93 protein-coding genes are annotated in these 91192 nt (G+C 45.7%); 56 read left to right on the top strand and 37 right to left on the bottom strand.

Features of this window, described 5'->3' with window-relative positions:
* The first annotated feature begins 223 nt into the window (after positions 1 to 223).
* Complete coding sequence (locus M0P91_RS10620; protein ID WP_295066989.1) at positions 224 to 778, top strand: GNAT family N-acetyltransferase; 555 nt, start codon at positions 224 to 226, stop codon at positions 776 to 778.
* A gap of 8 nt (positions 779 to 786) precedes the next feature.
* Here the strand turns inward: M0P91_RS10620 and M0P91_RS10615 are convergent, their stop codons facing one another.
* Positions 787 to 2082, bottom strand: a complete 1296-nt coding sequence (locus M0P91_RS10615; RefSeq protein ID WP_295066987.1) for a trypsin-like peptidase domain-containing protein — start codon at positions 2080 to 2082, stop codon at positions 787 to 789.
* Positions 2083 to 2195: 113 nt separating this feature from the next.
* On the opposite strand from M0P91_RS10615, the gene M0P91_RS10610 reads away from it, so the two are divergent.
* The gene (locus M0P91_RS10610) at positions 2196 to 2438 is read left to right on the top strand and encodes a helix-hairpin-helix domain-containing protein (RefSeq protein ID WP_295066985.1); all 243 of its coding nucleotides are present in this window, start codon (positions 2196 to 2198) and stop codon (positions 2436 to 2438) included.
* Between the two features lie 11 nt (positions 2439 to 2449).
* On the opposite strand, the gene purL is transcribed toward M0P91_RS10610, so the two are convergent.
* Entirely contained in the window at positions 2450 to 4663 is a 2214-nt protein-coding gene (gene purL, locus M0P91_RS10605; RefSeq protein WP_295066983.1) for a phosphoribosylformylglycinamidine synthase subunit PurL, read from the bottom strand.
* A gap of 214 nt (positions 4664 to 4877) precedes the next feature.
* On the opposite strand from purL, the gene M0P91_RS10600 reads away from it, so the two are divergent.
* Positions 4878 to 5363, top strand: a complete 486-nt coding sequence (locus tag M0P91_RS10600; RefSeq protein ID WP_295066982.1) for an Hsp20/alpha crystallin family protein — start codon at positions 4878 to 4880, stop codon at positions 5361 to 5363.
* 2 nt (positions 5364 to 5365) lie between these two features.
* Here the strand turns inward: M0P91_RS10600 and greA are convergent, their stop codons facing one another.
* The 9 genes from greA to M0P91_RS10555 form a co-directional block, all read right to left on the bottom strand.
* Positions 5366 to 5893 (bottom strand): transcription elongation factor GreA, encoded by a 528-nt coding sequence (gene greA, locus M0P91_RS10595; protein ID WP_295066980.1) that lies wholly within the window; start codon positions 5891 to 5893, stop codon positions 5366 to 5368.
* Between the two features lie 92 nt (positions 5894 to 5985).
* The gene (locus M0P91_RS10590; protein WP_295066978.1) at positions 5986 to 7104 is read right to left on the bottom strand and encodes a site-specific integrase; all 1119 of its coding nucleotides are present in this window, start codon (positions 7102 to 7104) and stop codon (positions 5986 to 5988) included.
* Between the two features lie 129 nt (positions 7105 to 7233).
* Positions 7234 to 7653: a HEPN domain-containing protein gene (locus M0P91_RS10585; RefSeq protein ID WP_295066976.1), complete on the bottom strand. Its 420-nt coding sequence runs from the start codon at positions 7651 to 7653 to the stop codon at positions 7234 to 7236.
* On the bottom strand, positions 7650 to 7982 hold the full coding sequence (locus tag M0P91_RS10580; protein WP_295066974.1) for a nucleotidyltransferase domain-containing protein: 333 nt from the start codon (positions 7980 to 7982) through the stop codon (positions 7650 to 7652). Before M0P91_RS10580 ends, M0P91_RS10585 begins: the two co-directional genes overlap by 4 nt.
* Before the next feature lie 13 nt (positions 7983 to 7995).
* On the bottom strand, positions 7996 to 8280 hold the full coding sequence (locus M0P91_RS10575; RefSeq protein ID WP_295066972.1) for a hypothetical protein: 285 nt from the start codon (positions 8278 to 8280) through the stop codon (positions 7996 to 7998).
* Positions 8277 to 8582 (bottom strand): glyoxalase superfamily protein, encoded by a 306-nt coding sequence (locus tag M0P91_RS10570; RefSeq protein WP_295066970.1) that lies wholly within the window; start codon positions 8580 to 8582, stop codon positions 8277 to 8279. The genes M0P91_RS10575 and M0P91_RS10570 overlap by 4 nt, the downstream gene beginning before the upstream one ends.
* On the bottom strand, positions 8572 to 9006 hold the full coding sequence (locus M0P91_RS10565; RefSeq protein WP_295066968.1) for a hypothetical protein: 435 nt from the start codon (positions 9004 to 9006) through the stop codon (positions 8572 to 8574). Before M0P91_RS10565 ends, M0P91_RS10570 begins: the two co-directional genes overlap by 11 nt.
* Positions 8981 to 9304, bottom strand: a complete 324-nt coding sequence (locus tag M0P91_RS10560) for a replication protein (RefSeq protein WP_295066966.1) — start codon at positions 9302 to 9304, stop codon at positions 8981 to 8983. Before M0P91_RS10560 ends, M0P91_RS10565 begins: the two co-directional genes overlap by 26 nt.
* Position 9305: 1 nt before the next feature.
* The gene (locus tag M0P91_RS10555; RefSeq protein ID WP_295066964.1) at positions 9306 to 9521 is read right to left on the bottom strand and encodes a hypothetical protein; all 216 of its coding nucleotides are present in this window, start codon (positions 9519 to 9521) and stop codon (positions 9306 to 9308) included.
* A 63-nt stretch (positions 9522 to 9584) separates the two neighbouring features.
* On the opposite strand from M0P91_RS10555, the gene M0P91_RS10550 reads away from it, so the two are divergent.
* A complete protein-coding gene (locus M0P91_RS10550) occupies positions 9585 to 9773 on the top strand; it encodes a hypothetical protein (RefSeq protein WP_295066962.1) in 189 nt (62 codons plus the stop codon).
* A gap of 359 nt (positions 9774 to 10132) precedes the next feature.
* Here the strand turns inward: M0P91_RS10550 and M0P91_RS10545 are convergent, their stop codons facing one another.
* The 6 genes from M0P91_RS10545 to M0P91_RS10520 form a co-directional block, all read right to left on the bottom strand.
* The gene (locus M0P91_RS10545; protein WP_295066960.1) at positions 10133 to 10816 is read right to left on the bottom strand and encodes a Fic family protein; all 684 of its coding nucleotides are present in this window, start codon (positions 10814 to 10816) and stop codon (positions 10133 to 10135) included.
* 69 nt (positions 10817 to 10885) lie between these two features.
* Positions 10886 to 11131 (bottom strand): hypothetical protein, encoded by a 246-nt coding sequence (locus M0P91_RS10540; protein ID WP_295066958.1) that lies wholly within the window; start codon positions 11129 to 11131, stop codon positions 10886 to 10888.
* Positions 11132 to 11144: 13 nt separating this feature from the next.
* A complete protein-coding gene (locus M0P91_RS10535) occupies positions 11145 to 11705 on the bottom strand; it encodes a ParA family protein (RefSeq protein WP_295066956.1) in 561 nt (186 codons plus the stop codon).
* Between the two features lie 508 nt (positions 11706 to 12213).
* Entirely contained in the window at positions 12214 to 14280 is a 2067-nt protein-coding gene (gene topA / locus M0P91_RS10530) for a type I DNA topoisomerase (protein ID WP_295066953.1), read from the bottom strand.
* Positions 14277 to 14456 carry a hypothetical protein gene (locus M0P91_RS10525; protein ID WP_295066951.1) on the bottom strand — a complete coding sequence of 60 codons (180 nt, stop codon included), beginning with the start codon at positions 14454 to 14456 and terminating at the stop codon, positions 14277 to 14279. The genes topA and M0P91_RS10525 overlap by 4 nt, the downstream gene beginning before the upstream one ends.
* 17 nt (positions 14457 to 14473) lie before the next feature.
* Positions 14474 to 14932 carry a hypothetical protein gene (locus M0P91_RS10520; RefSeq protein ID WP_295066949.1) on the bottom strand — a complete coding sequence of 153 codons (459 nt, stop codon included), beginning with the start codon at positions 14930 to 14932 and terminating at the stop codon, positions 14474 to 14476.
* Positions 14933 to 15240: 308 nt separating this feature from the next.
* On the opposite strand from M0P91_RS10520, the gene M0P91_RS10515 reads away from it, so the two are divergent.
* Complete coding sequence (locus M0P91_RS10515; protein ID WP_295066947.1) at positions 15241 to 15444, top strand: hypothetical protein; 204 nt, start codon at positions 15241 to 15243, stop codon at positions 15442 to 15444.
* Positions 15445 to 15551: 107 nt separating this feature from the next.
* On the opposite strand, the gene M0P91_RS10510 is transcribed toward M0P91_RS10515, so the two are convergent.
* The gene (locus tag M0P91_RS10510) at positions 15552 to 15878 is read right to left on the bottom strand and encodes a hypothetical protein (RefSeq protein WP_295066945.1); all 327 of its coding nucleotides are present in this window, start codon (positions 15876 to 15878) and stop codon (positions 15552 to 15554) included.
* A gap of 69 nt (positions 15879 to 15947) precedes the next feature.
* Here M0P91_RS10510 and M0P91_RS10505 point away from each other — a divergent pair, with 69 nt between their 5' ends.
* The 9 genes from M0P91_RS10505 (at position 15948) to rpsR (ending at position 22381) form a co-directional block, all read left to right on the top strand.
* Positions 15948 to 17903 carry a ribonuclease R family protein gene (locus tag M0P91_RS10505; protein WP_295066943.1) on the top strand — a complete coding sequence of 652 codons (1956 nt, stop codon included), beginning with the start codon at positions 15948 to 15950 and terminating at the stop codon, positions 17901 to 17903.
* A 26-nt stretch (positions 17904 to 17929) separates the two neighbouring features.
* Complete coding sequence (locus M0P91_RS10500) at positions 17930 to 18889, top strand: Abi family protein (RefSeq protein WP_295066941.1); 960 nt, start codon at positions 17930 to 17932, stop codon at positions 18887 to 18889.
* Positions 18890 to 19192: 303 nt separating this feature from the next.
* Positions 19193 to 20158: a DNA polymerase III subunit delta gene (holA, locus tag M0P91_RS10495; protein ID WP_295066939.1), complete on the top strand. Its 966-nt coding sequence runs from the start codon at positions 19193 to 19195 to the stop codon at positions 20156 to 20158.
* A 152-nt stretch (positions 20159 to 20310) separates the two neighbouring features.
* Positions 20311 to 20529 carry a hypothetical protein gene (locus tag M0P91_RS10490; RefSeq protein ID WP_295066937.1) on the top strand — a complete coding sequence of 73 codons (219 nt, stop codon included), beginning with the start codon at positions 20311 to 20313 and terminating at the stop codon, positions 20527 to 20529.
* Positions 20526 to 20792 carry a hypothetical protein gene (locus M0P91_RS10485; protein ID WP_295066935.1) on the top strand — a complete coding sequence of 89 codons (267 nt, stop codon included), beginning with the start codon at positions 20526 to 20528 and terminating at the stop codon, positions 20790 to 20792. Before M0P91_RS10490 ends, M0P91_RS10485 begins: the two co-directional genes overlap by 4 nt.
* Before the next feature lie 42 nt (positions 20793 to 20834).
* A complete protein-coding gene (locus M0P91_RS10480; RefSeq protein WP_295066933.1) occupies positions 20835 to 20972 on the top strand; it encodes a hypothetical protein in 138 nt (45 codons plus the stop codon).
* Positions 20973 to 21180: 208 nt separating this feature from the next.
* The gene (gene rpsF, locus M0P91_RS10475; RefSeq protein WP_295066931.1) at positions 21181 to 21570 is read left to right on the top strand and encodes a 30S ribosomal protein S6; all 390 of its coding nucleotides are present in this window, start codon (positions 21181 to 21183) and stop codon (positions 21568 to 21570) included.
* 16 nt (positions 21571 to 21586) lie between these two features.
* Positions 21587 to 22096 carry a single-stranded DNA-binding protein gene (locus M0P91_RS10470; RefSeq protein WP_295066929.1) on the top strand — a complete coding sequence of 170 codons (510 nt, stop codon included), beginning with the start codon at positions 21587 to 21589 and terminating at the stop codon, positions 22094 to 22096.
* Between the two features lie 21 nt (positions 22097 to 22117).
* On the top strand, positions 22118 to 22381 hold the full coding sequence (gene rpsR, locus M0P91_RS10465) for a 30S ribosomal protein S18 (protein ID WP_295066927.1): 264 nt from the start codon (positions 22118 to 22120) through the stop codon (positions 22379 to 22381).
* Between the two features lie 186 nt (positions 22382 to 22567).
* Here the strand turns inward: rpsR and murA are convergent, their stop codons facing one another.
* On the bottom strand, positions 22568 to 23830 hold the full coding sequence (gene murA / locus M0P91_RS10460; protein ID WP_295066925.1) for a UDP-N-acetylglucosamine 1-carboxyvinyltransferase: 1263 nt from the start codon (positions 23828 to 23830) through the stop codon (positions 22568 to 22570).
* An 82-nt stretch (positions 23831 to 23912) separates the two neighbouring features.
* Here murA and M0P91_RS10455 point away from each other — a divergent pair, with 82 nt between their 5' ends.
* The 16 genes from M0P91_RS10455 to M0P91_RS10380 all read left to right on the top strand — a co-directional run bounded on the left by M0P91_RS10455 (position 23913) and on the right by M0P91_RS10380 (position 46032).
* Complete coding sequence (locus M0P91_RS10455; protein ID WP_295066923.1) at positions 23913 to 24353, top strand: hypothetical protein; 441 nt, start codon at positions 23913 to 23915, stop codon at positions 24351 to 24353.
* Complete coding sequence (locus tag M0P91_RS10450; protein ID WP_295066921.1) at positions 24350 to 25051, top strand: 3'-5' exonuclease; 702 nt, start codon at positions 24350 to 24352, stop codon at positions 25049 to 25051. Before M0P91_RS10455 ends, M0P91_RS10450 begins: the two co-directional genes overlap by 4 nt.
* A 199-nt stretch (positions 25052 to 25250) precedes the next feature.
* The gene (gene nifJ / locus M0P91_RS10445) at positions 25251 to 28814 is read left to right on the top strand and encodes a pyruvate:ferredoxin (flavodoxin) oxidoreductase (RefSeq protein WP_295066919.1); all 3564 of its coding nucleotides are present in this window, start codon (positions 25251 to 25253) and stop codon (positions 28812 to 28814) included.
* Between the two features lies 1 nt (position 28815).
* The gene (locus tag M0P91_RS10440; RefSeq protein WP_295066917.1) at positions 28816 to 29811 is read left to right on the top strand and encodes a dihydroorotate dehydrogenase-like protein; all 996 of its coding nucleotides are present in this window, start codon (positions 28816 to 28818) and stop codon (positions 29809 to 29811) included.
* Positions 29812 to 30032: 221 nt separating this feature from the next.
* Positions 30033 to 31079 (top strand): response regulator, encoded by a 1047-nt coding sequence (locus M0P91_RS10435; RefSeq protein ID WP_295066915.1) that lies wholly within the window; start codon positions 30033 to 30035, stop codon positions 31077 to 31079.
* A gap of 568 nt (positions 31080 to 31647) precedes the next feature.
* Entirely contained in the window at positions 31648 to 33081 is a 1434-nt protein-coding gene (locus M0P91_RS10430) for an HD domain-containing phosphohydrolase (RefSeq protein WP_295066913.1), read from the top strand.
* 27 nt (positions 33082 to 33108) lie between these two features.
* Complete coding sequence (locus M0P91_RS10425; protein WP_295066911.1) at positions 33109 to 38874, top strand: protein kinase; 5766 nt, start codon at positions 33109 to 33111, stop codon at positions 38872 to 38874.
* 222 nt (positions 38875 to 39096) lie between these two features.
* A complete protein-coding gene (locus tag M0P91_RS10420) occupies positions 39097 to 40191 on the top strand; it encodes an ATP-binding protein (RefSeq protein ID WP_295066909.1) in 1095 nt (364 codons plus the stop codon).
* A 114-nt stretch (positions 40192 to 40305) separates the two neighbouring features.
* Positions 40306 to 40695: a hypothetical protein gene (locus tag M0P91_RS10415; RefSeq protein ID WP_295066907.1), complete on the top strand. Its 390-nt coding sequence runs from the start codon at positions 40306 to 40308 to the stop codon at positions 40693 to 40695.
* Positions 40685 to 41272 (top strand): 16S rRNA (guanine(966)-N(2))-methyltransferase RsmD, encoded by a 588-nt coding sequence (rsmD, locus tag M0P91_RS10410; RefSeq protein ID WP_295066905.1) that lies wholly within the window; start codon positions 40685 to 40687, stop codon positions 41270 to 41272. Before M0P91_RS10415 ends, rsmD begins: the two co-directional genes overlap by 11 nt.
* Positions 41273 to 41314: 42 nt before the next feature.
* On the top strand, positions 41315 to 42361 hold the full coding sequence (locus M0P91_RS10405) for a flagellar basal body P-ring protein FlgI (protein WP_295066903.1): 1047 nt from the start codon (positions 41315 to 41317) through the stop codon (positions 42359 to 42361).
* Positions 42361 to 42648, top strand: coding sequence for a rod-binding protein (locus M0P91_RS10400; protein ID WP_295066901.1), 288 nt, complete (start codon positions 42361 to 42363; stop codon positions 42646 to 42648). Before M0P91_RS10405 ends, M0P91_RS10400 begins: the two co-directional genes overlap by 1 nt.
* A gap of 62 nt (positions 42649 to 42710) precedes the next feature.
* Positions 42711 to 42917: a flagellar biosynthesis anti-sigma factor FlgM gene (locus tag M0P91_RS10395; RefSeq protein ID WP_295066899.1), complete on the top strand. Its 207-nt coding sequence runs from the start codon at positions 42711 to 42713 to the stop codon at positions 42915 to 42917.
* A gap of 19 nt (positions 42918 to 42936) precedes the next feature.
* Positions 42937 to 43365, top strand: a complete 429-nt coding sequence (locus tag M0P91_RS10390; RefSeq protein ID WP_295066897.1) for a hypothetical protein — start codon at positions 42937 to 42939, stop codon at positions 43363 to 43365.
* Between the two features lies 1 nt (position 43366).
* Positions 43367 to 45238, top strand: a complete 1872-nt coding sequence (flgK, locus tag M0P91_RS10385) for a flagellar hook-associated protein FlgK (protein WP_295066896.1) — start codon at positions 43367 to 43369, stop codon at positions 45236 to 45238.
* Positions 45238 to 46032 carry an ABC transporter permease gene (locus tag M0P91_RS10380; protein ID WP_295066894.1) on the top strand — a complete coding sequence of 265 codons (795 nt, stop codon included), beginning with the start codon at positions 45238 to 45240 and terminating at the stop codon, positions 46030 to 46032. Before flgK ends, M0P91_RS10380 begins: the two co-directional genes overlap by 1 nt.
* Before the next feature lie 11 nt (positions 46033 to 46043).
* Here the strand turns inward: M0P91_RS10380 and M0P91_RS10375 are convergent, their stop codons facing one another.
* The 3 genes from M0P91_RS10375 to M0P91_RS10365 are packed head-to-tail and all read right to left on the bottom strand — an operon-like array spanning position 46044 to position 49170.
* Positions 46044 to 46568 carry a hypothetical protein gene (locus M0P91_RS10375; protein WP_295066893.1) on the bottom strand — a complete coding sequence of 175 codons (525 nt, stop codon included), beginning with the start codon at positions 46566 to 46568 and terminating at the stop codon, positions 46044 to 46046.
* Complete coding sequence (locus tag M0P91_RS10370) at positions 46565 to 48616, bottom strand: TonB-dependent siderophore receptor (RefSeq protein WP_295066891.1); 2052 nt, start codon at positions 48614 to 48616, stop codon at positions 46565 to 46567. The genes M0P91_RS10375 and M0P91_RS10370 overlap by 4 nt, the downstream gene beginning before the upstream one ends.
* Positions 48613 to 49170 carry a GNAT family N-acyltransferase gene (locus M0P91_RS10365; RefSeq protein ID WP_295066889.1) on the bottom strand — a complete coding sequence of 186 codons (558 nt, stop codon included), beginning with the start codon at positions 49168 to 49170 and terminating at the stop codon, positions 48613 to 48615. Before M0P91_RS10365 ends, M0P91_RS10370 begins: the two co-directional genes overlap by 4 nt.
* 242 nt (positions 49171 to 49412) lie before the next feature.
* Between M0P91_RS10365 and M0P91_RS10360 the strand changes: the two genes are divergently transcribed.
* Positions 49413 to 51332, top strand: coding sequence for an EAL domain-containing protein (locus tag M0P91_RS10360; protein ID WP_295066888.1), 1920 nt, complete (start codon positions 49413 to 49415; stop codon positions 51330 to 51332).
* A gap of 20 nt (positions 51333 to 51352) precedes the next feature.
* Here the strand turns inward: M0P91_RS10360 and M0P91_RS10355 are convergent, their stop codons facing one another.
* From M0P91_RS10355 to M0P91_RS10290, 14 genes are all read right to left on the bottom strand, one after another.
* Entirely contained in the window at positions 51353 to 51565 is a 213-nt protein-coding gene (locus tag M0P91_RS10355; RefSeq protein ID WP_295066887.1) for a (2Fe-2S)-binding protein, read from the bottom strand.
* A complete protein-coding gene (locus tag M0P91_RS10350; RefSeq protein WP_295066993.1) occupies positions 51562 to 52740 on the bottom strand; it encodes a glutathionylspermidine synthase family protein in 1179 nt (392 codons plus the stop codon). Before M0P91_RS10350 ends, M0P91_RS10355 begins: the two co-directional genes overlap by 4 nt.
* Before the next feature lie 2 nt (positions 52741 to 52742).
* Positions 52743 to 53333 (bottom strand): hypothetical protein, encoded by a 591-nt coding sequence (locus tag M0P91_RS10345; protein ID WP_295066885.1) that lies wholly within the window; start codon positions 53331 to 53333, stop codon positions 52743 to 52745.
* A 20-nt stretch (positions 53334 to 53353) separates the two neighbouring features.
* On the bottom strand, positions 53354 to 53782 hold the full coding sequence (locus M0P91_RS10340; RefSeq protein ID WP_295066883.1) for a hypothetical protein: 429 nt from the start codon (positions 53780 to 53782) through the stop codon (positions 53354 to 53356).
* A gap of 2 nt (positions 53783 to 53784) precedes the next feature.
* Positions 53785 to 57042 carry a carbamoyl-phosphate synthase large subunit gene (gene carB / locus M0P91_RS10335; RefSeq protein WP_295066881.1) on the bottom strand — a complete coding sequence of 1086 codons (3258 nt, stop codon included), beginning with the start codon at positions 57040 to 57042 and terminating at the stop codon, positions 53785 to 53787.
* Positions 57043 to 57098: 56 nt separating this feature from the next.
* Positions 57099 to 57860, bottom strand: coding sequence for a rod shape-determining protein MreC (mreC, locus tag M0P91_RS10330; protein ID WP_295066879.1), 762 nt, complete (start codon positions 57858 to 57860; stop codon positions 57099 to 57101).
* Positions 57853 to 58890: a rod shape-determining protein gene (locus tag M0P91_RS10325; protein ID WP_295066877.1), complete on the bottom strand. Its 1038-nt coding sequence runs from the start codon at positions 58888 to 58890 to the stop codon at positions 57853 to 57855. The genes mreC and M0P91_RS10325 overlap by 8 nt, the downstream gene beginning before the upstream one ends.
* Positions 58891 to 58898: 8 nt before the next feature.
* A complete protein-coding gene (clpX, locus tag M0P91_RS10320) occupies positions 58899 to 60128 on the bottom strand; it encodes an ATP-dependent Clp protease ATP-binding subunit ClpX (RefSeq protein ID WP_295066875.1) in 1230 nt (409 codons plus the stop codon).
* On the bottom strand, positions 60125 to 60910 hold the full coding sequence (gene lpxA, locus M0P91_RS10315; protein ID WP_295066873.1) for an acyl-ACP--UDP-N-acetylglucosamine O-acyltransferase: 786 nt from the start codon (positions 60908 to 60910) through the stop codon (positions 60125 to 60127). The genes clpX and lpxA overlap by 4 nt, the downstream gene beginning before the upstream one ends.
* 10 nt (positions 60911 to 60920) lie before the next feature.
* A complete protein-coding gene (gene fabZ, locus M0P91_RS10310) occupies positions 60921 to 61364 on the bottom strand; it encodes a 3-hydroxyacyl-ACP dehydratase FabZ (RefSeq protein WP_295066871.1) in 444 nt (147 codons plus the stop codon).
* Positions 61365 to 61434: 70 nt separating this feature from the next.
* On the bottom strand, positions 61435 to 63039 hold the full coding sequence (locus M0P91_RS10305) for a cation:proton antiporter (protein WP_295066869.1): 1605 nt from the start codon (positions 63037 to 63039) through the stop codon (positions 61435 to 61437).
* 46 nt (positions 63040 to 63085) lie between these two features.
* Positions 63086 to 65638: a PhnD/SsuA/transferrin family substrate-binding protein gene (locus M0P91_RS10300; RefSeq protein ID WP_295066867.1), complete on the bottom strand. Its 2553-nt coding sequence runs from the start codon at positions 65636 to 65638 to the stop codon at positions 63086 to 63088.
* Positions 65639 to 66323: 685 nt separating this feature from the next.
* Positions 66324 to 67403 (bottom strand): epoxyqueuosine reductase QueH, encoded by a 1080-nt coding sequence (locus M0P91_RS10295; RefSeq protein WP_295066865.1) that lies wholly within the window; start codon positions 67401 to 67403, stop codon positions 66324 to 66326.
* A 3-nt stretch (positions 67404 to 67406) separates the two neighbouring features.
* Positions 67407 to 67913: a peptidylprolyl isomerase gene (locus tag M0P91_RS10290; RefSeq protein WP_295066863.1), complete on the bottom strand. Its 507-nt coding sequence runs from the start codon at positions 67911 to 67913 to the stop codon at positions 67407 to 67409.
* Positions 67914 to 68015: 102 nt separating this feature from the next.
* Between M0P91_RS10290 and M0P91_RS10285 the strand changes: the two genes are divergently transcribed.
* The 20 genes from M0P91_RS10285 (at position 68016) to M0P91_RS10190 (ending at position 83734) form a co-directional block, all read left to right on the top strand.
* Positions 68016 to 69224: a HAMP domain-containing sensor histidine kinase gene (locus M0P91_RS10285; RefSeq protein ID WP_295066861.1), complete on the top strand. Its 1209-nt coding sequence runs from the start codon at positions 68016 to 68018 to the stop codon at positions 69222 to 69224.
* Positions 69205 to 69870: a response regulator transcription factor gene (locus M0P91_RS10280; protein ID WP_295066859.1), complete on the top strand. Its 666-nt coding sequence runs from the start codon at positions 69205 to 69207 to the stop codon at positions 69868 to 69870. Before M0P91_RS10285 ends, M0P91_RS10280 begins: the two co-directional genes overlap by 20 nt.
* 216 nt (positions 69871 to 70086) lie before the next feature.
* Positions 70087 to 71415, top strand: a complete 1329-nt coding sequence (locus M0P91_RS10275; protein WP_295066857.1) for an OprD family outer membrane porin — start codon at positions 70087 to 70089, stop codon at positions 71413 to 71415.
* A 12-nt stretch (positions 71416 to 71427) separates the two neighbouring features.
* Positions 71428 to 71742, top strand: a complete 315-nt coding sequence (locus M0P91_RS10270; protein WP_295066855.1) for a DUF485 domain-containing protein — start codon at positions 71428 to 71430, stop codon at positions 71740 to 71742.
* Positions 71742 to 73400 carry a cation acetate symporter gene (locus tag M0P91_RS10265; protein ID WP_295066854.1) on the top strand — a complete coding sequence of 553 codons (1659 nt, stop codon included), beginning with the start codon at positions 71742 to 71744 and terminating at the stop codon, positions 73398 to 73400. Before M0P91_RS10270 ends, M0P91_RS10265 begins: the two co-directional genes overlap by 1 nt.
* A gap of 116 nt (positions 73401 to 73516) precedes the next feature.
* The gene (locus M0P91_RS10260) at positions 73517 to 75340 is read left to right on the top strand and encodes a putative nucleotidyltransferase substrate binding domain-containing protein (RefSeq protein WP_295066852.1); all 1824 of its coding nucleotides are present in this window, start codon (positions 73517 to 73519) and stop codon (positions 75338 to 75340) included.
* The gene (locus tag M0P91_RS10255) at positions 75340 to 75954 is read left to right on the top strand and encodes a 3'-5' exonuclease (RefSeq protein WP_295066850.1); all 615 of its coding nucleotides are present in this window, start codon (positions 75340 to 75342) and stop codon (positions 75952 to 75954) included. The genes M0P91_RS10260 and M0P91_RS10255 overlap by 1 nt, the downstream gene beginning before the upstream one ends.
* Before the next feature lie 12 nt (positions 75955 to 75966).
* Positions 75967 to 77925, top strand: a complete 1959-nt coding sequence (gene acs / locus M0P91_RS10250) for an acetate--CoA ligase (protein WP_295066848.1) — start codon at positions 75967 to 75969, stop codon at positions 77923 to 77925.
* A 315-nt stretch (positions 77926 to 78240) separates the two neighbouring features.
* Positions 78241 to 78435 carry a hypothetical protein gene (locus M0P91_RS10245; RefSeq protein ID WP_295066847.1) on the top strand — a complete coding sequence of 65 codons (195 nt, stop codon included), beginning with the start codon at positions 78241 to 78243 and terminating at the stop codon, positions 78433 to 78435.
* 119 nt (positions 78436 to 78554) lie between these two features.
* Positions 78555 to 78827 (top strand): BrnT family toxin, encoded by a 273-nt coding sequence (locus M0P91_RS10240; RefSeq protein ID WP_295066845.1) that lies wholly within the window; start codon positions 78555 to 78557, stop codon positions 78825 to 78827.
* Positions 78805 to 79032, top strand: coding sequence for a CopG family antitoxin (locus M0P91_RS10235; RefSeq protein ID WP_295066844.1), 228 nt, complete (start codon positions 78805 to 78807; stop codon positions 79030 to 79032). Before M0P91_RS10240 ends, M0P91_RS10235 begins: the two co-directional genes overlap by 23 nt.
* A gap of 300 nt (positions 79033 to 79332) precedes the next feature.
* On the top strand, positions 79333 to 79926 hold the full coding sequence (locus M0P91_RS10230) for a toll/interleukin-1 receptor domain-containing protein (protein ID WP_295066842.1): 594 nt from the start codon (positions 79333 to 79335) through the stop codon (positions 79924 to 79926).
* Positions 79927 to 79928: 2 nt separating this feature from the next.
* Positions 79929 to 80411, top strand: coding sequence for a hypothetical protein (locus M0P91_RS10225; protein ID WP_295066841.1), 483 nt, complete (start codon positions 79929 to 79931; stop codon positions 80409 to 80411).
* The gene (locus M0P91_RS10220; protein ID WP_295066840.1) at positions 80412 to 80987 is read left to right on the top strand and encodes a TIR domain-containing protein; all 576 of its coding nucleotides are present in this window, start codon (positions 80412 to 80414) and stop codon (positions 80985 to 80987) included.
* Between the two features lie 3 nt (positions 80988 to 80990).
* Positions 80991 to 81932, top strand: a complete 942-nt coding sequence (locus M0P91_RS10215) for a toll/interleukin-1 receptor domain-containing protein (RefSeq protein WP_295066839.1) — start codon at positions 80991 to 80993, stop codon at positions 81930 to 81932.
* Positions 81933 to 82006: 74 nt separating this feature from the next.
* The gene (locus M0P91_RS10210; RefSeq protein ID WP_295066838.1) at positions 82007 to 82345 is read left to right on the top strand and encodes a DUF6516 family protein; all 339 of its coding nucleotides are present in this window, start codon (positions 82007 to 82009) and stop codon (positions 82343 to 82345) included.
* Positions 82346 to 82356: 11 nt separating this feature from the next.
* Positions 82357 to 82734 carry a MarR family transcriptional regulator gene (locus tag M0P91_RS10205; RefSeq protein WP_295066836.1) on the top strand — a complete coding sequence of 126 codons (378 nt, stop codon included), beginning with the start codon at positions 82357 to 82359 and terminating at the stop codon, positions 82732 to 82734.
* 128 nt (positions 82735 to 82862) lie between these two features.
* Positions 82863 to 83228, top strand: a complete 366-nt coding sequence (locus M0P91_RS10200; RefSeq protein WP_295066834.1) for a type II toxin-antitoxin system RelE/ParE family toxin — start codon at positions 82863 to 82865, stop codon at positions 83226 to 83228.
* Positions 83225 to 83398, top strand: a complete 174-nt coding sequence (locus tag M0P91_RS10195; protein WP_295066832.1) for a hypothetical protein — start codon at positions 83225 to 83227, stop codon at positions 83396 to 83398. The genes M0P91_RS10200 and M0P91_RS10195 overlap by 4 nt, the downstream gene beginning before the upstream one ends.
* A 177-nt stretch (positions 83399 to 83575) precedes the next feature.
* Positions 83576 to 83734 carry a hypothetical protein gene (locus M0P91_RS10190; RefSeq protein ID WP_295066830.1) on the top strand — a complete coding sequence of 53 codons (159 nt, stop codon included), beginning with the start codon at positions 83576 to 83578 and terminating at the stop codon, positions 83732 to 83734.
* Positions 83735 to 83863: 129 nt separating this feature from the next.
* On the opposite strand, the gene M0P91_RS10185 is transcribed toward M0P91_RS10190, so the two are convergent.
* Positions 83864 to 84646 (bottom strand): hypothetical protein, encoded by a 783-nt coding sequence (locus M0P91_RS10185; protein ID WP_295066828.1) that lies wholly within the window; start codon positions 84644 to 84646, stop codon positions 83864 to 83866.
* Positions 84647 to 84887: 241 nt separating this feature from the next.
* Here M0P91_RS10185 and M0P91_RS10180 point away from each other — a divergent pair, with 241 nt between their 5' ends.
* The 5 genes from M0P91_RS10180 to M0P91_RS10160 are packed head-to-tail and all read left to right on the top strand — an operon-like array spanning position 84888 to position 91154.
* On the top strand, positions 84888 to 85334 hold the full coding sequence (locus tag M0P91_RS10180) for a chemotaxis protein CheW (RefSeq protein ID WP_295066826.1): 447 nt from the start codon (positions 84888 to 84890) through the stop codon (positions 85332 to 85334).
* The gene (locus M0P91_RS10175) at positions 85334 to 86632 is read left to right on the top strand and encodes a CheR family methyltransferase (RefSeq protein WP_295066824.1); all 1299 of its coding nucleotides are present in this window, start codon (positions 85334 to 85336) and stop codon (positions 86630 to 86632) included. Before M0P91_RS10180 ends, M0P91_RS10175 begins: the two co-directional genes overlap by 1 nt.
* Positions 86625 to 87164 (top strand): chemotaxis protein CheW, encoded by a 540-nt coding sequence (locus tag M0P91_RS10170; protein ID WP_295066822.1) that lies wholly within the window; start codon positions 86625 to 86627, stop codon positions 87162 to 87164. Before M0P91_RS10175 ends, M0P91_RS10170 begins: the two co-directional genes overlap by 8 nt.
* Positions 87154 to 88908 carry a methyl-accepting chemotaxis protein gene (locus M0P91_RS10165; RefSeq protein ID WP_295066821.1) on the top strand — a complete coding sequence of 585 codons (1755 nt, stop codon included), beginning with the start codon at positions 87154 to 87156 and terminating at the stop codon, positions 88906 to 88908. Before M0P91_RS10170 ends, M0P91_RS10165 begins: the two co-directional genes overlap by 11 nt.
* Positions 88909 to 88928: 20 nt before the next feature.
* Positions 88929 to 91154 carry a response regulator gene (locus M0P91_RS10160; RefSeq protein ID WP_295066991.1) on the top strand — a complete coding sequence of 742 codons (2226 nt, stop codon included), beginning with the start codon at positions 88929 to 88931 and terminating at the stop codon, positions 91152 to 91154.
* Positions 91155 to 91192: the final 38 nt, after the last annotated feature.

Raw genomic sequence — 91192 nt, 5'->3', positions numbered from 1 at the left:
CCCGGTCCCATTCCGAACCCGGAAGCTAAGACCCTCTTCGCTCATAATACTGCATCTTTCAGGTGTGGAAACGTAGGTCGCCGCCTGGCCTCGGATTTACTTTCTTTTACAATCCAATCCCCCCTCTTTTAACAACTCAATCTCCTTTTATTCAAGCAATCACACAAAACCTTTTTCTCTAACACCCATTCAACAATCAAGTGTAACACGATATAATACACTTATGAATACAACTCTTTATTTCCTTAGGTCTTCCGAACAAAAAATAGTTACTGATATGCTCTTTTACGCTATGCGTCTCAATGTAGTCAATAAAACATTGCAAGAAATCCCTAGCCTTTCGATGTATGAACAGTTTTACGGCTTTACGAATAAAGATTTAGGTCTTTATGTACTTGCAGATAATCAGGTTGCAGGTGCGGTTTGGACACGTCAACTAAATACAGATCATTTGTCCAACGGATTTGTGGATGATAGAACTCCTATACTTAATATTGCGGTTATTCCTAAATATAGAGGAGAGGGGATAGGGTCTGCGATGATGGAACAGTTTCTTTTAGAAGCGGGTGCTCTGCATGAGAAAATAAGTGTCAGTGTTGTGAGAGACTCGGCTGCTGTACGCTTTTATGAGCGTCATGGATTTATATACTACGATAATGGTTTTGAAGAGAAAAGTCCTGTAGACGGCTCGCATGTTGTAACAATGATCAAGCATCTATCAATAGAAGCTGTTAAGCGTCCGACAGATGGTTATGATCCTAGACGTTGGATGGATTAAACACCCATTTAATTTTCCGTTGTATAACCTCTCAAGGCGCTTTTGCTTCCTATGGGTAAAGTTATTTTTTTCCCATCACGCTGAATCGTGAGAAATGCAATATCCGTTTCTTTAGTAGCGATTAGTTGCGTATTGAGTTCTTTAATGGTATTGACTGCACTGCTGTTAACTCCAATAATGGTATCTTTAGGATCGATTCCAACCATTTTTGCTATTCCATAAGTCATTATCACTTCAATATTGCTGTTGTTTTCCCGGACTACGAGTCCGAGTTTTTCCGCCTGATCGGCAGTTGCTATATTTGTTATTTCCTTGTTTTTAATCGGTATTGATCCTAAATGTACCGTAGTTATCGTAGATTGCTTATTACGAACATAGGTAAGAGTGAGCGTATCGCTGGGTCGTGAATTTTCTAAAAATCGATGAAGTTCTCCGCTATCGTGTAAAACTTCATTATTTATGCCGATAATTATATCTCCCGTTTTTAGTCCGCTCTCTATAGCCGGACTTTTTGGATCGATTCGTGTAATTAATACAGAGAATTGATATCCCATTTTTCTGGATATTCTTTCTGAGATTAACAGCTCAGCTCCGAGATAGCCTCTTTCGATTTTTTGTTTTGCAATCAATTGCTCGGCAATGCGGCTGAGCTTATCTATCGGAAGTGCGAAACCGATGTTGGTGTATTCCCCTTGACGGGTAAACTGTGTAGAGGTCATACCAATTATTTTGCCGTTTAAATTGAATATGGGACCGCCTGAATTGCCAGGATTGATCGCACTGTCAGTTTGTATAAAGTGTACATAGGGGTAGTTGGGTAAAAAACGGTTTATTGCGCTTACTATTCCTGCCGATACGCTGTTGCCCAATGAAAACGGTGCACCGATAACAAATACACCGTCCCCGGCGGATAAAGAATTTGCATCGGCAAACGAGACGTTTGGTGTATTGAAGCTTGATACTTCCAATACGGCAACATCGGTTTTATCATCCTGTCCGATTAATACGGCTGGATACTCGGTATTATTTTCATCTATAATAATAATTTTTTTAGCATCACCGATGACATGGGCATTGGTTACAACATGATGATTTGCATCAAATACGAATCCGGATCCACCTCTATCAGTCGAGATCAAGTCACTTTCGGTATTGGCGTCATTGCTTCGGTTGACTTTAATTTTTATAACTGATGAGGAAACATTTTTAACTTGTTCGGATATGCTGAAGAAAGTTTCGAATGCGGATAGTATAGTGGTAAAAGTCGTAATAATAATAAAATTGCGCAAAAGTATTGTCAACATAGTTCTCTCCTTATAATAATATGACATTATAATCTAATAGTGAAATCGTTAGAATAGTATTGACTTCAAGTGTGCAATACGTTAGAATTGTATTTAAACATAAAAGGTTAAAAATGATTAAACTATTTCTTTTGCTCATTTTACAGATTTCATTAGCTTTTTCAGCGGTTAACATCAATAGGGCGAATTCGGCACAGCTTCAGACCCTAAATGGTATTGGACCGACAAAAGCTCAGGAAATACTAAAATATCGAAAATTACATGGTGGATTTAAAACGGTGGATGAATTGGTTGATGTAAAAGGGATCGGTCCTAAAACCGTGGAAAAGCTAAAAACGCAGGCAAGTGTCCGTTAAACGAGAAGACCTTACAGGTCTCCTTCGATTATTTTTTGGAATGTACCGTAATAGATTTCTTGTATGGATACAAGATCCATTTTGACATCATTAAGGGTAAATGAAGAGCCGCCTACGGTTCCGATTTTTTGGCAATCCAAATTTCCAACCATCGCTTCAAATGCAGCAGAATTTTCCGGTGAAACTTCGATGATTGCGCGTGACATACTCTCAGCGAAGATATCACGTGAATCGGCTACATTTAGGGATGCAGTGACACCTTTGCTGCTTACGCATGCCATTTTAGCAAGGGCAATAGCTGCACCGCCGGCGCTGCAGTCTTTGGCTGAAGAAAGAAGCCCTTTTTTGTTGGCTTCTATGACAAGGTTCCAGAGTGCACGTTCTTTATCGTAATCAATGGTTGGGATAGTTCCGGCTACAACGCCGTACATCTCTTTCATGTAGAGTGATCCGCCAAATTCCGAGCGGTTTTCTCCTACGAGATAGAGGCTATTGCCCTCTTTTTGAAAGGTTGAGAGGAGTACTTTATTTTGGTCCTCATTTACTCCTACCATCGCAATTGATGGAGTCGGGAAAACCGACTTGCCGTTCGTTTCATTATAAAGGGATACATTTCCGCCGATGACAGGGGTATTAAGCTCCAAACATGCCTCTTTGATCCCCAGACACCCTTGGGCAAACTGCCACATCACTTCAGGATTTTCAGGATTTCCGTAGTTAAGACAGTCGGTGATTGCTTTAGGGGTTGCGCCGCTCATAGCGACGTTACGGCCGCTTTCGATGACGGCTGCTGCTGCTCCCGCTTTCGGATCAATGAAGCAGTAGCGGACGTTACAATCGGCACTCATCGCCAATGCTACGCCGTTTTCCTTGATACGGATGACGGAAGCGTCGAGTTCGCCCCCTTTTTTGATTGTATTGGTCTGTACCATCGAGTCGTATTGCTGATAGATCCATCCCTTGTCGACAACTTCCATAGAAGCGATCAGTTTTTCAAATGCCGCTTGATTATCCACGGCATCGAAATTTGCCAGTGTCGTATTTGCTATTGCATCGAGATAGGCCGGGCGTGCCATCGGGCGATCCAAGATCGGAGCCTCTTCGCTTACCGGGTCAACTGGAACTTCGGCACATTTTTCTCCGTGCCAGAAAAGCTCCATATTACCGGTTGCTGTTACTTCACCGATGACGGCACAGTCAAGGTCCCATTTCTCAAAAATGTCGATAATGGCTTGTTCTGTCCCTTTGCGAGCACAGATGAGCATACGCTCTTGCGACTCGGAGAGCATGAACTCATACGGCATCATCCCCTCTTCACGGGCAGGAACTTTATCAAGATGCATGATCATACCGCTCCCTGAACGTCCGGCCATTTCAAATGAGCTCGATGTTAATCCAGCCGCACCCATGTCCTGTATTCCTACGACGTAATCGGTTTTGAAAAGTTCCAAACACGCTTCAAGAAGCAATTTTTCGGTAAACGGATCACCCACCTGTACCGTTGGACGTAGGCTTTTAGAAGCATCGGTAAAACTGTCAGAACTCATCACCGCACCACCGAGCCCATCGCGTCCTGTTTTTGATCCGACATAAATGACCGGATTGCCGATCCCTTCTGCGCGGCCGTAGAAAATTTCATCGCTTTTTGCGAGACCGAGGGTAAACGCGTTGACGAGGATATTGCCGTTGTAGCACTCATCAAAGCTGGTTTCGCCTCCGATCGTCGGAACTCCCATACAGTTTCCGTATCCGCCGATACCGGCAACGACGCCACGTACCAGATAGCGTTGATGGGCGCTGATATTGTCTTTATTCAACACATTACCGAAACGGAGGGCATTGAGGTTGGCGATCGGGCGTGCACCCATCGTAAAAACGTCACGCATAATACCGCCCACCCCGGTAGCGGCACCTTGGTATGGTTCGATAAAGCTTGGGTGGTTATGGCTCTCCATTTTAAAGACGGCTGCATATCCGCCGCCGATATCGATAACTCCCGCATTTTCGCCCGGTCCCTGAATAACCCACGGAGCTTTGGTCGGGAAACCGCTCAAATGTTTTTTGGAAGATTTATAACTGCAGTGTTCACTCCACATCGCCGAAAAAATACCAATTTCGACGAGATTGGGTTCTCGGCCGAGAATTTTTTTAATATGATCATAATCTCCGAGTGAGAGTTTATGTTGTTTGAGGACTTTTTCAATATCCGGGAGGGGAGTGCTCACGACAGTTTCCTTATAATTTATATTTAAACGCTTAACAGGCAAAGCCTGCCAAGCTACGCTGGCCGCTAAGGCACTAAAGCTTGCCCTAACGGGCAGATGTCAATTATTGATAACGCGATTATACCAAAGGGTAGTCAATCCCCCCCTTAATTTTCCATCCATTTACAAAACAGATTTAAATTTACATTCTAAAATCATTATTGGAGGTTTATAGATGATGAGCATTTTGTCTAAGCGTCTTTTGATAGCTATGAGTATTGTTCCGCTTGTAATGAACGCTGCGACTACTACAACCGTGCCACTGGCAAAAAAATGTGAATTGGGCTCTCCCTGCTGGTTTGAAGAGTGGGATTCGCTCTTCAACAGGCCTTACCATCCGGTGTTTTACACGACCCGTTCCGCATCACAGATTACTGAAAACGATAAAGCTTATAGCATCTCTATCGACATGCCGGGTGTGGATAAAAAAGAGATTACTCTTGAAGTGACCGGAAACCGGATAATGGTGTCAGGTGAACGGAAGGATGAGCGAAAAACCAAAGAAAAAAGCGAACGTTCCTACAGCAGTTATCAGCAGAGTTTTTCATTACCGGACGATGCTGATTTGAGTAAGATACAGGCAGAATCGGAAAATGGGGTACTGAAAATTACCGTTCCCAAAACAGGGAAAAAAGCTTCGAAAAAAATCGAAATCAAATAAGGCTAGTGAAATCCAAAATCTTTTTCACTGCGCAGATTTTTTTTGAGTGAAAAGATATCGGTATAGCTTATTTTTGTCACTTCATAGCTCTTTTTCCCGTGAGGGAGATTGACGCTGAACTCATCTTCCTCTTCTTTTCCCAACATAGCGCGAGCTAGTGGTGAATGGACTGAAATGAGACTGTTTTCAGGTTCACTTTCCAAGGTACCGCATATACTGTAACAGTATTCCTCATCACTTTGCAGATCGAGGATCTCCACTGTTGCTCCAAAATGGACACGGGAATGTTCCAAGAGAGAAGGATCGATAATTTGTGCTTTTTCAATCATTGCATTGAGATAAAAGAGGCGCTTATCAATATGACGCAGCTTCTCTTTCGCTGCATGGTATTCGGCATTTTCACTACGGTCGCCTAATTCGGCAGCCCGCTGTTTTTCCTGATTTACACGTGGTTTTTCAACATCTTTGAGGTATTTGAACTCTCGTAAAAGTTCATCATAACCTCTGGGTGTCATTGGTTCGTTTTGCATCAATTTTTCTCCTTTTCTACTAGGCTTTAAAAACCCCTAAAAATAGGGATTTTATAGCTTTAAGCGTAATTGTTTTTTTGCACCGAATTTGACTATGTGACAGAAACGTGACAGTTCCCGTGTCCGTTTTTTTCACCAAAGAGATTTATTTCATCGAGAAAAGCAGCTCGCTTCACGACAGGCTCTTCCCGATATTTCGAATAGATCGAGAGCGTAATTGATGGGTTCGCGTGCTCCATCATTTTAGACACCCAAATCACATCCTCACCCTTTGAAATCATCATCGTCGCGAATGAGTGACGAGTTTGATACAGAGTTCGATGATCAAGCATTAAACGCTTCAATAGAGGTGCCCAATGCTCATTAGCAAGTGTCGTTGATCCCGCATAATGTTTTCCATAACGATTCAGAAAAACATAGCCACCCGCGAGCCCGGTGAGTTTGAATTGTTCCTTCAACGCATCGGCAACCGGGGGAAGCATATCGATTGTTCTCACGACTCCCGTTTTTGTCCCTGTCTCAATGCTTCCACGAATCGAACGCTGCACGGTTATTTTTGAGCTTTTCAGATTGATGTCTGACCATTTTAAAGCGACCAGCTCCCCCGTTCGCATCCCCGTAAAAAATGCGACAGTCAAAAACGCTTTAAGTTTCCCCTCTGCGTTTTGGAGAATATACTGAATCTCCGGCAACGTGAAGGGGTGAATATCATGCTGCGCTTTTCGCGAAAATCCCTTGATCCCAATAAACGGATTTTTGGGAATAATGCCATCGGAGACAGCATCACGCAAAATCCCCTGAAAAACGATTCGAATGTTGTGAATTCTCTTACCCGAAAGCCCCGATGCTTGTAATTTAGAGAGCCATGCCTTCAGATCACTCGGTACAATTGCATCCAGCTGAAGCGATCCGAAAACAGGAACAACATGTTTTTCAAAAGTATTCGAATATTCACGCGTAGTGTGGATTTTTCTAAAGCCTTTATTTGCTTCAAGGCTGCGTCTTCCATACGCTTCGACAGTAATATCCGGTTGTGGATCACTTGTCTTATCGGAAATAAGCTTTTCAAGCTCAGCTTGCCAGTTTTTTTCGACATATTTCATATTGGCTGCTGTCGCCGGTCGCCCGGTGCTTCGCCGAATCCGTTTACCGGAGAGGGGAATATCCAGATGGACGATCCCGTCTCGTTCCCTGCAGTATCGATATTTCATTTCGCCTCCTTGTGAGTGTGAGGCGGTGCTTTGTGGGCGGGTGATTTTATCCAATGTCATATTAAGCCTTTTGAAGGGTTTTATATGACTATACATATTTCACATATTTTACGGAGAGAAAAAGAGTGTTTAGTTAGAAGATTTGATTTCGTCAATCGGGGTATTCGAAAGAGCACAAACATCCATGAAAAGTTTTTCTGCAAAATCATAAAACTTTTGAGCATCTTCTAATGTTGGTTTTCCGTAAGGAAGAAGTCCCATATCTCCAGGATAGCGAGATTCAATATACAGACTATCCAAGAGATTCACAATATCATCATCTGGACTACTTAAATCATTTTGGCACAGATCGAACAATCTATTTAGTGCATGAATTTTAGGAATATCGACGTTTCTATATGTGAGAAGAGCTTTGAGCGACTTTTCAGTAGATTGCTGAGCATGGAATGCAACAATTGCGCTCAAGTGGGGCACATGAACGATATAACGAATGTTTTCCAAATCTAAATAAGCAGCTTTAAGCCACTCTTTCGACAATACAGCACTCATAAAATTGAAATTCCTTTGTGGATTATCTCTCGGCTAAACATACTATCCATCTCGATAAATTTTTGATGCATTGCGCGTGTATGAGTAATTAAATCGGTTGGATATTTTTTTAAAATATCCTGTATAGCGCGGGCGATTTTTAAATGAATTTCACTTTTTTCTCTCCAACTTTGAGGGATAAAATCGTCTTTGGTAACAACATAAAGATCGATATCGCTATCTTCGGTCGGGGTTCCGTAAGCGTAGGAGCCAAAGAGGATAATTTTATCGGGATCGAGAGGTTTTAGCCGCTCAACAATTTCATCTTTGAGTGTTTCGATGTTGATCATTTTATCCTCCATCTTATGCGATTTTTTTCCGAAAATGCAACTTTCCAAATGCCGATCGTTTGATATATTTCAGTCTTCCCGATGGGTCGTACCGGCAATCTGAAACAGGATCCAGCTCACCGTTTCGCACCTTTTTCCGAACGGCCGTGTCCGATACTCCGAACGTCGCGGCGACCTCAGGGATCGTTGCAAAATCACGATCTCGTTCAGCCTTTAAACCTTCGATTTCTTTAAGCGTTATATCAAGTTTAAGCTTTATCTCAGATAAAGCAGAGAGGAGCTGGGTTTCGAACATCACGCTGCGCCCCCCGGGAGCCCTATGGTCCGGCCCCCATTTTTCAAAATTGCCGAAGCCGTGTCCCAGTTTTTGAACCCCAAAATTTTCGAAGAAATTTCCAGAGAATGCCCGTGTTTGATCGAAATGCCCACTGTTTTGAGTTCATTTTTGAGAACTTTTGCACAATTCTTGATATGCTCAATCGAGGCTGGTTGGCTTAATAATAGGGTTTCCAGCGCCTCTGCAATGAGACTGAGGGCTAGATCAGATAGCACATTTTCTAAAATATATGGTTTAATAATTTTTATTTTTTCAGAAATCATCTCGAACCCCCTCTTTCAACGCAAAGTACGCTTCCTCAGGGCTGTCGAAGCCGCAATTTTGCAAAGCCATCTGCATCGCCTCACCGTGCTCTCGTTTTAGCCGTTTTTCGCGAATCCATGGGGCTTCGCTAGTGGCCTCAACCTGCTTCACAAACTCCATGACCGTCTCTATCCAGCCCTCATCTCCTGCCGCCAACCCTTGGAGCAGGCGGCGGCGATACCCAGCTGGGCTTCGCTTGGCGAGCTTGCTCACCGCCTTATCAATCGCTGCATCAATTAGCGAAAGAGGCAGATGCTCCATAGCTACAGGGATTATTTCACACACAACGTCTTCCTCTTTTAAAATGGGTTTAGTTGGGTTTTTAGAGGATTGGTTTTGTGTGCCCCGTTTTGAGGTGTCACCTTTTTTCGGGGTGGGTGTCACCCCCTCTGGGCGGGGTTTGGGTTACGACTTTAAACTGGGTTGGTTTACCAGGAACTGGAATATCTTCTATAAGCCCAAGTTCTTTTAGCTGTTTGACGGCTACCCAGACTGTTTCTTCTTTTTTGATGCCGGTCAGTTTACAAAACTGACCGGCGGATATTGCGTCAAACTCTTTTGACCAGCCAATTGTTTTTCGAACTATAACTAGATAGCATTTGAGCGCATTCGGACTAAGTTCGAGAAGAAGTCGATCGACTAAGTCATTTGGGATTTGTAAAGCGTTTACGAGATATGCCATCTCAAACCTCCCCATCGAAGTCTAACAGCTTTTGTTGTCGGGTTGGTGGTTTTTTAACAGGACGCCGTTTATGACGATTACCTGTTATAAATCGTTTTGTGGTGGTGACTTCCCCTAAAGCAGCCGCGTACTCGGCCACCACAGCATCAATCGCTACTTCCTCAGAATCATCGAGCATCTCATAGGTGCTCTCGGCGATCTGCTGCGCGACCGGCAAGAGGTCAATTTTGACGTTCGTCGCGTTGCGCTCGTAGCCCGCGCAGCGGGCAAGAAAGCCGACATGATCGTTTTCCTTCCAGTGCTTTTTGAGAGCGGTTATCGTATTAGTGTTGAAGTGTCGAACTTCGTCGTCATCGAAGATGCAACAGCATTTCCAGTTGAATGTTATTTGGATTTTGCTAAAGAACTTTCTGAACTTGCAGGATGTAATCCAAGGGAATATTTTATAGCATCAGATTATTTACAATAATATTTCTTTAAGATTAAAGAGTTATCATTTCATTTGATCGAGAGGATTAGACCACCTCTATTTCGGTCTTGTTTAAATGGCTGACTAAGCCTGTATTTGGAACAAAACTTGGACAAGCTCTGGGCGGGAAACCGTTCAGGGCTTTTTTTCGTTATGGGGGTTGCTTCCAGCGTGTCCAAGCGTAGGGATTTGGGGTATCCAAATACAGGAGGCCAAGATGGATTGGTTTCAAATGTTACAAGTTTCTGTCGCCGTAATTGGTATAGTCGTAGTTTTCTTCAAAGAAGAGATCAAGGATTGGCTCCAAAAACGGACGTCTTAGTTAGCAAGACTGTCGGGCTGGTCCCCCGGCGGTCGTTCTACCCCAATAAGCTCATACTCTTCCCAATGCTCTTCTCCAAAAACTTTTCCAGCTGAACAGCATCCGCAAGCGCATCCAAATATTCACGTCGGTGATCGTTTTCGATAAGTGGCGGGATGAAATCATTTGCTATTGCCTGATGTGCCATCAGTAGCCGTCCAATACGTCCATTACCATCTGCAAACGGGTGTATAAGCTCGAATTTTATATGAAACTCCGATATCTCCAACAACGTCATAGTTACTATTTGGTGTTGATACAACAAATTATCGATATGCTGCGAAATCATCGATGGTGGGGAGAGCTTGATATCTACCCCTTTGATGTATCGATCATCAAGACGATATGCGCCTATCGGCTTTGAAACATAATTGGGTGCTACCTGAAGAGCATCCTCAAACATGATGGCATGTAGATCTTTGATGTACCCGGCATTAAACTTCATCTCTTTGTTGAATGCCTCACGGATAACGACGTCATACGCTTTGGCAAATCCGAGAATGACAAGCTGCTCACCCAATGGTTTGCCAGCTGCCGTAATACCATGTTCGAGTAGCTCTTTGGTTTCGCCATAAGAAAGAGTTGTCCCTTCCATAGCATTTGAGTTGTATGCAATCGAAATGCGAAGTTGTCTAAAAAGGAATTCACGTTCTTTTGGCGATAGATCGCTTAGGCGCTGCATGCTGTTTCCTTATATAATATGTTTTAAATGTGTTAATAAACATATTATTAACAGTTTATAAACTGTTATTTAACTCTTTGCCGCTTTCAGTGCCGAAGCCTTGATATAAAGCCCGACGCTCAATCCGATCTCTTTGCCGGCATTAGTAACGATCTCAAGCTCTTCATCATCGAGATAAACCGTCACCTTATTTTTCTTCGTATGTCCGTCCTCTTTTTTCGGACGACCACCCTTGCGACGATCGGCTTCTTCGAATGTTTTAAGAGGCTTCGAAGCGGTTTTTATCATTTCGTTAATATTTTTTTTCTCTACCATTTGATACCCTTTATTAACTGTTTTTAAACATATTTAAAATATTAGAATACTGCTTATAAACCGTTTTGTATGCGTTTTTGGAAAGTGGGGATTCATTATAGAGTTCCGTTACGGAAAGGCCTGTTTCGATCGCGTTTTTAAACACCTTGGATAAGCGCAATTCAAAAAATTCGATTTCATCAAAATGCTGGGTGATTGCATCTTTAACGGTTTGAAAATCTCCCTCTTTTTCCGTTTTTGTGACGATCACAAAAAGAGCTTTTGCATGTGGTTGAATCTCCTCTATCGTTTCGACGGTGCGAAGGATAGAGTTGTAATCGATCGAACAGGGGATAAGAACGGCATCAGATGCTTTAATGATCGATAAAACACCACCCTCTGTAAACCCTCCAAAATCAAAGACGCAATCATCAAGTAAAGAGGGAGATTCGGTAATTTTGGCCATATCGGGATAGATCGATTCGATTACCGAGTTGTCGTTCGACTGAAGGTAGTAGCCGAGGTCTTTAGCGAGAGAAAATGAGATAGGCGTTTTACCGACGCCGCCTTTTTTATTCACAATTGATAATATCATAATAATATGTTCCTTATATGTTTTTAAACGGTTTAAAAACTGTTATTTAACTATACAAAATCATATCTAAAGAGAAGAATCATGTCAATAATAATCAGTTGTTTATAGGATATAAAACAGTTTATAAACTGTTAATAATTAATTTATTATATACCACGATCGCGGAAGTTCGAATGAAGAGAGAAACGTGATGTGGGCGGCGAGGCTCCGCCCGAGGTCGTTGATTGACATAGATAGATTATGTGCTATAATTTCAAGGTAATCAAGAAGTGCAATCTCTTTCCGTGTAGCTAGCGGATAGAAAGATGCAAGGCGGGAGCTTTCGAGCTTTCGCCTTTTTTTTTGCCAATTTTTTGGCTGGTAGGGTGGAAGTGGGTACCATCTCTTGAAAGGAGATAGCCTTCTTGATTTACAAACTTTTGATAGCTTTTCTAATTGTAATGGTATTCGTACCAGTATTGCATTAGTCAAAAACAGGGGGATAGCTACCCCCTGAGCTATCATCACTCTATTTTTTCCCAAATTCCAACTCTATCTTCCCACCGTCTAGTTTCGCTTTTGCATCAAACTCTTTACCCGCTTTGCTTTTGAGCCCTGAAAGAGTGATCGTTTTTCCGGCCAAAAGATTAATCGCCTGAGTCTTCGTGATTTTCTTGCCAAGAAACTCTTTCCAAATAGTCGCCTTGCATCCAGAGCATTGAAAGTTTTTATCCCATTCTTTGACATCTCCGCCGCATTTGCATTTTCCCACGGGCTCCGTCGGTTTGTTCATATTCTTCTCAAGCCATTTGCTCATCTCAAAACCGCTCTCAAGTGCTGAGTCGGGTAGCCTGATTCTTTTCTTTTCTGCGATCGATTGAGCCATAGCGATCTGTTTTTCTGAGGGTGCCTTGTTCTCTCGTGCTTCTCTCGCAATGGGGATAAAAAAACCCATCTTCTCATGTGTCGATTTAGCAAATGCCTGCCACGTCGCCCCATCGATCTCGTCAGCTACTTTGTCAAGATACTCTTCCATATTTGCCGTTGTCGTGTAATCAATAATCCACGAATGCCCGTCATTGTTGAGAAAGTCGATTAATTGCTCACCTGTAGAGTTTGCCACTAGTTTTTTCTTTTCAATTGAGACGTAACCGGCCGATTTGATGCGTCCGATAATCGAGGCATAGGTTGACGGTCGCCCGATTTCCATCTTCTCAAGCTGTTTGACGAGGCTTGCTTCGGTGAAGCGTCCGGGGGCTTTCGTCATCTTGGATTCAACATCGATCGATTGCTTGTCACAAAGATCGCCCTGAGCAAGATCCGGAAGAGATTGCTCCGCTTCCTTCTCGTCTTCGCTTTCTTCGATATAAAGCGCGGTCCATCCGGGGAATTTCGGAACCGATCCGCTTGCTTTGAAGGGTAGCCCCCCGATATCAAACTGATAGCTTGTCGCGTCTGCGGTAGCGTCGCTCATCATGGAAGCAACGGCACGTTTGAAGATCAATCTGTAGAGCTTCGCATGATCCGCCGTTAAGTCAGCCGTTTTGATTTTGGAATCGATCTCATCGAGCGGGTGCAGATGCGTCGGACGAATGGCTTCGTGTGCTTCTGCTTGTGAATTCGACGAGTGCTTTTTTGGTTTTTCGGGGATATGTTCCCCTCCAAAATTACTTCTTACAAACTCCGCCGCTTCCGCCAGAAATTCATCGGACAGCCGGACCGAATCGGTGCGATGATAGGTGATAAGCCCGGCTTCAAAAAGCCCCTGTGCGAGCTGCATGGATTTTTCCGGAGCGATCGATAAAGAAATCGAGGCAGCTGCCTGCATGTCTACGGTCGTAAACGGGGCTTTTGGTCCCCGGTTAACGACTTTCTTCTCGACCGATTCAACGGTAGCGTATTTTGTCAAGGAAGCGTCACTGATTGCCGCTTCAGCTTCTTCTTTAGTCTTAAATGACTTCGTATCATCGAGGTATCCCGAGAATTGAGCTGTGAAGGTTTTGCTTTCATGCGAAAGTTTGGTCGAGATCGTGAAATACGGAGTCGGTTTGAAGTTGCGGATCTCGCGTTCGCGATCGACAACCAAACGGACCGCCGGGGACTGTACGCGCCCGACGGAGAACTTCCCCTTTAAAGAAGAGGATGCAAGGGGGCTTAAAATGTACCCCGCAAGACGATCGGCAACACGACGCCCAAGAAATGAATCATAGAACTTGTAGTTCGTCTCTTCCCATCTGACGGCGGTGTTCATCGCTTCGGCGATCCCCTTTTCGGTGATCTCCCGGATCTCAAGGCGCCAGCATTGATCCGCTGCGTCTTTGATGCGCTGATATAAAAGCATCCCGATCGCATAGCCTTCGCGGTCAGCGTCGGAAGCGATATAGACCGTTTCACCCTCGCAAGCGGCAATGATTTTATCGACGTTGTCTTGTTTCTCCGGGTTGATGATGAATTCGGGCTCATAGGTTTCCATATCAAGCCCCATGCTGTTTTTCGGCATGTCGGCGAAATGGCCGACGGTTGCATAGACCTTTGATCCGGTGATTTCCCGGATCTTCTTGATCTTGTTTGGTGATTCGACGATGATGACACTCATAAACCGACCTTTAGCTCTTTTAAACATTTTTGACACTGAAAAACAGCGTCACCGCTTACTGTCTCTTCTACACAATACATAACACCTCCACAGTCGGGACAATAATATTCTCCACGAGGATCATCCCCGTGATACATTGACAAATCTTCCAGATAAATGGTTTCTATTTCAGCCATAGCATCCTACCTTTGTATTAAGATCTTACATTCACCACAAATTCATTGCCATCTTTTACAACCTTCGAAATTCCGTGTATTTTCACCAATTGCGAATATATCATGTCGTGCGATGAATAAATCGATGCCATTCCGATTGTGATGACTCGGATATCCGTAGTATGATCTTGCCTAATCACGTAATGTAAACTTGGAGAAGCTTTACTCACAAAATAGGGTTCTCCACTCCATACAACAAGTGTTAAATTAGGGATATATTTAGCGACCGTTACTGCGCTCAAACCGGTAAGCGCGGCGGTTGCTGAATGATCAATCATCCACATTCTTGATGCTGATTCAATCGATGCAATTTCATTTGAGACGATTGAGGCTTTTGTTGCATCACCGCTTGCCGTAATACTTGGCGCTATGGCGAAGCCAAGGATGAGAACCAAAATTAACGCCACGGCGATCAACGCTATCTCTCTAAAGCCCATACCGTCCCCCGATCAATCTTTTTTTAGGGAGTCAATAAAAATCGTATTGATTTTTTGACCCATCCAAAAAACCGCAGAAAAGGCAAAAATACCAAGCGAAACGGCACCAGGTAACCCTTGATACAGTATGTCATCATCCCTCAGCTCTCCCAAATAGTTCTCGCCAATCTAAAGGAGGAAAACAGTCGTATCCTCAATGTTCTGGGAGAGAGGTATTGGAGCTACTACAATAGGTTGGAAATTAATTGCTAATTTGGGGTGCGAAAGGACGGATAAAAAGAGATATTGAAAATAGCGGTTTTACCAAAATGGCTGCAATTCTAGGAATACAAAGTTTGACAAAAAAAGGGCTAATTTCTAATGATGAATATCCAGATTACAACGATACTTATATAGGTTATCAATTAACAGAAAATGGATGGAATTGGGTTTTAGACAATCAAGATAGATTTGAAATGAAAAAGCCTATTCAAGAACTTCCATATATAGACCCAGATGAGATACCATTTTAGTCTAATAAACTATTAAGAAATACGAGGTGATACCTAATAATGCATCATCTCTCATTTTCTTAACGATTCTATAAATATTATGTACAAGCCGATGGCTCGTACCTCATTTACGCCGCAAATCCGAGAATATAATAGGTCGGTTTCCCGTCTACTTTTTGGAGACTTACTTTGTATTTATCCGCAAAATGGTTGATTTTTTCCATTGCGTCACTTGAACTGATCTCACTTGTCGCATCGATCTTGATTTTAAAATAGTCGTTACTGTTCGACATCGCTACATACGATTCATCCGTTTTTAGTGCTTCATGCAAATCCAAAATATGTTTGATAATTTTCTCATATCCGCCAGTATTTTCTTCGATTCGGCTAAGTTGGAGGCTTAATGCTTCATTAGGGGCATATCCGAGTTGGTTTAAAATCGCTTCATGTGTCATTAGTGTGTTCCTTTGTAAAATTAGAGGAGTTATTCTATCATAGAAGTATTTATTGACTATAATATCTCTATGAAATCACTCCTAATTCGTCTTACCCACGGTCTTTATGACCAAGATATCGCACCCGAAGAGCGTGAGTACATTAATGAATGGCTTACACGAAAACTTCTAACGCATGAAGATAACAAATATCAGCTCGCGTCTCAATACCGCGCCGGTATCATCTCACTGGCTTCTGAGAGCGGTGCGTATCTTCAGACACTCGGAGAGAGTATCCGCGACCACTTTATCGAAACCAATAACCTGATGGGAGCTAAAAGCGGCGATCTCGTCATCGCTCAGCGGCTGTTGGGTAAGCGGGGAGGGCCGCAAGCCAAGGTTATTCTGATTGCCGGACGGAATGAAACATTTAGTGTTGCCGTCGTCACTTTAAAAAACGGCTATCTTGGTTTATATGATATCCGTACCGAGCATCCGGCTGGCTTTGACGTCGCCGATTTGGGCGAAAGGGGAGAGGGATCGGTCTATCAGATCAATAATCAAACCGGAGTTATTGCTGCCTATTTGGGTAATTTGAGCGATCCGAAAGTGGATGAAAAGATCGTATTGGCCCTTTATAACAAACACGACGCATTTGACGAAGATGTCCTCGAAATGGCGGCATCCTTTCCCAAAGAGGTCGATGCCTCGCTCTATCCGAAGCGTCGTGATTTGCGCCATTTACCGTTTTGTACGATCGATCCGGTCACTGCCAAAGATTTCGACGATGCTATCTGTTATGACCCGGAAACGTCGACCCTCTACGTCGCGATTGCCGATGTCAGCGAATACGTCCACCCGTTCGGCGCCATCGATGCCGAGGCAATATACCGGAGTTTTTCGATCTATCTTCCACATCGCTCGATCCCGATGCTGCCGCGCCAATTGAGCGAAACCCTTTGTTCGCTCCAGCCTCTCGTCGACCGTCTCGCCTATACGTTTGAGATGAAGATCAATCCGGCGACGTACGAAGTTGAATCTTCCGATCTGTATGAGTCGCTCATCCACTCTCACCGCCGATTTACCTATGAAGAGATCGACCTGTTTTTAGAGGGGAATCTTCAGCCGTCTAATGAAAAAGAAGCTCTGGTCTTAGCCTATATCCCGCTTTTGAATGAACTCACCGCCAACTTGAAAAAAGAGCGGATGAAAAAAGGGTATAACTTCCGTTCCAGCGAACTGGAGATGCGGATTGATGCAGATCATAACATCGTCAGCACCGAATTTGCCGTCGAAACCCCTTCGCATGCACTGATCGAGGATTGTATGCTGCTGGCAAACAAAGAGGCCGCTTCGATGTATGAGAGGGGAGTTTTCCGGATTCATGAACCTCCAAGCCCTCTCAAGCTCCAAAGCCTTTATACCGAATTGGCAAGCATCGGCATTTTCGTCGAATCCAAAGGGGAGATCAAAGAGACGATCACCGCTATCCAAGCCGAAGCCGAAAAGCGGGATCTGATCAGCGAAGTCGATACCCTCATTATCCGCTCTCAGATGCAGGCACGTTATGCTCCGTACAATACGGGCCATTTCGGTCTGGGATTTGAGCGCTATACTCACTTTACCTCTCCGATCCGGCGCTACAGCGACCTGATCGTCCATCGCCTTCTCAAAGCGATCAAAGCGGGAGATACGGAAGAGGGCTCCTACGTCCTGCGCAACATCGAATCGCTGTGTACCTCGATCAGTGAAAAAGAGCGCGAAGCAAGCGACATCGAGATCCGTTTCCAGGAGCGTAAATTCGCCCGTTGGGCTGCTACCGTCATCGGGCAGCAGTTCAAAGCTCGCGTCATGAAAGCCGAAGACGATATCTACGCTGAAATCCACGATGTGATCACGGGGGCAAAAGTGAGTGTCACCTCTGCGTTTGGGCTCATGCTTTTCGATGATGTGATGGTGAAAATTGAGAGCGCCAATCTCGCCACCGCGAAAATAACCGCCTCATTTGTGAGTCGGATAGAGAAGGAAGAGATTAAATCTCTCTAAACAATGAACGAATCGAAAGGAATGCATTGAAATACGACTACAAACAGCTTGATGTTGCCTTCTATCTTCAATCCCTTTATGATGATGGTTTAAAAAAAATGGTGACACAATGTGATGCGAGTATCGAAGAGACAGTTTTAGATATTGGGATTTTCCGATTCAAAGGCTATGTTAAAGCGTTCCGAAACAATCTACCCGATTATTCGATTGACGACATCATCGCCATTCATGATTTTGACAAACGGTTGTCTTCGAAACTATTTTCGATGACTTCCACGATTGAAATCAGGATGAAAGCCTATCTCATTGAAATCGTTTATGCCATCACAGACAATCCGTATTGTTATCTCCTTGCTAAAAGCTACAAGGAGCCTTTTACCCTGCCACTCGAATCGGTTCAAGATTGGGAAGTTCAGCAACTTAATTCGAAAAAGAAAAAAGAAATCTATCTCCATTATCGGGATTATTATCTCAACACGTATGATTTTCAATCAAATCAAGCTGACTATATCCAAAATGAGCCTATGGTTGCCGTCAATACGACGAAAAATATCAACTACCCACCGTTTCACTATTTCATTGAAAATGCGACGCTTGGGACGCTCATCAATCTCATCTCGAAACTACAGATCGATGATAATGACATCCTCAAACTGTTAGGGAAAAAATTTGGTTTCTACAGCCATGAACTATTTTTAAACTATCTGCTGAGGCTCAAAGAGCTTCGTAATCGATGTGCTCATAACGGCAGAATTTTCAACCGAAATTTTAGAGGATTAAAAGCGTTCGGCACTCACACGGCATTTAAAAAAACGATTTATGAGCATAAAATACTGGATGTCTATTATTCGCTTCATGTGTTGCTGGGCAGCGCAGATAACTTCAAAACGGTGGATGATTTGATCGATTTGTTCGTATCGGATAATCTGGTCGGATTGGAAAGTAAACTGGAAGATTTCGTTTTGGGGTTTATCAGGACAAGGTAAGCGTGCGTGCAGAGGCTCACCGTAAGTGAAGAAATTATAACCAATCAACTTTAAATAAAGCGGTGTGTGCAGTGATTAAATGGAATGAATTTTGATAGGATGAGTGAAAAAGTAGCGATTTAACCGAAAAAGAGATTGATAGTATTATCTTGAAATAGATACAGAAACGATTATCCCCACCTGAAATCAAGTGGGTGTGCCCAAAGGCGAATTAGAAGATAATTGTATCATAAGTGATAGAAAAATTACAAGAGATAAAAAAATGAAGCAATATTACCACCAGAAAATGTATGGAGGCATTATATGAACCGCCAAGAACTAGACCGTCACCTCCAAAATAATTCAGCACCACGAGCGATGGCACTCTTCGGCGAGAGTCACTTTCTCATCGACCGTTATGCCCACCGACTTGCTCAGATCGAAGGGGCATCGGTACTGAGCCTTTATCATGACGAGTATGATTTCAACACCGCCAAAGCCCACCTTTCACAGGGTTCACTCTTCGGCGATCAGAATCTGCTGATTGTCAAACACGAAAAAAAGCTCCCGAAAGCGGAGTTGGACACCCTCATCGAACTGGTCGGAAAAAATCCCGATAATACGTTTATCTACTGCTACTACGGGGAAGATGTCAAAGGGGCGGATGCGGCGTTTAAAGGGTCTCATGCCGGATCGGTACGCCTGTTTCATCCGTATGCGAATGAGGCGAAAGCGATCATCTTGCAAGAGGCATCTCTTATAGGGCTGCAAATCGATCATCAAGCTGCCGTTCACCTCTTGAATGCCCACAATAACGATCTCTCCTTGGCATGCAACGAACTCTCGAAATTGGCTATCTTGGGTAAAACAATCACGATCAAAGAGATCGACGAACACGTCTTCGGTCTGAGTGAAATCAAGCTGGATCATTTCATCGCACAGGTGATCGAGAAAAAACCGATCCTAGAATCGCTGCGCCATCTGCTCGAATCGGGAGAAGAGGAGATTCGGATACTGACCTCACTGAGCGGGTTTTTGACGCAATTGTATCTGTTTAACACGGCGATCAAGCTCCACGGTGTCGCCGATTCGGCACTGGTGTTGGGGTATAAACTCCCCGGATTTATCGAAAAAGAGCGGGCAAGCATGTCGATCAAGATTTCGCCTGAGGGGTATAAAAAAGGGCTGAATCTTTTGCTCGATACTGAGCTGAAGATGAAATCGACCGGTTCACCGGATCAGGAATCATTGCTTCTTTCTGCATTGCTGAAACTGCAAACGATACTCTAATATAATTTCTAGATTAGCTGGTAACAAAATGTGACCACCAGTTCATCTCTTTGAGTGTAAATGCAGTGTTTTCACCTGATTCAAATCAGACTTTTTATGTTAAAATACTTTAAAGTACTAAAGTATCACTCAAAAAAACAAAAGGATTTGCAATGACCACAGCAGCATTTCAAACTTTTAGCACAATGATGGATGAACTGCCAGCTGAGGCCCAAGAAACCCTGATCGAAAAAATCCGTCCCATCGTAGCCGATATGGTCGATGAATACCGATGGAACCGTTCGTATCAAAGCAGTTCTGCAAAACTCGAAGCCTTTGCCGCGAATGTACGGCAAAATACCGCAAAAGCATTTGAGCCGGAACGTTTATGATCGTCTCTTTGAGTGTTGAGAGCTTTTGGGATAACTATTTCCATCTCAGCCCTACCGCAAAACGCCACGCTAAAAAAGCGTATCGATTATGGGTCGAAAATCCTTATCACCCATCACTCCGATTCAAATGTATCAACACCGCACAAAATATCTGGTCTGCTCGTATCTCTTTGGGCTATCGTGCTCTTTGTATTATGGAAAACAACACCGCCACATGGTTTTGGATCGGAGATCATGATCATTATGAACGATTTTTTGGATAATCGTATGACCCTAATCCCTCGCATATTTCACTTTTCGAGAGAGTGAAGATTTCGCCCGAAGGGTATAAAAAAGGGCTGAATCTTTTGCTCGATACCGAATTGAAGATGAAATCGACCGGTTCACCGGATCAGGAATCATTGCTCCTTTCGGCACTGCTTAAAGTGCAAAACATACTTTAAAAATACGCCGTCGGAACAAGTTCCGTCTGCTACGCTAACACTGAGTTCTCTTCGGCAGAGTGCCCGAGGACACAGCTGTGTCCTCTAATAGCCAAAACTAAAATTAAGCTATTCTTCAGTATAATTCGCGCGTTCCTTGCTCTTTGCAACACGACTGTCGTGCTGTATAACAACCATAAGGGGCGAACACCATAAGGAGACATACGCTATGAGACATTACGAAAACCTAGTAATCGTAAAACCGACTCTTACAGAAGAAGAGATTAAAAACACCCTTGCAATCGTTGAAGAGGTCATCACATCAAACGGTGGTGAAATCATCGCTCGCGACGCAATGGGGATGAAAAAATTAGCTTACCCGATCGAGAAAAACGCTCGCGGTTATTTTCACGTTATGTATTACACAGTTGCACCTTCTGCGATTAGTGAAATCGAGAGACGTTTCCGTATCAACGAGGAGATCTTGCGTTTCGTAACCATGAAATACGATAGCAAACGTGAGATCAAAGCATGGAATGATATGGTTAACAAAACCAAGAAACCTGCTGCTGTTGTTACTGAGAAAGTCGCTGAAAAGCAAGAAGAAGTAGTAGCTTAAGCCCGAAGGAAAACCTATGTTCAATAAAGTTATTTTGGTTGGAAATCTGACACGTGATATCGAGCTTCGATACGCACAAAGCGGTTCGGCGATTGCAAAAACCGCTATCGCAACCAGCCGTAAATTTACGGTGAACGGCGAGAAAAAAGAGGAGACATGTTTTGTCGACATCACTTTTTTCGGTCGTTCGGGTGAAGTAGCCAACCAATACCTCCGTAAAGGGTCTAAGATCCTGGTAGAGGGAAGATTGCAGTTTGAACAATGGGTAGACCAGCAAAGTGGACAAAAGCGCTCCAAGCACTCTGTTATCGTAGAAACGATGCAAATGCTTGATTCACGCGGCGAAGCTTCTCAGGGTGGTTACAGTGATTATGGCGATGCCGGAAGTAGCCAAGGCGGGGGGTATGATGCTCCGCAGCCGAAAGCGTACAATCAGGCACCGGCGTACACGAGACCGTCTCCGGCCAGAATGCCGGAAAACAATCTCCCCGAGATTGATATTAACGAAGACGAAATTCCGTTTTAACGAAAGTACAAGGATACAACCATGTCAGAAAAAAGAAAATATAAAAAACGCTATTGCAAATACTGCGAAGCAAAAGTTGATTTCATTGACTACAAAGATGTAGGTTCTTTGAAATACTCACTCTCTGAGCGTTACAAAATCATGCCACGTCGTCTTACGGGTAACTGTAAGCGTCACCAAGATATGGTTACCATCGCAATCAAGCAAGCTCGTGCTGCTGCATTGGTTCCATACACTGTTTCTCGTAAAGTCGTTGCGGCAACTCCGTACGAAGAGATTCGTTAACCTTTTGCCGGCATTGCCGGCAATTTCTCCTCTTGACTTTCTTTAGCTAACTTCTTTTTTTACCGATACTTTTATACTGTCAACCACTATATTTTCTATCTTAAATGAATGGTATTGTGATTATTTTTTTGGGGAATGAAAGAGATGAGGTCTTTATTTTCCGCCGTAAAACGGCGAACGGTTATTTTATTCTTTTAGACGCTCAATTTTCGCGCCGAGAGCCTGAAGTTTTTGTTCAAGATTTTCATATCCGCGGTCAAGGTGGTAGATACGGTGGACGTTTGTCGTCCCCTCAGCCGCCATTGCTGCAAGGACTAGGGCACTTGAAGCCCGTAAATCAGTTGCCATGACATCGGCACCGAACAGCGGAGTTCCACCCATAACGGCAGCCGTATGGCCGTTTAGTTTGATATCAGCCCCCAGACGCTGAAGCTCACTGACGTGCATAAAGCGGTTTTCGAACAACCGCTCTTCGATAATGCTTGTTCCGTTGGCAAGGGTTGCGAGGGCTAAAAATTGCGCCTGCATATCGGTCGGGAATGCAGGGTATTCTTGGGTGATGATATCAATATGTTTAAGTTGCGGCGCCGGATGGATTGTTATTGTAGTATCGGTGATATCAAAGGTGCACCCCATCTGCTCCAATTTTCCGGTGACGGCATCAAGATGATCGGGACGGACATGCTCTAGAGTGATCGATGAATTGGTAATCGCACCGGCACACAAATAGGTTCCCGCTTCAATACGGTCGGGAATGATTTCAAAATCAACCATATCGATGGTTTTCCCACCGGTTCCAATAATGGATAGTTCTGATGTACCGATACCGGTAATGTCGATACCGCTGTCCCGTAAAATTTCACACAGTTGTACTACTTCAGGCTCTTTTGCACAGTTTACGAGAATTGTTTTTCCGTGTGCAAGTGCTGCAGCCATGACGATATTAGCGGTGCCGGTTACGGTGATCTTGTCAAAGATGATGTGTGCCCCTTTAAGTCCTTCGGGTGCCAATGCATGAACGTATCCGGCATGGATTGTGATCTGGGCACCCATCTGTTCCAATGCTTTGAGGTGCAGATCGATCGGGCGTTGGCCGATAGCACATCCACCGGGTAAAGAGACTTCACAATGACCGAAGCGGGCTAAGAGTGGGCCGAGGACGAGGATGGAAGCACGCATCGTTTTGACGATATCGTAATTGGCCATGGTATGATTGACCGTAGAAGTGTCAAGATGAAGGACATGGTTTTCAAGACTGCTAGTCGCCCCAAGATTTCGCAAGAGCTTGAGCAGTGTTTTAATATCCGCAACCTCCGGGACATTGGTAAGGGTCACTTTGTTGTGTGCCAATAAAGTTAATGTTATAAGTGGCAACGCGGCATTTTTTGCGCCGGAGATGACAACTGAGCCTTGAAGTTTTGTAGGGCCTTGAATACGTAGATAGTCCATTGAATTCCCAATATAAAAAAAGTGTAACATTATAAGGCAATGTTGGTAAAAGTGGTATAATTTTAAGAAAAAAGGGGAACGTGTGAGTTCAGCACTTGATCGGCTTAAAAATCTGACCGCACAAATTTCCAGTTATGAGCTTGAACGCAAAAGCAATCTAAAAGAGCTGGAACGGTTATTCAATACTTTAAAGATTGATGCCAAAGTCTCTTCATTTGAGAATTTGTTTGAGTTTAAGGCGATTAATCTCTCCGGTATTTCACTTTCGGATGAAGATTTAGGGATGATAAAAGAGGGCAAATACGCCCAGATTATCGCGATTATATACGATAAAGAGGCTAAGGTTAAAAATAAGAATATTTCATTAGGTTATTTTGGACGTGCTGAAAAATTGGATAAAGCACTGGTCCGGGAGATTGTCACTTTTGTATTGAGCTGGCGATTTGAAAAAAGTTTTCGCACCCTCGAACACTATCACAATTTACTGGCACAATTGAAAACTGATCATAACGACGAGTCATGACGGTTGTCCTTGATACCGAAACAACGGGTCTAGAAGATAAGGACCGTATTTGTGCCCTCGGGCTGGTTATGGATGATGATAAAATCCATTACGAATTGATCCATCCGGGTAAAAAAATACCTCCTGAAGCGTCGGCGATTCACCATATCACGAATGAAATGGTGAAAGAGGCTCCCCCTTTTGCAACTTCTCAAAGTAATGAGCTGATCCGGTCGCTCAACAGCGGCGAACATACTCTTATCTCCCATAATGCCCCGTTTGATATTGCGATGCTCCAAAAAGAGGGTATTACATGGCAAGGTGAAATCATAGATACTCTTAAATGTTCCAAAGCGCTAATGGACGATTTGGACGGCTACGGATTGCAGTTTTTGCGTTACGAATTGCGGCTGTACCGTCAGGAAGAAGAGTTTTTTGATCGATACGGAGTGAAGCCGACAGCGCACAACGCATTCAGCGATGCACTCCATACGCGGATGGTGTATGAGTATCTGCTTGATCTGGCATCGCACGAGAAATTGGTAAACATGAGTCAGGCCCGTTTGCTATTAGGTCGCCTCCCGTTCGGAAAGTATGCGAAAAAACGGATTGAGACCATTGCGATAAAAGATCCCGCCTATCTGAAATGGATGTTGGAGAGTCTGATGGATATGGATGAAGATTTGCGGTACAGTATCGAATACTATTTACGGGGTTGAGCTTTTTTATCATTATCTATATTTGTATGCATAACCACCCTATCTAAAATTTTTCAACAGCTTTATTTATGTGCGTATTGAATTGAAAAATTGGACTCCTCTTGAAATTTTCAGATTTGTAGTTATATTTTGTAACTAATGTGTTATATACTATTCACAAGAAAATACAATCTGATCTGTAAAATCACGGAGGAGTATCATGAGTGATCGTTTATTTATTACGGTTGATGGCAATGAAGCCGTTGCTTTAGTCGCACACAAAATCAATGAGGTAATCGCTATTTACCCCATTACCCCCTCGTCTCCGATGGGGGAGTTTAGCGATCTGTACAGTTCAAAAGGGGAGAAAAATATTTTCGGTACCATCCCTGAAGTGTATGAGATGCAAAGTGAAGGGGGAGCGAGCGGTGCCGTTCACGGAGCGTTGCAGACCGGTGCTTTGACGACAACCTTTACTGCCTCTCAAGGGCTGCTTTTAATGATTCCGAACATGTATAAAATAGCCGGTGAACTGACCGCAACGGTATTTCATGTTGCCGCCCGTTCTCTTGCCATGCAGGGACTCTCGATCTTCGGAGACCATCAGGATGTGATGGGAGTCAGACAGACCGGATTTGCGCTACTCGCTTCCAATTCGGTGCAAGAAGCACACGATTTTGCCCTGATCTCTCAGGCGGCAACACTCCATTCACGGATTCCGTTTCTCCATTTTTTTGACGGTTTTCGTACTTCTCATGAGGTCAGCCGGATCGAAGTGCTGGGAGATGAGGTGCTCAAAGCGATGATTGATACGGATCTTGTAGAAGCCCATCGTAAGCGGGGTTTGAGTCCTGAACATCCCGTACTCCGAGGCACGTCTCAAAATCCCGATGTCTATTTTCAGGGGCGGGAGAGTGTCAATTCCTATTATTTGGCTCTGCCGCAGATTTTGCAGCAGCAGATGGACAAATTTGCCGAATTGAGCGGGAGACATTATCGTCTTTTTGATTACATCGGTGACGGTGAGGCGACGCGGATACTTGTTTTGATGGGATCAGGTGCCGAAACGGTCGAAGAGAGTGTGGCTTATTTAAACGGGCAGGGGGAAAAAGTAGGTCTCATCAAAGTGCGTCTTGCTCTGCCGTTTGCCGTTGAGGCATTTCTCGATGCATTGCCCAAGAGCGTCGAATCGATAGCGGTGCTTGACCGCACCAAAGAGCCGGGAAGTGTGGGGGAGCCGCTCTATCACGATGTCGTGACGGCATTATTCGAACGTCGCGACACTCTCCCTTTTGCGATGCCGACAATAATCGGAGGACGCTACGGCCTTTCGTCCAAAGAGTTTACTCCCGCAATGATTATTGCCATTTACGATGAGCTTGCCAAAGCTTCTCCCAAAAATCATTTTACGATCGGTATCGAGGATGATGTGACCTTTACATCCCTCTTGTATGACCCTGATTTTGTGTTAGAAAATCCTACGCAGTTTCAGGCCGTATTCTACGGACTGGGTTCGGACGGCACCGTAGGTGCCAATAAAAACAGTATCAAGATCATCGGGACGGAGACGGACCATTATGCCCAGGGGTATTTCGTTTACGATTCGAAAAAATCGGGTTCCATGACCATTTCGCACCTCCGTTTCGGAATCGAACCGATCCATTCGACCTATCTGATTCAGAAAGCCGATTTTTTAGGGGTGCATCAGGCGGTATTTCTCGAAAAATTGGATCTGCTTGAAATCGCCAAGCCCGGTGCCGTCTTTTTGCTCAACACCCCCTATCCGAAAGAAGAGGCATGGTATCGGCTCCCCCGTGTGGCACAAGAGCACATCATTGCTAAAAAATTGAAATTTTACGCTATCGATGCGTATCGTGTAGCCAAAGCAAGCCAAATGGGTGCACGGATCAATACCATCATGCAAACCTGTTTTTTCGCAATCAGCGGTGTCCTCCCCAAAGAAGAGGCGATTAAAAAAATAAAAGGATCCATCCAAAAAACCTACGGCAAAAAAGGGGACCAGATTGTTCAGATGAACTACGATGCGGTGGACAATACCCTTGAAAATCTTTTCGAAGTGGAAGTTCCGTCTCACATCAGCAGCACACTGGAACTGCATTCACCTTTGAAAGGTAAATTTGATCCGTTTGTGGGCGAAGTGATCGGAGCGATTACGGCGTATAAAGGGGATACTCTGCGTGTCTCTCAGATGCCGCCTGATGGGACATGGCCTACCGGTACTTCCCAGTATGAAAAACGTAATATTGGCCACGAAGTTCCGGTATGGGATAGGGATACGTGCATTCAGTGCAATAAATGCGTAAGCGCGTGCCCCCATTCGGTGATCCGCTCCAATGTCTTTGATGCTTCATGGATGGAGGGGGCGCCGGAAGGGTTTGTTGCCAAAAAGGCCAAAGGGAAAAAATTCGGGGAAAATGATCTTTTCACTATTTCGGTCGCTGTCGAAGACTGTACCGGATGCGCTCTTTGTGTAGAGGTGTGTCCGGCAAAAAACAAATCACAGACCAATCTAAAAGCGATTAATATGATGCCGCAGTTTCCGCTGCGAGAATCCGGAAGTACGCAGTGGGATTTTTTCCTTTCTCTGCCGAAAATCGAGCGCGCATTGCTCGATCATGACGATCTTAAAGAGTCTCAGTTTCTCGAACCGCTCTTTGAGTTTAGTGGTGCATGCCCGGGGTGCGGGGAGACTCCTTATGTTAAACTCGTTTCCCAGCTCTTCGGCGACCGTATGGTCGTAGCCAATGCTACGGGGTGCAGCTCGATCTACGGCGGCAATCTCCCTACGACACCATGGCGAAAAAATGATCAGGGAAGGGGGCCTGCCTGGTCCAATTCGCTGTTTGAGGATAATGCAGAGTTCGGATTAGGTTTTCGCCTTGCCATTGACAATCATGCCGATCATGCCAAAAGCCTCCTCGAAGGACTTCAACCGAAATTGTGTGCCGGTCTTGTCGAAGATATTTTGCAGGCTCCTCAGCGCGATGAGAAGCAGATTAATGCGCAGCGGGAACGAATCGTTATCCTCAAACATGCGCTGGAGGCCGTGGACGATGCAGAGGCAAAAACATTGCTAGAGCTCTGTGATTATCTGGTCAAGAAATCGGTCTGGATTATCGGCGGTGACGGCTGGGCATACGATATCGGCTACGGGGGACTCGATCATGTCCTCGCCAGTGGCAAAAATGTCAATATTTTGGTATTGGATACACAGGTCTACTCAAACACGGGGGGACAGCAGTCAAAAGCGACCTTGACCGGTGCGGTGGCCAAGTTTGCCGCAGGGGGGAAAGGGGCAGTGCCTAAAGACCTCGCAGCCATGGCAATCAATTATGAAAATGTGTATGTTGCAAAAGTGGCGATGGGGGCAAATGATCAAGCAACGGTGAAGGCATTTATCGAAGCGGAGCGGTATGATGGACCGTCGATTATTATTGCCTATTCGCATTGTGTAGCTCACGGCTACGATCTTCGCTACGGATTCGATCAACAAAAACGGGCTGTCGATAGCGGACTCTGGCCGATATTCCGATTTAACCCGGAACGGATAAAAGAGGGGGAAAACCCGATGACGCTCGATTCTAAAGGGCCGAAGATTGACGTCAAAGATTTTATGTATCGTGAAACCCGCTTTAAAATGGTAGAGAAAATGAATCACACTGCAGCCGGAGAATTTCTGGTTACTGCGGCGCATACGGCGCAGACCCTTCACAAGCGCTATGTGAATCTGCATGAATATTACAAACCATCCGAGGAGGTGTAACATGGACCTTTCAACCACTTTTTTAGGATTTACGCTGAAAAATCCGTTGATCGCAAGCGCTTCACCGTTGACGGCATCGCTGGAGAGTATCCGAAAGCTTGAAGACAACGGTATCGCTGCGGTGATCATCCATTCGCTCTTTGAAGAGGAGATCAACCGCGAACTTCGGCAGATCGACCATTTTTTACACGCTAACAGCGAATCGTATGCTGAAGCGTTGAGTTATCTACCCGCTGGAGTCGATTTTGAAAATATCCAGGCAGAAAATTACCTCAAAGAGATCATGCGGGTCAAAGCAGCCGTTTCCATTCCCGTAATTGCCAGCTTGAACGGTGTTTCTGCCGGGGGATGGGCCAAATACGCGAAGAAATTGCAAGAGGCAGGGGCAGATGCTCTGGAACTTAACATCACCTATATCCCCACCTCGGTTGATATGGAAGGGCCTACAATAGAACAGATGTATATCGATACCGTCTCTACCGTCAAAAAACATATCTCGATTCCTTTGAACGTCAAAATGAATGCCTATTTTTCGAACCCTGCAAATATGGCAAAACGGCTTGTCGAAGCGGGGGCTGACGGTTTGACGATTTTCGATAACCCAAGCCGGGTCGATGTCGATCTGGAATTGCTCACGGCGTTGCGGCAAGCGAATATCACCAGCTCAGCCAGTCTCAGTGAAACGTTACGGTGGTGTGCGATACTCTACAACAAACTTGGCTGCTCCCTCTGTGCCAATACCGGTATCCACAGCGGCCAAGATGTCTTAAAGGCGGTGATGAGCGGTGCCGATGCCACGGCATTGGCTTCGGTATTGCTCCTTCACGGTGAGGGGGAGATTCGAAATATTTTACATGACCTCACATCCTGGATGCAAGAGCATGAGTATGAATCGATTTCACAGATGAAAGGGAGCATTTCGCTCTCCCATACCGATAATCCCTCAGCCTATGAGCGTAACTCGTATATGCACGCATTGCAGCACTACCGCAGTTAACACGGGATCGGCTAGTGAACCCCCCTTGGGGATATTTCTCCTGAGGGTTACAGTGAGGGTAGGTAACCGTTTGGGTACAAAAAAAGCTCCTGTGATTGTTTTGTGACTATTTCTCAATATGATATGGCTATTCAACATCATTGAGTATGTGAATAGATCCGTATGGAAATTGAACTAAAAAAGGAAAAGTTCGATGGGTGGGATCGGATAGGAGAACTAAAATGTTAATCACCAAAAATATTCAAAAATTTTCGCATACCTTGAACGTCCTTTATGTCGAAGACAATCATGAACTCAGAAAAGCGACCGCGATGTTGCTGGAACCGTTTTTTGCAAAGGTTGATTTGGCTGAGAACGGGGAAGAGGGGCTCCAACACTACAATAACGGAGAGTATGATATTATCGTTACCGACATCAATATGCCCCGTATGAACGGTCTGGAGATGATCGACCGTATACGGGAGATCAATCCGGAACAAAAAATTATTGCGATTACGGCCCATGATGAGCAGGAGACTTTAATCGGTATGATCCGTAAGGGGATCAGCAGTTTTATCCTCAAACCGATTGTTCTAGAGGAGATGCTTAAAGTGCTGTACCCGATTTGCCGCGATGCGGATACCTATAATGTGAATGCGCTACTCTTTAAAGAGCTGCACGAAGAACGCAATAAACTCAAACAGCAAGTTCGAACGCTGGAAGCCCAGCTGCATGCGATCACGGTAAAAAATCAGCAGGTAGAAGAGCTTTTTTTCCAAAATAATCCGGAAGATACCGAACTGCTGTTCAAAGAGTATTTCGCCAAAGACGAAGACCAAGGGTATGAAAAAGTGCTCTTTATGTCGGAAGACGCGGATGAGATGAAAGAGTTGCTCGGCGAGATACCGAATCTGCTGATACGCTATTGCGGTGACCGCGATAGCGCAAAAATCGATACGATTGCAGAACATATTGTAAAAATCGGTCATACCCTGCGCCTCTATACGCCGTTTATGGATTTGTTGGCGAACAATATGGAAGAACTCGCTTATGCTATGGGAGAGGGATCCGCATTTGTGGCGTTAATCGAGGCAAAACCGGAAATGGTATTAAAGCTTTTTGATGCGGTGTGCATCGATATGACCCTCTATATCGACCGATTTACGATCGAAAGTATGGCAATGAAGAATATTCACCATATCCATCAGCCCACCGCAATGAGTATCCAGCAAATCATTGCGCTGATCCGGCCGGAAGATGTGGAAGAGGGCAATATTGAGTTTTTTTGATGGGTTTGAAGAATGTGACGTTACCGTTGTTCCGTACAAAAAAATATTCATTTGCATTGAAAATAACGGAAAATACGATACCATAGCAATTCACTATTATGTCGGAGAAAACTAATTTTTTACCCTTTTTAGAAAAGTGCGTAACATCAGGTACAAACTGACCTTACACACCTTGCCTTAAGGGGTACTTCAAGGGGAGTTAATCTCCCGTATCCGAAAGATACGGGTAGCTTCAGGGGGGTGCAGGGGACAATTTGTCCCCGCCACTTTACGGGCTATGAGCGGAAAGTGCGTAACATCAAATCGGTTATCTCTCCCGTATCCGAAAGATACGGGTAGCTTTAGGGGGGTGCAGGGGACAATTTGTCCCCGCCACTTTACGGGCTATGAGCGGAAAGTGCGTAACATCAAATCGGTTATCTCTCCCGTATCCGAAAGATACGGGTAGCTTTAGGGGGTTGTAGGGACATCTGTCCCTGCCACTTTCTGGGCTTTGCCCAGAAAGTGCGTAACATCAAAGATAAAAACGCTGTTCTACGATCAAACTGCCATTGGAGGATCAACAATAATGCACGTTAAAGAGATGCTGAAACAACTGACGCTTTATGCGGAGGGGATGAAAGTATTGTACGTCGAAGACGAAGAGCTGATACGGGGAAATACCGCCATGCTTTTTTCAACGATATTTTCCGTCGTTGATACCGCTGATAACGGCAAAGAGGGGTTGTCTCTTTATGGACAAAAATCCTACGATATTGTCATTACCGATATCCTGATGCCGGAGATGAACGGGGTTGCTATGATCCAGAAGATCAAAGAGATAAACCCCTCACAAAGTGTTATTGTCACATCTGCTTGCGAAGACAGTATCTATCTGCTTGAACTGATCAATAACGGTGTTGCCCAGTTCATTCTCAAGCCGATGAAAACCGACAGTATGATTCAGACGCTTTATACGGTGGTTCAGAATCTCTTTAATGCCCGAAAAGTGGAAGATTTTACGGCACATCTCAAACAAGACCTTATCCATCAGTCAACGCTCCTCGAACAGTATAAAGAGGTCGTAGACGTCTCGATGATCGTCTCCAAAACCGATTTGCAGGGGAATATCACCTACGTCAACGATGCGTTTTGTGCAACAAGCGGTTATCCGAAAGAGGAGATGCTTCAACACGGGCATAAGCTTATCCGCCATGCGGAGATACCGCCCCATTTTTATGAGCATATGTGGCAAACGATTCTGGATAAAAAAATATGGCACGGAACGATCAAAAACCTCAAAAAAGAGGGTTCCCATTACATAACCGATACAACGATCAAACCGATACTGGATGAATTCGGCCATATTCTGGAATTTATCAGTATCAGCTACGATGTGACTCAAATGCACAATTTGAACGATGAAATTTGGAATACGCAGCATGAAATGCTCAATCTCCTCGGCGAGATCGGGGAAACCCGATCGAATGAGACGGGCAATCATGTACGACGGGTCTCAAAATATTCGAAACTCCTTGCAGAACTCTATGGGTTGGATGCGGAGGAGGCCAAACTCATCTACAGCGCTTCCCCGATGCATGACATCGGAAAGATCGGTATCGCCGATTCGATTTTGCTCAAACCCGGCAAACTGGAACCGGATGAATACGACGTGATGAAAAGACACAGCTCGATCGGCTACGATATTCTTAAAAATTCCAAACGCCCGTTGCTTCAGGCGGCCGCCATCATTGCCCGCGAACATCATGAAAAATGGGACGGTTCAGGATATCCCCGGGCTTTGTCGGGCGAAGAGATCCATATTTACGGCAGAATCACCGCATTGGCGGATGTATTTGATGCATTGAGCTGTGAGCGTGTGTACAAAAAAGCGTGGCCGATGGAGCAGATCATTGAATTCATCGTGAATGAACGCGCGCGCCATTTTGATCCGGGATTGGTGGATATTTTTATGGCGAATATCGATCGTTTCATCGAAATCTCGCAAGAGTTCACCGATTGAGCGTATGATTTTGGTTTAGGAGCCCTTTTGACGACAATTAGCAGAGACTATCAGATTATCGATACCTTGCATGAGAACCTGACGACCGTTGTGTATCGGGCGATCCATCTTTCTACGAAACACAGTGTTATTATTAAGATGCTTAAAACAAGCGCGCAGAATGAGCATAACATAGCGCAATTTGTGAATGAATATCAAATCCTTTCCTCCCTAAAGTCCTCCAAAGTTGTCAAAATGGTGAACGAAGGGGATATCCGATCACGATACATCCATATTTTCGAAGACATCGGCGGGGATTCATTGTTCAATATTCTTCAGGAGGGGCGTTTTGGGATCGACGAATCGCTGGACATTGCGATTGATGTCGCCGAAACGATCCGTTATCTGCACCAAAAACATATCATCCACGCCGATGTCAATCCCAAAAATATCATCTATAATCCTGAAACAAAAGCGGTTCAGATGATCGATTTCGGTTATTCGTTATTCGATAACCATTACCGATACAATAACGATATCGATGTCGGCACTTCCGGAAATCTCCTCTACATGTCGCCCGAACAGACCGGCCGAACCAAGCAAAAAATCGATCATCGAACCGATTTTTACAGTTTCGGGATGACGCTTTACCATCTCTTCTCCGGACAGCTCCCTTTTGATGCGAAAGACCGGTATGAACTGATTCACAAGCAGATCGCATTGGACCCAAAACCGCTCAATACCCTTAACGATGCCCTGCCGTCCGTCCTCTCGGATATTGTCGAAAAACTGATTGAGAAACAGCCTGAGCGCCGCTACCAAAGCGATGAGGCCATCGTGTATGATCTGAAGCAGTGCCGCCGGTTGCTGGAACAGAGCGGAGGGGTGGAGGCGTTTGTGATTGCGACTCAGGACCGCCCTGTGCTCAAATTCGGAGAGCGCCTTTTCGGAAGGGAACAGGAGACGGCGTTGCTGAAGAGAGCGGCCGAAAAAGCCCTTGCCGGGAAATCGGTCAGGATAGTGGTTTCGGGGAGTTCCGGAGTGGGGAAAACCCGTTTGATTGAGGAGTTTTTTACCTACCTCAATACCGGGCGATTCCGTATTTTCAAAGGGAAGTTCGAACAATATCAAACGGCTTCTCCGTATCATGTTTTTAAGCAGATTTTTTCACAGTTTCATATCCATCTAAAGAATCATGCTCCGAGAAACACAGCGTTTAACATTCATCCGAACACGATTCGGGTTTTGTGTCAAGTCTTCCCGGAACTGTGCGAAATTTTTCCGTTTTCATCGGATCAGCCGTTTCATTCGTCTGATGAGATTCGCTCTCAGCTCCCGTATGCGCTTGAAGATTTTTTCACCCATATCGTCACGGCAGATTCCCCTTTGGTCTTATTTATGGATGATCTTCAGTGGGCCGATCCGGCATCGGTAGAGGTGATCGAAAAATCGATTCTTGAAATCACCAATCCGAATCTCCATTTTATCGCCAGTTATCGGGAGAGCGAACACAGCGGTATTGCCAAATTGATCGAGGCGATTCAGGACAAATCACGCGATCACTGCTACACGCTCCATCTTACCCCTCTCAATGAAAAAGAGATCAATCGGTTTCTCGATGAATTTTTGCAGGAGAGGAGTGAACAACGTGAAAAATTTGCATCGCTGGTGTATAAAAAAACCGGCGGGAACCCTTTTTATGTCAAAACATTTTTGGGCCATCTGATTGATTCAAAGGGGTTGCGCTTTGAGAACGGCAGATGGAATTACTCTCTTGAACAGCTCAAATCGTACGCTTCCAGCATCAATATTGTGACGATTATCAATGCCCGATTCTCGCTTTTGGAGAGGGAGAAACAAGGATATCTGCAACATCTGGCATTATTGGGCAATCGGTACGATCTACGACGGACCCTCGCCATTATGGAATTTTTGGGACAACCGAACCGTTTATTGGAAGAGCTGGAAGAAAAAGGGTTCATTGAACTGGTAGGAAGAGAGTATCAGTTTGTTCACGATCAGATTCATCAGTTTGTTTTTTCCTCGATGGGTGATGGGATGAAAAAACAGATCCATAGAAAAATCGGTCACTATCTGGAACGTACGTTTGAGGGGAAAAGAGGGGGCGGCACTGTTGCCATCACCCATCATCTCAATAATGCTTATGAACGGGATGATTTTCCTGCCAGACTCTATAAACTGAATGTGCAAGCGCTGGATGAAATGATCAAGAACAACGCGTACCCATTGGCAATGGAGCGTGTACGGTGGATCGACACCCATCTATTTTGTGAACGCTTATGGAACAATGAGCGCTCTTTGACCTTTCAATACCAACTTCTGAAAGGGAAGAGTCTGTATCTCAACGCACAGCATAACGATGCGTATGCCCATACCGTACAGCTGATGGCAAAAGGGAAAAACATACAAGAGCGGGTGATGTGCTTCAGCGTGCTGAAAAACATCTGCGTCACAAAAGGGACCCATTTTAACGAGTTGATCGAGTTCGGAGATCGGTTATTAAAAGAGCTTGGACTGCACATCCCCAATACCGATAAGGAACTTCATGAAATCGTGGAAAAGTTGGATCAAAAGATCAAGAGCAATCCCCTTTACGGTAGCCCCGAAGAGATAGTCAAATTGCCACGATTGCAAAATCAGCACAAACAAAAAACTCTATCGTTGCTGGTCGATTACTGGGAAGCCGCTTTTTATCTCGCCGATATCGAATGGATGCAATGGGCCTATCTAAACATTATCGATCTCTCTTTCCGTTTCGGAAATTCGAGTGAGTCCTCTTTCGGATATGTTTTGTATGGAGCATCGATGGTTTCAAGAGGGGAGTACATGCAAGGGTACCGCTTCGGAAAGGTCTCGTTACGGCTGAATCAGGAGCTCAATGACAAGATCATGCTGCCGAAAGTCCACAACTTTTTTGCCAACTTTATCAATCCTTATGTCAAACCGTTGCCTTCCAATGTAACTTTGTATCGTAAAAGTCTTTACCAAAGCAAGATGAACGGAGATATCGTATTCGGTACCTGGGCCAATTTTTTACTCCATTTTTCCGATTTTCTCTCCGGGGAGTCGCTGGAACATCTTCGTGAGGAGATTATCAAAGAACAGACGTTTATTCTCCGTTCCGGCGATACCAAAATGATTGCCGTATTTCAGGTTCTGACCAATACGGTACGCTATCTGCAAGATCCGGGTCCTCAGGATTTTTCTGTAGAAGAGAAAGCGATTGCCATGTGGGAATCGGAACACTTTTATCCTGCACTGGCCTGGTATGGTATCTTGAAAGCACAAACGTGTATGCTTGAAGGGGAATGGAAGAGAGGGTACAACTATTTAGAGCGTTTTGTCCATTATACCTCCAACGAAGTGATCATGTTTCCGAAGATACGGCTCCATTTTTTGAGGGCAATACTCCTCTTGAACAAACGGCTCCCCTTAACCGATACCGAAACGGCACTCCTGAGGGGAGATTTGTCAGAATGCGATTCCTACTCCAAAGCGGCACCGGCCAATTATAAATTTTGGAAATTGCTGCTCAAAGCGGAGCGGATCAAATCGGTTGAAAACCATTGGAATGCGGCAAAAGCCTATGATGATGCATTGCAGGTGGCCCGAAAACATAAAAATCCGTTTGCCATTGCTATGGCCGGTGTCAGTGCGGGACGGTATTGGAAAAAACTCTCCCATCCGGAGATGGGCAATCGCTATTTCAATGAAGCCGTTGTCGGATTGAGCCAGTGGGGTGCCTACGAAGCGGCAAAGCGGCTAAAAGCGAAATACATCATCCCTACGCTATCCGCATCAAGCATGATGGAGAGCTCTTCTAACAGTTCGTTTATGAAATCGGAACCCGCCAATTTCCAGAGTCTGTTGAAATCGTTTCAAGCGATATCGCAGGTGATGAATACGGATGAACTGGTTACGACGTTACTGAAAATAATTGTGGAAAATGCAACCGCCAGCAGAGCCGTTTTGATGTTCAAAGAGGGGGAACATTTTTCCAAAAGTGCCGGTATCGATTTTGCAAACGGGGAGATCGAATTTTTAAACACACCGCTGAACGAAGCGACCTTGATTCCGCAAGCGATCGTGTTTCATGCCATCAATTCGAAAAAAAATATCACTCTGGAGAACCCTTTTGAGAGCGGCATGTTCCAATACGATGAATATATCCGCCAACACAGACCCGCTTCGTGTTCCGTTACGGTAGCGATGGTCGAAGGGAGCGTTGAAGGGGTTTTATATCTCGAAAACCGCGACGTCGTGACCCCGCTGAATCCCGATACCGTCCAGACTCTACGTCTTTTATTGACGCAGTCGGCCATTATTTTCAAGAACGCATCCTTGTATGAATCGCTCAAAAAAAATGAAAAAAATCTCAACAAAGCTCAAGAGATTGCGCACATCGGGAGTTGGCAACACAACCGAACCACCGAAGAGATCCTCTGGTCCGCCGAGACCTACCGTATTTATGAACTGGAACCGTTTGAAACGGCGATAGACGAGGATTGGTTTATACGCCATCTCCATCCCGAAGACGAGACGGTTGTTTTGAATGCCGTTGAAAAAGCGTTGAGCGGACAGCGTTATTATGACGTTACGCACCGCATTGTAACGGCAAAAGGAAATATTAAATATGTCCACCAACGAGCAGAGATGCTATGGGACGGGGAACATCAAAAAATGTCCGGAACGATTCAGGACGTCACGGAATCCAAGCAGGCGCAAGATCAGATCAGCCGCCTCTCTCAGGTCGTAGATCAAAACCCCTATACCACCATCATTACCGACAAAAACGGTTTTATTGAATACGTTAATAAACAATGCCTTGGGATGACGGGGTATTTTCACCATGAGCTGATCGGCAAAAATATGAATATTTTTCGATCCGGAGCCCACTCTGAGCCATTTTACCGGCAGCTTTGGAATACCGTGTCTGAAGAAAAACAGGTATGGCGGGGTACGATGATCAATCGGATGAAAAACGGTGAGCATCGTGATTGCGCATCGATCATATTTCCAATCTTTAACAAAGAGAATGAGATTGTCAACTTTGTGACGGTTCAGGAGGATGTAACGGAGCGCACTATCAAAGATAAGCTGTTTTTGATGCAGACGCGCCAGGCACAAATGGGAGAGATGCTCTCCATGATTGCCCATCAGTGGAGACAGCCGTTAACGATAATAAGCTCTTATCTAAGCCGGGGGCGGGTCAATATTCTTCTTCAAAAAGCGACGATGGAAAATTTTCTGGAAGATATCGATGCGATTGAATTGCAAATTCAACATCTGTCACGTACCATTACCGATTTTCGGGATTTTTTCAAGCCGAATAAACAGGCCGTGTTAACGACCAGTGCAACACTATTGTCCAAAACGCTTGGTTTGATAGAGCACTCTTTGAGCCACAATAACATTGTCGTCCGTCAAACCCATCAAAACGATCTGGAATACCGGACGTTTGAAAATGAGTTGGTTCAGGTCATGTTGAATCTTTTGAAAAACGGACAGGATGTATTTGAAGAGCGGAGTATCGTCGCACCGGAAATGGTTATCAAAAGCGATCAGCAGGAGGGGTATGTGATCATCAGCGTCGAAGACAATGCCGGCGGGATCGATACGGTTTTGATGGATACGATATTTCTCCCCTATGTCTCTACCAAAAGCCATACGGGGACCGGATTGGGACTTTATATGTGTAAAACCGTTATCGAGAACCATTGCCACGGAACCATACGGATCGAAAACACCCCAAAAGGGGCGAAATTTACGATTAAAATCCCGATATCCAGATAACAGGGGGAATTCTATCGCTTAACATCAGCGCTTAAGTCGGCTCCCGTGTTACGATAAAAATCAAAAAATTAGGGTAAACTACCCCTATTTATTTTCAATATTTTTTATTTTCTACTACGAGTGAGTCTCTGATGGATAATTTTCAATTCTTTAAAAATTTATCGGTATTGTACGCTGAGGATGAGATTACCATACGCAACCTTGCAAAAATAGGATACCCCCTTGTTCAAACTCCCCTCTGATGACCCCTACCGTAAGGAGGAGCAGCTTTATCGGACGATTTTTTCTTCTGTACGTGAATCGATCATTATTTTGGAAAACAACAGGATTGTTGACTGCAACGAGATGGCAGTCCGGTTGTTTGAGACGACCAAAGAGGAATTCATCGGGAGCGATATTTTAAATCCGGTCTACCATTTTGAATGCAGAGGAAACCCTTTTTCCCATTATCTTTTGTCCGCATCGGAGGGGAATACGACAATGATGGAGTGCTCTTTCGTTTTAGAGAAACGACATCATAAAACGAAAATTCTGGAAATGACCTTGTCGGCTTTCGGTACCGATAGCGATAAACTGATCCTGATCGCACGTGACATTACCGAAAGAGTGGAACAAGAAAAGCTCTTTAAAATGCAGGCACGACAAGCGCAGCTGGGAGAGATGATCTCGATGATAGCCCATCAATGGCGTCAGCCGTTGGCCATCATAAACGCCATCGCGGCACAGATACGGCTAAAAGAGTTGATGAAAGAGGAAGGGGACCCTTTTTTGATTGACAATCTGATCAAGATCGAGCAACAATGTGTCCATCTGTCACAAACTATTTCGGATTACAGAGATTTATCGAATCCCAATAAAGAAAAAGAACCGGTTATCCTTTCTTTGTTGGCAGAACAGGCCATTCATCTGCTGGACCATACGTTTAAAAACAATAATATCGAAGTGAAATTAATCATCGATGATGAGATCACACTGATTACCTTTTACAACGAGGTGCTGCAGGTTTTAATCACATTGCTCAAAAATTCCCTGGATGCCGCCCGGGAAAATCCGCTCAGACTCTCTCAAATCACCATCCGTATCGCTTGGGATGAGGGTTACGGAACGATTGCGGTTCATGATAATGCAGGGGGGATTTCGCCGGATTTGATGAATAAACTGTTTACCCCCTATTTTACGACGAAAAACAACAAAGAGGGGACCGGTTTGGGGCTGTATATGAGTAAAATGATTATCGAAGAACACTGTCATGGCCTACTGGAGGTCAGCAGTGAAGGGGAGGAGACCCTCTTTCGTATCAAATTGCCGGGAGAATGATTTTGAAGCGAATAGGGTTCGGATACGAATCTATGTTAAAATACGGTAATTTTTTCCACGGTTTGACGGTGTGGCAGAGATAGACGACAATCCAATAGCGAGTAGGAGAGGAGAATGATGAAAGTATCGGTGCAGTGCGAATCCCCATTGTTGCAGCGTTCACTGGAACTTTTTTTAAGAGGACATTTAACCTCACTGCGTCATTGTGACCTTGTCATCCGAGACAAAAACATCCGTGATCTTGACCATCCGACTTTTGTTATCGGATCGTATGCCGGAGCCGATTTGATCAAACCTTTTTCCAAAGCAGAACTTTTCCATGCACTGACCCATAGGATCGGTGAGCTCAAGGCAGTTCCGGCGGTAAAAACTCTACCCGAACAATCCGATGAAGTGGGAGAAACACCGGTCAGTTTTGAGATATTGGAACACCATATTGAGAAACTGACCCGTGAATATCAGGCGAATATAGTAAAGGCAATACGGGCATTTTATGAAAAATAATGAGATACTGACGAAAAAAATTATCGCGGGGCGGTTTAAAGGCAAAACCCTCTTTCTCCCCTCCAAAGAGACGACACGCAGTTCTAAAGCGATTGTCGTAGAGTCGTTTTTTAATACGATACAGTTTGACGTGATCGATTCGGTCGTAGTCGAGGTGTTCTCCGGGAGCGGTTCGATCGGACTCGAAGCGCTTAGTCGCGGTGCTAAAAAAATCATTTTTATGGAGAAAGACCGCGATGCGATCAAAGCATTGCGTGCCAATATCGCGCAAACCGATCCGAATGCCTGCGAAGTGATCGAAGGGGACAGTTTTACGAATATCGTACACGTCAAAAAACGGCTTGAATCCCTCGGTGAGAGTGCCTTTTTGTATGTGGATCCTCCGTTTGCGTATCGGGAGGGGATGGAAGAGATTTACGATAAAATGATTCGGTTGATCGCCTCTTTTCCCCAGTCGCTCGTAACATTGGTGACGATTGAACACATGAGCACTTTGGAACTCCCTGAAACGATCGGGGTATTTCATCGGATCAAAACCAAAAAATTCGGGAAAACGTCTCTCACTTACTACGCATAACTGGAATACTCTTTGCTCTCCTTTGTTGAACAAAGGATGAACATGAGAATATTTTTACTGCTTTTCGTACTGTTTTGCAGCGTATGGGCCACCCGCGTAAGCGATGTTGCCAATATCGTCGGTGTGCGTGACAATCAGATTATCGGCTATTCACTGGTGGTCGGTTTGAAAAAAACCGGGGACGGCACCACCTCTAAATTTACCCTTCAGTCGATTGCCAATATGCTCAAAGCGATGAATATCGATATGAATCCCGTGGATATAAAATCCAAAAACGTTGCGGCCGTCGTGGTAACGGCGAAATTTGCCCCGTTTGCCCGTCAGGGGGACGCTTTTGACGTAACCGTTTCGTCGATCGGCGATGCGAAATCGCTGGAGGGGGGGACCCTTCTGATGACACCGCTTAAAGGGGTGGACGGTAAAATTTACGCATTGGCGCAGGGGCCGGTCAGTATCGGCGGCAAAAATGAAAAAGGGGCCGGTGCGGAGTCCCATTCAACTGCCGGAATGGTGTATGGGGGGGGATTGGTTGAACGTGAAATTCTCCAGGATATGATTCATCAGGAGAATGCGACCCTATCTCTGAAATCCTCTAATTTTAACAATGCCATAGCTGTCCAAAAAGTGATCAATAGCCGCTATAACGCTCCCGTCGCAACCGCAATCGATCCCAGAACAATCAGTTTGAAACTTCCGAAAAATAAAACGATGGTCGAATTTTTGGCTGAGGTGCAAAATCTGGATATCAATTATGTCCAGGAGTCAAAAATCGTTATCAATGAGCGAACTGGAACTATAATTGCTGGTGTAGATATAGAGGTGAAGCCGGTGGTGATCACCCAAGGGGATATCACCGTGAAAATCCTGGCACAAGATACGGTTGCCAAACCCTCAGGAAGTGTGACGATGGACAAAAGCCTTGTCATCGGCCTCAATGAAAACGAGGTCTACACTGAAAAAGGGACGACAACGGTGGCCAATATCGCCCGTTCTTTGCAAAAACTCGGGGCCACCCCAAAAGAGATGATTTCGATTTTGCAAGCGATGAAAAGTGCCGGAGCCATTGCAGTTGATTTGGAGGTAATCTGATGGAGATATCAAACGTACCGTATCAAAAGAGTGTTCCGACTGTCGGAGCCAAAGAGGGAGATAAAGCGCTTCGTGAAAAAACCGATCAGTTTGAAGCGATTATCGTCAAGATGATGCTGGATGAAGCGATGAAAGAGGAAAAAAATCTTTTTAGCAGCGTGAACGATCCGGGAGATAAGATTTTCAAATCCATGTATCGTGAAGAGCTTTCCAACGCCAGTGCGGGGGGGTTCGGATTTTCACAAATGCTCTTTGAAAACCTGAGCCAAAAAGGGATAGAACGTTAAATTTATGGGAGTTTTTGCCGATATGGTTACTAGACATCATAAGCGGATAATAAGGATTCACCATGATCGCAAGTGTGAACAATCCCCTTTCCAGAGGGGTATATCAAGAAGTTTCAATCAAAAATAAAGAGCAGAATAAAGCTGCTCAACCGATAATGAAACAAGGTGACACAAGCCGAATCGAAGAGCTGAAAGCGTCTTTCGAAAAAGGGGAATACCGTGTCGATATTGAATCGTTGGCCAAGCGTATTGCGCAGGAGCTGACGTAAAATTTAGCAGGAGTTTATGATGTTGTCCTATCAATTGCAAAGCGCTATCAAAGATCTTGATATACTGATCTCTTTATCGCGCGAAGACATCGAAGACATAAAAGAGGCAAAACACAACTCACAGTTCGATCGTCTTTCCATCAAAGAGGAAAAAATTAAAAGTTTTGAACAAAAAAAAGCGATGATCGATCATGAGATTTCAAAACTGATGACCTCCAACAGTGACAAAAGCCTTTCCGAACTTTTAGACAGTGAACAACATCAACAGCTAGACAGCCTTAAAACCCATCTCTCGATCCTCCGTGAAGTGAACCAGCAATACGCCAAAATGGTTCTGAGTGTCGGATCGTTTTATAATACCCTCTTGGAACGTATCGTACCGACACAAATGCAGGGTTATCAAAAAGTGGCATCGTCATCCGCCTCATTTTTGGAAGTGCGAGCATAACATGGCATCGATTTTTAATGCACTCCATATCGGGTACAGCGGTTTAAATGCCGCACAAGTCGGTATTGATACGACGGGACATAATATTTCCAATGCGGAAACCGAAGGGTATACCCGACAGCGCGTCGTGACGGCTGCCGCTTACCCTTTGGGGGTTGATCCCGGGCAGCGCGGAAGCGGGACGCAGATTACCGAAATCGTACGTGTTTTCGACAAATTTGTGAACGATCGTTATACCTCTGCCGCGCAGAACAAAGAGTATTCCGACACGTTGAAAAAAAATCTTGAAGAACTCTCCACCTATTTTCCGGAAGTGGACGGCACCGGTATCAAAAACGATTTGCAAAACTATTTTGATGGGTGGCAAACCCTTGCGAGCAATCCCTCCAATACGGCGGTGAAAGTTGCGTTAGCCGAACAAGCTCAGACCCTTGCCGGTCATATCGGTCAGACCCGTACCCAAATTACAGCGCTGCAAAGTTCTTTGAACGATCAGATTGCGGTTGACGTAAACGAAGTGAACCGGATCGGCGAACAGATTGCGGGGCTGAATAAATCAATCTATCAGGCAGAATCGTCCGGTACAAGTAATGCGAACGATTTGCGTGATCAACGCAATCAGTTGGAAATGACGATGTCAAAATTGATCGGTTCCAAAGCTTTCGCCGATAAATTGCAGGCAAATGCCCCGGTTGACACCAATATTACGACCGATAAGGGTAATTATACGGTGAATGTCGGAGGATTTAACATTATTGACGGGACGAGTTTCCATCCGATCGGTATGGATGCAACGGGAAATAAAAACGGCTACAATGATTTGTATTACGAACGTCAGGATGGGGTTAAAATCCCTTTTACCTCCAGTGTTACGGGGGGAAAAATCGGCGCGTTATTGGAACTGAGAGGTTCTAAAATCGATTCGGCCGGAAATTTTGAAAACGGTTTTTTGCAAGAGACGCTCAATAATCTGGATACTTTCGCAAAAGGGTTGATCCAATCGACCAATAACCTGTATGCGCAGAGTGCGACCGATACGATGAACTCCAATCCGTTGTCTTTTAGTGACGCGCAACCTTTGCTAAGCAGCGGAGAGAATTTTAAAGCGGGTACGTTTGACGTCGTAGCGTATGACATTAACGGAAAAGAGATAGCGAGACGCTCGATTACGATGAATGCCGCTACGGTAATGGACAATGCCTCCGCAACCAATCTTCTTTCGGACGGGATTACCCGCAACAGCATTGTTGAGCAGCTCAAAGCGATGAAAGACGACAATAACGATTACAACGGACTCAACGATATAGCGAATATGATCAACAGCGTCTATATCCCCTCTTCCAAAACGTTAAGTCTGGATGTTTCAAAGAGTTTCGCGTCTGAGGGGGTTACGTTTGCCCTAGAGGATAGAGGGACCAATTTTGCCGGTGTGACCGGAATGAGCCGTTTTTTTGACGGAAATGACGCACAGTCCATAGCGCTTAATAGTACGTTGCGAAGCGATCCGACGTTGATTAAAGGGTCTAAACCACCGGTCAACGGCGATAACCAAATGGCCATGGATATGGGGGAGTTGCAGTTCACGAAAATTGATTTTGTGAACGGTTCTCTCCATTCCAATGAGACCGTCTACGGTTATTTTGATTCGCTTGTCACCAAAGTCGGAACAAAAACCAACTCCGTTATTCAGAACAACCAATCGGTAACCGCACAGTTTAATGCGATTAAGCAGGAGCAAGACTCCATCGGAAAAGTGGCATTGGACGAAGAGATGGCCAATTTGATTCGCTACCAAACCTCTTACGGCGCTGCTGCCAAGGTGATTACGACGATCGATCAGATGATGACGACCCTTTTAGGGATTAAAAGCTGATGCTCTATGTTAGTGTTGCCTCGCTGATAGGGGTGATTCTCTTTTCGTTTTTGCTCCCCTTGATCCACACGATCGATCCGTTATATTTGGATACGCATGCTATTTTACTTCCCCCTTCGCCGTCTCACTGGTTCGGTACCGATCGGCTGGGACGAGACCTTTTCGCCCGCTTGATGGCCGGCGGACAGGTCTCGCTGATGATAGGATTTACCAGTGCACTGATAGCGACGTTGATCGGATTGCTCTACGGTGTGAGTGCGGCATTGCTGCGCGGCGGATACGATAAGCTTTTTATCGTCGTTGTAGATCTTTTTTTAACGTTTCCTACCCTCTTTTTGCTTTTAACCTTGGTGAGTTACGTAAACGCATCGATTTGGGTATTGATTTTGATTATTTCACTAACAGGGTGGATGGGGACGGCACGCCTGATACGTTCGGAGAGCTTTGCCGTTAGCGCCAAACCTTATATCCGGATCCTCCATATTGCCCGGGTACCGACGTTGAAAATCATCCTGAAATACTATGCCCCTTTATTGGGTCCGATTACGTTGGTGAGTTTTACGTTCGGAGTCGGGGGGGCGATTTTGGCGGAATCGGGGCTCTCTTTTTTGGGTCTGGGGATCACCGCACCCGCGATGAGCTGGGGAAGTATCCTCAGCGGCGGAAAAGAGGTGATTGATATCGCATGGTGGGTGAGTTTTTTCCCGGGGCTAATGATCTTTATCGTTACCTTTTCGCTGATCAATATCTCTAACCGCTTGCAGGAGCGTTTTAACCAAAAAGAGGTGCGTTAAACGAAAAAATTCTAGGGGACTATCCTTGCGATTTCAAGGAGACTGTCCGGGAATGAAAATCGATTTTCCCGCAGCGCTTTGGCATTGATTAGGATAATCGGGGTTCGCTCCATTTGGATTGAGAGAAGGATGCCGTTCTCTTTGAGTTGATCCGCATCGTAAAGGGCGGTAACCGCACCGGACGTATGGAGCTTTTTAAGTTGCGAAGGGTTCCCTTTCAGCGCATAGATGAAATGATACGCTCCTGTCCCCTCCAGCTTATCAAAAGAGAGGGCGGTTAGGGCAATCGGATGAGCGTTGAGGCGCCCGTTGAATTTGGTACTTAGAATTTTGGTGCAGGTTGCGGCGGCCTCTTCGTCTCCACGGTCGTACGCAATCAGAATTTTGACGGGTGCATTGCTTTGGCTGAAAACGATATTTTTTTCAAGCATAGCAATTTTGGGAAGCAGCGTAAGCTGGGTTTCCAAAAGGAAAGGGTCGTAGGATGCACTCCATACGGCCGCATTTAGGATAAGAAGGATAAAGATTCGTTTCAAAACGTACCTCTTACGGTAACCAAAAATGTACGCCCCGGAGCCGGGTAGTCATCGTTATACGTTCCGGCAGGGCTCGGATAGCGCTGAGACGCATCAAAAATATTTTTTACGCTCAATTGAATCTCACTGTGCAGGGACGGCAGTTTGTACCCGATCGTGGCATCAACCGTTTTGATTTCTTTTAACGTTTCGCGCGGATCGTTTTGGAATCGGGGAGTATTGCTTTGCCATTGTCCGGCAAGCGAACCGTACCAAGAGGTGTCCAGATCGTAGCTAATGTACCCTCGGGCCATATTTTGGGGAGTGGAGAGGGGGATGCCGTTGCCGTCTTTGGTTAAAAGATGGGTATATGCAGCATAAAAGGAGAAGGTGCTATACCGTTTGCGCCATTCGGTTTCAACCCCCTGAATGGTGCTTTTCGATCCGTTGACATACTCATAGCGCGCCAGAGAGGTATTGTACTTTAGGTAGATCTGGTCGTCATTGCGAAGGTCAAAAAGATTGAAAGAGAGGGTGTGATCGATTCCGAAATTGTGGATGAGCTGGGTCTCGAAAGCCCAGACGCTCTCTGCCCGCAGATCGGGATTTCCCCAGCGCGCTTTGTTGTTTAGGGTGAACATCTCCTGCCAGGAGGGGTTACGGTGGGCATGTGAGATCGAGAATTTGATTAAATTTGCAGGATCGAGGGTATAAACCGCAGCGATACGGGGGTCCAGTTGCGGTGTCAAGCCGTTGCGCCGATCAAGTGTCAGCGAGGCGTAGGTGCTCAAAGAAGGGGTCACCACCCGTTCAAAAGTGAGGTAGGTGCTTAAATCGATGATCGATCCGTTGGGATTGAAAAAAGGGAGTGTTTGCGAATAATCACTCATTCCCGTTCCGCTGTCGCGATTGGTCGTCATGGTTTTTTCCGATAAAACACTACTGTGCGATTTCATGATACCGAACGTTACGTCGGTGCCGTAGAGGGTTCCGGTGAGGGTGTTACTGACACGGTACGTTCGGATAAAGGCTTCGTGGACTCCGTAAAATCCGTTTGGATAGGTAACCATGGTCGGCGGCGGGGTCAGTGAGGGGAAAACGAGCCCCGGGGGTGCTAAAAGGGCATGACTTGTAAAACTGTCTTCGATCATGGATCCCTGAAGCTTTCCGGTGAAATTGCCCACTTTATAGTGGGTACCGGCGTGCAGCTGCCACTGATCGACGTTGTAGTGGTCCCCTTCGCTTGCAAGGGCGTAATTGATCCCTCCTCCCGCGCCGTGCCGATAGGTGGAGAATCGTCCATTTGCGAAAAAAGCCCCTTTCGATAGCGATGCCGAGAGCATCGTTGCATCGGTTTGAAGGGGGGCATCTCCCGATCGGGAGAGGGGGGCATTGAGCGCTCCGAAAAGATTGTTTGAAAGGCCGTCCGGACCGTAAGGGAGGGAGAGATTGTCGCGAACCGTATAGACATCGGCGGAAAACGAGAGGTCCCCGTGCGATTGGGCATACGATCCCCCCATAGTGCGGGTACTGTTGCCACCGGCTGAAGCAAACCAGCGCAGTGGAGAGCCGGAGGAGGGTTCTGCTTTGTAGGTGGTTACGATGATGGATCCGGCATATCCCGAGTATCCGTCGCTGTAGCTGCCGGGACCGTGAACGATTTCAAGCCGTTTGATCATATCGATCGGCATGCTCAGATAGGCGGTATATCCGTCAAAAAAGAGGTCGTTGACTTCGACACCGTCAACAATCAGTTTGCTCTGGCCGTAGGCGACGGGATTGGATCCTCGAAATACCGGATTAAAGAGGGAAAGGTTGTCGCTGGCGATGTTGACTCCGGCAACAAGGGTCAGGGCATCATTGAGGGAGGAGGCACCGGCGTGGGCAAGCTCATTCCCCTCAAAGAGGGTCATGATATAGGGAAGATAGTCGATATTTGCCCGCTGATTTTTGGCCGATTGCGTGAGGGATGCCATATCCTCTATAAGCTCTTGCAACGGCTGCGTCGTAGCACCGTCGGCCCAGCAAAACAGCGGAATAAGAAGGAGTGGGATAAAAGGGGGTTTCATCGGTTTTGCTTTTGAAGTGAAGCAAGATAATCGGTTTTCAGAATAACGGGATAGCGGTCCGGCCCTATATGGTGCTGCAAAGGGCCGATCGGCTGATACGGGAGGTTGGCATAATGGAGCAGTTTTAAAAAGGCAGGTTCAACCGAGCCGATACACTGGGTGATTCCATGCTCTGCTGAGAGCTGATCAATCTTTTTTTGCATGAGCTGAAGCACCTTTACCGATTTTTTGAATTTCCTATGGCCGGCGGCAATCATGATCCGTGAAATTTCGGCTGTGGGGTAATCACGCCGAAAGATCGGGGAATCGATGATCATTCGATTGAGTGTCGGCAAACCCAACGGTTCATTGGGGAGGATAAGCCGGCAAGATGCGATGAGGTCATCATCTTCCCAGACCCCCAGCAAAAGGGAATATTCATCATACTGATCGTACTCCAGCTCTCTATTCTCTTCCACCGGCGGTAAAAAATTAAATTCTTCGACAAACACCTCATACCGTTGCCGTAATATGGAGGTCCGTTCGTATTCTGACGTTGCCGTTTTGCATTCCACTGTTGACCCTTTTATTGGTGTATTGAAAAATAATCAAAATAGAGTTAACCACAGCTGAAAACAAGAGTGCACCGTACAATGAGATAGATTTTACAATAAAAAGAGATAATTTATTGATAAAATAGATCGGATTGTGTTGAATCTGCTATACAATAGTATAGGGATTAGAGGTAAGAGTAGTTTTATGATAATTAATAATAAAATGTGATAAATTTATTGCATGATATGCAAGGTAGATAAATATGCATCTCTCCAGTTCCCGCCTCTCCTACAAAATCGTGGGTTCGCTTATCCTCATTTTTGCACTCCTGATTGTAACGGTTGGGGGAGTGGTAAAGATGGTCTTTGAAAATACGACGTTGGCGTCGGAAAAACAAAAAGCGGATTTACTGCTCCAAACGATTGAAAAACCGCTGCAGATTGCACTCTATTTAAAATTATACGACCAGATCTCCAAAAAAGTCTCTCCGGTCATCTCTCTTTCGGATGTATCAGAACTTTCGGTCGACGATTCCGATTCGAAACGATTGTACCTCTATCGCAATCCCCAAAAAGAGGTGCAATCCGAACATACCGCTGTGCGTGTTACCCATGCCATTAAAGATCCTACGAGCGGACAGTTGATAGGATCGATCACGTTAGGGTACAGTGATCGGGCATACAATGAGACACGTCAATCGATGCAAAAAATCCTTTACAGCGTCATTATCAGTATCACCCTTTTGTTTTTTGCCGCCGTGTGGTGGGTCCGCCATCTTCTATCGCCGTTGACGAAGATAGCCCAAAAAGTACGCTATTACAAGCCGGGTGACCGAATGGCGTTTGAAGAGGACGGCAGCGTGGAGATTGAACAAATCGTTAACGCATTTAATGCGATGCAAGAGACAACCTATAGCTATCTCGAACAGATGCAGGAGATGAACGCCTCCCTTGAGATTGCGGTGAGTGAAAAAACCCGGCAATTGGAAGATCAGTATTATCTTGACCGGTTAACCGGATTGCCCAATCGGTACCGATTGCAAGAGAAACTGATACGGGGTGAGGTTACGGCTCTGGCCATTGTCAATGTGGATGATTTTAAAGAAGTGAATGATTTTTTCGGGATTGCAATCGGGGATGAAATACTCGTTCAGATCGGTTCATGGCTCAATGAACTCTCCGGCTCATGCTACCGATTGGGGAGTGATGAGTTTGCTTTGACGTTTAGTAATACCTTAACTCAGGTTGATTTGGAACACCGGTTAGGGACGCTGGTTAAATTACTGGATGAAAAAACGTTTAAAGTCAAAGGGGAGAGTTTAACGATAGGGGTCACGATCGGTGTCGCCATCGGAAATGAAAAAGTGCTGACGCGGGCCGATATCGCTTTGCATTATGCGAAAGAGAACAAAAAACAGATTTGGTTTTATAATCAGGATGAAGGGGTGGAAGAGCAATACCGCTCCAACCTCACGATGGCCTCCATTATCCGTAAAGCCCTTTTTGAAGACCGTATTATCTGCTATTATCAGCCGATTATCGATATTAAAACGGGAGCTACCGTAAAATACGAGACGCTTGCGCGGATGATTGACGAAGCGGGTAAAATTGTACCGCCGATTGATTTTTTACCCATTGCCAAAAAAACGAAGATTTATCCTCAGATCACCCTTGAGGTGATCTATCAGGCGTGTACCCTTTTTGCAAAACGGGAGGAAGAGTTTTCGATCAATCTTTCAGACAGCGATATCCGTAATCCCCATACCGTGACGGAGATCATTAAAACCGTTATCGAAACGGGTACCGGTTCGCGGGTCGTATTTGAGATTCTGGAATCGGAAGGGATCGAGAGTTACGATGAGGTGGTAGAGTTTATCGGCAAAGTCAAAGCATTGGGGGCAAAAATAGCCATTGATGATTTCGGGACCGGTTATTCCAATTTTGAAAATATCCTCAAGTTAAGTGTTGATTATATTAAAATCGACGGCTCTTTAATACGGGGGATCGCAACGAATCAACGTCACCATATTATTGTTGAAACGATTGTCGACTTCGCTCAGAAGATCGGCGCAAAAACGATCGCGGAATTTGTAACGGATAAGGATGTTTATGCCGTTATCAAAGAGCTTGGGGTCGATTATTCGCAAGGGTATTTTACCGGAAAACCGATACCGTTGTCGTAAGCGACCGCAAGAGGTCGAACTTAACGGTTTTGACGCTGCTCAAGAAGGGCTTGCGCGTTTAAAAGTGCATCAGGGAACGGAAGATCGACATCGTCGCAGGGCGTTTGCAGGCATTCGGAACATCCTCTCCCCGCATCGGTATATTTGCGTATCGCTTCGGCATCATTGCCGACAGTTTGCATCGCCTCGACAATATCATCGAGGGTGACATTTTGACAGGCGCACACTTTCATTGCAGGATGTGTCCCACAAATTTCGACATATTGCCCAAAATTTTACCGCCACGGCGAAAACCCAATCCGCAGGCTTCATAGGCAAAAAATACACCGGCTTGATAAACGTTGCCACGGGTATCTTTGGGAAGCTCAACGTACTCTTGATAGACCGGTTTGAAATTGCCGTAGGGACCGTCATTGGATTCGATAACGTTTCCTGACGCGTCAAGGATCCGTATATTGGCCCCTTCGCGACCAAACATCCGTTTCTCAACACAAGAGAGCCCTTTTAAAGGTTCAAATGAGGTTTTAAGAAGGTAGGGGGAATCGGGAAAAAGATCGCATAAAATTTTCAGCATCCCTTTGGATTGGAACAAAAGGGTATAGGCGGGATTGAGCAGTATCGCTTTTTGGTTCGCCATAATCGTCCCCAGCTGTGTAGCAAGTTCCGGTTCATCGATGGCAATATCTTCCCACGGGAAGAGTTTGAACCAATATTCGTACGGATTTTCGGCACTGTCATAAATCCCCTCATCGTCGAATTTGACGCCGCCAAGCGGTTCAAATCCGGTCTCAAAGCCTGCATCGATCGCCATTTGCTGCAAAAGCCTGACCGTTTGCTCCTCTTCGATATTACCGCTCATCGAGCTGAAAAGAATTTTCCACCCCTCATAATAGCGCTCAAAATCGGCCGGGTCATCAAACAGTGTGACAAGGCGGCGGAAATTATCGCTGATGGCTTGATAGACATTATTGAATTGACGCTCCTCGTCCATCCCGTTATGTTTCAACAACGCCCATTGCAAAATAGCGGTTTCGAAAAGGGCTGTGGGGGTATCGGCATTGAATTCAATCAGTTTGATCGGCTTTCCGTCAATTCCGCCCGCCAGATCAAAGCGGCCGTAAAGGTGCCAATGGACGTCATTTTCCCAACTTTTTTTGATTGGATCGATCAGGTTAAAAGGGATCCCGATCTCAAAAAAAAGGTTGTTGTCGATGACGTGCTGCGCGCACGTTGCGTACATGTCGTACAATTCATTGACCGCTTCGTAATAGGCTTCGGCTTCACTATCGGTGACGACTACGAGTTCATCGGCGATGTATTTGCTTTGGTCATTGTCCGTATGCCATTGGAAGCCGATTTGCTCCAAAACGGTGTCGTTAATGGGTTTGACGGGTTGCAGGGTTACCATCATCAGCCTCCGTAACTGCTAGATGAGGTGGTAGAGCTGGTACTTTTACTTCCGAAAAAGCTTTTTTTCTGAGGGGACGACGTTGCGCTCCCTCCGGTGGCCCCGGAGGCGGATTTATGATAGGCCGAGCGGTTGGAGACGTCTTGATGCCTTTGAACATTTTTGTTGTTCATCAACGCATTTCCGATCATGTTCCCCAACAATGCACCTCCGGCTGCGGCAAGGATCGTACCGGCCAACCCCATCCCCTCACCCTGAGGTTCGGCGTTAAGTTCCGATTTCCCCTCTTCCATTTTTTTGTATTCCTGATCGGCAAGCTCTTTCATCTCCGCTTCCGAGAGGATCCGTTCATGGACGGTACCGTTCTCATCTTTTTCACGGATAATGGCACGGCTTGGGCCGGTGGTCGGCATCTCTTCGACAACGACGTATTTGCCGCCGGAGAGCTGCTCAACAACGATAAATTTGTTTTGCCCTTCGGCTGCTTGGGTTTGCTCTTGTTCCTGTGTCCCCTGGCAACCGCCGAGAGCACCCATTATCACAAGCCCCATCGAACCTAGAGCGACGGTATTGGTACTAAAAATATGTTTCATAAAAATTCCTTGCAGTAATATTAACGTATTTTTTGGAAACGGCGATGCCCCAATTTGAAAATGCGTGAGGGGGAGAGTTCACAGAGGCCGCGATCGTCTTCAACAATCCAATCGGCATTCTGAACACAAAAAAGGTTTTCATACGACCCTCCGCTTGGATTGGCGGAGGTGGAGTAAAACCACCCGTGCCGGGCAATCAAGGAGGCATGCGAAGGATCACTGACGTAACGGAAAGCCTGATTTTTAACGACAAAAGTCGTTTTTTTTGCCCGTCGTACCCAGTTTTTATAGCGGTTCGGAATACGGGTGTGTTCTTTGAGCGTTTTGAAATCGGAGAAAACTTTGAGAAACGGTTTGGCGCAATCGCGCATTTTTATCTCACCCAGACGCAGCGGATCTTGGGAGAGAAATCCAACCGTAGTATCGGTTTGTGCGAGAAGAACTTTCATGGTTAGGAAAGAAGGTAATCTTGCAGAGCCTGCGGTGCCATCCAGGTGTCGTCTTGCATGTGTGTCATCGCTTCGATCGCGGCACGTGCGGCACTGAGAGTAGTGAAATAGGGGATACCCATGCGTAATACGATTTGGCGAATCTGTTCCGCATCTTTTTTCGAGGTGGTATTATCAGAGGTGTTGATGGCCAGAGATATTTCACCGTTTTTCATAACGTCTTCGATATTCGGACGCCCTTCAGAGATTTTGAGAACGGCTTCACACGGAATCCCTGCCGCTTCGATCACTTTTTGGGTGCCTCGGGTAGCGACGAGTTTGAACCCTTGTGTGTGCAGACCGCGTGCGATTTCTGCTGCATGGGCTTTGTCAAGTTCGATAAAAGAGAGGAAGCAGGTTCCCGATGTCGGGATTTTATTCCCTGCCGCAAGCTGGCTTTTTGCGAAGCTGACGCCGAAGTTGGCGCTGATCCCCATCACTTCACCCGTAGATTTCATCTCAGGTGAAAGGACCAGATCGGCACCGTAGAGTTTATTGAACGGAAATACCGCCTCTTTGATCGCGACGTGTCCCTTCAGGCGTGGCTTAAGCAAGCCGTTCTCTTCCATTACGATGTTGTAATGGTCGTAAAATGCCAGAGCGCTGCGCAGTGTCTCGCCCACCATGACGCGGGTGGCGACTTTGGCCAGCGGCATACCGGTCGCTTTGGAGACGAAGGGGACGGTACGCGAAGCACGCGGATTGACTTCGATCAAATAGACTTCATTTTGATAAATGGCGTATTGGATATTGAGCAATCCGATAACACCCAGACCCAGTGCGATTTTTTTGGTTTGCTGTTCAACCTGCGCTTGAAGCTCCGGGCTGAGACTGACCGGTGGAAGCGAACAGGCGCTGTCGCCGGAGTGGATCCCGGCTTCTTCGATGTGCTGCATAACCGACCCGATGTAGACTTCGGTTCCGTCCGAAATGGCATCGACGTCAAGCTCTACGGCCTGATCGAGGAATTTATCGACGAGGACCGGAGAGTCGTTACTGACCGAGACGGCGACATCCATATAGGTGCGAAGCTCATCTTCGTTGTAAACGATACGCATCGCCCGTCCGCCGAGGACGTAGGAGGGGCGTACCAGTACCGGATAGCCGAGTTTTTCAGCGATCTCGAATGCCCCTTCTTTGGTCATCGAAAGACCGTTTTCCGGCTGTTTGAGCCCCTGCTCGACGACAAACGCCGAGAATTTTTCGCGGTTTTCGGCCAGGTCGATCACCTCTGCCGAGGTTCCGGCGATTTTAGCACCGATATTGTGGAGACCGTTGGCCAATTTGAGAGGTGTTTGCCCTCCGAAATGGACGATAATGCCATCAGGCTGTTCGGCTTCGACGATGGAGCGGACGTGTTCGAAATCGATCGGTTCGAAATAGAGGACGTCGGAGGTGTCGTAGTCGGTCGAGACCGTTTCGGGATTACAGTTGACCATGATGGTCTCGATCCCCATCTCTTTGAGAGCGAACGAGGCATGGACACAGCAGTAGTCGAATTCGATCCCCTGACCGATCCGGTTTGGCCCTCCGCCGAGGATCATCACTTTTTTCTTGTCGCTTTGGCGTGGCTCCTGAAGCCCGAGACGGGTGATGTTGGTCGTGGAGTAGAGATACGGTGTCAATGAACCGAATTCGGCCGCACAGGTATCGACTTCGTTGTATTCAAATGCGATTCCCAACGCCTTGCGTGCGTCATAGACGTCATTCTCTTTTGCGCTGCCGCCGTTTTGGGTGATAAGGCGAGCAATATTTTTATCCGAGAACCCTTCTGTTTTGAGGCGGCGCAGCTGCACTTCATCGCTCAATGTCGCTGTATTAATCAAAGGCTCCTGCGCTACTATCTCTTCGATTTGGGTTAAGAACCACGGATCGATTTTCGAGAGTTCAAAAATATCTTCGCGGCTTAGCCCCATGCGGAATCCTTGGGCAACGTAGAGTATCCGCTCGGCGTTCGGACGGCGGATTTCGTGTTTGACGAACTCCAGATCGCCGTCGATTCTGTCGAAACCGCTCAGACCTGTTTCCAAAGAACAAAGGGCTTTTTGAACCGATTCTTTGAAGGTACGGCCGATCGCCATCGCTTCTCCGACCGATTTCATACTGGTGGTAAGGGTAGATTCGGCTTCGGGGAATTTTTCAAACGTAAAGCGGGGAACTTTGGTCACGATGTAGTCGATGACCGGTTCAAACGCTGCGGGGGTGCCGGTGATGTCGTTGGTGATCTCATCGAGGGTAAATCCGACGGCAAGGAGGGTGGCGACTTTGGCGATCGGATATCCGGTCGCTTTGGACGCGAGGGCGGAGGAGCGCGATACGCGCGGGTTCATCTCGATAACAATCATACGTCCGGTTACCGGATTAACCGAAAATTGGACGTTCGATCCCCCCGTGTCGACGCCGATTTCGCGTAAAATAGCAAACGACGCGTCACGCATCCGCTGATACTCTTTGTCGGTCAGGGTCAGGGCAGGGGCGATAGTGATGGAATCTCCCGTATGGACCCCCATCGGATCGAAGTTTTCGATGGAGCAGACGATGATGCAGTTGTCGTTGCGGTCACGAATAACTTCCATTTCGTACTCTTTCCACCCCAGAAGGGACTCTTCGATCAGAATTTCGGTGATCGGAGACTCGTCCAGTCCGCGTTGAGCCAGAAGCTTGAATTCGTCGATGTTGTAGGCGACACCGCTGCCTCCGCCGGCAAGGGTATAGGAGGCGCGGATGATGATCGGAAAGCCGATCGCTTCGGCTGCTGCCATCGCTTCTTCCATGTTGTAGGCGTAGCGGGAGATCGGAAGGTCCATACCGATTTTGAGCATACACTCTTTAAATGCCTGACGGTCTTCCCCTTTTTTGATCGCGCTTGGGTTCGCACCAAGAAATTCAACCCCTTCCAGTAATCCCAATTCGTGCATTTTCATCGCGGCATTCAGAGCGGTTTGCCCCCCCATGGTAGGGAGGATGGCATCCACGTTCTCTTTTTTAATGATTTCGGCAATAATCTCAGGTTTGATGGGTTCGATGTAGGTACGATCGGCAAATTCGGGGTCAGTCATAATCGTCGCCGGATTTGAGTTGATCAAAACGACTCGATATCCCAACTCTTTAAGCGTTTTGACCGCTTGTGTTCCGGAGTAGTCAAATTCGCAGGCCTGACCGATGACGATCGGGCCCGATCCGATGAGTAATATCGTTTTGATGTCTTCGCGTTTTGGCATTGTGACCCTTCTTACAAAAATTTTATTATTATAGTCGAAAGGCACTTAAAATCCGATTATCTCACCTCTTTGATGAGATGAAAGTAAGTAGGATTCTTTCCGTAAAAGTAGGGTTCGATAACAGCGCTTTGATACCCTTGTGCCCGTGAAATAGAAATAACTTTACCCACTTTGAGACCGGATAGAAAAATTTGATCCAGACCGGATGTGAGCACTTCGTCGCCTACCGAAATAGGGATCCATGTCGGAATAAATTCGACGATGAGGCGGCGGGTATTGTTTCCGCGCACAATGCCCGGAGCCATAGAGCTGCCGACATTGACGGCATAGGAACTTTTAATGTCACCGTTGAGCAGGGCCATCGGGCGGTTCTCTTTTGCGACAACGATTCCGGCGGTATAGCCGCGATAAAGGAGGCCGTAGACCCGTTTCGGATCAAACCTCTCCATCTCGATCCAGAGTTTGTGGGGGTCGCCGAAACGGACGTACGAGAGGGCCCGGACAAGGTCGATACGCGGACGTGTCGTCAAAGTGCTGTTCTCTTCACGAAGCAGATTATGGTACTCGTCGGCAATTTGGTGAAGGGATAACAACTCTTTTTCATAGTAACGGGTCTTATTTCGAAGCTCGATGATTTGGGATCGTTGATTAAAATGTTCTTCAACCGTGTTGCGTATCGATTCGGTTCCGTTAAGATAAGAGGATTTTAGAATATGGGTGACGTAAAGGATGGGTGACTGTAAAAAGTTGGTAAAATAGAGTGCTCCTCCCACGCTAAGCGCGAGAAAGATCAGGAGAAGAAATTTGCTTTTATTCATTATCGAAAAGTTCGTGGAGCTGATCAATTTCCTCTAATGCAATGCCGGTTCCACGTGCTACGCACAAGAGCGGTTCATCCGCAACGTAGACCGGAATTTTAACAATTTCGGAGAGGTATTTGTCCAGCTGGCGGATCAATGCACCGCCGCCGGTGAGGATAACGCCGTTGTTGACGATATCTCCTGCCAGATCGGGCGGCATATTTTCAAGAACGTCCCGAAGGGCTTCGAGGATCTCTTTGAGGGGATCGCGCATCGCTTCACGGGCATCTTCACTGCTGAGTTCGATTGAGGTCAAAAGACCCTCTACCTGGTCGCGCCCGTTGATAATCATTTTAAGCTCTTGAGCAAGCGGCATAGCGGTACCGATATTGATCTTGATGTCTTCGGCGATCCGCTCCCCGATCAGGAGATTGTATTTGCGTTTGACGTAATCCATGATGGCGCGGTCAATTTTATCACCGGCTACGCGGATAGAACGGCACAATACCAATCCGCCCAGTGAAATGACGCCGATTTCGGTCGTACCGCCGCCGATATCGACGATGATGTTCCCTTTGGGCTCACGGATATCGATCCCCGCACCGATGGCGGCGGCCATCGGCTCATCGATCAGATACACTTCGCGCGCTCCGGCGCTCATCGCCGATTCGCGGACCGCTTTGCGTTCGACTTGCGTTAAGCCATAGGGGATACAGATGATGATACGCGGGCTGATGAGACTGGTACGCCCGTGGGCTTTTTCGATAAAGCGGCGGATCATTTTTTCGGTCATATCGAAATCGGCAATCACCCCGTCTTTCATCGGGCGGATCGCTTTAATGTTTCCCGGCGTTTTACCGACCATCTCTTTGGCTTCGCGTCCTACCGCCAGAACCCGCTGTTGTCCGTACTTTTCCGTTTTGACGGCGACAACCGAAGGTTCATTGATGATGATCCCTTTTCCTTTGGCAATGACAATCGTGTTTGCCGTCCCTAAATCGATGGAGAGGTCATTGGAGAACATACCGATAAGTTTATTAAATAGCATTTTGTCTCCTATGCACTTTTTTGGTTGGTTTTTTTGATATAAACAGGTTTCGCACCCTCTTCGACCATCTCTTTGGTAATGACCACTTCATAGCCGCTGTATTCAGGGAGTTCATACATGGTTTCGCCCATGATCTCTTCGAGAATAGCGCGCAGTCCGCGTGCTCCGGTTTTGCGTGCCAGTGCTTTGGCGGCTATCGCATTTAGGGCCTCTTTTTCAAAGGTAAGCTCGACATCGTCGATGGCAAAAAGTTTCGTATATTGTTTGACGAGGGAGTTTTTAGGTTCGGTAAGGATCTGAACCATCTCCTCTTCGGTAATTTTGTTTAACGATGCAATGATCGGGAGACGTCCGATCAGTTCAGGAATTAAACCGTAACTGACCAGATCGTCCGGCTCAATATTTTCGAAGCTGTCATCGATGTCGGAAGCATTGCGTTTGTCGTGGCCGAACCCCATGATGTTTTGCCCTTTTTTACGTTCGAGGATTTGCCCTAGGCCGTCAAAAGCACCGCCGCAGATGAAAAGGATACCGGAGGTATCGATCTGGATGAAATCCTGATTCGGGTGCTTGCGTCCCCCCTTGGGCGGGATGTTGACGACGGCGCCTTCGATGATCTTGAGCAATGCTTGCTGCACCCCTTCGCCGGAAACGTCGCGGGTAATGGAGCGGTTTTCGCTCATTCGGGAGATTTTGTCAATCTCGTCGATAAAAACGATCCCCTGCTGTGCCCGCTCCACGTCGCCGTCCGCTGCCTGGAGAAGTTTGGTCAGGATGTTTTCGACGTCTTCTCCGACGTATCCCGCTTCGGTGAGACTGGTCGCATCGGCAATCGCGATCGGGACGTTGAGCACACGTGCGATGGTTTGTGCCATAAGGGTTTTACCGCTTCCGGTCGGTCCGATAAGGAGGACGTTGGATTTGGCGATTTCGGTATCGTCATTCACATGAGAGTGCTTGAAAATCCGTTTGTAATGGTTATAGACCGCAACCGAAAGAAGTTTGCGCGCACGAGACTGCCCGATGATGTATTGTCCTAAAAAGGCGTTTAACTCTTTTGGAATGACCAGTTCTGCATTGACATGCGTGGTTGTTTTGGGCTCTAAATCGTTATCGCCAAACATGATTTTATAGGCGGAAAAAACACAGTTTTTACAGATATAAACGCTGTTTCCTGCGATTAGGGGGTTATGGTCGCTCTCTTGTGCTTCGCAAAAGCTGCAATGGCGGTGTATCATGATTGACTCCTCTGAAATGGGATACCCCGTTTGGTATTAATAATAAAGTGAGAGAGATTACGGACATGTTCGCTTGAAGTGCTCTCTAAAAGGGCTGAAGCCGCTTCCTGAAGCGGTTTGCCCGATTCGAAGAGTTCTCGATAAGCGGAGCGCAGAGCATCAATCTCTCCACGTGGAAGATGACGGCGAAGGCCGTTAAGATTGAGACCGCGCAGTATCGCACGGTTCCCTTCCGCAAGGCAATAAGGGGGGATGTCCTGCGAGAGGGCGGATGCGCCGGCGATCATTGCATAATCGCCGATCTTGACAAACTGATGGACGGGGGTCATTCCGCCGATGACGGCGTGATTCCCCATTTCGACATGCCCCGCAAGGGTAGCGGCATTGGCAAGGATACAGTGATCCCCGATGATTACGTCGTGTCCCAAATGGACATACCCCATAAAAAGATTGTGCGATCCAACAACGGTTTTGCCGCCGCCGCCGATGGTTCCCGGATTAAAGAGGGTGAATTCCCGGATTTTGTTATGATCACCGATAATGAGTTCTACCTCTTCGCCCGCATATTTCAAATCCTGCGGGATTGAACCAAGTACGGCATGGGAAAAAATTTCATTGTATTCACCGATCGTTGTATTACCGTAGATACAAGTACTCGCGGCAATTTTTGTCCCTTTTCCGATTTTGGTTTTGGCGGATATGAAACAAAACGGTCCGATTTCAACATCTTCGGCGATAACGGCACCCTCTTCAATAACTGCGAGTGGAGATATTTTGCTCATGCGTCTCCGATCACTTATCGACGATCATGGCTTTGAGTTCGGCTTCAGAGACAAGGGTGTCATCCACGTAGGCTTTGCCTGAGAGTACCCAGATGGCCCCCTTGTGCTTGACAACGCTCATGCGGTATTCAAGTCGGTCACCGGGGCGGACGGGAGCACGGAATTTTGCACCGTCGATGCTCATGAAGTAGACCACTTTGTTTGCAGCCTCTTCTTCGCTCATTTCCATGCTTTTAAACGCTAATACGCCGCCGGCTTGGGCCATCCCTTCCAGAATCATAACCCCCGGATAGATCGGATGTCCCGGAAAGTGTCCCTCGAAAATCTGTTCGCCGATGGTGACGTTTTTATAACCGACAAGCGACGTATTGGGGATAAGATCGGTAATCCGATCAATCAGTAGAAACGGGAAGCGGTGAGGCAAAATTTTTTGAATTTGGACGACATCTAACATGCTATGTATTCACCTTGAGTAAAAAATCCCCCAATTTTACCGCAATTTTTGTTAATTAACGATAATTGGCTTAAATGCCGGTTTTTAGGGCACGTTTTACCAGCAGATTCCCTACTTCAAAACTGGCATCCACAAATTCCAATTCGCTCAGATCTCTCAAATTTTTTCGCTCTTCGGCACTGTCGATTTTGACAATGACATTGGCCTCTTTGTCGTAGTTTAGGACCGCTTCGCTGATGAGCCGTCGGTTTTGCTCACTGCTCATCGTGATAATGACCGCTTTGGCCTCCCTGAGCATCAGCGATTCGAGAACGGGAAGTTTGTTCAGGTGACCGAAATAGGCCATGTAGCCCAGTTTTCTGGCGTGTAAAACGTGTTTCAGGTTGTCGGAGATGATGATGAAATTGGCCCCTTTGCTTTGCAGATTGGCAGCAACAATCTTGCCCAGCATCGCAAATCCGGCGACGATGATGTGATCTTGGCGTCCGATGGGGGTAATGACGTCCGATTCGTAAAACTCTTTTTCAAAATAGGAGGAGAGTTTGTAGATATTTCCGATGATAAAAGGGGTGAGGATCATCGAAATGACGCTGACCAAGATCAAAAAACTCGCCATCTCCGGAGCAATCAGTTTTTCCGAACCGGCCATTGCGAAAACGGCAAACGAAAACTCCCCGATCTGTGCGAGTGCAAGGGCTGTTTTGGCGGAGGTGTTTTTATCGGAGTTACGCCGAATGATGAGATAAATGACAAGCGCTTTAAAAAGCATGGCAAAGAGGAAAACAAACGTGATGATGTGGATGTTTTGGACAAAGTAGAGGATATCGATTTTCGTCCCCACCCCAAAGAAAAAGGCTCCCAAGAGGAGATCTTTGTAGCTGGCGATGTCTGATTCGACTTTGACGTTATAGCGGGTATCGGCGATGATCATTCCGGCGATAAATGCCCCCAGCGAGTAGGTAAATCCCATGCTGTGCGCTAAGAGCGAAGCGCCGATAAGAATGGAGAATACCGAACCCAAAAAGAGCTCTTCTAGCTCCGTTTTGGCTGAAAACTGCAACAGGGCATTGACGATTTTTTCCCCGATCGTAAACATGAATACGACGACGAAAGCGGCGGAGAGGAGTGTTTTTCCGATCACTTCGCCCAATGAGAGGGTATCGTTGGACAAAAAGGTGATGAGGAGCAAAATCGGGATGACGGCAAGATCTTGAAAGATCAAAATCCCCATCGATTTTTGCCCGTAGGGGGTGTGGATATCCTTGGACTCTTTGAGATAGGTGAGGACGATGGCGGTGGATGAGAGGGAAAATGCCAACGCGATGATGAGCGACGTGTTGAAATTGAGATGAAAAAGAAAATAAGAGAGGATAAAGATCACCACGACACTGAAGAGCACCTGCAAGAGGCCGTTGGTAAGGAGGAGCTCTTTCATCTTTTTGATTTTTTCCAGACTCAGTTCCAGCCCGATCGTGAACATCAAAAAGACGATCCCGAACTCCCCGATCAAATCCAGCGAATCGTTCCCCAGACCGTTGAATCCGAAAAGGGTGCTGATGATCGTCCCCGTCGCGATGTAGCCGATGATATGCGAGATGCTGAAACGCTTTAGGATGATGTTGAGAACCGTCGCGATGGCAACGGTGAAAAAAATGGTTAGCAGTAAATTTTCCATACGAAATTATAGTCAACGATCCTGTTTGCCGGTGGCAAACGGGTGGTTAAAAAGTGCTCACCACCTCTTTTTCCTCAAGCACTAAGGAAGGAATTTTGATGTAAAAGGAAGCACCGTTTTGTACATTTTCAAATCCGATGGAGCCGTGTAGATTGTTTTCGACTACGGATTTGCTGAGGTAAAGCCCCAATCCGCTCCCTTCCTGGGCCTCTTTGGTTGAGAAATAGGGTTCAAATATCCGATGTTTGATGGTTTCATCTACGCCGCCGCCGTTATCGATGACTTCTACAACATAGAGTCCATTTTCCTGCACATAGTGGCTTCGTAGCGTAATTTTTGCAGAAGCGACGTGACGATGGACCAAGATGTCTTTGGCATTATTGATCAGATTGATGAGCACCTGTATTACATCTTGCTGTCGTGTATTGATTTGCAGGTGTACGGTGCACTCTTTTTCCAGTGTGATACGATTATTTTCTAGATTTTTTTCAAATAATCGAATCGCATTGCAGATGATCGTGTCAAAATCGATCGTTTCTATGTGGGTCTCTTTTTGAAAGCAACGGCTAAAATCATCGATAATATTGGATAAAAATTGTACCTGTTCCGTCATGGTTTTGATACTCTCTTGTTCTGCCAGTTCCATAAGCTGCAACGTAAGCTCCAAATCACTCAAACACATCTGGATGACCGCAAGAGGTTGACGCCACTGGTGAGCGATCATGCTCAACATTTCCCCTACCGCTGCGAGACGTGATTGTGCCAACAACATTTTTTCTTTCTCGTGCAGCTTGGTTTCGATTTGTCGGTATTTGCTGACGTCTTCACCGATCGCTATCAGGTGTGTAATGGTGTCGTTTGTGTCTTTTACCGGAGAAACCGCCATCCGGATGATATGTTCGGATCCGTCTTTATTGGTTTTTTTTACCTCTCCCACCCACACTTTGTTCTCTGATAGGGTGCTATAAAGCTCTTCAGAGGCGAGCGGATTGAGCCCCATGGTGTTCAGAAGCTCTATATTATGCCCAATGAGCTCCGATTCTTTATATCCGCAACACTCACAAAACGAGGTGTTGACATACTCCACGATCCCGTCTATCTTGCTGATTAAAACGGTATTGCTGGATTGGTCCACCGCTTTTTGGAGTAATATGAGCCTTTGATGCAGCTCTTCGCCGGAGGTGATATCGACCAGATTGACGACATAGAGTGATGTGTCGTGGGCAAAACGGTCGATATGGACATGGAAGACTCGAGGATGCCCCTCTGGATCGTGGATCGTAATTTTGGAGTATACCCCCTGCTGTTTCATCGCAAAAATATGGGATAAACAGCTCTCTCGTTGATCTTCGTTGATGCCGTCCATAAAATAGGAGCACACTCCCCCCTGCTGAACGATCTCTTCGGAAGAGGTGACGTTGAAAAAAGTCAAAAAGGCCTTGTTGCACTCAACAATCCGGGTTTCATCCCCCAGCATTGTCAATGCGGTTTGACTGTTGAGCATTTGCCGGAAAATGTGTTCACGTTCCATTTGCTGGGTCAACTCTTCGTTGAGGGCGGCAATGCGGGTCGTCTGTTTTTTCAGCTGCCGGTACAGCATAAGGATAAATACCGTTGCCGCACTTAAGACAAGGATGAGTATCCCTGCCAAAATAATCTGCACGGCATACTTGTGTATGACTGCCGAAAGGGTGATTTCTGCAGTGTAAGGGGGCATATTTAACGTTTTAAGCAGATCATGCACGGGAGAATAATCCAATGGAATCGTCCAATGGTCTGTACTTGTCCGTTTGGCAACGTCAAGTTCCGGCGTAATACCAAGCAAAGCGATAAGAACCGATTCGGCCAATGTGTCGGACGTATGGGAGAGTTTGGCAAAGGGCCATTCGGGATAGAGTGCGGTAGATACTGCAAACGGGAATTCGGGGTAGTTTTTGGGTGCGATAATACGGACCTGATCCAATCGGATTTTTCCTTCAGCTGCCATCCGTTCGAGGGTATCACTGCGTACCGTTCCCGCATCGACACGCCCTTCCAATACCGCACGTACGACAGCATCGTGAGAATTCAAAAAAAGAAGCTGAGAGAAATCATCCTCGTGTATATCGTGATCAAGCAACTCTTTTTTCGCCATAATCCATCCGCCAAACGATGCCGGATCCACCGCTGCAAAACGTTTGTCTTGAAGATCGTGCAGAGCGTGAATATCGGTATTGGTGTTATGGGTAAAAATCACTCCGCCGAAACGCTGTTGGCCTGATCCGTTATCCGAGTGGTTTTGGAGTGTAGCGATTCGACTGGCACCGTAACGGTACTCAAAGGTAACATACTGAAAGGTATTGGTCAGTACAAAATCGACCGACGCGTACGCCACCGCATCATTGAGATCATTAAAACCAAGCGGTACGATCTCAAAGGTGTAAGCGGGGATCTGCTGATTCAAATACTTGGACAATGGCTGCCACTGCTGCATTGTTTGAGGTATCCCCCGTTTTGCAAGAATACCTATCTTAATGGTCTCTTTGCTTTTTGCGAAGGCATTGACGCCACTGAGGAGTAATCCGATCAATACAATAACGGAAATGAGACTTTTGCGCATCCTTTGAACCCTTGTATCATGATGTGTGATTTGCTACCCTTTTCATGGGATAGGAGTGAGCCCAAATTTACGGACACGCCAATGTGCCGCTCTTTTGCGTGCTTTATGTCATGCTTATCCTATCATAACTCGTTTGAAGAAAGATAATAGGGATATACCCGATCAAGTCGGGAATGAGGGGGATTTTTTAGTGTAGGGTTCATGCTATGGGTGGTTGAGATAAACTATACGCACTATTGACACTAACGTCAATAAGTACTAGAATTTCATCAGATCGTAGGGATGATTACCCTTAGGAGATCTGGTTAAACGGTAGAGTTAGACCACATATATGAGTAGAAACTGGCAAAGCCTCGGGCGGGAAACCGTTCGGGGCTTTTTTCGTTTACGGGTGTAGTTTGCCAAGACAAGGGGAAGTGGGACTCGTATATGTGGAGGTCGCCTATAGAATGGCTACCATTAATTCAAATTTTAGTTGCTGTTATCAGCCTCACTGCACTTTTCTTTAAAGAGGAAATCAAGGAGTGGTTGAGAAATTAAGCGACCTATCTAACTCTGCAAGTCCATAGAACTCATCACTCTGTGGACGAGCTATTCCAAACTCGGTACGATTGTAATGCAAATGTTATTGCTTTGGCTCTTCTAAACTCTTCATCTAAAAATTATTATAACAAAATCAGGCTAATTAAAGAAGAATAAGCTTTTCTCTGACATCGTCATACGTTTTCGTCTCTAAGAGGAGGGTGATTTTAGCCGTTGGTATTTCATCCATGACGATGATCGCCGAGGTGTTGAACGGACTGTTAGTGAGTTGTGTCCGCAGAACCATTTCAGTCTCAATGGACGGTGCGTTAAACATCAACTCTTTTGTATTTTTATAGGCAGATGAGGTGAGGGTATTGAACGTAGACAGAGTAATAAAGCGTACCTCTTCGCGGTTGAGGAAAAACTGTCCGTCGATCTCGAAATCGATCGTTCCCTGTGCTTGTGTGCGGTTGATCGTCGAGTAGACAAGGGGGTAGGAGGTGACGACGGTTCCGCCGACGCTCAGGGAAGAGCGCATCAGCCGGTAGTTTAAAAACCGCTCTTTAATAATACGATACGGGATATTTTGATCTTCGAGTTCCATTCGGCGGGTGTAGAGTTCGAGCCGTTCTTCGATGGAGGCGGGAAGAATCTGACGCGATAGTGGAGAGAACATCTCATCCGTTAGACGGTGCTGTTGATCGCGCTGCATACTAAGACCATAGAGGCATCCGCAGTAATCCTGACGGTAGAGCTGCTGCTCTTTACTGACACGCCCCTGATCGTTGGTTCCGCCGTTTTTGCGGTAATCGAACGCGATAAACTCGACGCCGTGAGAAGCATGAAAGGCATCACCGCTTTTTTTGAGCTGTTCTTGCGATTTGAGGGGGCTGACAAGGAGGGTAGTGGTCATCGACGTTTCACCGAGTTCAAGCGCTTTATGGGCACTGACGTCGAACCGTTTGTCGAAGCACACTTCGCAGCGGGCCCCTTTTTCGGGTTCTTTTTCAAGGCCGCGTACGGCGTCCATCCAGTTTTCATAATCATAGGGCCCTTCTATCAGCTCAATTCCCAGTTTTTTACAGCTGCGTTCTACGTCGAGAAGCCGGAGTTGATATTCGCTGTAGGGGTGGATATTGGGGTCATAGAAGAACCCGACGAGTTTTTCGTCAGGGTATTCGTGCTGTAGCTTCTCGATAAAGAAGTGAGAATCGACGCTACAGCAGATGTGGACGAGCACGGTTTAGTTTTTCTCTGCGAGAATTTCAACCGACTCGATGGTATCGCGCATTTGGATGCTGTCAAGAACCGCCATCGATTCTTTGTCATCCGCTTCGATGCCGCCGAAGACGGTATGAACGCCGTCAAGATGCGGGGTGCTAGCAAAACAGATGAAAAACTGGCTTCCGCCGGTGTTGGGTCCCGCATGTGCCATAGAGAGAGTCCCTTTGACGTGACGGTGTTTGTTGAGGGATGTTTCACACGGAATCGCCCAGCCCGGTCCACCGGTTCCGGTGCCGTGCGGGCATCCGCCTTGCGCCATAAATCCTGGAATTACGCGGTGGAAGTTGAGGCCGTTGTAGTAGCCGTCGTTGACGAGTGCCGCGAAGTTGGCAACGGTGTTAGGCGTTTCATCGTTGTAAAGTTTGATCCACATAACCCCTTTTGCGGTGGTCATTTTGGCCCATTGGTAGGTTGCCATCTCTTCTGGGGTAACGGTATACGTTTTAAGTTCTTTGCGTCCGAACATGTCTCTATCCTTGGAGGGAATTTTTCGCAATTATAGTGGATAAATCTTAACCAACGGGACAGAATCGGTTATAATAGAGTGAATTAATCGGTCGGGGGGCGTATGGAATCGTGGTTGCAGCGCAAGTTGTCTCATATATCCCTTAGAGAACTCAATTTTTATACGATCGTTTTTATCTTATTGTTTACCGTCATTTTTTCATCGCTGCTGATTTATGACGAATACCGTCAATTTGCCCAGGTCTCCTCGGCGGCGGCAGAGCATCTCTCTGAGGGTGGGAAAAGCATTAAGGGGCAGCTGATCAAGATCATGGTCGAGATCGCGACGCTGGCCCTGATCATTTTCGGATTCATAGTCGGTATATCAAAGATCGTCAACAGCATGATCGCACGGGATATGGAACGCTTTTTGACCTTTTTCGAATCGGCCCATACGAAAGCGGACCCAATCGGCCCGCATGAGCTCTATTTCAACGAGTTTAAAAAAATGGCGGGGTATGCGAATGAGATGGCCGACACGATTGATGAGCAAAAAGAGTCTCTTCAACAGCTGAATGCGAGTTTGGAAGAGCGGGTCAAACAAAAAACGTATGCGCTGCAAATGAAAAATGAAGCGCTTGAAGAGGAGCAGCGCTTTTCGCAGGGGCTGCTCGAATCGCACAAACAGTTTATCCGTTATGCGATTCATGAAACCCATACTCCCCTCTCCGTGATCATGGCCAATATCGAGCTTTTTTCGATGCATGAGGGGCGTAATCGCTATTTGGCCAAGATCGAAGCGGCGGTCAAAAATATTTTTAGTATCTACGACGATCTGAGTTATTTGGTCAAAAAAGATCAGATCGAGTATCCTGCGCGTCCGATCGAGATGGGAGAATATGTCGAGAAACGGCTTGAGTTTTTTGATGAGGTGGCCCATTTTTCCAATCTGACGTTCGACTATACCAAGCCCGAATTTCCGGCATGGATCCAGTTTAACGAAACCAAGCTCCAGCGGGTGATCGATAATAATCTGACCAATGCGATCAAATATACCAAAAACGGAGAGTTGATTCGTGTCGGGATAGCGTGCGATACGCAGGAGTGCCGATTTTGGGTCGAGAGCAAATCCCAAAAGATTCATGATGCGGAAAAGATTTTTGAGGCATATTACCGAGAACGGAAAAAGACAGACGGTTTCGGGTTGGGGCTGAGTCTGGTAAAATCGATTTGTGATGAAGACGGAGTGGAGATCAAGATTGTATCAGACAATGATCTTACCCGTTTTGAATATCACTTTAAAAAGGGTACAATTGAAAATATTGCTGCTTGAAGACGAACAAATGCTCAGTGAGGCAATCACTGAGTATTTACTCTCTCTGGGTCATTGCGTCACCTCTTTCTATGATGGTTTTGATGCGCTTGGAGCTCTTAAAAAGGAGATGTTTGATCTGCTGATTCTGGATATCAATGTTCCGGGTATCGACGGACTGGATCTGCTCGAACAGCTCCATCTGCTCAAGATCCGTCCACCCGCCATCTACATCAGCGCTCTTGTCGATATCGAAGGGATCAGTCGCGCGTATGATCTGGGATGCTATGACTATCTTAAAAAGCCGTTTCATCTGAAAGAGCTGGCGCTTCGGATCGATAAAGTGATGCAAAGCTGTGCCACTCCCCAAAACCATGTGCGCCTCTCCAAAAGCTATGGATACGATGCTTCCACCTCGACTCTGTTGTGTGATAACGTAACACAGCCCCTTACCAAACGGCAACTTCAAATCATCGATCTTCTCGCCCGTAATCGGGGACGGGTCGTCGATTTCGATCAATTCCGGACCTATGTATGGGATGAGGAATATGTGGATAATGCGACGATCCGGGCCGAAGTGAGCCGCCTGAAGAAAAGCCTTAAAGAGGATTTCATCCAAAATATCCGTGCGTTGGGGTATATGATCGATATTCCGCGTATGGTGTAGAGGGGAAGGGGAGAGGAATTTCTCCTCTCCCCATAAATCTGCGGCAACGGCACGGGGGGTGTCTCCGGCGGGGCAGAAAAACCGTGTTACTTTTTTTCTCACAACGAATTGCTTTCCTCCATTTCAGACAATTAATTTTTCTAATTCAACCAATGCTACGTTGATGCTACGCTTTGTTTACATAATGACACTGTTAAAAACTTACAAGGAGCAAGAATGAGACATACAGTACGTCTTTCACTCTTAGCGTCGGTATTGGTATTGAATACCCATGCGGCCGATGATTTGGCAGGGATATTTAAAGAGGGGAAGGCCAGCGGGCAAATCCGTGCTTTTTACATTGACCGTGATTATGCGCCGGGTGCTAATCGTGACGGCTTAAGTCTGGGGGGGTATCTTAAATACGAAACAGGCACCTTTTATGGTTTTAGTGCCGCCGCAGCCTTCTATACGACGAATAAATTAGACAAAAAAAGCGATGTTGCGGCAGAGAACGACACGACGTTATTCGGTCCGAACGGAAATAATGAGACCTATTTGGGGGAAGCTTACCTCCAATATAAAAATGGTAATACCGCATTTAAAGCAGGTCGTCAAAAATTGGATACCCCGATGGCAGGAAGCGATGACGCACGGATGCTTCCCAGCCTTTTTGAAGCCTATGTACTCAGCAATACCGATGTAAAAGATACGACATTGATCGCGGCGCATGTAACGAAATTTGCGGCCGGAACGTTTGCAAACGCCTATAACTCTACAACGGCCGGTTCGGTGCTGGCATTGACGTCAGGGTATAGCGGTGTTGCCAACGCAACCGATTATGTCGGCAAATTTACCGATATGGGAACCTATGCAATCGGTGAAAATACGAACGGGGTAAGTGTCGCGGCGGCAATCTACTCCGGTATGCCGGGATTAAAATTGCAAGTATGGGATTATTATGCCCGTAATATTCTCAATGCCGTATATGCGGAAGCCAACTACGGTTGGTCTTATTCAAACGCAATGGCTCCGTACGTAGCGGCACAATGGATTAATGAACGGGATGTCGGAAATAACGCTATCATTACCAAGGTTAAGAGTGATTTTATTGCGGCAAAAGTGGGCTTGAAAGTGTCGAATGTCGACGTGTATGCGGCACTCTCCCACAACAGTAAAGACGCTTCTTCGGTAATCAACGGCGGAACGATCACTCCGTGGGGCGGGATGAGCGCCTATACGCAGGGGATGGTAACGCGTCACCAGTTTATGGCGGGGACCGACACCTGGAAAGTGGCAGGGAACTATAACTGGAAAGATATGGGAACCAATCTGAATACGGGTGTTTATTATGCATCATTCGATATGGATGCCTTGAACGGCTACTCAGCAAATCATTCCTGGACCGCTACGGAAGCCGGTTTCGATATGATTTACACGCCGCAAACGGTGAAAAACCTCCAGCTCCGGTTCCGTGGAAATTTCCCGCGTAATTTTAAAGAAACGGCAACCGGTGCGGCAACCGGCTGGGATGAATATCGCTTTATCGCCAACTACAATTTTTAAAAGGGGTTTAACATGAAACAAGAGATGGTTGATCGTATCAAGAACGATCCGGATTTTATACATCTTGTCAAAACGCGCAGTAAATTTGCATGGATACTGACCATTGTCATGCTGGTCATCTATTTCGGATTCGTATTGACAATCGCATTTGATCCCTCACTGCTGGGGACACCGTTGTCGGAAGGGTCCGTCACAACCGTCGGAATCCCTATCGGTGTCGGCGTTATCGTCAGCGCATTTGCTTTGACGGGTATGTATGTCCGTCGTGCAAACCGTGAATTTGATGAATTGACCGCAAAAATTAAAGCCAAAGCAAAGGGAGAGTGATGAAAGCGCTATCGGTACTTTTATTTTCCGCCGCTGCGTATGCGGGGGAAGCACTGAGCGGTGCGGTTGAAAAACAGCCGTTGAACATGTCGGCGATCATGATGATCGTTATTTTCGTCGGGGCGACATTGGGGATCACCTATTGGGCGGCCAAACGGACCAAAACGGCAAAAGATTTCTACACGGCCGGAGGCGGGATCACGGGATTCCAAAACGGTATGGCGATTGCCGGGGATTATATGTCTGCGGCGTCGTTTTTGGGTATTTCTGCCCTCGTGTATGCAAAAGGGTATGATGGACTCATCTACTCGATCGGGTTTTTGGTCGGTTGGCCGATTATCTTGTTTATGGTAGCGGAGCAGCTCCGTAACCTCGGTAAATATACCTTTGCGGACGTGGCATCGTACCGTTTGCGCCAAACCCCTATCCGTACATTGGCGGCGTTTGGATCGATCTTGACGGTGGTTTTGTACCTGATCGCTCAAATGGTCGGTGCCGGTAAATTGATCCAGCTTCTTTTCGGTCTGGATTATGAGATCGCGGTTATCCTCGTCGGTGTATTGATGATCCTTTACGTCACGTTCGGGGGGATGCTTGCGACGACGTGGGTTCAGATTATCAAAGCGTTCTTGCTCCTTTCGGGGGCGACGTTTATGGCGATTGCCGTTATGGCCCATTACGATTTCAACTTCGAGTCGTTGTTCGCTACGGCGGTCAGCATGAAAGATGTTTCGATCATGGCACCGGGAAAACTGGTAAGCGATCCGATTTCGGCGATCTCTCTGGGTATTGCGCTGATGTTCGGAACGGCGGGACTTCCCCATATCCTGATGCGCTTTTTCACCGTCAGCGATGCGAAAGAGGCCCGCAAATCGGTTTTCTATGCGACCGGGTTTATCGGGTATTTCTATATCCTGACGTTTATCATCGGTTTCGGTGCGATCGTTTTGGTATTCCAAAATCCGCAATACCTTGATTTGGCAAAACAGGCAATTGACGGCGGCTATCCGATCCTCGGCGGTGATAATATGGCAGCGATCCATCTTTCGCATGCGGTTGGCGGCGATTTCTTCCTCGGATTTATTTCGGCGGTGGCATTTGCGACGATCCTTGCGGTTGTTTCCGGCCTTACGTTGGCCGGGGCTTCGGCGATTTCGCATGATCTGTATGCAAGTGTGATTAAAAAAGGGAAAACCGACGGCTTGATGGAGATGAAAGTGTCTAAAATCTCTACCGTTATTTTGGGTATCGTAGCGATCTACCTCGGTATTGCGTTTGAAGATCAAAATATCGCATTCATGGTCGGACTGGCGTTTGCGATCGCAGCCAGTGCGAACTTCCCGATTTTGTTCCTCTCTATGTATTGGTCGCGCCTTACGACTCGCGGTGCGTTGCTCGGCGGATCACTCGGTCTATTGACAGCGGCAGTGCTTGTGGTACTCGGGCCGACCGTTTGGGTGGACGTTTTAGGAAATGCGGAAGCGATTTTTCCGTATAAATATCCGGCTCTGTTCTCGGTGAGTGCCGCGTTTATCGGAATCTGGTTCTTCTCGATCACCGATAGAAGCGAAAACTCGCGCAAAGAGCATGAAGCATATGAAGCACAATTTATCCGAAGTCAAACGGGTATCGGTGCTGAGGGTGCGGTGGAGCATTAAAGATTATTTTGAACGCCGAAGGGTCATATGCCTCTTCGGCTACGCTAGCCGCTATGGCACTGAAGCTTGCCTCTGTCGAGGCAGATTTCTTTCATTGATTTTTTTAGGAGACACTTTTGAGTCTGTTTGATCAAAAAGCGCTATTGATGTCGATTCATCCTTTTGACCTATTAGGGGAGAGGATGATCGAAAAGTTGATGACCCAGATGGACATCGCCTATTACCCGAAGGAGACGGTACTGATCGCTCCTCGGGTACGGGCAGAATCGCTCTATATCATCATCAAAGGGTTTGTTAACGAAACCATCGAGGGTGAACTCCAAAACGTATACGGGGAGCGCGACAGCTTTGACGCGAACTCCCTAATATACGGAAATACCCAAAGCACCTTTAGTGTTGCCGAAGATCTTATTTGTTACGAACTCCCTAAAGAATCTTTTCTCAATCTTCTCCAAGACGTTGAATCGTTTCAAAACTATTTTATGCAAGATTTCATCACCAAACATCAGCATCTCAAAGAGCGGCAGCACCAAAATGAGCTGACTCCGTTTATGGTCTCACGGGTCGATGAGATCTATTTGCATGCTCCGTGTTTTGTAGAGGGGTCTCTCTCGATCAAAGCGTCGTTGCGTCAGATGAGCGATCAGAATGCAAAGGTGATATTGGTCCGAAAAGGTGAGGAAATCGGGATAGTGACCGATACGAATCTGCGCGAAAAAGTACTGTTGGCGGATAAAAATAGCGATGATCCGATTCACGAGATCGCTACGTACGGTTTGATCACGATTGAGCGGAGCGATTTTTTGTTTAACGCCTTATTGCTGTTTACCAAATACGGGGTAAAACGGCTTGTCGTGGTGGAATCAAATCGAATCGTCGGGATTTTAGAGCAGCTCGATCTCCTCAGCCATTTCGCCAATCACACCCATCTGATCGCGGCATCGGTAGAGCGCTCCACCACCATCGACGAACTCCAAAGTGCACAGCGCTCACTGACCCATCTGGTCCGCTCGTTAACGACCAAAGGGGTGCAGGTGCGGTATGTCTCGAAACTGGTGAGTGAGCTCAATGCAAAAGTGTATCGCAAAGTGTTTGAGATGGTTGTCCCTCCCTCGCTGCACGATGGCTGTGCATTGATCGTGATGGGATCCGAGGGGCGGGGTGAGCAGATTTTACGCACCGATCAGGATAACGGCCTCATCCTTCGAGACGGGGAAGAGGAGGGGGCTTATGCACCGTACATGGAGAAGTTCAGTGCCTATTTGCTGCAGCTGGGATTTCCCAAATGCAACGGCAACGTTATGGTATCCAACCCCTATTGGCGCCATACGGTTGCGGGGTATAAAAAGCTGATTTCCGGATGGATCGACACTTTTAATGAAGAAGCGCTGATGGGATTGTCGATTTTTCTGGACGCGCAGTGCGTGGCCGGAGATGCGAATCTTTTGACGGAGTGCCGGGATTATTTGTTTGAAAATTTCGAAGGGCGGAGCGATGTATTGGCCCATTTGGCGAAATCGGCGCTCGCTTTTGAAACACCGCTGAGCCTTATCGGCGGTTTTGTTTTGGGGAGAGCGGAGCACGAAAGCGAATTTGACATCAAAAAAGGGGGAATTTTTGCGGTGGTTCACGGTATCCGTATTTTGGCGCTGGAACACAAAATCGGTGCGACAAATACGATTGAGCGGATCAAAGAGCTCAACAACCTTGGATTGTTTGACAAGCAATTCGCGAGTGAACTGATCGAAGCGTACGATACGCTGCTGAGCATCCGGCTCCGTTTTATCCTTGAGCAAAAGCAAGAGAGCGACAAGGGCAATTACGTCAACCCGAAATTGCTCAGCAAAGCGGAGCGTGATTTGCTCAAAGATGCGTTTAAAATCGTCAATACGTTTAAAAAATTCCTCACCTATCACTTTCATTTGGGGATGGTGGTGTGATGTTTGAGCACTTCAAACGCGTCTGGAACCGCAGAGGGTTAAAAGACGAAAGCTATGCGTGGCTGTTTGAACCTTACACCGGGGATGAAGTAGTGGTGTTTGATACCGAAACGACGGGGCTCAATACCAAAAAAGATGCGATACTCAGCATCGGTGCGGTTAAGGTGAAGGGGGATCGTATCCTCACTTCGGAGAGTTTCGAAATTTTTCTGAAACCTTCCCGCGTTATCAGCACCGAGAGTATCAAGATCCACCATATCCGTCCCTGCGATTTGGAACACGCACATACGCCGTTAGAGGGGGTGGAAAAATTTTTAAAATTCATAGGAAACCGCCCGTTGGTGGGCTATTATCTGGAATTTGACGTGGCGATGGTCAACCGCCTCCTTAAGCCGTGGCTTGGGATAACGCTTCCCAATAAACAGGTTGAAGTGTCGGGGCTATATTTTGATAAAAAAATTGCTTTGATACCTCAAGGAAACATTGATTTACGCTTTGATACAATCCTCCGAGATTTAAAGATCCCGAGGATGGGACAGCACAACGCGTTGAACGACGCGATCATGACCGCAATGGTCTACATAAAATTAAAAAATACACTTAAACTACACTAAGGAGTCTTAACTATGAGTGATATCGTAAAACCAACTTTTCAACCGAACCGCGAGTTTGCTAAAAATGCCCGCATTAAAAATATGTGCGAATACCATGATTTACAAACATGGGCCAATGAGGATTATGAAGGGTTTTGGGGCCATTTCGCCAATGAGAAAATCGACTGGTTCTCACCCTACACCCAAGTCCTCGATGAGAGCAACGCGCCGTTTTATAAATGGTTCGTGAACGGGAAACTCAATGTAGCCCACCAATGTATCGACCGTCATCTCAGCTCTCGTAAAAATAAAGCGGCGATCATTTTCGAAGGGGATCGCGGTGATAAACAAATCATTACCTACCTTGAGCTCTATTACAACGTCAATAAATTCGCCAATCTCCTTAAAAACGAGTTTCACGTCAAAAAAGGGGATCGCGTCGTCATCTACATGCCGATGATCCCTGAAGCAGCGTACGCGATGCTCGCCTGTGCCCGTATCGGTGCGATCCACTCGATCGTATTTGGCGGATTCTCGTCCGAAGCGCTCAAAGACCGTATCGAAGACGCAGCGGCGAAAGTGGTCATTACCGCCGACGGTGCATTTCGTAAAGATAAACCGTACATGCTCAAACCGGTAGTCGATCAGGCGATTGATGAAAAATCTCCGGTTGAGAAGGTCCTCGTGGTCGAGCGTAATAACGAAGATATCACATGGGTAGCGGGACGCGACTATTCGTACAACGAACTCATCAAAAACCAGTCAAGCATTTGTGAAGCCGAAGTGATGGACGCCGAAGATCCGTTATTCCTCCTCTACACCTCAGGCTCTACCGGAAAACCGAAAGGGGTTCAGCACAACTGCGCGGGATACATCCTCTGGGCGCAAATGACGATGGAATGGGTATTCGACGTCAAAGAGAACGACACCTACTGGTGTACGGCAGACGTCGGCTGGATTACCGGACACACCTATATCGTTTACGGACCGCTTGCGATGGGTGCGACGACGGTAATGTTCGAGGGGGTACCGACTTATCCCGATGCAGGACGTCCGTGGAAAATGGTGGAAGAGTACAAAATAAACCAATTTTACACCGCTCCGACCGCAATCCGCGTATTACACAAAATGGGTGAAGATGAGCCGGCAAAATACGATCTTAGCAGCCTAAAAGTTCTCGGAACTGTCGGTGAGCCGATCGACCCTCCGGCATGGAAATGGTACTATGAGGCAGTCGGCGGAAGCAAATGCGCGATCGTCGATACCTACTGGCAAACGGAAACAGGGGGACATATCGTCTCTCCATTGCCGGGTGCGACTCCGATCAAACCGGCGTGCGCGACCTTCCCCCTTCCGGGTATCATCGCTGAGATCCTTGACCCTCAAACGGGTGAAAAAGTACCGGCAGGCGAGGGAGGATACATGTGTGTAACCCGTCCTTGGCCGTCTATGATTCGCGGAATCTGGGGCGATCCTGAGCGATTTGTAAAATCGTATTTCGGCGATGTCAAAAAAGAGGGACAGCCGGTCTACTTCACCGGTGACGGTGCAATCTACGACGAAGAGGGATACATCACGATCACGGGTCGTACCGATGACGTTATCAACGTCTCAGGTCACCGTATGGGAACCGCCGAAGTGGAAGCGGCATGTAAAAAACACCCGAACGTCGCCGAAGTCGCCGTTGTCGGTAAACCGCATGACATCAAAGGTGAGGGAATTTTCGCCTACATCGTCCTCAAAGGCGACGACACCGTCGGTGAAGAGATGGAGATGGTCAAAGAGATCAACAAAGTGATCATGAAAGAGATCGGTAACATCGCTATCTGTGATGACATCGTTTTCGTACCGGGCTTGCCGAAAACCCGTTCGGGCAAAATCATGCGCCGAATACTACGCTCTATCGCCAAAGGCGAAGCGATCACGCAGGATATCTCGACTCTCGAAGACCCGAGTATCGTTGCGACGATCGAAGCGAAAGTAAAAGGGTAAGTTTTACAATAGTAAAAAATATGCTATAATTTTTTTGCTAGTACGACTTTTCATTCGTTTGATGGAGCGGCAAGAGGCTGAGGGAGTAATTACCCCTCGGCCTTTTTTTTTGCCCTCCAAAAAACGAATGAAGGGGGTCTTTATGGATAAGTACGTACTAGCACTACTACTTGTGTGCCTTTTCGCACCTATGCTCAATTGAGTGTAGCCAAGGGGTTTACGCCCCTTGCCCCCCCTATAAAAATATTTCTAAATCATTTTTTCTACCTTTTGATATACTGTTGTAATAGCGTACATTGATGTAGGAGAGATAGAATGCAATCAATAATCCTTAATTTTCAAAACCCGCAATTATTTGAGAAAGTTTTATGGCTTTTAAAGCATTTCGAAGAAGATGGGCTTGAAATTGTGGTGGAAGATGAAACCACAAAAGAGTTCTGCAAACTTTCCGAAAAAAGCCTAAACAACGTATGGGATAATGCCGAAGACAGTGAATATGACCGATTATGATGTGGTCGTCGTTAAATTAAAATAATTCTGAATTGTGTTTACTCTTTCCCGTCATTCCCGACTTGATCGGGAATCCATTTCCTAACTCATTTTATTTTTAAATTTGGTATACTATTGGTATGAAATTTGAATATGATAGCAACAAAAGTGATGCGAATAAAGCAAAACATGGCATTGACTTCGATGAAGCTCAAGCATTATGGCATGATGAAAATTTGCTTGAAGCTCCTTTGAGTTTTTCCGAAGAAAAGCGTTTTATCTGTATTGGAAAAATCGGGAAAAAACACTGGTCTGCTGTCATCACGTATCGGTCAGAAATGATCCGAATTATTTCCGTGAGAAGATCACGAGATGTGGAGGTAGAATATTATGAAAACAGTTCAAGAGTTTGATGAAGCATTTGACAACGGTGAGGATATATCCGAGTTTGTAGATTGGTCGGCATCACGCCGTCCTAATTTGGAGCAAAAACGGGTGAATCTCGATTTGCCTGTATGGATGATTGAGAGACTCGATTATGAGGCGAAACGGCTCGGAGTTGCTCGTCAAGCAATTATGAAGATGTTTTTGGCGCAACATTTGGAAAAAGCGGGGTAAGGTTGTATCCGTTCGCCCTGAGCCAGTCGAAGGGTGAACTTTCTCTCCCGTCATTCCGTACTTGATGCGGAATCCATCCCCTAAAAATATTTGCTTTTTCTACCATTTTCAGCTATTCTATTTATACAAAATAAAACGGGATAATGAGAAAATTGATGTCTAATACCAAACTCATATCCACAAGTCAACTTGCCAAGAATCTTTCCAATCTTCAAATGTATAAAAATATCCGATGATGTCCTTCCGAAGATGCTTTTGAAGTTTGGGGTGCAGACGTATTAAAATAGTAGAGGATGTATCATGGCACTATTTTCATATAGTGAGTTAAGTAGGATTCCGTCAAATGAGGCATTTGATTCAAGTTTAAATAGTACTATAATAAAAAATGCTACATCGGTATCTGTGCATCAAAATGATAAGTTCGATATATTTTTGTCTCATAGTTATTCAGATAAAGATATTATCCCTCAGCTAAAAAAACAGCTTGAATCACTTGGATATAGTGTTTATGTTGATTGGATAACTGATAGGTTTTTAAGTAGAGAACAAGTCAATAAAGCAACTGCTGAAGTTTTACAAAAAAGAATGAAACAATCAAAATGTCTATTATTTGCAACATCTGAAAATTCAACAAATTCTAAATGGATGCCTTGGGAGCTTGGATATTTTGATGGCATTAAAAGTAAAATGGTTGGAATTTTACCTTTGAAAAAAGATAATAATGGGTTTAATGAAGATTTCAGGGGACAAGAATACTTAGGGCTATATTTTTACATTGACAAAGCCAAAATTAGTGGAGGCATCAAGGAAGCCTTATTTGTTAATGAAAATAGTAAAAAATATGTTAGGTTTGATTCTTGGCTTATGGGGAATCAACCAACACAAAGGAATTAGGAATGGCTGATATAAATATTGAAGATAATCGATTAAAACTTTTTATTGAAGAAGTCAAAAATATTCAAGATATTGTCAAACGAATGGCGGCAAATTCTTTTAATGTTAAAACTTGGGCAATTACATTAGTCGCAGGAACGTTACTGCTTAAAGGAAGCGATAAACATTTCTTTATTGCATTTATACCTCTTTTTGCTTTTTGGTATTTAGATGCATATTATTTAAGACAAGAGCGATTGTTCAGAAAAGTTTATGATTGGATTATTTCATATAGACCTAATAATGATGATCAAATTTTTAATGTAAATCCCATGCGCTTTGATAATCAAGTCAAATCAATCTTTCAAATAATGTATTCAGTAAGTTTATTGCCATTTTATGGAGGCATATTCCTTGCCATCTTGGGGTACATTGTAGTGAGTAAATGGATGTCAATTCTTACACTTTTTAAATGTATTAGTATATGTTATCTTGGTGGTCATTAAATGGCAAAGCGTGTATTTTTTAGTTTTCATTATCAGGATGTTATTGATTTTAGAGCAAATGTTGTCAGAAATCATTGGGTTACTAAAGAACATCGTGATGCTGCAGGATTTTATGATGCTTCAATATGGGAAAAAGCAAAAAAAGAAGGCGATATTGCTATTAAAAGATTGATAAATCAGGGTTTGGAAAATACATCAAATACTTGTGTCTTGATAGGGACAGAAACACATTCTAGACCATGGGTAAGATATGAAATCTTAAAAAGTTTAAAACGAGGTAATCATATTTTTGGTGTGCATATAAACTCAATAAAATGTAAAAAAGGCATTATGAAATCGCTTGCTAAAAATCCTTTAGATTCTGTTGGTGTTTATGCAGAAGATAATTCTTCATACAGTTTGATTGAACATAATGGTAAGGAATGGATATATTATAAAAGCATTGATGGAACGGAAAAGGTAAATGTAAAACATTCATTAGTATTGAAAAAAATATTGCCGCTATCACATTTTTTTAATGTGTATGATTGGGATAAAGGTGATGGATATAATAATTTTGCAGACTGGGTAAAGTGATAGATGAGACCTATTGAACGAGTAAATTTGATTGGGAAAATAGCAAATATGCTTCAACAGGATATGACATATTCAAGAATAGACGCATATTTACCAGCTTTTGGCATAGCGTGTCCAGATCATCATTTTGATATAAATTTTAGTAAACGATTATATGTTGAAAAGTTGCTTTCTGATCAGTCAGATGAAGTTATTCTAAAAATAGCAGACGATTTAGAGTTAGATCATTCAGAACGGGCAAAGGTAAATATAATTCCTACTTTTTGGAAGCAAGGTTATTTCAAACTATTTATCAGTCATGTTGCAAAATTTAAAGAAAAAGCATCGGAATTACAAAATTCGCTTAAAATTTATGGAATATCTTCTTTTGTTGCGCATTCTGATATTGAACCAAGTCGTGAATGGCTTGATGAAATTGAAAAAGCTTTACATACTATGGACGCTTTGACTGCTATTTTATTAGATGGTTTTAAAGAAAGTAGTTGGTGTGATCAAGAGGTGGGATTTGCAGTAGGTAAAAGTGTTTTAATTATACCGATTAAAAAGGATTTAGACCCTTACGGATTTATTGGTAAATATCAATCTATTCATGCAGATGGGAAAAAAAGTGTTGCAGATATTGCAAAAGAAGTGTTTATTACTATTGTAAAAAATCCTAAAACTAGTAACCAGATACTTACTATATTCACAAATTTAATAAGTAACTCAACACATGAGGAAACAGCATTAAAGCAATTAAATATATTAAATGAGTTAGAAATTATTCCTAAAGAAATTCTTACTCAGATGGCAGAACAAATTAAAAATAATAGTGTTTTGGCAAAATCAATTAAATTTATGGATGAAACAAAAATATTGTTAAAAAAATATGAAATATATACTTTAGAATACAAAGAATTTACATTGCCTTCGATTGATATTGATGAAGATGAAATTCCATTTTAATTGTTATTGCAATAGGATAATCGTAAATGAGTATAAAATATGTTATCATTAGATGATAACTAACTGGAGTCTGTGTGGGTGATTTAGAAAACCTCCTTTTGTTAGACGGTGAGATATTTCCGATGGATAACGGATATTGGGTAAAGTTTGAAGCCAAAACGGTGGAAACGAGCGAGACGATTCCTCACGGTGTCCGCTACTCCCTGACGTTACACGATAAGAGTAATCATCGCCTCATCGGATATGACAACGCCCACAGCTTCAAACCGAGTAGTTTCCGTTACGGCGCACGTAAAACGACATGGGATCATATTCATAAAAAAGAAGAGACTTTTCCCTATGAGTTTGATTGCGCAGGGAAACTGATGGAAGATTTTTGGAACAGCGTCAATTATTATTTGGCGAATCATTAGAGGAGAAAAAGATGGAATCTAAAATGTTATACGTCGGAATTTTGAGTAAAGCCGATTATATAAAGCGTACTATTGCCATCGCAAAAGGGGAATATAAACCTAAAGAAGATGAACCGAAAGTATGGTTTGAATCCATTAAATCGCTGGCGCAGGTACTTAGCAATGAAAATCAAGAGCTTCTAAAAACCATTGCCGAAAAAAATCCGCAGTCACTTACGGAACTCGAAGAGATGACAGGTCGTAAAAAATCAAATTTATCCCGTACCCTCAAAACACTCGAACGTTATGGAATCGTTGTGTTAGAAAAAGATAAAAATATGGTGATCCCAAAAGTGCAAGCAACCGATTTTCGGGTGGAGTTTGGATTTGGCGGAACAGTAGCCGCATAGATTAACGAAACGCTTTATCAAAACTGGATTCCGTATCAAGTACGGAATGACGATTCATTTGCCAAAATTAAAATGAAAGCAAAATAATTAGGATAGAATATATTTCAACATTTTAAGATGAGGTTTCTTTGCCGAATAAATATAAGGTTCAGTTTGTAGAGCTTGAAAATGGTCATCAACCATTTTTAGAATTTATTGATTCATTAAGTGAAGAAGTGCAGGCTGAAATTTTTGCCACGATTGACGATTTTATCCACAAGAAAAATAATTCTTTGAAAATCAAAGAAAATCTTTCTAAGGCATTGGAAGATGGAATTTTTGAGCTTAGAACAACATTTGCAGATGGAATTGCACGTACACTTTACTTTTACGTTAGTGGAAAGCGTGTTATAATTACACATGGATTTATAAAAAAATCGCAAAAGACTCCGCGAAGAGAAATAGACCGCGCAAAAGCGCTTCGTTCAGCTCATACAGAAAAGGAGAGCACATGACGAATTACGAACAATTAAAAGCAAAAAAAATGGAAAGCACTACATTTAAAAGATTTTATGATCTTGCTATGGGGCGAAAAAAACGAGGACTTACTGTTTCAAATAGAAAAGTAGGGCGTGTTTTGACTCCTAAAAATCCCCCTCTCTCTGATCAGCTCAAAGCTGTCTAATTCTTATCTGTTAGCATCACTTTGTTGGTGCTAATTTCTAATTTTTCTATTTTTGTGAGCCCGAAAGTATGGTTTGAATCGATCAAATCGCTGGCGCAGGTACTCAGCAATGAAAATCAAGAGCTTTTAAAAACCATTGCCGAAAAAAATCCGTAGTCACTTACGGAACTCGAAGCAATGACGGGTCGTAAAAAATCAAATCTCTCCCGTACCCTCAAAACACTGGAACGTTACGGAATCGTCGTGTTGGAAAAAGAAAAAAATACGGTGATTCCAAAAGTGCAGGCGACTGATTTTCGGGTTGAGTTTGGATTTAGCGGTACGGTAGCCGCGTAAAACGGGATTTCCAAAGGAAACAGGGCTTTTAAAACCCTCGATCTTTAAAGCTTCCGTTGCGATTATCGAACGAGAGGTTGTCTTGAGAGGGTTGGATGAGATGTGATGTTTTGAGCTTCGAAGACCCCATCACTCCGAAAGATGTCGTTTGATATTGGTCGGCATTCGGTAACTGGAAAAATCGGTCAAATCTGAAAAGGCGCATTGTATACCGATCGTCAAATTGCTTATGTCGCTATTAAAATTGTTGTTGTAATTTGAGTAGAGATAACCGTAGTCAAAACTAATATGATTGGAATGACCGTTTTTTGCATAGCGATAACCAAACCCTAATCGGACATTGTTCATAGGGTAATAATTGAGTGTTCCCGAATACATGTTCTTGTCCGCAAAATTTTGAAATACACGGTCAAATGCTATGGAGGTGTCTACCGTTCCGATCGTACTTTCCCAGCGTTTAATGGCATGTCCGCCTATTAGTTTAACCGTTTCATCCTCGATATCGGTGCTGGCATCATATTTAATTACGCGTCCTCCAGCTTCGACATACAAATCATCCTGAACCATGTATCCGGTGGTTAATAGAGCAGAATAGGCAATAAACCGTGCGGTAGAAAATTGTTGGGAGGTATAATCTCCTCCTGTTTTAACAAACCATTTTCTATCGTGCATAGGGTCGAATTTATAACGAACGGATGTACCGAAATAACCGGAGGCACCGCTTACTGAGAGCTTTACGCTTTCCGTGTCGTAAAAAAGAGTGTAATCATTTCGATGATTATCGCTGATATAGTTGGAGTTGTGTGTTTGAGATAACGATATTAGGCTATCTCTTGAAGAGATAGTATCCGCCTGAGCACTAAAGGCACCGAAGAGAATAAAGGGCGCGAAAAGGGGAAAGAAGGCTTTCATATTTTTCCTTAAGCAATGGATTGCGATAGTATATATTGTATTTTATTATTATAAAATTATTTTAATGCTTAAAATGTTTTTTTTCGATTTAAAATATAACATTTTCAGGCTACTTCTTCGCACATGGTTCAAACAAAGTGCGTAAAGTCGGTTAACTATTTTTGTTTATTAAAATCTCTTTATATTGTTTTAAATCATCATAAACGATAATGATGCTTTATCTCGTATAAAAAGGGTGCTTATGGTTTTGCATGTATTGGTATTTTCCTGCGAAAATAATACGTATGCATTACCTCTGGAGAGTGTAGAGCGGGTATTACGGGCATTGGAAATAACCGCTATACCGGAATCACCCCCCGTTTTAGCGGGGGTATTTGACCTGCACGGTCATACTATCCCCGTAATTTCTCTGCGACATCTCCTCTCTCTCCCGGCAAAAAACATGGAACTCGAAGATGCCCTTATGATCGTCAATGTTCATGCCCATCAGACCGCCTTGCTGAGCGATCATGTTATCGGTGTATTTGAATTGGAACGGGAGAAGATTTCGGAAACGCCGGAGCTTTTTGACGCGTTGGTTATGACCCCTCTGGTGCGATGGGAAGAGAGACTGATCCCTCTGCTGGACATCGATAGATTGATTGATCAAGAGATCCTCCATCTGCACGCTCAGGAGGAAAATTCATAATGAAAATGGTTGATCCCTCTTTTCCTTGGATTTCGAGTGAGCGGGTAGAGACATTTTTATACCAAAATCTGGGCTGGAAGATAGAGATCGACCCGCTTGTATTCGGGTCAAAACTCGATCGGGTAAGGGGTGAATTGGGATGCACCTCTTTAGAGCACTGTCTCCAGTTGCTTGAATATCACGGTAACGATAGGCGGGTAATAGAGGCATTTGCCCGAGAATTTAGTGTGGGGGAGAGCTATTTTTTCCGAGATACCCGTTTTTTTGACCAACTCGAACACCATATCCTACCTCGGATTATCGCTAAAAACGGGTATACCCTATCGGTGTGGTCGGTAGGGTGCAGTCGCGGGGAAGAGCTTTATTCGGTGGCGATGGTGTTGCGAAGGGTGATTGCGGATATCGATCGGTGGAATATCTACCTTCTGGGTACCGATGTCAACCCGGATGTTCTGGAACGGGCGGAGCAGGGAGTTTTTGACACGTGGTCACTGCGGCAGACCCCTCAACGGTTTAGGGATTTTTTTAAACCTCACGGCAGGATGTATACGATTGATCCGGCAATCCGAAAAATGGTCCATTTCCGTTATCATAATTTTGGGAAAGACCCTTTACCCGCATTGCCCCCTTATGGGGGTGGCTTCGATCTGATTTTATTGAACAATGTCCTGATCTATTTTGAGCCGAACCAAGCTAAAAAGGCGGTGGATACCCTTGTTCCGTTTATCAAAGAGGGGGGATGGCTGGCAACGACACCGGCGGAATACGGTATGGGGGTGTTCGATTTCCCTCATACGAAATCCCTACCGGACGGATATTTATTGGAAAAAAAGGGAGAGTATCAGGATGAGAGCTTTTTGCGAATGCGGTTTGAACCTGTTTCGGCATCGGCAGACGGTGTGGAAAATGGGGGAAGTCTCTTTGCATTGAGGGACAATGTTGACGTACCGCAGCCGGTTACAATGGATGAGCCTTATACCCCGTACCCGAACATAGAGCAGGCGGATACCTATTATCATCATGCACTGGCGATGCTGGACGCGGGGGATAAAGGACGTGCCAAAGCGCTTTTGCGTCGTTCCCTCTATCTGGATAGAGGGATGGTGATGGCACATGTGGTTCTTGGAAATATCTTGACAAAAGAGGGGCAGTCGGAGGCGGGGGCGAAAGAGATTGCCCGGGCAAAAGCGCTGCTGCAGCAAATGGAGGGGGAGGAAGAGGTGGCCCTCTCCGATGGGGTCCGGGCATCGGATTTACTCACCATGCTCAATGCCATAAAGGGGGATAAGGGTGAATAATACAAACGCAATTCTCAGAGAAAGAGCCCTCAAAGCCGCAAAAAGGGTGGAGAGTACGGAGAATGAACACGTAAGGGAGGTGGTCTCTTTTAGGCTGGGGAATGAGCTCTATTGTATCGAGGCAGAAGCGATCAGTGAAGTGTGCCCGTTTTCACAGCCTACGCCGCTCCCCCATGTCCCTTGGTACATACTGGGAATCGTGCACATGCGCGGGAGGTTTGTTTCCATCGTGAATCTCAAAAGTTTTTTGGGGATAGGAAACGACGATCTCTCACGCACCGTTTTGCTCCTCAGTGATGGGGAGATGGAGTTTGGTGTAAGTGTTGATGAGGTGGTCGACGAATTGAGAATCTCTGAAAAGTCGATCCGGATGATCCCTTCGGGATTTAATCTCCCGAGGTCTGATTTTATTCTCGGGGTAAACGAAGCGGGGCTGATTGTGTTGAGCGGTAAAAAGCTCCTGTCCGATCCGGACATGCGGGTACATCAAGAGGTCGTAACGACGTATAAAGGGAGAGAAAATGTTCAATAGCTTAAGCTTGAAACAGAAAATATTGGCAGGGGGGCTTTTTCCTCTCATTTTGGTGGGGATCGTCAACCTGATCGGATTGATAAATTTTAACGGCGTGGTGGAGAGTTATGATCAGGTAGAGCATACGTATCAGGTCACTGAGATGGGGAGCGATATTGAAAAGGCTGCTTTTAATATGGAGGCCGGAGAGAGAGGATATCTGCTGACGGGGAATGAGAGCTATCTGGAGCCCTACATCGAGGGGAGTCAAAAATATCAGGAGCTGTTTAAAGAGTTAAAGCAGATGACGAAGGACAAGGAGGCGCTTGACGCTCTGGCGGAGGGGGAGAAAGAATTGGATCACTGGAAAGCCGTTATAGACCCCCATATCCAAAAACGGAGAGATTTGGCCCGTTCACCGGATGTCAATAATATTATGAGTGCTTTGGTCGGACAACGACAAGGGAAAGAACATTTTGATGCGTTTCGTGTGCAGATGAAACTGTTCGATACAAAAGAAAAGGCGCTTCTCGAAAGCCGGATTACGGATGCGGATAATGTAACCCATATGACGAATAACGTCATTGTGTTCGGGACGGCGATCTCCCTCTTCTTAGCGGTTATGATTGCCGTTTACATTGTCAAAATCATTATTACACCGATCACCATTATTAGAGATGCCGCCATGCGGATCAGTAAAGGGGAGACGGAGGTAGCGATTGATGTGGAGAGCCGTGATGAGCTGGGGGAGATGGCAAAAGTTTTTAAAGTGATGATTGAGAGTTTGAACAATTTTTCGGTGATTGCCCACAAAATCGGGCAGGGAGATCTGAACGTCACGGTGCTGAAGCGTTCCGAAAACGATATTTTGGGGAAGGCATTGGAAAATATGCTCATCAATCTTAATACGATTATGATGGAGCTCAAAGAGAGTGTTTTCGCCCTCAACAGTGCCGCGAGTGAGATTCTCGCAACGACGTCACAGGTCTCTTCGAGTGCCAGCCAGACCTTCTCTGCGGTTGCGCAGACCTCTGCCTCCGTCGAAGAGATCAAGCAGACGGCGAAGGTGAGCAGTGCCAAAGCGGTTCAGACGGCAGAGAGTACGACCAGAGCGATGGAGATCGCCAAGAGCGGAACCGAAGGGTTGAATGAAAACATGAAAGGGCTCAACCAGATCAAAGAGAAGATGGATCTGATCGCCTCCAATATCATCCAGCTAAGCGACCAGAGCCAGCAGATCGGCGAAATAACGGGCACGGTCGAAGATATCGCCAATCAGGCCAATATGCTGGCCGTAAACGCCTCCATCGAAGCGGTCAAAGCGGGAGAACAGGGGAAAGGATTTTCCGTCGTAGCTCTGGAGCTTAAAAATCTGGCCGAACAATCCAAGCAGGGGATGAAGCAGGTCCAAAAAATCCTTTTTGATATCCAAAAAGTGACCGCTACGCTGGTGATGGTTGCCGAACAGGGGTCAAAAGCGGTTGAAAACGGTGTTGTGCAGGCACAAAATGCCAAAATATCGATGGATCAGCTCAACGCCAGCGTTTTCAATGCGGCCAATGCCGGCAAACAGATCGCGGCGTCGTATGAGCAGGAGCTTGCCGGTATGGATCAGATCTCCGGGGCCATGAGCAGTATCAAAGAGGCGACTGCCCAAAATCTCAGCAGTACCAAACAAGTAGAGCTCTCGGCGCGGGATCTGAGTGCTCTGAGCCAGAAACTCAAAGAGGTGATGGACCATTACACCATTGCCGATACGAAATGAGGTAGGGACCTGTGACGGAGATGCAAAACGAAGCGTTTCACAAAAGGCTTCTGGAGACCTTTGCCGTAGAGGCAAAAGAACACATTGATGCCCTCTCCAATGGTCTTATCCAACTCAAAAACAGTGACTCAGCGTCGTCTCAAAACGTGGTTGAGTCCCTTTTTCGGGAAGCGCACAGTTTCAAAGGGGCCTCCCGTGCGGTAGAGATACCGGAGATAGAGGAGGTGTGCAAAGTATTGGAAGAGGTCTTTAGCCGTTACAAACACTCTGCCCTCCCGATACCGGAGCCTTTGGTCGAAACAATGCTGGAGGTGGGTGATCTTCTGGGAATTCTTGCCGTCTCCGATGAAGCGAATCGGAGAGAATTAAAACCGCGCGTTCAGACAATGATCCAGATTCTCCATACCCAATTGGAAGCCGGCAGCTTCGAAACAGCGGATACGGACTCTCCTTCTGCCGAAGCGGTCGCCCCCATAAAAGCTGCCCTTGCCGAGGAGAGGGGAATATCCTCTTTGCCTCAGAAGAGATATGCGGCGGCAGCGGATGAGCCGAATACGCGTTTAAAAGAGTCGCACATTTCAGAAACCATCCGTATACCGGTCCAAAAACTCAATGCCATCATGCGCCAGAGCGAAGAGATGCTTTTTGCCAAAATAGCCTCAAGGCGTCATGCCGAGGAGTTGCAAAGGATCATGGAGGGGGTGGGAGAGCTGAGAAAAAAAAAGAACGATCTTCATGCGATGGGCGAGGGGCTGCGGGCGATAGAATCGACACTCCTCAAAGCATTCAAGCAGGCAAAAGGGGATGCGCGGGAGATAGAGATGATGGTGGAACGTTTGGCGGAAGAGATGAAAGAGGCCCTCATGCTCCCCTTTTCCACCCTATTTTATCCCCTTCCGAAAATGGTCCATGATATGGCAAAAAGTGTGGGAAAAGAGGTTGCGTTTCAGGTAGTCGGAGGGGATATCGAGATCGACAGACGGATATTGGAGGAGATGCATACCCCTTTGCTTCACCTCTTGCGCAATGCGGTCGATCACGGGATAGAGAGTCCCGAAGAGCGGATGCAAAAAGGGAAAAATAGGGCGGGTAGCGTGACGCTGACCCTCACGCAACGAAGCGGCTCCAAAGTCGAATTGTCGGTTCGCGATGACGGAAGGGGGATTGATGGTGAACAAATCGCCCTCTCTGCTGTTAACAAAGGGCTTCTCCGCCAGGAGGAGATTGAGGTTTTGGAGAACGAAGATCTCCTGAATCTTATCTTCGAATCGGGGATATCGACTGCCCGGGTAGTGACCGATTTATCGGGGCGGGGGCTTGGATTGGCGATTGTTCAGGAGAAGGCCGAAAAACTCGGCGGTCAGGTGCGTGTGCAGACTCTCAAAGAGGGGGGGAGCGAATTTACGATTTTTCTCCCTTTGAGTATGGCCACTTTTAGAGGGGTGGTGACTTCGTTAAACGGGCAAAAGTTTGTTTTTCCGAGTGAACACATCGTCCGCGTCCTCCGGGAAGAGTGTCAAAAAATTCAAAATGTTGAAAGTAAAGAGATGCTCCTCATCGATCACCATGTCGTTCCGCTGTATTCGCTCTATACCCTGCTGGAGTGGCCTGTCTCTCAAAACGGCTCCTCCGCCGTATCGGCCGTTGTGATCGGATCGGCGAATGAGATGATGGCCATCCGTGTGGACGCCATTGAGGTCGAAGATGAGGTGATGGTCAAAAGTCTGGGCAAACAGCTCTCCCGGGTAAAAAACATAGCCGCAGCGGCATTGCTCTCTTCGGATACGGTGGCATTGATCCTTAACGTCTCCGATCTTTTCAAGTCTGCCGGGATGGTTGTCCCCGCCCATACGGCACCGAAAAAAGAGGCGATAAAACAAAAAAGGAGGCTGCTGATAGCGGATGATTCTCCGACTACGAGAGCCTTGCTCCAAAATATTATGGAGATGGTCGGATATGACGTTGTGGCGGCGGTTGACGGATTGGATGCGTATGAAAAACTCAAACAAGCCACTTTTGATCTGGTCGTTTCGGATGTGGATATGCCCCGTATGAACGGGTTTGAATTGACCGAATCGATACGCTCCGATGGACAGCTTTCTGAACTTCCGGTTGTCCTTGTAACGTCGTTGGAATCGGCAGAAGACAGAGGAAAAGGGATGCATGCGGGGGCCAACGCCTACATCGTGAAAAGTACGTTCGATCAGAACAATTTGATCGAAACGATTCAGTGGCTGATCGGATAATAAATGACTGACCTTACGCACCTTTTTCAAAGGGCGAA

Origin of the sequence: Sulfuricurvum sp., assembly GCF_023229695.1 — a bacterium.
Taxonomy (GTDB): domain Bacteria; phylum Campylobacterota; class Campylobacteria; order Campylobacterales; family Sulfurimonadaceae; genus Sulfuricurvum.
This window is presented reverse-complemented; position numbering and strand designations above follow the sequence as displayed.

Coding starts and splice junctions, on each gene's coding strand:
- M0P91_RS10620 (WP_295066989.1), top strand. CDS start 224: ATGAATACAACTCTTTATTTCCTTAGGTCTTCCGAACAAAAAATAGTT.
- M0P91_RS10615 (WP_295066987.1), bottom strand. CDS start 2,082: ATGTTGACAATACTTTTGCGCAATTTTATTATTATTACGACTTTTACC.
- M0P91_RS10610 (WP_295066985.1), top strand. CDS start 2,196: ATGATTAAACTATTTCTTTTGCTCATTTTACAGATTTCATTAGCTTTT.
- M0P91_RS10600 (WP_295066982.1), top strand. CDS start 4,878: ATGATGAGCATTTTGTCTAAGCGTCTTTTGATAGCTATGAGTATTGTT.
- greA (WP_295066980.1), bottom strand. CDS start 5,893: ATGCAAAACGAACCAATGACACCCAGAGGTTATGATGAACTTTTACGA.
- M0P91_RS10590 (WP_295066978.1), bottom strand. CDS start 7,104: ATGAAATATCGATACTGCAGGGAACGAGACGGGATCGTCCATCTGGAT.
- M0P91_RS10585 (WP_295066976.1), bottom strand. CDS start 7,653: ATGAGTGCTGTATTGTCGAAAGAGTGGCTTAAAGCTGCTTATTTAGAT.
- M0P91_RS10580 (WP_295066974.1), bottom strand. CDS start 7,982: ATGATCAACATCGAAACACTCAAAGATGAAATTGTTGAGCGGCTAAAA.
- M0P91_RS10570 (WP_295066970.1), bottom strand. CDS start 8,582: ATGATTTCTGAAAAAATAAAAATTATTAAACCATATATTTTAGAAAAT.
- M0P91_RS10560 (WP_295066966.1), bottom strand. CDS start 9,304: ATGGCATATCTCGTAAACGCTTTACAAATCCCAAATGACTTAGTCGAT.
- M0P91_RS10550 (WP_295066962.1), top strand. CDS start 9,585: ATGATCGTTTTCCTTCCAGTGCTTTTTGAGAGCGGTTATCGTATTAGT.
- M0P91_RS10545 (WP_295066960.1), bottom strand. CDS start 10,816: ATGCAGCGCCTAAGCGATCTATCGCCAAAAGAACGTGAATTCCTTTTT.
- M0P91_RS10540 (WP_295066958.1), bottom strand. CDS start 11,131: ATGGTAGAGAAAAAAAATATTAACGAAATGATAAAAACCGCTTCGAAG.
- M0P91_RS10535 (WP_295066956.1), bottom strand. CDS start 11,705: ATGATATTATCAATTGTGAATAAAAAAGGCGGCGTCGGTAAAACGCCT.
- topA (WP_295066953.1), bottom strand. CDS start 14,280: ATGAGTGTCATCATCGTCGAATCACCAAACAAGATCAAGAAGATCCGG.
- M0P91_RS10525 (WP_295066951.1), bottom strand. CDS start 14,456: ATGGCTGAAATAGAAACCATTTATCTGGAAGATTTGTCAATGTATCAC.
- M0P91_RS10520 (WP_295066949.1), bottom strand. CDS start 14,932: ATGGGCTTTAGAGAGATAGCGTTGATCGCCGTGGCGTTAATTTTGGTT.
- M0P91_RS10515 (WP_295066947.1), top strand. CDS start 15,241: ATGGCTGCAATTCTAGGAATACAAAGTTTGACAAAAAAAGGGCTAATT.
- M0P91_RS10510 (WP_295066945.1), bottom strand. CDS start 15,878: ATGACACATGAAGCGATTTTAAACCAACTCGGATATGCCCCTAATGAA.
- M0P91_RS10505 (WP_295066943.1), top strand. CDS start 15,948: ATGAAATCACTCCTAATTCGTCTTACCCACGGTCTTTATGACCAAGAT.
- holA (WP_295066939.1), top strand. CDS start 19,193: ATGAACCGCCAAGAACTAGACCGTCACCTCCAAAATAATTCAGCACCA.
- M0P91_RS10490 (WP_295066937.1), top strand. CDS start 20,311: ATGACCACAGCAGCATTTCAAACTTTTAGCACAATGATGGATGAACTG.
- M0P91_RS10485 (WP_295066935.1), top strand. CDS start 20,526: ATGATCGTCTCTTTGAGTGTTGAGAGCTTTTGGGATAACTATTTCCAT.
- rpsF (WP_295066931.1), top strand. CDS start 21,181: ATGAGACATTACGAAAACCTAGTAATCGTAAAACCGACTCTTACAGAA.
- M0P91_RS10470 (WP_295066929.1), top strand. CDS start 21,587: ATGTTCAATAAAGTTATTTTGGTTGGAAATCTGACACGTGATATCGAG.
- rpsR (WP_295066927.1), top strand. CDS start 22,118: ATGTCAGAAAAAAGAAAATATAAAAAACGCTATTGCAAATACTGCGAA.
- murA (WP_295066925.1), bottom strand. CDS start 23,830: ATGGACTATCTACGTATTCAAGGCCCTACAAAACTTCAAGGCTCAGTT.
- M0P91_RS10450 (WP_295066921.1), top strand. CDS start 24,350: ATGACGGTTGTCCTTGATACCGAAACAACGGGTCTAGAAGATAAGGAC.
- nifJ (WP_295066919.1), top strand. CDS start 25,251: ATGAGTGATCGTTTATTTATTACGGTTGATGGCAATGAAGCCGTTGCT.
- M0P91_RS10440 (WP_295066917.1), top strand. CDS start 28,816: ATGGACCTTTCAACCACTTTTTTAGGATTTACGCTGAAAAATCCGTTG.
- M0P91_RS10435 (WP_295066915.1), top strand. CDS start 30,033: ATGTTAATCACCAAAAATATTCAAAAATTTTCGCATACCTTGAACGTC.
- M0P91_RS10430 (WP_295066913.1), top strand. CDS start 31,648: ATGCACGTTAAAGAGATGCTGAAACAACTGACGCTTTATGCGGAGGGG.
- M0P91_RS10415 (WP_295066907.1), top strand. CDS start 40,306: ATGATGAAAGTATCGGTGCAGTGCGAATCCCCATTGTTGCAGCGTTCA.
- rsmD (WP_295066905.1), top strand. CDS start 40,685: ATGAAAAATAATGAGATACTGACGAAAAAAATTATCGCGGGGCGGTTT.
- M0P91_RS10405 (WP_295066903.1), top strand. CDS start 41,315: ATGAGAATATTTTTACTGCTTTTCGTACTGTTTTGCAGCGTATGGGCC.
- M0P91_RS10400 (WP_295066901.1), top strand. CDS start 42,361: ATGGAGATATCAAACGTACCGTATCAAAAGAGTGTTCCGACTGTCGGA.
- M0P91_RS10395 (WP_295066899.1), top strand. CDS start 42,711: ATGATCGCAAGTGTGAACAATCCCCTTTCCAGAGGGGTATATCAAGAA.
- M0P91_RS10390 (WP_295066897.1), top strand. CDS start 42,937: ATGTTGTCCTATCAATTGCAAAGCGCTATCAAAGATCTTGATATACTG.
- flgK (WP_295066896.1), top strand. CDS start 43,367: ATGGCATCGATTTTTAATGCACTCCATATCGGGTACAGCGGTTTAAAT.
- M0P91_RS10380 (WP_295066894.1), top strand. CDS start 45,238: ATGCTCTATGTTAGTGTTGCCTCGCTGATAGGGGTGATTCTCTTTTCG.
- M0P91_RS10370 (WP_295066891.1), bottom strand. CDS start 48,616: ATGAAACCCCCTTTTATCCCACTCCTTCTTATTCCGCTGTTTTGCTGG.
- M0P91_RS10360 (WP_295066888.1), top strand. CDS start 49,413: ATGCATCTCTCCAGTTCCCGCCTCTCCTACAAAATCGTGGGTTCGCTT.
- M0P91_RS10355 (WP_295066887.1), bottom strand. CDS start 51,565: ATGAAAGTGTGCGCCTGTCAAAATGTCACCCTCGATGATATTGTCGAG.
- M0P91_RS10350 (WP_295066993.1), bottom strand. CDS start 52,740: ATGGTAACCCTGCAACCCGTCAAACCCATTAACGACACCGTTTTGGAG.
- M0P91_RS10345 (WP_295066885.1), bottom strand. CDS start 53,333: ATGAAACATATTTTTAGTACCAATACCGTCGCTCTAGGTTCGATGGGG.
- M0P91_RS10340 (WP_295066883.1), bottom strand. CDS start 53,782: ATGAAAGTTCTTCTCGCACAAACCGATACTACGGTTGGATTTCTCTCC.
- carB (WP_295066881.1), bottom strand. CDS start 57,042: ATGCCAAAACGCGAAGACATCAAAACGATATTACTCATCGGATCGGGC.
- mreC (WP_295066879.1), bottom strand. CDS start 57,860: ATGAATAAAAGCAAATTTCTTCTCCTGATCTTTCTCGCGCTTAGCGTG.
- M0P91_RS10325 (WP_295066877.1), bottom strand. CDS start 58,890: ATGCTATTTAATAAACTTATCGGTATGTTCTCCAATGACCTCTCCATC.
- clpX (WP_295066875.1), bottom strand. CDS start 60,128: ATGATACACCGCCATTGCAGCTTTTGCGAAGCACAAGAGAGCGACCAT.
- lpxA (WP_295066873.1), bottom strand. CDS start 60,910: ATGAGCAAAATATCTCCACTCGCAGTTATTGAAGAGGGTGCCGTTATC.
- fabZ (WP_295066871.1), bottom strand. CDS start 61,364: ATGTTAGATGTCGTCCAAATTCAAAAAATTTTGCCTCACCGCTTCCCG.
- M0P91_RS10305 (WP_295066869.1), bottom strand. CDS start 63,039: ATGGAAAATTTACTGCTAACCATTTTTTTCACCGTTGCCATCGCGACG.
- M0P91_RS10300 (WP_295066867.1), bottom strand. CDS start 65,638: ATGCGCAAAAGTCTCATTTCCGTTATTGTATTGATCGGATTACTCCTC.
- M0P91_RS10290 (WP_295066863.1), bottom strand. CDS start 67,913: ATGTTCGGACGCAAAGAACTTAAAACGTATACCGTTACCCCAGAAGAG.
- M0P91_RS10285 (WP_295066861.1), top strand. CDS start 68,016: ATGGAATCGTGGTTGCAGCGCAAGTTGTCTCATATATCCCTTAGAGAA.
- M0P91_RS10275 (WP_295066857.1), top strand. CDS start 70,087: ATGAGACATACAGTACGTCTTTCACTCTTAGCGTCGGTATTGGTATTG.
- M0P91_RS10270 (WP_295066855.1), top strand. CDS start 71,428: ATGAAACAAGAGATGGTTGATCGTATCAAGAACGATCCGGATTTTATA.
- M0P91_RS10265 (WP_295066854.1), top strand. CDS start 71,742: ATGAAAGCGCTATCGGTACTTTTATTTTCCGCCGCTGCGTATGCGGGG.
- M0P91_RS10255 (WP_295066850.1), top strand. CDS start 75,340: ATGTTTGAGCACTTCAAACGCGTCTGGAACCGCAGAGGGTTAAAAGAC.
- acs (WP_295066848.1), top strand. CDS start 75,967: ATGAGTGATATCGTAAAACCAACTTTTCAACCGAACCGCGAGTTTGCT.
- M0P91_RS10245 (WP_295066847.1), top strand. CDS start 78,241: ATGCAATCAATAATCCTTAATTTTCAAAACCCGCAATTATTTGAGAAA.
- M0P91_RS10240 (WP_295066845.1), top strand. CDS start 78,555: ATGAAATTTGAATATGATAGCAACAAAAGTGATGCGAATAAAGCAAAA.
- M0P91_RS10235 (WP_295066844.1), top strand. CDS start 78,805: ATGAAAACAGTTCAAGAGTTTGATGAAGCATTTGACAACGGTGAGGAT.
- M0P91_RS10230 (WP_295066842.1), top strand. CDS start 79,333: ATGGCACTATTTTCATATAGTGAGTTAAGTAGGATTCCGTCAAATGAG.
- M0P91_RS10225 (WP_295066841.1), top strand. CDS start 79,929: ATGGCTGATATAAATATTGAAGATAATCGATTAAAACTTTTTATTGAA.
- M0P91_RS10220 (WP_295066840.1), top strand. CDS start 80,412: ATGGCAAAGCGTGTATTTTTTAGTTTTCATTATCAGGATGTTATTGAT.
- M0P91_RS10215 (WP_295066839.1), top strand. CDS start 80,991: ATGAGACCTATTGAACGAGTAAATTTGATTGGGAAAATAGCAAATATG.
- M0P91_RS10205 (WP_295066836.1), top strand. CDS start 82,357: ATGGAATCTAAAATGTTATACGTCGGAATTTTGAGTAAAGCCGATTAT.
- M0P91_RS10195 (WP_295066832.1), top strand. CDS start 83,225: ATGACGAATTACGAACAATTAAAAGCAAAAAAAATGGAAAGCACTACA.
- M0P91_RS10190 (WP_295066830.1), top strand. CDS start 83,576: ATGACGGGTCGTAAAAAATCAAATCTCTCCCGTACCCTCAAAACACTG.
- M0P91_RS10185 (WP_295066828.1), bottom strand. CDS start 84,646: ATGAAAGCCTTCTTTCCCCTTTTCGCGCCCTTTATTCTCTTCGGTGCC.
- M0P91_RS10180 (WP_295066826.1), top strand. CDS start 84,888: ATGGTTTTGCATGTATTGGTATTTTCCTGCGAAAATAATACGTATGCA.
- M0P91_RS10175 (WP_295066824.1), top strand. CDS start 85,334: ATGAAAATGGTTGATCCCTCTTTTCCTTGGATTTCGAGTGAGCGGGTA.
- M0P91_RS10165 (WP_295066821.1), top strand. CDS start 87,154: ATGTTCAATAGCTTAAGCTTGAAACAGAAAATATTGGCAGGGGGGCTT.
- M0P91_RS10160 (WP_295066991.1), top strand. CDS start 88,929: ATGCAAAACGAAGCGTTTCACAAAAGGCTTCTGGAGACCTTTGCCGTA.